Origin of the sequence: Exiguobacterium sp. s161 (assembly GCF_018619045.1) — a bacterium.
GTDB lineage: Bacteria > Bacillota > Bacilli > Exiguobacteriales > Exiguobacteriaceae > Exiguobacterium_A > Exiguobacterium_A indicum.
The window spans coordinates 1-114,969 of the sequence record NZ_JACSNH010000007.1; the positions used below are offsets into that span (position 1 = coordinate 1).

At 47.9% G+C, this 114,969-nt stretch carries 115 protein-coding genes and 2 riboswitches (1 of these 117 only partly in view); of the genes, 47 read left to right on the forward strand and 68 right to left on the reverse strand.

All coding sequences use genetic code 11. The annotated features are described in order from the left end of the window. Window positions 1-82 precede the first annotated feature (82 nt). Window positions 83-460 carry a hypothetical protein gene (locus KNQ14_RS14405; protein ID WP_214861485.1) on the forward strand — a complete coding sequence of 126 codons (378 nt, stop codon included), beginning with the start codon at window positions 83-85 and terminating at the stop codon, window positions 458-460. A 54-nt stretch (window positions 461-514) separates the two neighbouring features. On the opposite strand, the gene KNQ14_RS14410 is transcribed toward KNQ14_RS14405, so the two are convergent. Beyond that, a complete protein-coding gene (locus tag KNQ14_RS14410; protein WP_214861487.1) occupies window positions 515-1,042 on the reverse strand; it encodes an NUMOD4 domain-containing protein in 528 nt (175 codons plus the stop codon). Between the two features lie 132 nt (window positions 1,043-1,174). Here KNQ14_RS14410 and KNQ14_RS14415 point away from each other — a divergent pair, with 132 nt between their 5' ends. After that, on the forward strand, window positions 1,175-1,753 hold the full coding sequence (locus KNQ14_RS14415) for an AAA family ATPase (protein ID WP_214861489.1): 579 nt from the start codon (window positions 1,175-1,177) through the stop codon (window positions 1,751-1,753). Window positions 1,754-1,789: 36 nt separating this feature from the next. Here the strand turns inward: KNQ14_RS14415 and KNQ14_RS14420 are convergent, their stop codons facing one another. From KNQ14_RS14420 to KNQ14_RS14430, 3 genes are read right to left on the reverse strand one after another with little or no spacing between them, the layout of a single operon-like run. Next, a complete protein-coding gene (locus KNQ14_RS14420) occupies window positions 1,790-2,131 on the reverse strand; it encodes a GNAT family N-acetyltransferase (RefSeq protein ID WP_214861491.1) in 342 nt (113 codons plus the stop codon). Next, window positions 2,132-3,178 carry a DNA alkylation repair protein gene (locus KNQ14_RS14425; RefSeq protein WP_214861493.1) on the reverse strand — a complete coding sequence of 349 codons (1,047 nt, stop codon included), beginning with the start codon at window positions 3,176-3,178 and terminating at the stop codon, window positions 2,132-2,134. Beyond that, window positions 3,175-4,218, reverse strand: coding sequence for a bifunctional transcriptional activator/DNA repair enzyme AdaA (locus KNQ14_RS14430; protein WP_214858720.1), 1,044 nt, complete (start codon window positions 4,216-4,218; stop codon window positions 3,175-3,177). Before KNQ14_RS14430 ends, KNQ14_RS14425 begins: the two co-directional genes overlap by 4 nt. A 162-nt stretch (window positions 4,219-4,380) precedes the next feature. Here KNQ14_RS14430 and KNQ14_RS14435 point away from each other — a divergent pair, with 162 nt between their 5' ends. The 4 genes from KNQ14_RS14435 to KNQ14_RS14450 all read left to right on the forward strand — a co-directional run bounded on the left by KNQ14_RS14435 (window position 4,381) and on the right by KNQ14_RS14450 (window position 8,898). Next, the gene (locus KNQ14_RS14435) at window positions 4,381-4,956 is read left to right on the forward strand and encodes a class I SAM-dependent methyltransferase (RefSeq protein WP_023466855.1); all 576 of its coding nucleotides are present in this window, start codon (window positions 4,381-4,383) and stop codon (window positions 4,954-4,956) included. Continuing rightward, entirely contained in the window at window positions 4,934-5,623 is a 690-nt protein-coding gene (locus KNQ14_RS14440; RefSeq protein WP_214861495.1) for a response regulator transcription factor, read from the forward strand. The genes KNQ14_RS14435 and KNQ14_RS14440 overlap by 23 nt, the downstream gene beginning before the upstream one ends. Further along, the gene (locus KNQ14_RS14445) at window positions 5,620-6,969 is read left to right on the forward strand and encodes a sensor histidine kinase (protein ID WP_214861497.1); all 1,350 of its coding nucleotides are present in this window, start codon (window positions 5,620-5,622) and stop codon (window positions 6,967-6,969) included. The genes KNQ14_RS14440 and KNQ14_RS14445 overlap by 4 nt, the downstream gene beginning before the upstream one ends. Before the next feature lie 135 nt (window positions 6,970-7,104). After that, the gene (locus KNQ14_RS14450) at window positions 7,105-8,898 is read left to right on the forward strand and encodes an acyltransferase family protein (RefSeq protein WP_214861499.1); all 1,794 of its coding nucleotides are present in this window, start codon (window positions 7,105-7,107) and stop codon (window positions 8,896-8,898) included. Window positions 8,899-8,949: 51 nt separating this feature from the next. Here KNQ14_RS14450 and KNQ14_RS14455 read toward each other — a convergent pair whose 3' ends face one another. The 3 genes from KNQ14_RS14455 to KNQ14_RS14465 form a co-directional block, all read right to left on the reverse strand. Then, window positions 8,950-10,002 carry a copper resistance D family protein gene (locus tag KNQ14_RS14455; protein ID WP_214861500.1) on the reverse strand — a complete coding sequence of 351 codons (1,053 nt, stop codon included), beginning with the start codon at window positions 10,000-10,002 and terminating at the stop codon, window positions 8,950-8,952. Then, window positions 9,936-10,463 (reverse strand): copper resistance CopC family protein, encoded by a 528-nt coding sequence (locus KNQ14_RS14460; protein WP_214861501.1) that lies wholly within the window; start codon window positions 10,461-10,463, stop codon window positions 9,936-9,938. The genes KNQ14_RS14455 and KNQ14_RS14460 overlap by 67 nt, the downstream gene beginning before the upstream one ends. A gap of 63 nt (window positions 10,464-10,526) precedes the next feature. Then, window positions 10,527-11,894, reverse strand: a complete 1,368-nt coding sequence (locus KNQ14_RS14465; RefSeq protein ID WP_214858714.1) for a copper amine oxidase — start codon at window positions 11,892-11,894, stop codon at window positions 10,527-10,529. Window positions 11,895-12,139: 245 nt separating this feature from the next. On the opposite strand from KNQ14_RS14465, the gene KNQ14_RS14470 reads away from it, so the two are divergent. After that, entirely contained in the window at window positions 12,140-13,159 is a 1,020-nt protein-coding gene (locus KNQ14_RS14470) for an MSCRAMM family adhesin SdrC (protein WP_214861502.1), read from the forward strand. A gap of 66 nt (window positions 13,160-13,225) precedes the next feature. Here KNQ14_RS14470 and KNQ14_RS14475 read toward each other — a convergent pair whose 3' ends face one another. The 3 genes from KNQ14_RS14475 to KNQ14_RS14485 all read right to left on the reverse strand — a co-directional run bounded on the left by KNQ14_RS14475 (window position 13,226) and on the right by KNQ14_RS14485 (window position 15,929). Continuing rightward, on the reverse strand, window positions 13,226-13,711 hold the full coding sequence (locus KNQ14_RS14475; RefSeq protein ID WP_214861503.1) for a FixH family protein: 486 nt from the start codon (window positions 13,709-13,711) through the stop codon (window positions 13,226-13,228). Beyond that, the gene (locus KNQ14_RS14480) at window positions 13,704-15,071 is read right to left on the reverse strand and encodes a PepSY-associated TM helix domain-containing protein (RefSeq protein ID WP_214861504.1); all 1,368 of its coding nucleotides are present in this window, start codon (window positions 15,069-15,071) and stop codon (window positions 13,704-13,706) included. Before KNQ14_RS14480 ends, KNQ14_RS14475 begins: the two co-directional genes overlap by 8 nt. A 276-nt stretch (window positions 15,072-15,347) precedes the next feature. Beyond that, window positions 15,348-15,929, reverse strand: a complete 582-nt coding sequence (locus KNQ14_RS14485) for a DedA family protein (RefSeq protein WP_133208270.1) — start codon at window positions 15,927-15,929, stop codon at window positions 15,348-15,350. Window positions 15,930-16,201: 272 nt separating this feature from the next. On the opposite strand from KNQ14_RS14485, the gene KNQ14_RS14490 reads away from it, so the two are divergent. Then, window positions 16,202-16,987, forward strand: coding sequence for an NUDIX domain-containing protein (locus tag KNQ14_RS14490; protein ID WP_023466838.1), 786 nt, complete (start codon window positions 16,202-16,204; stop codon window positions 16,985-16,987). A gap of 48 nt (window positions 16,988-17,035) precedes the next feature. Here KNQ14_RS14490 and KNQ14_RS14495 read toward each other — a convergent pair whose 3' ends face one another. Continuing rightward, entirely contained in the window at window positions 17,036-17,884 is an 849-nt protein-coding gene (locus tag KNQ14_RS14495) for a VOC family protein (protein ID WP_035411267.1), read from the reverse strand. A gap of 121 nt (window positions 17,885-18,005) precedes the next feature. Here KNQ14_RS14495 and KNQ14_RS14500 point away from each other — a divergent pair, with 121 nt between their 5' ends. Both KNQ14_RS14500 and KNQ14_RS14505 read left to right on the forward strand, forming a co-directional pair. Then, window positions 18,006-18,356, forward strand: coding sequence for a winged helix-turn-helix transcriptional regulator (locus KNQ14_RS14500; RefSeq protein WP_214861506.1), 351 nt, complete (start codon window positions 18,006-18,008; stop codon window positions 18,354-18,356). A 103-nt stretch (window positions 18,357-18,459) separates the two neighbouring features. Continuing rightward, on the forward strand, window positions 18,460-19,242 hold the full coding sequence (locus KNQ14_RS14505) for a nucleotidyltransferase domain-containing protein (protein ID WP_214861509.1): 783 nt from the start codon (window positions 18,460-18,462) through the stop codon (window positions 19,240-19,242). Window positions 19,243-19,291: 49 nt separating this feature from the next. Here KNQ14_RS14505 and KNQ14_RS14510 read toward each other — a convergent pair whose 3' ends face one another. The 3 genes from KNQ14_RS14510 to KNQ14_RS14520 all read right to left on the reverse strand — a co-directional run bounded on the left by KNQ14_RS14510 (window position 19,292) and on the right by KNQ14_RS14520 (window position 22,561). After that, window positions 19,292-19,876, reverse strand: coding sequence for a DUF4352 domain-containing protein (locus KNQ14_RS14510; RefSeq protein ID WP_214861511.1), 585 nt, complete (start codon window positions 19,874-19,876; stop codon window positions 19,292-19,294). Between the two features lie 167 nt (window positions 19,877-20,043). Beyond that, window positions 20,044-20,979 (reverse strand): NADP-dependent oxidoreductase, encoded by a 936-nt coding sequence (locus KNQ14_RS14515; RefSeq protein WP_214861513.1) that lies wholly within the window; start codon window positions 20,977-20,979, stop codon window positions 20,044-20,046. Between the two features lie 112 nt (window positions 20,980-21,091). After that, window positions 21,092-22,561: a methyl-accepting chemotaxis protein gene (locus KNQ14_RS14520; protein WP_214861515.1), complete on the reverse strand. Its 1,470-nt coding sequence runs from the start codon at window positions 22,559-22,561 to the stop codon at window positions 21,092-21,094. Between the two features lie 154 nt (window positions 22,562-22,715). On the opposite strand from KNQ14_RS14520, the gene crcB (KNQ14_RS14525) reads away from it, so the two are divergent. Together crcB (KNQ14_RS14525) and crcB (KNQ14_RS14530) are read left to right on the forward strand one after the other, a co-directional pair. Next, the gene (gene crcB, locus KNQ14_RS14525) at window positions 22,716-23,114 is read left to right on the forward strand and encodes a fluoride efflux transporter CrcB (RefSeq protein WP_064300527.1); all 399 of its coding nucleotides are present in this window, start codon (window positions 22,716-22,718) and stop codon (window positions 23,112-23,114) included. After that, on the forward strand, window positions 23,115-23,465 hold the full coding sequence (crcB, locus tag KNQ14_RS14530; protein ID WP_214724891.1) for a fluoride efflux transporter CrcB: 351 nt from the start codon (window positions 23,115-23,117) through the stop codon (window positions 23,463-23,465). It begins immediately after the preceding gene. Between the two features lie 54 nt (window positions 23,466-23,519). On the opposite strand, the gene KNQ14_RS14535 is transcribed toward crcB (KNQ14_RS14530), so the two are convergent. The 11 genes from KNQ14_RS14535 to KNQ14_RS14585 form a co-directional block, all read right to left on the reverse strand. Next, window positions 23,520-24,374, reverse strand: a complete 855-nt coding sequence (locus tag KNQ14_RS14535) for a DegV family protein (RefSeq protein ID WP_214861517.1) — start codon at window positions 24,372-24,374, stop codon at window positions 23,520-23,522. Between the two features lie 70 nt (window positions 24,375-24,444). Further along, window positions 24,445-25,476, reverse strand: a complete 1,032-nt coding sequence (locus KNQ14_RS14540; protein ID WP_251138418.1) for an aldose epimerase family protein — start codon at window positions 25,474-25,476, stop codon at window positions 24,445-24,447. A gap of 89 nt (window positions 25,477-25,565) precedes the next feature. Then, window positions 25,566-27,242, reverse strand: a complete 1,677-nt coding sequence (locus KNQ14_RS14545; protein WP_214861519.1) for a LytS/YhcK type 5TM receptor domain-containing protein — start codon at window positions 27,240-27,242, stop codon at window positions 25,566-25,568. 179 nt (window positions 27,243-27,421) lie between these two features. Continuing rightward, window positions 27,422-28,738, reverse strand: coding sequence for a hemolysin family protein (locus KNQ14_RS14550; protein ID WP_023466825.1), 1,317 nt, complete (start codon window positions 28,736-28,738; stop codon window positions 27,422-27,424). 36 nt (window positions 28,739-28,774) lie between these two features. After that, on the reverse strand, window positions 28,775-29,143 hold the full coding sequence (locus tag KNQ14_RS16875) for a MerR family transcriptional regulator (RefSeq protein WP_035399153.1): 369 nt from the start codon (window positions 29,141-29,143) through the stop codon (window positions 28,775-28,777). A 155-nt stretch (window positions 29,144-29,298) separates the two neighbouring features. Next, complete coding sequence (locus tag KNQ14_RS14560) at window positions 29,299-31,434, reverse strand: (Fe-S)-binding protein (protein ID WP_214861521.1); 2,136 nt, start codon at window positions 31,432-31,434, stop codon at window positions 29,299-29,301. A 175-nt stretch (window positions 31,435-31,609) separates the two neighbouring features. Beyond that, window positions 31,610-32,944, reverse strand: coding sequence for an alkaline phosphatase (locus KNQ14_RS14565; protein ID WP_214861523.1), 1,335 nt, complete (start codon window positions 32,942-32,944; stop codon window positions 31,610-31,612). 104 nt (window positions 32,945-33,048) lie between these two features. Then, window positions 33,049-33,486 carry an NUDIX domain-containing protein gene (locus KNQ14_RS14570; RefSeq protein ID WP_214861525.1) on the reverse strand — a complete coding sequence of 146 codons (438 nt, stop codon included), beginning with the start codon at window positions 33,484-33,486 and terminating at the stop codon, window positions 33,049-33,051. 55 nt (window positions 33,487-33,541) lie between these two features. Then, complete coding sequence (locus KNQ14_RS14575; RefSeq protein ID WP_023466820.1) at window positions 33,542-33,961, reverse strand: hypothetical protein; 420 nt, start codon at window positions 33,959-33,961, stop codon at window positions 33,542-33,544. After that, the gene (locus KNQ14_RS14580; protein ID WP_371743359.1) at window positions 33,951-34,373 is read right to left on the reverse strand and encodes a YwiB family protein; all 423 of its coding nucleotides are present in this window, start codon (window positions 34,371-34,373) and stop codon (window positions 33,951-33,953) included. The genes KNQ14_RS14575 and KNQ14_RS14580 overlap by 11 nt, the downstream gene beginning before the upstream one ends. Window positions 34,374-34,481: 108 nt before the next feature. After that, entirely contained in the window at window positions 34,482-36,140 is a 1,659-nt protein-coding gene (locus tag KNQ14_RS14585) for a glycoside hydrolase family 13 protein (protein WP_035399261.1), read from the reverse strand. A 391-nt stretch (window positions 36,141-36,531) separates the two neighbouring features. On the opposite strand from KNQ14_RS14585, the gene KNQ14_RS14590 reads away from it, so the two are divergent. The 9 genes from KNQ14_RS14590 to KNQ14_RS14630 all read left to right on the forward strand — a co-directional run bounded on the left by KNQ14_RS14590 (window position 36,532) and on the right by KNQ14_RS14630 (window position 46,251). Continuing rightward, entirely contained in the window at window positions 36,532-37,968 is a 1,437-nt protein-coding gene (locus KNQ14_RS14590; RefSeq protein ID WP_214861527.1) for an NAD-dependent succinate-semialdehyde dehydrogenase, read from the forward strand. After that, on the forward strand, window positions 37,965-39,593 hold the full coding sequence (locus KNQ14_RS14595) for an acetolactate synthase large subunit (RefSeq protein WP_214861529.1): 1,629 nt from the start codon (window positions 37,965-37,967) through the stop codon (window positions 39,591-39,593). Before KNQ14_RS14590 ends, KNQ14_RS14595 begins: the two co-directional genes overlap by 4 nt. Window positions 39,594-39,598: 5 nt before the next feature. Further along, entirely contained in the window at window positions 39,599-39,925 is a 327-nt protein-coding gene (gene ytxJ / locus KNQ14_RS14600) for a bacillithiol system redox-active protein YtxJ (RefSeq protein WP_214729646.1), read from the forward strand. A gap of 244 nt (window positions 39,926-40,169) precedes the next feature. Then, window positions 40,170-41,705, forward strand: a complete 1,536-nt coding sequence (locus KNQ14_RS14605; RefSeq protein WP_214861531.1) for a DHA2 family efflux MFS transporter permease subunit — start codon at window positions 40,170-40,172, stop codon at window positions 41,703-41,705. A gap of 119 nt (window positions 41,706-41,824) precedes the next feature. Further along, window positions 41,825-42,121 carry a metal-sensitive transcriptional regulator gene (locus KNQ14_RS14610; RefSeq protein WP_058713463.1) on the forward strand — a complete coding sequence of 99 codons (297 nt, stop codon included), beginning with the start codon at window positions 41,825-41,827 and terminating at the stop codon, window positions 42,119-42,121. Between the two features lie 13 nt (window positions 42,122-42,134). Next, window positions 42,135-44,264: a heavy metal translocating P-type ATPase gene (locus KNQ14_RS14615; RefSeq protein ID WP_214861533.1), complete on the forward strand. Its 2,130-nt coding sequence runs from the start codon at window positions 42,135-42,137 to the stop codon at window positions 44,262-44,264. Continuing rightward, window positions 44,261-44,467, forward strand: a complete 207-nt coding sequence (locus KNQ14_RS14620) for a cation transporter (RefSeq protein ID WP_214861535.1) — start codon at window positions 44,261-44,263, stop codon at window positions 44,465-44,467. The genes KNQ14_RS14615 and KNQ14_RS14620 overlap by 4 nt, the downstream gene beginning before the upstream one ends. An 86-nt stretch (window positions 44,468-44,553) precedes the next feature. Then, window positions 44,554-44,778 carry a hypothetical protein gene (locus KNQ14_RS14625; RefSeq protein WP_023466807.1) on the forward strand — a complete coding sequence of 75 codons (225 nt, stop codon included), beginning with the start codon at window positions 44,554-44,556 and terminating at the stop codon, window positions 44,776-44,778. A 171-nt stretch (window positions 44,779-44,949) separates the two neighbouring features. Next, window positions 44,950-46,251: a protoglobin domain-containing protein gene (locus KNQ14_RS14630; protein ID WP_214861537.1), complete on the forward strand. Its 1,302-nt coding sequence runs from the start codon at window positions 44,950-44,952 to the stop codon at window positions 46,249-46,251. Window positions 46,252-46,307: 56 nt separating this feature from the next. On the opposite strand, the gene KNQ14_RS14635 is transcribed toward KNQ14_RS14630, so the two are convergent. Both KNQ14_RS14635 and KNQ14_RS14640 read right to left on the reverse strand, forming a co-directional pair. Next, window positions 46,308-46,916: a class F sortase gene (locus KNQ14_RS14635; RefSeq protein WP_214861539.1), complete on the reverse strand. Its 609-nt coding sequence runs from the start codon at window positions 46,914-46,916 to the stop codon at window positions 46,308-46,310. After that, the gene (locus tag KNQ14_RS14640; protein ID WP_023466804.1) at window positions 46,888-47,676 is read right to left on the reverse strand and encodes a DUF4397 domain-containing protein; all 789 of its coding nucleotides are present in this window, start codon (window positions 47,674-47,676) and stop codon (window positions 46,888-46,890) included. The genes KNQ14_RS14635 and KNQ14_RS14640 overlap by 29 nt, the downstream gene beginning before the upstream one ends. 220 nt (window positions 47,677-47,896) lie before the next feature. On the opposite strand from KNQ14_RS14640, the gene KNQ14_RS14645 reads away from it, so the two are divergent. After that, the gene (locus KNQ14_RS14645; protein ID WP_050677294.1) at window positions 47,897-48,355 is read left to right on the forward strand and encodes an Lrp/AsnC family transcriptional regulator; all 459 of its coding nucleotides are present in this window, start codon (window positions 47,897-47,899) and stop codon (window positions 48,353-48,355) included. Further along, window positions 48,355-48,948 (forward strand): LysE family translocator, encoded by a 594-nt coding sequence (locus tag KNQ14_RS14650; RefSeq protein WP_214861541.1) that lies wholly within the window; start codon window positions 48,355-48,357, stop codon window positions 48,946-48,948. Before KNQ14_RS14645 ends, KNQ14_RS14650 begins: the two co-directional genes overlap by 1 nt. Before the next feature lie 45 nt (window positions 48,949-48,993). Here the strand turns inward: KNQ14_RS14650 and speB are convergent, their stop codons facing one another. From speB to KNQ14_RS14665, 3 genes are all read right to left on the reverse strand, one after another. Next, complete coding sequence (gene speB, locus KNQ14_RS14655; protein ID WP_023466800.1) at window positions 48,994-49,866, reverse strand: agmatinase; 873 nt, start codon at window positions 49,864-49,866, stop codon at window positions 48,994-48,996. Between the two features lie 114 nt (window positions 49,867-49,980). Further along, entirely contained in the window at window positions 49,981-50,823 is an 843-nt protein-coding gene (speE, locus tag KNQ14_RS14660) for a polyamine aminopropyltransferase (protein WP_023466799.1), read from the reverse strand. Between the two features lie 144 nt (window positions 50,824-50,967). After that, window positions 50,968-51,639: an NAD(P)H-dependent oxidoreductase gene (locus KNQ14_RS14665; RefSeq protein ID WP_214861543.1), complete on the reverse strand. Its 672-nt coding sequence runs from the start codon at window positions 51,637-51,639 to the stop codon at window positions 50,968-50,970. A gap of 378 nt (window positions 51,640-52,017) precedes the next feature. Here KNQ14_RS14665 and KNQ14_RS14670 point away from each other — a divergent pair, with 378 nt between their 5' ends. Together KNQ14_RS14670 and KNQ14_RS14675 are read left to right on the forward strand one after the other, a co-directional pair. Beyond that, window positions 52,018-53,574 (forward strand): BCCT family transporter, encoded by a 1,557-nt coding sequence (locus tag KNQ14_RS14670; RefSeq protein WP_064300512.1) that lies wholly within the window; start codon window positions 52,018-52,020, stop codon window positions 53,572-53,574. 89 nt (window positions 53,575-53,663) lie between these two features. Continuing rightward, on the forward strand, window positions 53,664-54,509 hold the full coding sequence (locus KNQ14_RS14675) for a metallophosphoesterase (RefSeq protein WP_214861544.1): 846 nt from the start codon (window positions 53,664-53,666) through the stop codon (window positions 54,507-54,509). 36 nt (window positions 54,510-54,545) lie between these two features. On the opposite strand, the gene KNQ14_RS14680 is transcribed toward KNQ14_RS14675, so the two are convergent. Both KNQ14_RS14680 and KNQ14_RS14685 read right to left on the reverse strand, forming a co-directional pair. Next, window positions 54,546-55,040: a YwhD family protein gene (locus KNQ14_RS14680; RefSeq protein ID WP_023466794.1), complete on the reverse strand. Its 495-nt coding sequence runs from the start codon at window positions 55,038-55,040 to the stop codon at window positions 54,546-54,548. A 65-nt stretch (window positions 55,041-55,105) separates the two neighbouring features. Continuing rightward, the gene (locus KNQ14_RS14685; protein WP_064300510.1) at window positions 55,106-55,630 is read right to left on the reverse strand and encodes a hypothetical protein; all 525 of its coding nucleotides are present in this window, start codon (window positions 55,628-55,630) and stop codon (window positions 55,106-55,108) included. A 168-nt stretch (window positions 55,631-55,798) separates the two neighbouring features. Here KNQ14_RS14685 and KNQ14_RS14690 point away from each other — a divergent pair, with 168 nt between their 5' ends. After that, window positions 55,799-55,984, forward strand: a complete 186-nt coding sequence (locus KNQ14_RS14690; protein ID WP_023466792.1) for a 2-hydroxymuconate tautomerase — start codon at window positions 55,799-55,801, stop codon at window positions 55,982-55,984. Between the two features lie 72 nt (window positions 55,985-56,056). After that, window positions 56,057-56,701 carry an NAD(P)-dependent oxidoreductase gene (locus KNQ14_RS14695; RefSeq protein ID WP_214861545.1) on the forward strand — a complete coding sequence of 215 codons (645 nt, stop codon included), beginning with the start codon at window positions 56,057-56,059 and terminating at the stop codon, window positions 56,699-56,701. 55 nt (window positions 56,702-56,756) lie between these two features. On the opposite strand, the gene KNQ14_RS14700 is transcribed toward KNQ14_RS14695, so the two are convergent. The 3 genes from KNQ14_RS14700 to KNQ14_RS14710 form a co-directional block, all read right to left on the reverse strand. Then, window positions 56,757-57,935 (reverse strand): NupC/NupG family nucleoside CNT transporter, encoded by a 1,179-nt coding sequence (locus KNQ14_RS14700; protein WP_214861546.1) that lies wholly within the window; start codon window positions 57,933-57,935, stop codon window positions 56,757-56,759. Between the two features lie 122 nt (window positions 57,936-58,057). Further along, complete coding sequence (locus KNQ14_RS14705) at window positions 58,058-58,915, reverse strand: phosphotransferase family protein (protein ID WP_214861547.1); 858 nt, start codon at window positions 58,913-58,915, stop codon at window positions 58,058-58,060. Then, complete coding sequence (locus KNQ14_RS14710) at window positions 58,912-60,219, reverse strand: HD domain-containing protein (protein WP_214861548.1); 1,308 nt, start codon at window positions 60,217-60,219, stop codon at window positions 58,912-58,914. Before KNQ14_RS14710 ends, KNQ14_RS14705 begins: the two co-directional genes overlap by 4 nt. Before the next feature lie 145 nt (window positions 60,220-60,364). Between KNQ14_RS14710 and lipL the strand changes: the two genes are divergently transcribed. Next, window positions 60,365-61,186 carry an octanoyl-[GcvH]:protein N-octanoyltransferase gene (lipL, locus tag KNQ14_RS14715; protein WP_064300506.1) on the forward strand — a complete coding sequence of 274 codons (822 nt, stop codon included), beginning with the start codon at window positions 60,365-60,367 and terminating at the stop codon, window positions 61,184-61,186. Window positions 61,187-61,202: 16 nt separating this feature from the next. Continuing rightward, on the forward strand, window positions 61,203-62,051 hold the full coding sequence (locus KNQ14_RS14720; protein WP_064300505.1) for a DegV family protein: 849 nt from the start codon (window positions 61,203-61,205) through the stop codon (window positions 62,049-62,051). A 275-nt stretch (window positions 62,052-62,326) separates the two neighbouring features. Here KNQ14_RS14720 and KNQ14_RS14725 read toward each other — a convergent pair whose 3' ends face one another. The 9 genes from KNQ14_RS14725 to KNQ14_RS14765 all read right to left on the reverse strand — a co-directional run bounded on the left by KNQ14_RS14725 (window position 62,327) and on the right by KNQ14_RS14765 (window position 69,523). After that, window positions 62,327-62,542, reverse strand: coding sequence for a hypothetical protein (locus tag KNQ14_RS14725; RefSeq protein ID WP_029343203.1), 216 nt, complete (start codon window positions 62,540-62,542; stop codon window positions 62,327-62,329). Beyond that, a complete protein-coding gene (locus tag KNQ14_RS14730) occupies window positions 62,535-62,945 on the reverse strand; it encodes a hypothetical protein (RefSeq protein WP_214861550.1) in 411 nt (136 codons plus the stop codon). The genes KNQ14_RS14725 and KNQ14_RS14730 overlap by 8 nt, the downstream gene beginning before the upstream one ends. Then, a complete protein-coding gene (locus tag KNQ14_RS14735) occupies window positions 62,945-64,465 on the reverse strand; it encodes a flotillin lipid rafts scaffold protein FloT (RefSeq protein WP_023466783.1) in 1,521 nt (506 codons plus the stop codon). Before KNQ14_RS14735 ends, KNQ14_RS14730 begins: the two co-directional genes overlap by 1 nt. Continuing rightward, window positions 64,462-64,983: an NfeD family membrane protein gene (locus KNQ14_RS14740; protein WP_064300503.1), complete on the reverse strand. Its 522-nt coding sequence runs from the start codon at window positions 64,981-64,983 to the stop codon at window positions 64,462-64,464. The genes KNQ14_RS14735 and KNQ14_RS14740 overlap by 4 nt, the downstream gene beginning before the upstream one ends. Beyond that, a complete protein-coding gene (locus KNQ14_RS14745) occupies window positions 64,973-65,200 on the reverse strand; it encodes a hypothetical protein (protein WP_064300502.1) in 228 nt (75 codons plus the stop codon). Before KNQ14_RS14745 ends, KNQ14_RS14740 begins: the two co-directional genes overlap by 11 nt. Before the next feature lie 151 nt (window positions 65,201-65,351). Then, a complete protein-coding gene (locus KNQ14_RS14750) occupies window positions 65,352-66,539 on the reverse strand; it encodes a multidrug effflux MFS transporter (protein WP_251138194.1) in 1,188 nt (395 codons plus the stop codon). Window positions 66,540-66,550: 11 nt separating this feature from the next. After that, window positions 66,551-67,684, reverse strand: coding sequence for a YfbR-like 5'-deoxynucleotidase (locus tag KNQ14_RS14755; protein WP_214805889.1), 1,134 nt, complete (start codon window positions 67,682-67,684; stop codon window positions 66,551-66,553). A 51-nt stretch (window positions 67,685-67,735) separates the two neighbouring features. Then, on the reverse strand, window positions 67,736-68,500 hold the full coding sequence (locus KNQ14_RS14760; RefSeq protein ID WP_029343196.1) for a TerC family protein: 765 nt from the start codon (window positions 68,498-68,500) through the stop codon (window positions 67,736-67,738). Between the two features lie 165 nt (window positions 68,501-68,665). After that, complete coding sequence (locus KNQ14_RS14765) at window positions 68,666-69,523, reverse strand: TerC family protein (protein WP_214861633.1); 858 nt, start codon at window positions 69,521-69,523, stop codon at window positions 68,666-68,668. A 329-nt stretch (window positions 69,524-69,852) separates the two neighbouring features. Between KNQ14_RS14765 and folE2 the strand changes: the two genes are divergently transcribed. The 4 genes from folE2 (at window position 69,853) to KNQ14_RS14785 (ending at window position 75,243) form a co-directional block, all read left to right on the forward strand. Continuing rightward, window positions 69,853-70,758 carry a GTP cyclohydrolase FolE2 gene (gene folE2 / locus KNQ14_RS14770; RefSeq protein WP_023466774.1) on the forward strand — a complete coding sequence of 302 codons (906 nt, stop codon included), beginning with the start codon at window positions 69,853-69,855 and terminating at the stop codon, window positions 70,756-70,758. Window positions 70,759-70,867: 109 nt separating this feature from the next. Next, window positions 70,868-72,634, forward strand: coding sequence for a LytS/YhcK type 5TM receptor domain-containing protein (locus KNQ14_RS14775; RefSeq protein WP_214861552.1), 1,767 nt, complete (start codon window positions 70,868-70,870; stop codon window positions 72,632-72,634). Beyond that, a complete protein-coding gene (locus KNQ14_RS14780; protein ID WP_029343193.1) occupies window positions 72,615-73,310 on the forward strand; it encodes a LytR/AlgR family response regulator transcription factor in 696 nt (231 codons plus the stop codon). The genes KNQ14_RS14775 and KNQ14_RS14780 overlap by 20 nt, the downstream gene beginning before the upstream one ends. 139 nt (window positions 73,311-73,449) lie before the next feature. Next, complete coding sequence (locus tag KNQ14_RS14785; protein WP_023466771.1) at window positions 73,450-75,243, forward strand: carbon starvation CstA family protein; 1,794 nt, start codon at window positions 73,450-73,452, stop codon at window positions 75,241-75,243. A gap of 61 nt (window positions 75,244-75,304) precedes the next feature. On the opposite strand, the gene KNQ14_RS14790 is transcribed toward KNQ14_RS14785, so the two are convergent. From KNQ14_RS14790 to pta, 12 genes are all read right to left on the reverse strand, one after another. Beyond that, window positions 75,305-76,129 (reverse strand): energy-coupling factor transporter transmembrane component T family protein, encoded by an 825-nt coding sequence (locus KNQ14_RS14790; protein WP_214861555.1) that lies wholly within the window; start codon window positions 76,127-76,129, stop codon window positions 75,305-75,307. Beyond that, entirely contained in the window at window positions 76,120-77,823 is a 1,704-nt protein-coding gene (locus KNQ14_RS14795) for an energy-coupling factor transporter ATPase (protein ID WP_214861557.1), read from the reverse strand. Before KNQ14_RS14795 ends, KNQ14_RS14790 begins: the two co-directional genes overlap by 10 nt. A 70-nt stretch (window positions 77,824-77,893) precedes the next feature. Next, complete coding sequence (locus KNQ14_RS14800) at window positions 77,894-78,445, reverse strand: ECF-type riboflavin transporter substrate-binding protein (RefSeq protein ID WP_023466768.1); 552 nt, start codon at window positions 78,443-78,445, stop codon at window positions 77,894-77,896. Beyond that, entirely contained in the window at window positions 78,442-79,299 is an 858-nt protein-coding gene (locus KNQ14_RS14805; RefSeq protein WP_214861558.1) for an SAM hydrolase/SAM-dependent halogenase family protein, read from the reverse strand. Before KNQ14_RS14805 ends, KNQ14_RS14800 begins: the two co-directional genes overlap by 4 nt. 372 nt (window positions 79,300-79,671) lie before the next feature. Further along, window positions 79,672-80,115: a GDYXXLXY domain-containing protein gene (locus KNQ14_RS14810; RefSeq protein WP_214861559.1), complete on the reverse strand. Its 444-nt coding sequence runs from the start codon at window positions 80,113-80,115 to the stop codon at window positions 79,672-79,674. Beyond that, the gene (locus tag KNQ14_RS14815) at window positions 80,112-81,299 is read right to left on the reverse strand and encodes a DUF2157 domain-containing protein (RefSeq protein ID WP_214861560.1); all 1,188 of its coding nucleotides are present in this window, start codon (window positions 81,297-81,299) and stop codon (window positions 80,112-80,114) included. Before KNQ14_RS14815 ends, KNQ14_RS14810 begins: the two co-directional genes overlap by 4 nt. Before the next feature lie 169 nt (window positions 81,300-81,468). Continuing rightward, on the reverse strand, window positions 81,469-83,424 hold the full coding sequence (locus KNQ14_RS14820; protein WP_251138419.1) for a methyl-accepting chemotaxis protein: 1,956 nt from the start codon (window positions 83,422-83,424) through the stop codon (window positions 81,469-81,471). 179 nt (window positions 83,425-83,603) lie between these two features. Beyond that, window positions 83,604-83,903 (reverse strand): rhodanese-like domain-containing protein, encoded by a 300-nt coding sequence (locus KNQ14_RS14825; RefSeq protein ID WP_023466762.1) that lies wholly within the window; start codon window positions 83,901-83,903, stop codon window positions 83,604-83,606. A 120-nt stretch (window positions 83,904-84,023) separates the two neighbouring features. After that, window positions 84,024-85,400, reverse strand: coding sequence for an amino acid permease (locus KNQ14_RS14830; RefSeq protein ID WP_214861562.1), 1,377 nt, complete (start codon window positions 85,398-85,400; stop codon window positions 84,024-84,026). Window positions 85,401-85,620: 220 nt separating this feature from the next. Further along, on the reverse strand, window positions 85,621-86,922 hold the full coding sequence (locus tag KNQ14_RS14835; RefSeq protein ID WP_214861563.1) for a nucleobase:cation symporter-2 family protein: 1,302 nt from the start codon (window positions 86,920-86,922) through the stop codon (window positions 85,621-85,623). Further along, window positions 86,919-87,503: a xanthine phosphoribosyltransferase gene (locus tag KNQ14_RS14840; protein ID WP_023466757.1), complete on the reverse strand. Its 585-nt coding sequence runs from the start codon at window positions 87,501-87,503 to the stop codon at window positions 86,919-86,921. The genes KNQ14_RS14835 and KNQ14_RS14840 overlap by 4 nt, the downstream gene beginning before the upstream one ends. A 75-nt stretch (window positions 87,504-87,578) precedes the next feature. After that, a riboswitch (purine riboswitch) is annotated at window positions 87,579-87,678 on the reverse strand. 70 nt (window positions 87,679-87,748) lie between these two features. After that, a complete protein-coding gene (gene pta, locus KNQ14_RS14845; RefSeq protein WP_055969917.1) occupies window positions 87,749-88,735 on the reverse strand; it encodes a phosphate acetyltransferase in 987 nt (328 codons plus the stop codon). Window positions 88,736-89,079: 344 nt separating this feature from the next. Between pta and hemQ the strand changes: the two genes are divergently transcribed. Both hemQ and KNQ14_RS14855 read left to right on the forward strand, forming a co-directional pair. Then, entirely contained in the window at window positions 89,080-89,856 is a 777-nt protein-coding gene (gene hemQ, locus KNQ14_RS14850) for a hydrogen peroxide-dependent heme synthase (protein ID WP_214858675.1), read from the forward strand. Window positions 89,857-89,959: 103 nt separating this feature from the next. Next, entirely contained in the window at window positions 89,960-90,109 is a 150-nt protein-coding gene (locus KNQ14_RS14855) for a hypothetical protein (protein WP_023466754.1), read from the forward strand. A 97-nt stretch (window positions 90,110-90,206) separates the two neighbouring features. Here KNQ14_RS14855 and KNQ14_RS14860 read toward each other — a convergent pair whose 3' ends face one another. Both KNQ14_RS14860 and KNQ14_RS14865 read right to left on the reverse strand, forming a co-directional pair. Further along, window positions 90,207-90,575, reverse strand: coding sequence for a DUF423 domain-containing protein (locus KNQ14_RS14860; protein ID WP_023466753.1), 369 nt, complete (start codon window positions 90,573-90,575; stop codon window positions 90,207-90,209). Between the two features lie 2 nt (window positions 90,576-90,577). Next, window positions 90,578-91,183 (reverse strand): trimeric intracellular cation channel family protein, encoded by a 606-nt coding sequence (locus tag KNQ14_RS14865; protein WP_214861566.1) that lies wholly within the window; start codon window positions 91,181-91,183, stop codon window positions 90,578-90,580. 165 nt (window positions 91,184-91,348) lie between these two features. Here KNQ14_RS14865 and KNQ14_RS14870 point away from each other — a divergent pair, with 165 nt between their 5' ends. The 4 genes from KNQ14_RS14870 to KNQ14_RS14885 all read left to right on the forward strand — a co-directional run bounded on the left by KNQ14_RS14870 (window position 91,349) and on the right by KNQ14_RS14885 (window position 95,783). After that, window positions 91,349-92,977, forward strand: a complete 1,629-nt coding sequence (locus KNQ14_RS14870; protein ID WP_058265463.1) for an ABC1 kinase family protein — start codon at window positions 91,349-91,351, stop codon at window positions 92,975-92,977. Window positions 92,978-93,118: 141 nt separating this feature from the next. Then, a complete protein-coding gene (locus tag KNQ14_RS14875; protein WP_214858795.1) occupies window positions 93,119-93,970 on the forward strand; it encodes a GRP family sugar transporter in 852 nt (283 codons plus the stop codon). Between the two features lie 17 nt (window positions 93,971-93,987). Beyond that, window positions 93,988-94,773 carry a glucose 1-dehydrogenase gene (locus KNQ14_RS14880; RefSeq protein ID WP_214858674.1) on the forward strand — a complete coding sequence of 262 codons (786 nt, stop codon included), beginning with the start codon at window positions 93,988-93,990 and terminating at the stop codon, window positions 94,771-94,773. 32 nt (window positions 94,774-94,805) lie between these two features. Continuing rightward, window positions 94,806-95,783: a cation diffusion facilitator family transporter gene (locus KNQ14_RS14885; protein WP_214861568.1), complete on the forward strand. Its 978-nt coding sequence runs from the start codon at window positions 94,806-94,808 to the stop codon at window positions 95,781-95,783. Window positions 95,784-95,824: 41 nt separating this feature from the next. Here the strand turns inward: KNQ14_RS14885 and KNQ14_RS14890 are convergent, their stop codons facing one another. The 3 genes from KNQ14_RS14890 to KNQ14_RS14900 form a co-directional block, all read right to left on the reverse strand. Then, complete coding sequence (locus KNQ14_RS14890) at window positions 95,825-96,520, reverse strand: thermonuclease family protein (RefSeq protein WP_251138420.1); 696 nt, start codon at window positions 96,518-96,520, stop codon at window positions 95,825-95,827. A 90-nt stretch (window positions 96,521-96,610) separates the two neighbouring features. Next, window positions 96,611-97,261, reverse strand: coding sequence for an SDR family NAD(P)-dependent oxidoreductase (locus KNQ14_RS14895; protein WP_214858671.1), 651 nt, complete (start codon window positions 97,259-97,261; stop codon window positions 96,611-96,613). Window positions 97,262-97,321: 60 nt separating this feature from the next. Then, a complete protein-coding gene (locus KNQ14_RS14900) occupies window positions 97,322-97,588 on the reverse strand; it encodes a DUF5327 family protein (RefSeq protein ID WP_058265458.1) in 267 nt (88 codons plus the stop codon). 57 nt (window positions 97,589-97,645) lie between these two features. Between KNQ14_RS14900 and KNQ14_RS14905 the strand changes: the two genes are divergently transcribed. Both KNQ14_RS14905 and KNQ14_RS14910 read left to right on the forward strand, forming a co-directional pair. Next, the gene (locus KNQ14_RS14905; protein WP_214861572.1) at window positions 97,646-98,614 is read left to right on the forward strand and encodes a Gfo/Idh/MocA family oxidoreductase; all 969 of its coding nucleotides are present in this window, start codon (window positions 97,646-97,648) and stop codon (window positions 98,612-98,614) included. 32 nt (window positions 98,615-98,646) lie between these two features. Next, window positions 98,647-100,308: a glycerol-3-phosphate dehydrogenase/oxidase gene (locus KNQ14_RS14910; RefSeq protein WP_214861573.1), complete on the forward strand. Its 1,662-nt coding sequence runs from the start codon at window positions 98,647-98,649 to the stop codon at window positions 100,306-100,308. A 46-nt stretch (window positions 100,309-100,354) separates the two neighbouring features. Here KNQ14_RS14910 and bcaP read toward each other — a convergent pair whose 3' ends face one another. The 6 genes from bcaP to KNQ14_RS14940 form a co-directional block, all read right to left on the reverse strand. Continuing rightward, window positions 100,355-101,791, reverse strand: a complete 1,437-nt coding sequence (bcaP, locus tag KNQ14_RS14915) for a branched-chain amino acid transporter BcaP (RefSeq protein ID WP_195866209.1) — start codon at window positions 101,789-101,791, stop codon at window positions 100,355-100,357. Window positions 101,792-102,016: 225 nt separating this feature from the next. Beyond that, window positions 102,017-103,312 (reverse strand): DUF2252 domain-containing protein, encoded by a 1,296-nt coding sequence (locus tag KNQ14_RS14920; RefSeq protein ID WP_214861574.1) that lies wholly within the window; start codon window positions 103,310-103,312, stop codon window positions 102,017-102,019. 67 nt (window positions 103,313-103,379) lie between these two features. Next, entirely contained in the window at window positions 103,380-104,327 is a 948-nt protein-coding gene (gene msrA, locus KNQ14_RS14925) for a peptide-methionine (S)-S-oxide reductase MsrA (RefSeq protein ID WP_064300483.1), read from the reverse strand. 69 nt (window positions 104,328-104,396) lie between these two features. Further along, window positions 104,397-104,579 carry a hypothetical protein gene (locus tag KNQ14_RS14930; protein ID WP_035399267.1) on the reverse strand — a complete coding sequence of 61 codons (183 nt, stop codon included), beginning with the start codon at window positions 104,577-104,579 and terminating at the stop codon, window positions 104,397-104,399. Window positions 104,580-104,639: 60 nt separating this feature from the next. Continuing rightward, window positions 104,640-106,400 carry a solute:sodium symporter family transporter gene (locus KNQ14_RS14935; protein ID WP_214861575.1) on the reverse strand — a complete coding sequence of 587 codons (1,761 nt, stop codon included), beginning with the start codon at window positions 106,398-106,400 and terminating at the stop codon, window positions 104,640-104,642. Window positions 106,401-106,942: 542 nt separating this feature from the next. Further along, entirely contained in the window at window positions 106,943-108,424 is a 1,482-nt protein-coding gene (locus KNQ14_RS14940; protein ID WP_055969897.1) for an amino acid permease, read from the reverse strand. Window positions 108,425-108,555: 131 nt separating this feature from the next. Beyond that, window positions 108,556-108,744, reverse strand: a riboswitch (Lysine riboswitch). 165 nt (window positions 108,745-108,909) lie between these two features. On the opposite strand from KNQ14_RS14940, the gene KNQ14_RS14945 reads away from it, so the two are divergent. Then, window positions 108,910-109,365 (forward strand): MarR family winged helix-turn-helix transcriptional regulator, encoded by a 456-nt coding sequence (locus tag KNQ14_RS14945; RefSeq protein ID WP_050677326.1) that lies wholly within the window; start codon window positions 108,910-108,912, stop codon window positions 109,363-109,365. A 136-nt stretch (window positions 109,366-109,501) separates the two neighbouring features. Then, a complete protein-coding gene (locus tag KNQ14_RS14950; RefSeq protein WP_235515959.1) occupies window positions 109,502-110,593 on the forward strand; it encodes a diguanylate cyclase in 1,092 nt (363 codons plus the stop codon). 44 nt (window positions 110,594-110,637) lie between these two features. On the opposite strand, the gene KNQ14_RS14955 is transcribed toward KNQ14_RS14950, so the two are convergent. Beyond that, window positions 110,638-111,243: a TetR/AcrR family transcriptional regulator gene (locus KNQ14_RS14955; RefSeq protein WP_055969891.1), complete on the reverse strand. Its 606-nt coding sequence runs from the start codon at window positions 111,241-111,243 to the stop codon at window positions 110,638-110,640. Window positions 111,244-111,435: 192 nt separating this feature from the next. Here KNQ14_RS14955 and KNQ14_RS14960 point away from each other — a divergent pair, with 192 nt between their 5' ends. The 4 genes from KNQ14_RS14960 to KNQ14_RS14975 form a co-directional block, all read left to right on the forward strand. After that, window positions 111,436-112,092, forward strand: a complete 657-nt coding sequence (locus KNQ14_RS14960) for an HlyD family secretion protein (RefSeq protein ID WP_035399222.1) — start codon at window positions 111,436-111,438, stop codon at window positions 112,090-112,092. A 12-nt stretch (window positions 112,093-112,104) separates the two neighbouring features. Next, window positions 112,105-113,796: a DHA2 family efflux MFS transporter permease subunit gene (locus tag KNQ14_RS14965; protein ID WP_214748314.1), complete on the forward strand. Its 1,692-nt coding sequence runs from the start codon at window positions 112,105-112,107 to the stop codon at window positions 113,794-113,796. A gap of 345 nt (window positions 113,797-114,141) precedes the next feature. Continuing rightward, window positions 114,142-114,699, forward strand: coding sequence for a hypothetical protein (locus tag KNQ14_RS14970; RefSeq protein WP_214861576.1), 558 nt, complete (start codon window positions 114,142-114,144; stop codon window positions 114,697-114,699). Between the two features lie 125 nt (window positions 114,700-114,824). Then, window positions 114,825-114,969, forward strand: the start of a protein-coding gene (locus KNQ14_RS14975; protein ID WP_214861577.1) for a nitroreductase family protein. It continues 413 nt past the right edge of the window; only the first 145 of its 558 coding nucleotides appear in the window; its start codon is at window positions 114,825-114,827; the stop codon falls past the right edge of the window.

Sequence of the window (114,969 nt, forward strand, 5' to 3'; positions counted from 1 at the left end):
AAGCAGAAATGGATTGAGTCCGCCAAGCACTTGAGAATCCCACCCTCACCAACGGTGTGGGCTTGCGGCTTTAGCCGTGGGAGTGTCAAAAGAGGAAAGCCAGTTACTGAAGGAACAATCCGCGACGACAGAGCAGATTTTGCAACAGACCTCATATCTACAGCAACAGATGGAAACCTCGATTTCGCACATCCAGCGCGTTGCTGAAGAGACGACGATCGAGACGACACTGGGTACCGTGGAACACCAACGCCAGATCGTCGCAGATGTTCAGTCGAATATGCAAGAACATCTACAGTCGGTTCAACAGTTGATGTTGGAGCTCTCATCCTACAGCCAGGTGCTCGGGGAACAGATGCAACACCACGTCACCCAGCAGTCGGAACTGAAGACACATAGTGTGGTACTCGAGTCGCGCATCAGTTCGTTGCAACAGACCGTTCGTGCCGGCGAACAATAGTCTTAAATCAAAGGAGCGCCTACCATCTCTGGTAAACGCTCCTTTATTCTGGGCTCAGCCGATATAACGTGCTTCCTTCTTATCGATAATGTTGCGAATCCGGTTCTCCGTCACCTGATACTGCTCTGCCAATTGACGAATTGTTTTCCCTTTTTCGTACTGCACGCGAATCGTTCGAATCTGAAACGGTGATAGCGTCACATATTGATTTAACAAGAGATCAAACTCACCAAGTAGTTCGTTATACTGCTGATCGATTGAAGGCAGAATTTCTAAGTTCGACAACTGATCGTCAGCCCGTTTACCATTGCGCCGGACGAGTTGCGCTTCTGTGACGTCTGTCGCCAGAAAGGCTTTTGCGACAAGCAATCCGACTTGCATCCGCTCTCCTCGACCACTTTGATAGAGCGTGACTTTGCGGTATCCTTCCCGATTGAGCCGTGGACGGAGCAAGACACCTTTTCGGCGTTGCTGGACACCGCGACACGTCACGATCGTTCGGTCGAGCGATCTTACGCGACCTAGCGATGAGACTTCATATATACCTACATAGCCGATGACGGCTTTCCATTGTTCTTGCATGATTGTCCTCCTTCAGACAAGGACACGACGGGACTTCATACTTGAATTATATCAAATTACGAACAAACGTTCTAGTGATGTCACTCGTCGGAATGTGCTATTCTTAGCAGAAAAAGGAAATGAGGTTCGTCCATGAAATTTGTCTTGTTACTTGGTCCGCAAGCGGTCGGAAAGATGACGATCGGTCAGGAAATCGAACGGTTGACAGAGATGAAAGTCTTCCATAATCACCAGACGATCGACCTGTTATTGCCTTATTTTGATTTCTCAGAACCCGCACACCATCGCTTAAAGGATACGATCCGCCGCGAAATGTTCAAGGAAATGGCGAACAGTTCGCTTGAAGGTGTCCTGTTTACATTTCTCTGTCTATTCGGCGTCGAAGGCGGCGGTCTTGAGTTCATCGAAGAGACAGTCGAATTATTCGAACAAGCAGGTGCTGACGTCTATATCGTGGAACTGGATGCGCCGGTCGCAACACGCCTGCATCGGAACACGACGGAAAACCGATTGACGCATAAAGTAACGAAGCGCGATCTCGCTGCTTCTGAACAGGACTTACGCGAGACGGCAGACGGATATCGGACACGCTCGCTGCCAGGCGAACTACCGGACGTCAACTATGTCTTCCTTGATACGGAACAACTAAGTGCACGTGAAAGTGCTGAAGCGATTTGCGATCATTTCAACTGGTCCAAAACAACGGTCTAATCACTAAAGCCCCGTCCTGCTCAAGCAGGCGGGGCTTTAGTGATGGAGTTCGCGTGCATATCGATTCGCTTGCAACTGAAATCCGTTTCGACGCCAGACCGTCTCACTGCCTGCCTCGCCGTAGATACGCGTCAGTAATAACGTCCGCGCGAGATACGATAGAATCGATGTCAATGCTTCCCTGATGTACCCGCGCTGATCGTCCTCATCCGTCGTCGTGTAACGTAAGTTTCCGGTCGATCCATTCCATGTGAAGGTAATCGTCCCGACGATCGTTTTCTCACGTAACGCATGCAGTGTCCACTTACAACCCGATTCGTCATCCGTTGCTTCGACAAACAGTCGTGACGTCGTAAAATCCGGATGTCGTCCCTGCATTCAGCTCTCCTCCTCGACCTCAAACGTTGCTGTCGCATAAGTCTCTCCGTTAATCAAAATCATTAATGTATGTGTCCCGGGATAATGGACACGCGTCGTCATGTTCCGAAACGATTGGCGTCGTTCGACTTGTAAGACACCTTTGACTGCTCGCTCCCGCAGTTGAAACACTTTTCGACTTGTTCCGCGTTGTTTGACATAATCGATTGCATATTCAAGACGCAGACGTTGTTCAACGGAACTATGCACTTGAAACGAAAACTGTAGCTCTTGACCAATCGTCACCGGTGAGACGACTAAATCCGTCACCTCTACCTCACCTTGTGTGACGTGTCCGAACAACTGTAACACTTCTGGATTTCCGCGCTTCAGTAACGTCCGCGAAGCATGGCGTAAAATCCAGTCCGTGTTCGGATCTGTTCCTAAGTGACGTTCGATTCGCTCGATCAAGTATTCCGGATGTGTCTTTGAAATATCATTCAAATGATTGGCGACACTTTTTCGGACGTAGAGGGACGGATCCTGTAGTAAGGCGTCAAGAATCGGTAATGCCGGACGCGGATCAGCAATCAGACGCGGGATCGCTTGTCCCCATGGTAAACGCGGTCGTGTCCCTTCGGACGCTAAACGACGGACGTGTTCATCGTCTGATCTTGTCCATTGGAGTGCCTGCTCCAGATAACGTTCTTGATCAGCAAGTAGAAAACGGCGAACGGCGAACTCTGACGTCGAATGCGGCGTCAACTTGGCGAGTGTCGCTAACGCAAGCGTCCAGTCGGCGAGTGTTGCCGTCCGTTCGACATACTCTGGAAAAACAATTCCCGGTAGACCGGTAAACTGCGGTGCAAGCCGCTCTAGCTCCGGCACCGAGTCCGGAAACGGTGACAAAATCGTCTCTAGTGTCTCAGCCACACGACGGACACGTTGTTTAAACGCGAGTTCTTCCCAGTCCCCCTGTTCGACCCGTATTCGAAAATCTGGTACGTCGACCGCTGCTCCTAAACGGTCGAGCCAACTCGGTGAAAACACATCTTTAATCAAACTCATCCTTCATCCAGTCCCCTCTGTGTGCGCTCCAGTTTGAGCAATGTTTCCTTGCGTGCGAGTCCACCCGCGTATCCACCTAAATCCCCATTCGTCCGAATGACCCGATGGCACGGAATGACGATTGCCAGTTGGTTCGCTCCGTTTGCCCGTGCGACGGCACGAACAGCGGTCGGCTGACCGATCCGGATCGCCAGTTCTTGGTACGAGATCGTCTCCCCACTCGGAATCCGTTCGAGTTCTTCCCAGACGCGGCGTTGAAATGGTGTTCCGTACCGCATCAGTGGCGTCTGAAACGATACCGGCTCTCCTTTGAAGTAACGACGGAGCTCCGCTTCGATCTGTCCAAAGACCGGTGATTCCCCGGGAACGATGACAGCGCGTGCTTTTAAACGTAATTGTTCGATTTCCCGCTCCAGTCCACGTCGGTCGACGAACTCGAGCAGATGTAAGAGTTGATCGTCGGCAATCGCCAGCATCGAACCGAGTGGTGTATCAAGCCATTTCGCGCGTAAGACCTGCCCGTCAAAGCGCGATGGTGCTTGTCCGAGAATCCGTGCCGATGCCTCACGAAAACCACTACTCGATTCATAACCTCCAGCTAACTGTCCTTCGATGATCGGCTTACCGGTCCGGATCTCCTTCATCGCAAGCCCCATCCGTCGTGCCCGAGCATACGCGACGAACGTCATCCCGAAACGCTTCTTGAACTGACGGCGTGCCGTTGATTCGTCGAGACCAAGTGCTCGGAAATCGGCTTCCTTGAATCGTTTGTCTGGTTCTGCCTCGACCGCTTCGATCAAGCGTTGAATCGTACCATGATCTCCGGGATAAGCAAGCGGATGACAACGACGGCACGGTCGATAAGAGGCAAGTAATGCCTCTTGCGCCGTCTCAAAAAACTCACAGTTCTCCGCTTTCGGTTTTCGTGCCGGACACGTCGGACGGCAAAAGATGCCGGTCGTCTTGACGCCGACGAAAAACGTCCCTTCGTACGTCGCGTCCCGGCGAACGAGCGCTTCATAATACGTGTGATGTTCCATCGCCTTCCCCTCCTTTGTCCTTAGTATACCGGCTTGTCCGGTCATCATGTCGCCGAAAATCAGGCATTGATATGTTTAAGATTCACTTAAGAAACATCGTCCTGTTTTCGAAAGGGACGACGTGCATACTACATGATATACTCAACGGAAAGTAGGGTTTTCATGTTTGATTTCTTAAAAGAAGCACTTCACGCACCACTCCGTGTCGGAGCCGTCGCACCGAGCAGTCCACGCCTGGCTGAGATGATGGCACGACGCGCCGTCGCCGATCGTCCGCGTCAGATTCTTGAAGTCGGAGCAGGTGACGGGGCAATCACAAAAGCTTTACTGGCCGCTCGTTCACCGGAGACACATCTCTTGATTTGTGAACGGAGCGAAACGTTCCGCCCGGCACTCGAGCAGTTGCTGGCTCAGGAAACGAATGTCACCCTCTTCATTGGTGACGTTCAAGGATTATCCGATTCATGGAGCGGACAGATCGACGTCATCGTCAGTGGTCTCCCGTTCGCCTCGTTCCCGGCAGCGTTACGGCATGATTTATTGGCACAGTTCCAAACGTTACTACGACCAGGCGGTCACTTCATCGCCTTTCAATACACCCGGTTTCAGTTCAAGATGTTCCGGGACTATTTTCAAGAACACAGTTATTCGCACACGCTCTACAATCTGCCCCCGGCTTATGTTTTCGAGGGGGTGCAACAGGAGGAATCTACACATGCCCACGCTCTTGATCGTTGACGATGAAGCCGACATCCGTCAATTGCTTCGACTCTATTTAACCAATGAAGGGTACGAGATCATCGAAGCCGAAAATGGTGAGGAAGCGTTAGCAACTCTTGCAACGCGTCCAGTTGATGCGATGTTACTCGACGTGATGATGCCCGTTCGCAATGGCTTCTCGACCGTTCAAGCTGCGCGCGCTGCCGGTCACACGTTACCCGTCTTGATGCTGACAGCGAAACGCGAAGACATGGATAAAATTCAAGGTTTGACCTTCGGGGCGGACGATTACATCGGTAAACCGTTCAATCCGCTTGAAGTCGTCGCCCGCGTCAAGGCGCTGTTACGCCGCGTCAGTCAGTATCATGTCCCGACTACTGCTTCAGCGATTCAGGTCGGTCCGTTCACACTCAAAGAAGACGAACGCGTCATCTTTAAATACGATGTACCGCTCGCCCTGACACGCCGTGAATTTGATTGCCTGGCGCTCTTTTTGAGTCACCCCCGTCGTGTCTTCTCGGCTGACGACCTGTATGAACGGGTTTGGCAGGAGGAAGCACTCGGTTCCACATCGAACGCTGTCATGGTCCTGATCCATAAGCTCCGCGACAAAATTGAGGATGTCCCAAAAGAACCGCGCTACCTCCAGACGGTCTGGGGCGTCGGTTATAAGGTCGAGCTATGAGACGGGTCAAACTGACGATTTGGATGCTTGTCTTGTTGCTGCTTGCGGCTTTCTTGAGCACAGCGCTTGCCTGGTTATTTGCCAGTCAGTTGCCGATTGGTACAAAGACACTTCCTCGTTATTACTACACGACAGAGCAAGAAGTCGTTCAAGATGTGAAGCGTGATATCGCCCGCTATGAAAATGGACAGTCGCCCAATGGTCCTTATGAATGGGCTATCTACGATTCGGATAATCGTCGAATCGACGCTTCTGATAAGTATCCGGAAGATTTAACACCAAGTCGATTGCTCGCTGCTCAAACTCCCACCGAAAGGGATCCGTCCGACACCGGAAAGATTCGGACCCTGCATCATATCGAAGCGATTGATTTATCAGAGAACGAACCCGGGTATTTTTTAACCGTACAATCAGAAAAGCCTAAACTGAACGAATATCAGATTGGGAATTCAAGTACTTTTTTCCTCCTACAATTGACGCTGTTCATCCTCTTCTTACTACTGTTGACGCGTTGGATTGCCGGATTGTTCCGGGAACTCGAGCGACGGCTTGAGCGATTGACGGTCGAACCAGCGCCAACAGCACCGTTACCTCCAGTCAAAGGACCGAAGGAGTTCAAATTGTTCGCCCAATCAATCGAACGAATCGAACAGGAACTCCGAACGTTACGGATGCGTGATCAGGAGCGGTTCGTAGAGCAGTTACGCTTGATCACGAGTCTTTCACATGACTTACGGACACCCTTGACCTCAATCCAAGGCTTCATTCAGTGGCTGACGGAAAAACACGAGACGTTATCTGCGACAGAACGCACGGAGCTTCTAGCGATCGTCACCCGCCAGTCGGAAACGCTCGCTGCCCGGATCGATGAACTGTTCACGCTCGCTAAATTATCGAACACTGATTATCCGGTCGAACGGATCTCACTCGATCTCGTGACCTTAACAGAACAAGTGCTGGAACTGTTTCCTGGCACTTCCGCTACTGTCAATGGTCCTGAGCACGCGACTCTCTTCGCCGATCCGATGCTATTACGGCGCTTGATTGAGAATTTGATTCGCAATGCAACACTTCACGGGACGGGGGATCTTCGAATTACGATCAAAGAAGAAACAGAAGGCATCCAGCTGATCTGTTCGAATGCGATTGAGTCGACTTATACGCTAGAGGAACTAAACGAATGGCTGACACCATTCGGAACATCTGACGCATCGCGTTCTTCCGGCGGTTCCGGTATCGGTCTGTCAATCGTTCAACAAATCATGGCGCGTCATGGGGGGAGCGTCGCGTTGACTTCACAAGACAACCGCTTCATCGTGACCTGTCGTTTTCCACATGTTTCGTAAGCCTGCATCCGACGCTTTCGTCGGGTGCTTTTTTAGTCAGGTTGTTACTTCTTAGACACTTCTTTGAAATTGGAATTCGATACACTAAAGACTGTTAGAAATTAGTTGTCGTTTTAAAGGAGTTGTTCGTGTTTTATGAAATCCTCGTCTCGTTCGATTACATATATGCCAGGGCTTGATGGCTTGCGTGCCTTCGCTGTCCTATCTGTCATTATCTACCACTTATCCGTTTCATTCTTCTCTGGTGGTTTCCTCGGTGTTGATCTCTTTTTCGTCCTATCCGGTTACCTGATTACCGGTCTCTTGTTGCGCGAGTGGCAAACGAGCGGACGCCTCGACTTGAAACGGTTTTGGATTCACCGCTTCCGTCGCCTGTTCCCAGCCCTATTCGTCATGCTGTTACTCGTTCTCGGGTACGTGACCGTCTTTGAACGCGAGCTATTGCATACGGTCCGCCAAGATAGTGCCTTTGCGCTTATTTACGGGACGAACTGGTGGTATATCTTCCATGACGTCTCGTATTTCGAGTCGTTCGGTAAGCCATCACCGATTCAAAACCTTTGGTCACTTGCAATCGAAGAACAGTTCTACCTGCTATTTCCGATCTTACTTTGGTTCGGAATGAAAAATCGTCGACTGTTCCTGCAATTGATGGGCGTTGCGATCGGCGCATCCGTGCTCGCGATGGCGATTCAGTTCACACCTGGTGAAGATCCAAGTCGCGTCTACTATGGCACGGATACTCGCTTATTCGCCTTGTTGATTGGGAGTCTGCTCGCTTTTGCGTGGCAGCCGACCCGCTTTAAGCTCGATATCCCAAAACGCGGTGTCCGGTTACTAAATCAAACGGGCGCTGTCACTTTGCCACTCTTGCTTATACTAATGATCGTTACAAGTGAGTTCGGAAGTTTCTTATACCGAGGTGGCTTTTTCCTTGTCGCCATTCTTGCTGCGCTATTGATTGCTACAATTGCCCATCCGGCGTCGATTTGGAGTCGCTGGTTTGCGCATCCGGCACTCGTTGCGACCGGCAAACGATCGTACGGTTTATATCTCTGGCATTTTCCCGTCATCACGCTAATGACACCAGTCGAGCAGATTGGAACGTTCTCATTACTTCGGACCGTATTGATCGTCGTCGTGCTTGTCGCCTTAACTGAAGCATCGTATCGCTTTATCGAACGTCCGATTCGTCAGCACGGACTATCCGGTTATTTAGAACGTCTGTCGTTACATCCGCGGCAGTTACGTCAGTTTTCGACGTTGCAGTGGACGAGTGTTGCCGTGTTGACGATTCTCATCGTCAGCTTCATCGGTAACTTATCGATTCTTGCTGTCTCCGATACGCCGAAGCCAGAACCTGCCTTTCATAAGGTAGCGGCACCAAAAGAAAAACCGAAGCCGATCCTGAAACCGACGACACCAAAAGCAAAGCCCGATCAGCGAAAAATCTGTCGACCGACGCTTGCGATCGGGGACTCGGTCTTACTCGGTGTCGAAGATTATCTCGGCAGTACGCTCAAGCAATTGACGATTGATGCAAAACTCGGTCGTCAGCTGCGAGAAGCGATTCCGCTGAGTGAGCAGTATGCCGCGTATAATCGACATGGACGCCAAGTCATTCTCCACCTCGGAACGAACGGTAGCTTCCGTAAGGATCAATTGAATAGTTTGCTCGATCAATTCGCAAATGCCGATCACGTCTATCTGGTCACTGCACGCGTCCCGCGTCCGTGGGAAACAGAAGTCAATCAGATGTTACGGGAGGCATCGAAGCGGAAGCGTGTCGAACTGATCGACTGGCATGCCGTTGCCGTCAAACATCCATCTTACTTCGAAGCAGATGGTGTCCATTTGAATATCAAGGGAGCACGTGCCTATTCAAAGATTCTTGCGAAAGCGACGAATTGTGCTGTTTCAACGAAATAAGACTACGTCAAACAAGGTAGCGGAACGATCCGCCACCTTGTTTTTTTGTACTCACCCTGTCGCTAGCAGCCCAAGATAGATCAAACTGACGCTGAATAAACTCAGTAAGACACCCACTGCATGCCGACGATATCCGAGTAAAAGCAATGGTAGCGTGGCGATGCCAATCATCAAGACCCACCCGTCCCCTGCTGGACCACTGACCGGTAGTTGCCCTAGCGTCGGTTGTTCCAGACGACTGAGTGAAGCGCTCGCCATGAACAGCAATACTAAAATGATACTTTCCATCCGTAGTAGTGGACGCGGATCGTACGTTGAGTCAAAACGCAACCGACGCCGGACAAGCGTTCCATTACAGAAGGCGTAGAACAAAAGTGGTAGCAGCAGGAGGTGCTTCAGCAACAACGCTTGACCGTACGGCACACCCCAGAGATTCGGATAACGTTCAAGTGGAATCGCCAGTTGCATCAGTAACAGACCCGACAGGATGACACCCGTAAAGGCGATCCGGGCAAACGGACTGAACCAACTTAAAAAGGCAGACCAATGAGCGGTCGAGCGAGCACCGATGGCTACCCAAAACACGACACCGATCCAAGCTGTCACACATAAGAAGTGACTAAACTGAAGCGTCCACCCGAGCGCACCGTATTTGGCCGCCGCGTGACTCGTTCCTGCGATGCCAATCCATAACGGGATCGTCAAGAGTGCGAGCAGGATGGATCGTCTCTTTTGCGATGTGAATACGATCAATAGGAGTAAAGCAGAGAAGTAAACGACAAGAAACATCCGACCGATATGCAACTCCAGTAATCCTGTTCGAAGAGCCTCTGTCATCGTTTGCGTCGAAAGTAGAAAACGAACGGCACCAAAGACCGGGATGCTCGTTCCAAGAACGAGCATCCCGAGTCCCGCTACCGCCCACGACGTACCGTCCATTAATGGCGGTTTTCGTTTCGTTGGGATGAAGCATAATACCAAATAGCCCATCCAAAGCGCTCCACCCATGTAGACGAGTAGTTCTCCTAGAAACGCACTCATGTCGAACGACGACGTAACACGAGAAGGATGACGATACTGATTAACAGTCCCCCGACGATCCATGGGAGCAGTGTCGGAACGAGTCCTTTTGAAACAGGCTCTGCTTCAGGAACGACTGCTGCTTTTGTTTCCATCGGCTCAGCCTTTTCTACGGTGCTTGTTTCAGCTTTTGCCGCACCTAGTACCGTAAAACGAATCGTTCCTTTAACGGGATGACCATCATCTGAAATCGATGCCCACTTGATCGTGTATTTTCCTTCCGTTAAAGGCTCTGAGACGACAGCACTCAGTTCATTTCCGATGATGAGCGGTTTTGCGAGAGACTGTTCGACGCCATTCGCGTCTACTACACGTAAGGTGCTTGTTTTTTCAACAGCCTCACTGAACGTCAAGCGGATCCGATCGACGGGTTCAGATAATGCCGATCCCTCTGCCGGATTCGAGCTTTTTAAACTCGTATGTGCTTCGACCGATATGGGCAACAGACAAACGAGGAATAGGAGTACAAATCGGATGATGCGCATGTCGTTTACCTCCTTTCTGCTTGATGTGTAAAAGAAAACCCGCTGTTGCCAGCGGGTCGTCCTTTATTGTTGCGGGCGACGACGGAGTGCGAAGAATCCAAGGATCGATGCTGCTGCGATACCAAGCAATGACCAGACGATACCTGTCGTCGATGCTTCTTCTTGCATACCACCGAGACCTGTGTTCGGCATTCCAGGCGCACCTTTGAATTTATCTGGGAACTGATCGACGATTGCTGTCGCTGTTCCTTCCCCTACGCCGTACATATGCGCATACGCTTCGCGAATCGCTGGGTACGTTTTGTCGTAATCTTTTTCATTGTAGCTATTGAAGGCGAGTAAGAGTTGGTCAACGTGAACCTTCAATCCTTCTTCCAAATCTTTCGCTTTCAAGCGACCTTCTGTTGCGGCATCGAGGAATGCTGCTTGCTCGACACGGTACTCATCAAGTTCCTTCACGGCCATGTCGCGTGCTTGATCATCTTTCGCACCTGTTGCTTTGACATAATCAACGAAGTAGCCGATATGGCTCGACCAAATCTTTTTGAATTGTTGCGCTGCTTCACTACCATAAACAGAGCCAATCGAAGCTGTCAGGTCATCCGTATTTTGATTCAAGGCACCAGCTGCAGCGTCAAAGTCTTTTGCTCCGTCAATTCCTTTTTGCATCGCGAGCACTGCAAGCGCCGCGTGTTCAGAGAAGTTTCTGTTCAGTCCAGCCCGAAGATCAGCTGCTGGTGTATCGACTTTCGTATTTTTGAATTTATCCGGGTACTGATCGACGATCGCACCAGATAATCCTTCGCCGACCATATACATATGCTCGATTGCTTTACGTAGATTACTGTAGGCAGCATCATAATCACCAGCAACGTAGCTATCAAACGATGTTAACAGTTGCGTGATATGGACTTTTAGTCCTGCTTCGAGATCCGCTGCCTTCAGACGTCCTTCCGTTGCTTTATCGAGGAACGCAGCCTGTTCGACACGATACTCATCAAGCTCTTTCAATGCTTTTTGTTTCGCGTCTTCGTCCTTGGCACCAGTTGCTTTGACGTAATCGACGAAGTAACCGATATGGCTCGCCCAGATTTCTTTGAAGGCAGCGCCTGCTTCTTCCCCGTAGACGGAACCAACAGCTGCCGATAAATCATCCGTGTTTTGATTCAAGGCACCGGCTGCCTGCTCAAAATCTTCTTTACCATCAATTCCTTTTTGCATCGCAACGACTGCGAGATACGCGTGTTCAGATAGAATTTGATCGAGTGTCGCTCGTAAATCCGATGCTGGAGATGAGACATCGAGGGAGACTTTTCCTGAACTGTGAGACATCTTACTATGGTCTTCATGACCATGGGCACTGACACCTGCTGCTGGAATCAACAATGCGGCACTAAGCGGAACAGCGAGATACGACTTTTTCATCTTCATCTTATGAACACCCCTTTGATTTTTTGGACTTCACATAGATAACGTAAGAAGTTCACGAATGGTTTTATCTTTTTACATTTTTTATTTAAAATATTTTTTTGGTCGAAATACCTCCGTTCATTACTTTAATTATTTTTTAGTTTTTATTTACTCGTTTTACGAAACAGACGACTTATCTTCTAATTCTTTCATTAGAATCTTCTTATAACCGCATCTTTTATCTTTTATAGAACAGGAGTGGACTTATGAAACGGATCTTTATTGGCGCAGTACTGGCTTCTCTCGTCGTCTCACAAGCAGTTGGACCAGTCGAAGCAAAAAGTAAATCGAAAAAGAAACCTGTAGTGCAAGTCGATCAAGACAAAAATGGGATTCCGGACGCTTGGCAAAAACAATATCATTTGGGATATGGAAAACAAGTCGCAACAAAAGATCACGATCGCGATGGTTTGACAAATGCGCAAGAGTATCAACTTCGCCTCAACCCTACAAAATCGGATTCTGATCAGGATCGAATCAAAGATGGGCAAGAGGATGCGGATCGCGATTCACTAACAAACACGCAAGAATACAGTATACGTCTCAATCCATTGAAGAAGGATTCTGATCAAGATGGTATTTCTGATGATAAAGAAGACCAAGATCAGGATCGATTGACGACACGAGAAGAGTTCATCGTCGGTACGCAGCCACTGAAAAATGATTCAGATCGCGATGGCATCAAAGATAACGAAGAGGACCGCGATCAAGATACGCTTCTGAATGAAGACGAATTTGAACTCGGTTCTGATCCAACCAAAGCCGACAGCGATCAGGATGGAACACGAGATGATCAGGAAGATACGGATCAAGACGGCGTTCAAAATAATCAAGAACTCAAACGGATCATAATCAAAGTGACGGATACGAATAAGAAAAAATCCGAGTGGCGTTACAGCAATGAACATCAACGGAAAGAACTGCGCTTTAAAGACGAAATCGGTATTACTGATGTCGCGACGTTAAAAGACCGCCTTCTCGTCACGCCATCGATGACGGAAGAGGAATTATTAACGTTAGTTGAACAGGCACTTCAATTGCCAAACATCAAAACGTTACACGTCCAGATCAAGTTCTATAATGGACAGGAACTCGAATCAGAAGATGAGCACTCAGATGACGATGATTCTTCGGATGATTCAGAAGATGATGATCAAGATGATGATTCAGACGATCATGGAGACGATGACGGGGATGATCACGGAGATCATGGTGATGACGATTAATCGTCTATACGAAAAATGAGAGGACGGAATACGATTCCGCCCTCTCATTTTGTATTTCCTTTTTCTTCAATGATGGTGACCGCTACTTCCACCAGCTGGTTTTGCTCCACCTTGTAAAATCTTCAAATCTTCTTTCGATAACTTACCGACGATGAACTGTTGCGTTGGCATGATCATATCTCCGTTGCTGCTCGCATGTGCTTTGACATAATACAAGCCGGATTTTGGTAGCGCCTTCGCAATCGTATAGACACCTGGCTTCGTCTCCTCTGCCGGTTCCATACTATAGCGCACTGTTCCGTCCGCTTTCCAGATTTCAAAGTGGACATAATCGACTTTTTGAACCGGTTTGGCTTCACGCCAGACCGTTGCTTCAAACGTCTGCTTTTTCTTTGCGTCCGGTTGTACGTCTTTTGGGACATTCATTTTGATCGATAGCGGCTTAGCTACGGCATACTGTTCTGCCGCATCGGAATCGACCGCACAGCCGGCAAGGCTCGTCGTCGTGACGAGCAGTCCGACGAGCACGAGTGTTTGCATCGATTTACGCATTGAAGAACCTCCTTACACTCGGAATACGACGAATGACGAGGAAATCGAGTAACCAGACGACGAGCAACGAGAGTCCAACAAGTGGGAAGACGATCCCAAGTACGACGAGTACCGCAAGGAATCCTTTTAACATGAATGCTTTCGGACCTTTTGGCGCCCCCATTCCCTTACTTGGTTTCCGCTTCAGCCAGAGATAGAAACCACTGATGGCCACGAGAATGATTCCAAGACAAATCAAGAGACTGATCAATTGGTTGAACCAGCCGAATTCCGTTCCTTTGTGGAGCGTGATTCCGGTCGCAACGATTTTCCCGACGACACCATAGTTGTCATAACGGTAGTCGGCGAGCACGGCACCGGAATATTGATTGAGATGAATCGTTGCTTCATCCTGTGCTTTCGCTGGATACGCAGACAGTGTATAGACTCCACTCGGATCACTCGGGATGCTGATTTTAAAGCTTGGATCCATCCCTTGTTGTTTACCGATCGCAACGATATCATCGATCGAAGCCGGAACAGCACCTTCGACTTTTGATTGCGGCACATCAAGTGTTTCGGCAGCCCACGGGACTTCTGCGATATCCTTCGTTTGAAGTGTTGACGTCGGTGCATCGCCACCCCAGATCGACGGTGGATAGCCCAGCCCTTGGTTCGTGACGAGTGACTGGAAGTTCGCTCCCCAGAAACCAGACCACGGAAGACCGGTTAAGATGAGGAACAGCATCCCTGCTGTGATCCAGAATGCTGGAACAGCGTGGAGATCACGACGGAATAATTTCTTGCCTTGACGAAGACGCGGGAACAAGACGCCTGACAGTCCCTTTTGCTTACGCGGAAACCATAGGAACAGTCCCGTCACGATCAAGACGATTGCCCAACAGGCAACGAGTTCAACGATCCGGTCGCCGGTCGTTCCTGCCATCAGTTCTCCGTGAATCTCTTCGATTTTATTCATGATCCGGTCATCGTCTGATAACGTTCCGATGATCTTACCGGAATACGGATTGACGAAGACCGTCGCCGACATGTCTGATGATGAGACCTTCACTTCACTGGATCGATCGTCGGATTCACCCGGTCGGTACGACGTGACAAGTGCATCGGGATATTTCGCTTTGACGCGATCAATCTGTTCCGTCGCAGTGATACGATCTGCTTGTGGTGTAACTTCATAATACGATTGATACAGGACGTTTTCGATTTGTGGCTTAAAAAGATAAATGGATCCTGTCACAGCAAGCATGACTAGGAACGGCGCAAAAATAATACCAGCATAAAAGTGCCACCGCCAAATCGTCCGGTAAGCAGAAGAAGTCGGTGCTTTTTTGACCGTCTCTTCCGTCTGCATGAGATTCATATGTATCCTCCTCTGGCAATAAATATGTCCACTCTGTGAACATCTCCTAGTATAAGCGTTTACAATTCAATTTCAGCCACTTGCTTGTGACGATAAATTGCCAATATGGTGTGTAAATCACGTAGCTTTTAAGAAGTGAAAAACGTCTTTTTTTGACAATGATTTCACTTTTCTTGTAGATTACTTCTTATTTCAAAAAACTATTCTTATTCATAAAACCAAACTTCATCTAAAAAAGCGAATCCTGATCTGGATTCGCTTGCTCGTGTGATGTTTTTATATTGAAGAACTTTCCTCGACGGATTCCTTTTGACGCCGATGATGCACGATACCGATGACGGCAATCCCGATCACGATGATCATGACAGAGCCGACAATCCCTGGATTCACCTGGAGCCAGTTCCACAGTTCCGACCACGTCACGGCTTCTCCGATCCGGACGATCAAAAAAGTCCAGAGTCCTGTATACACGCCTGCTGCTAAGAATGTCATCACTAAATAACGCGGTAACGGATAACCGAGGAGTCCAGCGACATAATGAATCGGATGTCTGACGCCGGGTAAGAAGAACGATAGTCCGATCGCCCATAACCCGCGTCGTTCTATGATCGTTTCTGCTCGTTCTAAGAAACGTGACTTCATCCAGCGTTTGACGAGCGGAATCTCACGGAAGAACCGAGCAAGTAGATAAAACCACGTAAAAGCGATGAAGAAGACCGGCCATGCGGTCAACCAGATGACGACCGGGTACATCCCCTCTCGTAATCGAAGTGCTGCAAAACTCATCATCAAGACATCGTCCGACAATGGGGTGAACATGATTCCGCCAGCTAGGCGGACGAGTGCCATGATATCCATCACGTATCCCTTCTTTCTGTTTCTCTCTATATTCAGTATCCCCGATTTTTCTGAAGTTGAGCCCTATCCATTTCTTAAGTTCTTCTTTAGTTATACTTTTCCAATCAAAAGAGATCATCATCGATGATTTAAAGTCACTTAGACCGGAGGACATGTATACGCAATCGTTTAATAAAACATTCTTTTCCCACATCGATAAAAAGGGTTTCATCCGTCCGTTCGAGAAGGGGTACAACGTACATCTGAACGCTCATCTGATAGGAGGAATTTCCATGTTACATCGCCGGAAGACCTATACGATTCGTCCCGAACGCCTAGAAGAATTCACTGAGTTTTTCCATACCTATTTGTACCCGCTCCAAGTCAGCCATGGTGCCCGTCTTGTTGGTCGCTGGGTGACCGAGGCGGAAGATGAAGTCATCGCTATCTGGGAATACCGCGACCGTGAACATTACGAACAAGTCGATCGTGATGTCCGCAACAGTGCCTTACGTCGCGAAGCGATGAAGAAGCGCGCGCGCCTCGGCAAAAACCTCTATATCAAATCCTATGAAGATTTCATGACAGCGACCGGTACGTATGCTCCCCCTCGCGCGATCGTCAGCGTGACCGCGTATATCACGAACGATGCCGGTGAAGTCCTCCTCGTCCGCAACCTACACCGGGGTGATACGTATGAGATGCCGGGTGGACAAGTCGAAAATCACGAGTCGATTCTTGACGCCATCAAACGGGAAGTCAAAGAAGAAACTGGTGTTGATGTCACGATCGATGGCATCACCGGTATCTATCAAAATGTCTCAAGTCATGTCCTGTGCGTCTGCTTCCGCGGAAAAGCGGTCGGTGGTGAACTCGCGACCCAAGAAGGCGAAACAACAGATGTCGGATTCTTCCCGCTGACACGCGACTCGCTGAGTGAGTATATCAAACGGGAGCACTTCCAGTTGCGGACGCTTGATGCGATGGATCCGCACTACTTCCCGCATGCCTTGTATAAAGTCAGACCGTATGAACTGATCAGCCGGTATGACGGCAACGCAACGTCGTCTTCACGATAAAACAAAAAATCCCCTTGCAGATTTTTCTCTGCAAAGGGATTTTTTCAGTTATGTTGTCAATCGAGCAGTGATTCCAGCATCATCGGTGACATAGACAGCATCTGCTTGATCCGTAACGGTATAAGCAGAAGACTTCAACGTCTCGATTGCTGCTCGGAGCGTCGCTTGATCCGGATAACGCAGCGTCCAGTAGACAAGTCCGACCGCATCTTCCGGATTCGTCGGTGCGTCAACTCCCGACCAGACGTTCAGACCGATGTGATGATGGTAACCGCCAGCAGCGACAAACAACGCACGCATTCGCGAAGCGTCAGCCGCAACCTCAAAGCCAAGCGTATCGACATAAAATGTCCGCGCTGCTTCGAGTGTCTTGACGTGGAAATGGACATGTCCCATGACGGTCTCGGCCGGCATACCATACCAGTCTTCTTCTCCAGCTTCGACGAGCATACTTTGCCAATCGACAGGATCGGTCGTCATCTTGACATCTCCATTTGCTTCATACGTCCATGTCTCACGTGGACGATCGGCATAAATCTCGATCCCGTTCCCATCCGGATCTGATAGATAAAAGGCTTCACTGACAAGATGGTCACCTTGACCAATCTCAATCCCTTGTTCGATCAAATTGCGGATGACGAAACCGAGTTCTTTTCGGTTCGGTAGCAAAATCGCAAAATGGTATAACCCGGCAACCGAGTTCGGTGGGAAACGGCGGGCATTCGGATGAACTTCGAGCTCAACGAGTGGTGTACCTTGTGCGCCAAGAACCGTTAGCTGATCCGTTTGTGTCAGTATACGTAATCCGAGGGATGCTGTATAAAATGAAACGGAACGGTCAAGATCGGTGACGCGTAAACGAACGGGACCGAGTGTAATCTGTGGGTGAATCGACATGTTGTTTCCTCCTTCAATGAAATAGCTTGTACCTCTATTATTACGCGGAAGTGATGGAAGCGGAAGTAGGCACGAATAAGTGGTATAGTATCCTAAACGATACCATGAAGGAGGAAGACCGATGGAAGAGACACCAAGCTGTCGAGTCGAGACAGCACTCGAAATCTTGACCGGAAAATGGAAGCCGTCGATTTTACTCGTCTTGATCACACATGGAACGCTCCGCTTCAGTGAATTGAAACGCCAATTGCCGAACATTACGCAAAAAATGCTGACGGCTCAACTGCGTGAACTTGAACTGAACGATATCGTCCATCGCGAGATTTATCAGGAAGTTCCCCCCCGCGTCGAGTACTCACTGACGGACTATGGACGGACACTGATTCCTGTTCTTGACGCGATCAATGCATGGGGTGAACAACATGTCATTCATCTTGAACAGAAAGAAAAACTCGCTTCTGTTTCCCAATGAGGAATCCATTTCGATGTGATTTCTCATTTTTTATGGAATAAACTGTCTATTATCACGTATACTGACGTAATAGACTTCTGTTTTTGGAAAGGAATGAGTTCCTATGCATCAACTTCATGCGATCGAGCAACTGGTTGCTCGACTCAAACAAGATCCTGCAGTCGAAGCCATCTTCTTGAAAGGATCCTTCGGACGGGGAGAAGAAGATGTTCACTCAGACATCGATTTGTACTGTCTCGTCTCAGAAGAACGTCAAACAAAATTCTTATCACGTCGTTTGTCCCATCTTTCTGCTTATCGTTCAATCATCTGGAAAGATGAGATCGACATCATCGCCCCACAAATGATCGTCGTCTATGATGATCTCCTACATATCGATTTATTTACGGTGACGCTTGACTCACTAAACCACAAGGATCAATTGCGTGTCTTATACGATCCACAAGAACAGTTGACAGACTTTACTAATACATGTGACTTAACGCTTTCTGCTCAAGAAGCGACTGACGAAGCAATCGATGCTGTCTGGTTCTTGTTTCAATACAAAAAAGCAGCAGCTCGCGGAAATGACTTATGGGCAGTCGAGATGCTCCGTAGCGCCTTGATCAAGTTCGCAAAAGTCTTACTCCATCATCATGTTCCGGAACGAGCGCAACTCGGATTAAAGACGATTCCGACGACATTACCAGACCATCCACGCCTTGCTCTTGAAGCAATCTACGACGTCCTGACACCCGCAACGCACGCTGAAGCGGCTCAACGTTATCTAGCGTGTCTAGAGACTGAACGGAACGCGCTCGACCAGACGCTTGCCTCTCATCCGGAGACGCTCGCTTTACTCGATCGATTAACGCCTGAACTCTCGATCCAACAATCAGGACGGTAACAAGAAAGGAGTAGTGGATAATTCCGCTACTCCTTTCTATGCTCGCTCATTAACGTGTCAATTGAATCTCTTTTGATTGTCCACCTGCCCAGCCAAAGCCAGATGAGACCTCAAGCTTCGGATTTTTCACCTGTTTCGGTAATTCGAAGACGATGTTGCCGGTTTTCTCGATATTCGGGTTGATCGTTTCTAAGAAGAAGCCCGTCCCGTCTTCATTCGCATAAAGATCGAGCTCCGTATCGGCTGAGTATTCTGTATCGCCGACATTGACTTTAAACATGTTGCTGTCGACGAATCGCTCTTCCTTATCTCCGTTTAGAATCGTCAGACCGATGACTAAAAATTGTCCTGATGTTTTCTTTTCGCCGAGAACGTTCGACAACGTATCGACCATCTTGACGTCGTTGACGACGTACGTTAGTTTGCCGACCTTTACCTGATCATTCACACCGTACGTTTTCTTGACCGGCTTCGCAACTGCTTTTGCTTTCACTGGTTTTGCTTCTGATTTGACTGCTTCTTGTTCGACTTCTACTTTTTTCTCCGGTGCTGCTTGTTCTTCGTCATCTCCTAGATTTCCGAGAATAACTGCTCCGATCACGATGATTCCTGCCCACTTCAATCCTTTTTTCATGTTACTTCCTCCTTTTAATTTGGCTGACTCACGTCTGATAGCCCTAGTATAGAAAGAAGCAACCCCTTATCCTTTACACTTTTTTAACCAGGTTATTTTTTGTTTAAAGTCCGATAAAAAGATTGACAAAAATAAAAGAGAACGCTAATTTCAGCGTCCTCCTCTCCTTATTCTCCTTTGACCCGGATGACGATTTTTCCTTTTGCGTGCCCTTCTTCGCCATAATCATGTGCTTCCTTGATTTGATCCAGATCAAAAATCCGATCAACGACAGGTTGTAGCTCACCACGTTCGACGGCTTTAGCGATATGTCGCAAACGTTCACCGGTCGGTTGCATGAAGACATACGCAGATCGTGCATTATGTTGCTTCGCTTGCTCTTCATCCGGTGGTGTGGAAATCGAGACGAGCATTCCGTTCGGCTTCAGCATCTGATACAGCTCCCCTTGCTTGTCGCCACCCATCGTATCGAATACAAAATCGATATCCCGAACACGATCCGCCGGATTTTCTTGTTTGTAGTCGATGACTTCATCGGCTCCAAGCGCTTTTACCCAGTCGACGTTTTTCGTACTTGTTGACGTGATAACGTACAAACCGTTTGCTTTTGCGAGTTGAATCGCAACCGTTCCGACGCCCCCTGATCCGGCACCAATAAAGATCCGGTCACCTGGCTTCGCATCCATCACTTCGAACATGACTTGCCATGCTGTATGCGAAACGAGTGGAAGAGACGCTGCTTCAGCAAAACTAAGCGATTCTGGTTTTTTGACGACGAGGTGCGCATCGACTGCAACATACTCTGCATATGTTCCTTGACGAGCAATTTCCGGGCGACTGAAAACGGCGTCCCCGACTTGAAGATCCGAGACATTCGCTCCGACTTCCTGAATCACACCGGCAACGTCCCACCCGATGACGAGCGGCATTTCGTAGCTCAACATTTGACGCAAATATCCTTCGCGTAGTTTCCAATCGACCGGATTCACACTGGCGGCATAGACTTCGATTAAAACATCATCCGGCCCGATGACCGGCTTTTCCAGTTCCCCAACCTTAAATTGTTCCGATCCACCATACTGTTCAATGTAAGCTGCCTTCATCCGTTGACTCCTCCTTCAATATTCGTTCCCTATCTTCTTCCCCGTCCGTCCTACCGACAAACAGTCTGAAGATACACGACAGCTCCCCATCAATCGATGAGGAGCTGTTTCGTTAAGCATTCGTTTGTTGAAGGGTTGATGCTGTCTCATTCAAGGCGTGAATCGCCTGCTGCAGTTCCATGACCTGGCCAACTTGATGACGCGTCAAACCGGATAATGACTCACTTTGTGAAAGCAAGGCATTCATGAACGTGTCGAGTTGACCGGTTGCTGTCGTGATAGCAGTAAGACTACTCGTCATCGTCGCGAACTGGGTCTGCGCCGACTGGATCGAACCGACGACTTCCGTTGCATCCATCTCAATCGTCTGTAGCGCTAACTGACTCTCGGCCATTCGCTCTTCCTGCTCACGTAGTAATGTCGTACTGGCATGAATGGAGTTCCCCGTTTGCGTAACGTCCTGATCAACACGTTCGATGATCGCATTGATTTCCTTCGACGCTTCTGCCGTCTGTGCTGATAGATTACGAATTTCTTGCGCAACGACCGTAAAGCCTTTTCCGAACTCACCCGCACGAGCTGCTTCGATCGACGCGTTAAGACTAAGCAGGTTCGTTTGTGCCGCAATCGCATTAATGCTCGACGTGATGGCGACGATTTCCTGAAAACGTCCGGCGAGTTGTCCGAACGACGTGACCGACTCATCCATGCTCGTCGTCAATTGTTGTAAGGATTGTCCGGCAAGACCAATTGTCTGCCTACTCTTTTCGGCTGTCGTTCGCGAGGACGAACTTCGCTCGAGTGCGTGGTCGACAGAAACGGTCACATCCTCCATCCGATTGACTTGCTGGTCGTTCAATTGGCGAATTTCACGAATCGCTTGAACGCTTCCTGCTGCATCATGTGCCAGCTGTTGCATCGCCAGATCAACCTGACTGAAGGAATCCTTCGCCGCGTCGACCGTTTCACTCATCTCTTCCGTGAACGTCGTTACTTCCGTTGCGGTTGCTGCCGTTTGTTCGAGAGCAATTTGCGACGTTGCCGCGTAGGCTTCCGACCGTTCTTGTTCTTGGCGGACGGCTAACATGACGTTCCGTCCAAAGACAGCGACAAAAACAGCCGCTGAGAAAATCATCAAATAGATGACATAGGCGACAATCAAGTCGAATGTATTCGTAAAGACAATCGTTCCCAGCATTGTGAATACTGCCATCTCAACGAGTCCAAAGATTCCGGCGAGAATGACCAAGCGCGGAATCAAATAAACGATTGAAATCGTCAAGTAGAGATAGACGATCGTCCAAATACTCGGCGAAGGCAACGTCATCAAGACCAGAGCGAGGACGAAATACGTTAACGTCACTTGGACGTACTTCCCGCTCGGACGATGTCCAAGTAGACGGTTGCCCACAAGCAACGCGACCGTCAAGATCAAACCACCGACTAAAAACTGATAAAACACACTGATCGGGACGTAATTCATTTGCGCAAATAAGAAAATCAATGGATGCGCGATCGTAATTAACGTTGCAATCAGGCGGGACAAAATCTTTGTACTTTGTTGCTCGAGGGCAGATACCATCTTGTTCAAACTCCTTCACCTTATTAAAGTCATACAGTTGTTCATCGGCAGAAAGAATTCAATCGTTAAGTCCCTCGAGTGACTTTTTTTCTTGACGCTTTCTTGAGAGCGGGAGTACGGTTAACGTAGACTTTTTTCAGAAAAGAGGATTCATATGCTGTATGTACTCGTTGGTTTCGCGGGGGTACTGGGTGCCTCTGCGCGTTATGGGCTCGGACTGCTGATTAGTGACTTGACGACTGGTCCTTTCCCGTGGCCAACGCTTGTCATCAACTTGATCGGGAGTTTTCTTCTCGGCTATGCGACACACTTTTTATTTCGAACGAAACTCTTACATCAATATGCGATCACAGCCATCGGCACGGGTTTCATCGGCTCATTTACGACGTTTTCGACATTCAGCGTCGAGACCGTGACCTTACTCAACGAACGTCATTTAGCGGACGCGTTCCTCTATGTACTCGTCAGCCTATTCGGCGGTCTATTCCTGTCTTATGTCGGTTACGCGCTCGGAACACGACGACTGCGTCACGTGACGAAAGGACGTGAGTGAATGACGCTACTCGCTCTTGCCATCGGTGCTTTTTGTGGTGCCATCAGTCGTTTTGCCGTCAGTCAATGGATGAAGACGTTTTGGAAACGCGAATTTCCACTGGCGACGTTCCTGATTAACGTACTCGGTTCATTTTTACTTGGACTCGTCATCGGGGCGCATCTCGATACGACATGGACGTTACTCTTAGGTACCGGCTTCCTCGGATCATTTACGACATTCTCAACGTTTAAAATCGAGACATTGCAGCTATTTCAGGACGGAAATCGTAAAGTGCTCACCCTCTATCTCATCTTGAGCTACGGTTTCGGAATTCTTGCAGCTTTCCTTGGAATCACACTTACAGCTTGAACGAAACAAGAGGCGACGGAAAAATCCGTCGCCTCTTGTCGTATCCGTTTTAGTTTAATCATTCATCCAGAATAGACCAACCGTCTCTGCTCCGGCATGCGTCCCGATCGCTGGTCCGAACGTGCCTTCGAGAATCGTCAAATCCGGGAACTTCGCTGCGACTTGTTGCCGCAGTTCCGCTGCCATTTCCGGTGCCATCGTCGTCGCGACATAAATCCGGTTCTTGTAGAACGTGTGCTGACGCATCGATTCGTCGATTTGTTTGACCATCTCGATGTAAGCTTTCTTTAAAGAACGTGCTTTTTTGAATGGCACGATTTTTCCGGCTTCATCCGTCGTGATGATCGGTTTGATGCTAAGCAAGTTCGCAAGGAACAGATCTCCTGATGAGACACGTCCACCCCGGCGCATCGTCTCCATATTACCGACGATCATATAGAAATGGGTCTTTTTCGTCAACGCTTGTAAGGTTGCGACGATTTCCTCGACGGATTTCCCCTGTGCCTCGAGCTCCATCCCGTAACGAATGAATTCCTGCTGGTTCTCAAACGCCGTATGAGAATCGATGATGTGAACGGGGAAGCTGGCTGCTTCCGCTGCTGATGCTGAACTTTGGACGGTACTCGATAATCCATTCGTACAGTGCACGGCAATCGCACAGTCATAGCCTTCTTCTTTCAAGCGTTCGTATGTTCCGACGAACTCTCCAAAAATTGGTTGTGATGTTTTGGCAATCAGCTTTTTGTCCGCATCTAGGGCACGGAACAGTCGTTCGACCGTGATCGCATTCTCTTGATACGCCGTATCACCGAGTAAGATTTGAATCGGTACGACATTGACGCCGATCGCTTCTGCCTCTTCCTTCGTGAAATAGGCCATACTATCGGTCACCCATGCTATTTTAGTCATTTTCCTTAGCCTCCGTTAGATTCTTCTCGCTTTATCCTACCATATACAGAAGTGGAAATCGCAAGAAACGTCATGACATCATCTGAAAATGAAACGATGTGCGCTTATGATAGTGTTTGCCGGCATGTAAGACGACGGAAGGAAAATTCGGTTGGTTGATCGCATCCGGCAACCCTTGTGTCTCAAAACAGATGCCAAGGTATGGCGTTGCTCGTCTTCCACAAATCGTAAACTCGCCTGACAAGTGATTAGCGGTGTAAACGACAACTCCCGGTTGATCCGTCACGACGCGCAAACGTCTACCACTGATTGGTTCGTCGAGAACGATTTCCCCACCCTCTCTAAGCAAAAAGGGGTGATCGACACCACTACCTGCTTGACGCAACTCTTCGTCTGGTGCGTGTGTCACTTCATGTAGCGGACGAGCTTCCGAAAAATCAAAGACGGTGTCTGTTACCGGGAGAATGTCACCGGTCGGTACCGCATCTTTTGTCAACGGAACATAAAAAGGTGCATCCATTCGTAACAGATGCTGTTCGATCGTCGTTTTTGCTTCACCCGTCAAGTTAAAGTACGTATGATTCGTCGGACTGAATGGTGTCGAAGCTGTCGTCTCCGCTTCATAATGAATATGCAGGACGTTCTCATCCGTCCATTCGAACGTCAGCGTGAACGACAAGTGACCCGGATAGCCGTTCTCACCACTCGGACTATCTAAACGTAGAACAAGTTTGTCGTCGTTGATTTCGTGTGCGAACATCCGGTTCGCCCAATTTTCGCTTCCTCCATGGAGGTGATGCTCACCCTCATTTTGCTCAAGAACGTACGTCATCCCTTCCAACGCGAACGCGCCATTCGCAATTCTTCCGCCGACGCGTCCGATCGTGGCGCCTAAGTGATGTGGATCATCCTGATATTCTGATAGGTCGTCAAACGCGAGTACGACATTCTCGATCATTCCATGCTGATCCGGAACCCGGATGGCAAGAATTTTTGCGCCTCGGTTCAAGATATCGATACTATGCCCATGCACATTCTGTAACGTGAATCGTAACAAGGACTGATCACCTAGTTGTCCCACTTCTGTTGTCGTAATCATCATCTGCTTCCTCCTGTACGATACATTTTCCTGTTTTCGTATTTACCCTCGGAACGAGACAAAAAAACAACAATGGCAAAAGACCATTGTTGTTACAGAGACGGAAGTGGTAATCGCACTTCGATCCGAGTCCCTTGATGGATGATCGAGTGGACGTGTAATGTTGCAGTCGGACCGTATATCACGTCTAATGCGCGTCGAATCAGGAACAGGTTCGAATCCCCCGCTTCCTGTTGATCCAGTTGTTGCATCACAGCAAGCGGCATCCCCTGTCCGTTATCTGTGACTTCGATGACCCAGTCTGTCGTCGCCTTGAAGGCACGAACATCAATCCGGTGATGTCGTCCTGCCTTTACGAACGCATGACGCAGTGCATTATCGACGAGCTGCGTCACAAGGAATGGAAAGACAAAGTATTCTTCAACAGCGGTCTCGATATCAAGATCGACCGTGATATCAGCGGAGGTCAGTTGATTCGGGCGACGTCGTGTTCCTTCTAGTGATAAATAGGCCTTCAGGGTCGCCAGTTCCTCACGGAGTGGATGTTCATCATGCCGCGTCGCTGCCGTCAACAGTTGAAGTAGCGCATTCAGTTGATGTTTCACAGGAGTTCCTGGATCAGCTGTCCGCTGGACTTCTTCGATGATGCCTTTCAGATAGCTGACATGTAACATCGGTTTCATCTTTCTTCCGCTTAACCGGAGCAACTGATCTTCTCGATGCATATGCAGCTCTCGTGCTAATAAACGGACGAGTTGTTCCGTCATCCGCTCGACGGTGTCGTCAAATAAGTCTTTCGAAAAGTAACAGATGACACCTGCCTTTTGACCGTTAATGCGCATCGGATGAAAACTGAGAATTTGTCCCGTCTGCTCGTCTTCCTGTCGGACGGGTTCTTCTGCTTCGATCCATCGTTGTTCCTCACGTCTTGGTTGCTCGCCGCAGACTGCTGGTTGCTGGTCCGTCATATCGATGACGACCTCTGTCGCCCCGAGCACGACGATCCGTTGCATCTTCGTTTCCTTCAATAATGTCGCTCCGATCTGCCGCGCGACTTCCGAAGTCAATCCCTGCTTTCGTAAGGGTTGTAACGCTTGCAGTAGACGATCGGAACGCTCAGTCTGGCGGACGAAAAGATCGCCTTCGAGTCGAAGTTGTGTTCGTAAGATTATGATAAACAGTACGACCCCACACATGTTTGCGAACAGTAACGGAAAAGCAGCACGACTCATCAAACCCAGTGCTTCTGCTGTATCAGGTGCAAGTAATAATGTAATCCCACTTTCGAACAATAATGCCGTCAATACGATACCAATCGGTGGAACGAGCGCATAACCATCATGCAAACGCCAGCGTTTTCGATACCAGCCACTCGCAAGTCCAGCGAGCATTGCGATGATCCAACCGGCTTCTGCCCCTAACGAACCGAGTACGTAGCGGTGTAGACCAACCAAACATCCCGTGATGCCGCCGATCACTGGTCCCCCAATCAATCCGCTCGTCACGATGACAGCGAGTCGGGTATCGAGCAACAGGGCATCCTTCTCGACAGCTAATCCAAGTAACGGATCAATCGTCGTATCTTGCGAAAGTTCAATTCCTGCGTAGTTCATCAAAATACCGGATGACACGAATGCAAAGAGCAGTGGAAGATTCATTCCGCGGTCCATCTTGAATATGTATCGGGAAATGCGCCACTGGGACAATAAAAAGGCTAACAGTGCTAACATACCTAAACGACTCAGTAAGAATGGAATCTGCTCGAGCACGGAATACCTCCTCGTTTCATAGGACGCGATTTAACAATAAAGTCGTATTAGATTACATTCCCGCTCCTCTCTGCATTCTCCTATCATGACGGCTGAAAGTTCGCACAATCCGTCCATTCTTGATTTTTTGACTGATGCGATGAAAAAAAAGCCGGTTCCTCCATGAGGAACCGACCATTTTATGCTTCTGCTTGTTCAGCTGGATGCAACCAAATCTTGACGCGGTTGATTTGATAGTTTTCCATCTCCATCACTTCGACGGAGAAGTCTGGTGTGTCGATATGCTCACCTGGCTGAAGATCGATGTTGTGCATCTGAATCCAGCCACCGATCGTATCGACATCTTCGACATTCGTAAAGCGAATGTTGAAACGTTCTTCCAGGTCAGCGAGCAAGACTGTACCGTCGAGCAAGAACTCGTCCGATTTGACCTGTTCGATTTCCTCGACTTCATCTGCGTCGAATTCATCACGGATTTCACCGACGATTTCTTCGAGTAAGTCTTCCATCGAGACGAGGCCTGCCGTTCCACCGTATTCGTCGACGACGAGAACGAGATGGGTCCGGGTCCGTTTCATCTTGCGAAGTGTCTCTTGAAGCGACGTCACTTCCGAAACAACCGGTAAATCCTTGATATAATGCGTTACCGGATGCTCATTCCCGTTCGCATAATCCGTCAAGACTTCCTTGACGTTGACGTATCCGAGAATCCGGTCTTTATCGTTTTCTTCTGTGACCGGGTAACGCGTGTACGGATTATCCATGAAGATTTCCATCAGTTCATCTTTCGTCAAACGTTCCGAGATCGTCTCCATCCGCATCCGCGGCACCATCAAATCTTTGACGATGTGCTCATCAAACGCAAAGACGTTTTGCATGAGGGCAAGTTCCGTTTGGTTGATTTCACCACTTTGGAAACTTTGCGCCATGATGATTTTCAATTCATCTTCCGAGTGGGCTTGTTCGTGCCCTGCTGGTTTGACACCGAACAGACCGAGGAATAAGCGCGCTGAACCGTTGAGTAACCAAATGAATGGGTACATGATTTTACCGAACACATAAAGTGGACGGGCGAACAACAATGTCATGCGTTCTGCATACTGAATCGCAAGCGTCTTCGGAGCGAGTTCACCGATGACGACGTGTAAGAACGTTACGGATACGAATGCGATACCGAACGACAAGAGTGTCGAAACAGCAGCAGAGATTCCGAAGTCGTCGAAAACAGGATGCAAGATCTTTTCAACGGTTGGTTCACCAAGTGCCCCAAGACCAAGTGCCGTGACCGTGATACCAAGCTGACAGGCAGACAAGTAGTAGTCGAGATCGCCCGCGATTTTTTTCGCAAGGACGGCACTTTTGTTCCCTTCTTGAATCATTTGATCCAAACGCGACATCCGAACCTTAACGACAGCAAATTCCGATCCGACGAAAAACGCCGTCAACGCAATCAACAAGACCACTAAAAATAAATTGATGAATAATATAGTATCCAAAATCCCCTAAACAGGGGTCACCTCCATTGTTTTGTATTAAAGCTGTGCAATCAAGGAAGCAATCAATGTCAGACGCCGGGACAGTTCTAAGCGGATCGCTTGTTTTTCGACGTCCGTCGAATGTAACAAACGCTGCTCGAGTCCTTCAACCGTCGCCTGAAGTTGTTTCACTTCCTGATAAATCGTCTCCCCTGTTTTTTGTTCCCGTTCCGTAAAAGAAGCAAGAATCTCTTGCAGGGAAAGCCGTTGAGACTTCAAATATTCAATCTTTTCGATTTGATGAATGACCGATTCGTCATACAGACGGTAGCCAGACGCAGTACGCTCTGGTGTTAACAGACCGAGTGATGTGTAATAATCGATCGTTCGTTTTGATAAGCCGGTGGTCTCCGCGACCTGACCGATTCGAAGTAACGCCTTCCCAAAAGATTCTCACCTCCTTTCTATAGCTAGTTCTTTTATCTTATCATGTCAAAACCATACAGTAAAACGTCGCGCTTTTTCAGAGAAAAAAACGACTACTCCCGTTCGCACGAGAATAATCGTTTCATCTCACTTTTTCATACGGTTGCGACAGGTTCTTCGACTGGTACACCGACGATCGACCGTTCCAGTAATTCAACGACATCGTACGTAGCAACCGCCTCGTCGACTTCCTTCGCCTTCGTGCCGTCACTGAGCATCGTCAGACAGTACGGACATGCTGACCCAATGACAGACGGTTGGACCGTCAACAATTGTTCCGTCCGTGCGACGTTGACGCGTGCGCCGACTTTTTCTTCTTGCCACATCATGCCGCCACCAGCACCGCAACACATCCCTTTTTCCCGGTTGCGTTCCGTCTCGACGAGCGTGATGCCTGGAATCTTCTCGAGAATATAACGTGGTGCGTCGTAAATATCATTGTAACGACCAAGATAACACGAATCGTGATAGACGACACGCTCCTTGACTTCATGGAGCGGTGTGATCCGTTTTTCGTCAATCAGTCGTGCGAGCAATTCCGTATGGTGATAGACTTCAACGTCCGGACTCAGTCCGAAGTCTGGATACTCGTTTTTAAATGTATTGTAGGCATGCGGATCAATCGTGACGATCTTTTTGACACCATATTTCTCAAATGATTTGATGTTGGCTTCTGCGAGTTCCTGGAACAAGACTTCGTTCCCGATCCGGCGCGGTGTATCCCCTGAGTTTTTCTCATCGTTTCCGAGAATCGCAAACGAGATGTCTGCCTCATTTAGAATACGTGCAAACGCCATCGCGATTTTTTGACTTCGGTTATCGTACGATCCCATCGCACCAACCCAGAACAGGTACTCGAAGTCTTCGCCCGCTTTTTTCTTCTCCTTTGCTGTCGGAACGACGAGTTCATCCCGGTTTTTCCGCCAGTTTTCGCGTTCTTTCCGGTTCATCCCCCATGGATTACCTTGACGTTCGATGTTTGCCATCGTCCGTTGCATCTCCGGATCCATCTTGCCTTCCATCATGACGAGATGACGACGGAGGTCGATGATCTTATCGACATGTTCGTTCATGACCGGACACTGATCTTCACAGTTCCGACACGTCGTACACGCCCAGATCTCTTCTTCCGTAATGACGTTCCCAATCAATGAATCCGGAACGATATCCATCTGTCCGGCTGCTGCCAGTGAAGCGATTTGGTTTCCTTGCGATCCTTCGAACGCAAAGGCAGGTGCCCATGGCGAGCGCTGTGTGATGGCTGCCGTTTTCATGTTGAGATGGTCCCGTAATTTAACGATCAAATCCATCGGCGACAACATCTTCCCCGTTCCACTCGCCGGACACATATTCGTACAGCGTCCACACTCGACGCAGGCATATAGATCAACGAGCTGTTTCTGATTGAAATCTTCGATTCGGTTGACCCCGAAGCTAAATTCCGCTTCGTCGTCTTCTGCCTCTTCCATGACCGATAGATCGATCGGTGCCAAACGCCCGACTTTCGACGTTCGACCGAGCCAGACGTTTGCTGTACCGGCAATCAAGTGTGCATGTTTACCTTGCGGGATGTAAACCATGAAGCTAAGTAAGAACAGTAAGTGCACCCACCAGAAGAAAACGAATAATCCAAACGCAACCGATTCCGGTACCCAACTGAATAAGAACGCGATGCTTGAAGCAACCGGTTCACCGAGCGTCGAATGATTCTCATAGACAAGGAAGAATCCGTTTCCGAACAGGACGGCGACCATCAAACCACCGATGAAGATCAACGCAAGACCTGCCATGAAGTTTCGTTTCAAACGAACGAGTTTTTCGACGTACCGGCGATAAAATCCCCAAACGACGGCAATCAAGATGACGAGCATGACGATTTCTTGGAAGAATGTAAAAATCGGATAAAGCGGACCGAGTGGGACGTGCGGGAAACGCTGACCGACGGCGAGTCCTTTCCAGATAAAATCGATCGCTCCGAATTGAACGAGTAAGAAGCCATAGAACATCATGACGTGGATAGCGCCACTTTTCTTATCCTTTAATAATTTCTTTTGACCGAAGACGTTGACTAAGACTGCGTCCAATCGTTCTTTGTTCGTCAGTGTCCATTCCGCCTTTTTCCCCCGTTTAATGGCGGCATAACGACTTTTGATGAGTGACGTGAACAGATAGCCCGCATAGCCGATAACGAGTAGGAAGGCAATCCAGTTAATGAGTAAAAACGTATTCATGTTCGAACAAACCCCTTTCCCCCTAAAGCAGTTGTGTTGAAATGAGTATAGCATATAATGAATGGCTATTCATTCATTTTTTTCATTTAGTTTTTACTGCGTCACACAAGCAGATAAGTACTCAAAAAAATCAAGCGGTGGATGTCCACCGCTTGATTTAATCACGTCCAATACGTCATTTTTTTAATTTCATTGCATTGGCCATCAGACCAGGGATATCCGTATTTTCATGCAACCCACTGAACTGTTCGCTTTGTGGACCGTACGCGTAGAGCGGAACGTCTACACCTGTATGCACAGCAGTCGTCCAGCCGACATACGCTCGTTTACTGATCATCTCATTCAATGTCATAACGCGTTTCTTCGCATCCACTTTTTGCAACTTCTGAATTTCTTCAGCCGTCAAATCAAACGTCGTTTCTCGTTTGACGACAGAGGCGATGTTCGATAAGTCGTCATTGAACTGACGAACCATCTCATCCCCCGTCGCCTTGACGTTTTTCAAGACTTCCGGTTTCGCTACGTACTCATCGTATCCACCGACTGACATACCACCTGTATCATGGTCACCGGCAACGACGACTAAAGTATGTTTATCTTTTGCAGCAAAACGAAGCACTTTTTCGACAGCCTGGTGGAACGCTTCTGCATCCTTCATCGCCCAAGCAGCATCATGCGCGTGACCCGCCCAGTCGATCTGACTTCCTTCTACCATCAAGAAGAAGCCATCGCGATCTTTCTTCAATGTTTGCAGGGCTTTCGACGTCATCGTCGCAAGACTCGGTTGATTCGTATTTTCCCGGTCCAGTTCTGGTGCCATTCCTTCTTCTGCAAACAATCCAAGAACTTTACGACCGTCCGTCTCATTCAGACTTTCGAGTGAATCCGCATACTGGTATCCTGCTCGTTCTGCTTTCTTCACTAGATTACCAGCCTCTTGAACGCCACCATTCTTTTGATCAAAAAAGAACTTCTGACCGCCACCCAGTAAGACGTCGACTTTCATTTCATCCATGTATTGTTTCGCGATGTCCGCTTCATTCGCACGCGTTGCGACGTGCGATGCAAAAACAGCTGGTGTCGCATGGGTGATGGCTGATGTCGAGACAAGTCCTGTTGCTTTGCCTGCTTGATCCGCCCGATCAAGAATAGACGCTACTTCTTTTCCACTTGGATCCATACCGATTGTTCCGTTGTTTGTTTTTGTTCCTGTTGCCATCGCCGTTCCGGCAGCTGCTGAATCGGTCACTTTCGTGTTTGCCGAATACGTCCGCATCATTCCTTTTAAGTGATCGTCGAGTTCCGTCTCCTCGCCTCCTTGATACCAGCGATAATTCGTTGCATAGGCAGCCGAATAACCGTCCGGGATCATGAAGATGACATTTTTAACCTTCGCTTGTTTCGTGTTTTGTTTTGCCTCGACTGGCTGAGCCGATTCATATGTATAGCCCGCAACTCCCGTCATAAGCACTGTACCGAGAATACCTGTCGCCATCCATTTCTTGTTCATTTGTGTTTCCTCCCTGTTCCCGATGATGGTTTCATCATACCGAGCGAATGTAAATGAACGATGGAGACCGCTTTAAGGAATGTAAAGAAACGATGACAGCCGAGTTACCACTTCATCTCTTCAAACATGTAATAGCCTTTGTGCTGTTCTTCTAAATATGTCGATAACGGAAGACGGACGTCTTCACTCGTGATGTACTCCGCTAACTCCGTTTGATCGATCCACTTCGTCTCAATGATTTCTTCATCGGCATCATTTGGATCAAGTACACCACTCACTTCGCAATCAAAATAAGTCACGAGGCTGTGCGCTCGATAGGTCGGCATGAAGTTCTCCGTTAAGAACGCAAACGACGACGATGTGACCGTCAAGCCGGTTTCTTCTTCCACCTCGCGACGCAGTGCTTGCTCGAGTGTCTCTCCAGACTCAATCTGTCCACCGGGTAAGCTCCAGCGATTCTCCTGACCTGATTGATTATAGACGACGAGCAGTTGATCGCCCTTGCGGATGATCGCGACAATGATTCGATAGAGTGGATACATGGCGCTTCCTCCTAAAAAGACCACCTTGTCTAAAACAAGATGGTCCACTGATTGTTTATTCTAAACCGAGCGACTGTGGCAAACGGACTGCACGTGCGAAGGCATTTTTATAGTCCTTTTTCGCGACTAACTTTTCGACTTCACGGATTGCTGGATGCTGTTCGTCCGCGAACGCACCAAGAATCGTCAAGTAACGCTCGTATACTTGATCGTCTTCCTGACGTGCTTTCAAGAGTGCTGTATACAGCATGACGGTATCTTCACCGTATAAGACAGGTAGTTCTTCGTTAATTAAAAGCAGTGTATCAATCGCTTCTGGATCGACCTTCGGATTGTATTCCGTGATGACCTGCTCTGCGAGTCCTTCGAGTTGATCGCGCCATTCGTTGTAACGCGGCTCATCGTTCTCGAGCCACTCAAACCATTCCTCTTCCAACATCTGCTCCATTTGACGTACTGTTTGTTCAAATGCCATTCGTCTCACTCCGTTCCCAAGTTAAATCAATCGTATACGTACCGACTGCTTGTCCATTCATCTTTAATGTATAGCGAAACTGCATCTGCTGCCGTTTCATCTCAATCGTCTTCGTGTCCGTTTCCATCAACATCTGACCGAATTGACTGCCATATTGGCTTTTGGTCGTCTCTCCTAAAATGAAGACGTGATGCATCGCAACAGGACCTTTGCGATTCAAAGCGATCTGGTCTTTTGACCATTTGATCGTCGTATCGATCGGTTGTTCATCCGGCTGAACGAACTTCACGGCAAAACCGTCTTTTGTTTCGAACAACGTGCCGTCCGCCTCAAGTTCGACCGATTCACACATCGGACCATCTTCGATCGTCGTCACTTGTCGTAATGACACCGGGTACTTTACTGGTTTCACTTCTATCACCTCATCGTTTAGCGTACACGATTTTTTCGTCTGATGCACCTTCTGCTTACATGCAAGAAAAAAACGGATTCGATGTACTTCGAATCCGTTCAAAACATATTAGCGCACACGGTACAGACGAGCTTCGAATGGACGAAGTTCCAGTTCTGTTCCTTCATGGTGCATCGTCGGATAGTTGCCAAGCAACATATTGTCCGAGTGCAAGATGATGTCCGTATCGATTTCTGCTGTTTCGCCTTTTAAGTTTGTAACGATCAAGAATTGTTCGTCACCAAACGTCCGTGTATACGCGTAGACTTTCGTGTCTTCCGGTAAGATGAGATCGTAAGCGCCGTAAATCAACGTCTCTTCCATCTTACGGATTTGGATCATTCGTTTGTAGAAGTTCAAGATCGAATCTTCATCCTGTTCTTGCGACGCGACGTTGATGTCCGCGTAGTTCGGGTTGACACCGAACCATGGAGATTGATTTGAGAAGCCACCGTTTTGCTCATTTGTCCATTGCATTGGTGTGCGCGAGTTATCACGAGACGAGTTCCAGATGACTTCCATGATTTCCTCATGTGTCTTCCCGGAAGCGAGTTGCATCTCGTACATGTTTTTTGTCGCAACATCATCATAATCCGAGATGTCCGGGAATTGAACGTTCGTCATCCCGATCTCTTGTCCTTGATAGATGAACGGTGTGCCTTGCATGAAGAAATACATCATCGCAAGCGACTTCGCGCTCTCTTTCCAGTACTGTTCCTCGTCACCCCAAAGGGAGACCGAACGAACCTTATCGTGGTTTTCGAGGTATAACGCATTCCAACCTGTTGCTTCAAGTCCTTTTTGCCATTTCGTCAGCACTTGTTTCAGTTTGACGACGTCGACGCCTTTTTCTGCATCTGCACGCCAGAGATCCATGTGCTCGAACTGGAAGACCATGTTCATCTTACCGTTCTCTTCTCCGACCCAGAGATCCGCTTCTTCCGGTGTGACGCCGTTTGCTTCTCCGACTGTCATGATATCGTATTTCGAGAACGTCTCATCCTTCAACTCTTCGAGATACGCATGGATGCCTTCGACGTTCATATGCATATCGAATGAAGGGACATACGGCATACCGAGCGGATTCGGGAGATCAGCGAATGATTGATCCTTGTTGATGTGACTGATCGCATCGATTCGGAAACCGTCGATACCTTTATCGAGCCACCAGTTGATCATCGTATAGACCGCTTGACGCATGTCGCGGTTTTGCCAGTTCAAGTCTGGTTGACGACGAGAGAAGACGTGCAGGAAGTACTGCTCTGTCTTTTCATCATATTCCCATGCTGATCCACCGAAAATACTTTCCCAGTTGTTCGGTTCTCCACCATTGACCGCATCTTTCCAGATGTACCAATCGCGTTTCTCATTGTCTTTCGACGAACGTGATTCAAGGAACCACGGGTGTTCATCCGATGTGTGGTTAACGACGAGATCAAGCAAGACCTTGATGTCGCGCTTATGCGCTTCTTCCATCAAGAGATCGAAGTCCGTCATCGTACCGAACTCATCCATGATGTCTTCATAATCACTAATGTCATATCCGTTATCGTCGTTCGGTGACTTGAACATCGGGCAAATCCAAAGAACGTCGACGCCAAGATCCTTCAAATAATCCAATTTTGCGATGATACCCGGAATATCGCCGATTCCATCGTTGTTTGCATCGTAAAAGCTGCGTGGATAGATTTGGTAAGCAACTGCTTCTTTCCACCAAGCTCGTGTAATTGTTTGTTGGGCCGTTTCAGGGCGCGGTATCATTTGTGTCATGTGTCGTGAATCCTCTCGTAGGTCAGTCTTTGGGATGTTGTTTTCATCAGTCATTGAACTTCTATACACATAGCGCAACCGATTGCGCAATTCCTCTACCTTCATCTTATCAAATCCACTTTTAAAGTCAATGTTTCAGGGGTGATTCCACCATTTCACATCAACGGTTGTCACTCTTCGTTCACACTGAATATTTCAGATCGTTTTACATTACATTTACTGAATTATCCTACACTGTTTATCGGTCGATTTCTACCCTTTTGCATAACCTTTCCTTCCGAAAGTGAATCTTTTTTTCTTCGTTCGGGTATACCCTTACCAATGCATGTAAAAAAGGGGGATTTTCAGGATGAAGGGACAATTCTTTATTGGTGGACAATGGCTAGATCACGGACGAGAACGGACGGATGTTACGAATCCAGCAACTGGAGAAGTCGTCGGTAGTGTACCAAACGGAACAAAATCAGACGTCAACGATGCAGTAGAAGCAGCACGGAAGGCATTTCCTGACTGGTCGAAGCGGACAGTCTACGAACGTGCCGAACTTCTCGAGAAGTTATATGCGAAGATGATTGAGAAAAAAGATGAACTGGCTCGCCTGATGACGCTTGAAATGGGGAAACCGCTCGCTGAGTCAGAAGGTGAAGTGCAGTATGCCGCAAACTTCGTCAAATGGTTTGCAGAGGAAGGAAAACGCGCTTATGGACGTGTCATTCCAACACATGATGCTTCTAAACGACTTCAAGTCATCAAACAGCCGGTCGGTGTCGTTGCTGCGATCACACCATGGAACTTCCCGGCGGCCATGATTACCCGAAAGCTTGCTCCGGCACTCGTCGCCGGATGTACGTTCGTCATCAAACCACCAACAGCGACTCCGCTTACCGCGCTTCGTCTTCTTGAACTCTGTCAGGAAGTCGGGATTCCAGAAGGCGTCGTCAATGCCGTTACAGGTAGCGGGAAAGCACTCGGTGAATCACTCGCGACACATCCACATGTCGATAAGATCACCTTCACTGGTTCAACTGAAGTCGGACGGACGCTGATGGCTCAGGGAGCAGAGACGATCAAAGCGATGTCGCTTGAACTCGGCGGACATGCACCGATTCTCGTCTTTGATGACTGTGATCTTGATTTAGCTGTCGCTGAGACGATTAAGTCGAAATTCCGTAATGGCGGTCAAACGTGTGTCTGTGGAAACCGGATTTACGTATCCGACTCGATCTATGACGCGTTCGTTGAAAAACTCGGGCAAGAGACAGCGAAGCTGAAAACCGGAAATGGTCTTGATGCCGAGACGAAGATTGGACCGATGATCAATAAAGCGGGTTACGATAAAGTCAAAAAACATGTTGATGATGCGACATCTGCTGGTGCGCGAGTCGTCACGGGCGGAACAGGAACGACGGATGAGGAGAATGATATCTATTATTATGAAGCAACCGTTCTCGCGGACGTAAAACCCGGCATGCTGATCATGAACGAGGAGACGTTCGGACCTGTTGCTCCCGTCCAGCGTGTCAGTTCTGATGAGGAAGCGGTTCGTTACGCCAACCAGACACCATTCGGTCTCGCTTCGTATGTCTTTACTAAGGATTACGCGCGTGCGATTCGTGCGATCGAAGGGCTTGATTATGGAATCGTCGGCTGGAATGATGGTGTTCCTTCTGCTGCGCAAGCACCATTTGGTGGAATGAAACAATCCGGTCTTGGGCGCGAAGGTGGCAGTGAAGGACTCGAAGCGTATCTCGAGACGAAGTACATTTCCATCGGTGGACTAGCGTGAACGCCGCGGATTGGTTCGTCCAATGTTTAGAGGCAGAGGGCGTCACGCATATCTTCGGTGTTCCCGGTGAGGAAAATATCACATTGCTCGAATCACTCAGTCGTTCGTCAATCACCTTCATCACGACACGTCACGAAACGAACGCTGCGTTCATGGCAGCGATGTTCGGTCGCCTGAGTGGGCGACCGGGTGTCTGCCTATCGACGCTTGGTCCCGGTGCGACCAACATGATGACCGGTATTGCAAGTGCAACGATGGATCACTCCCCTGTCGTTGCGATCACAGGTCAAGGCGCGACAGCACGGCAACATAAAGCATCGCATCAAATGTTTAATCTCGTAGACCTCTATCGTCCGGTCACGAAGTCTAGTACGTCCGTTCTGTCGGCGGAGGTCATTCCGGAAATTGTTCGACGTGCCTTTGCGACGGCACAAAGCGAAAAACCAGGGGCGACCCATATCTCTTTTCCAGAAGACATTGCAAAACAAGAACGTGATCAAGCAGCGACACCCTTACAGCAGGACAGTACACCAACGCATCTTCATTCCTTGACGATTGATGATCCCGATGCCTTACGTCTGATTGAGCGCGCAAAACGTCCAGTCATCATTGCTGGATTTGGCATTCATCGGCAACAAGCACTCGATGCGTTTCGAGCATTCGTCGAAAAGCTCCAAGCTCCCGTCGTCGAGACGATGATGGGAAAAGGAGCGATTTCTTCGCACCATCCGCTTGCTGCACACACGATCGGTTTACCAGACGTCGATTACAACCAGCGGATTCTCGATGCGAGTGACCTCATCATCACGGTCGGCTACGATATTACGGAGTTACCTCCGCAAAAATGGAATCCGAAAAAGACACCAATCGTCCATTTGGATACGAATCCTCACGAAATCGATGCCTATTATCCGGTCGTCGCGAACCTAGTCGGACCACTCGTCGATATGCTGACTGTATTGACTCCTTTACTGCCCGAGCGTGCGTGGAACGACTGGCAACAAGATCGCGATAAATTACGCGACGAGATTCAAGAAACGTACTCGCTTGCCTTGCCTTTACATCCTCAAAGTATCGTCCGTGAACTCGAACGAACCGTCGGGGAGGATGGCATGGTCTTCTCGGACGTCGGTGCACACAAAGTCTGGCTCGCACGCCATTATCAAACGACACGTCCGGATCAGTTGTTCATTTCCAACGGATTTGCTTCGATGGGCTATGGTTTATCGAGTGCGCTCGCAGCCAAGCTGTTATATCCGGACCGGCGAATCGTCTGTGCCGCTGGAGATGGTGCCTTTTTGATGAATGGACAAGATCTTGAAACCGCCGTTCGTCTGAAGCTTCCACTTGTCGTGTTGATTTGGCGTGACGGAACCTATGGCCTGATTGAATGGAAACAACAACAAGCGTATGGGCGGTCGTCCTACATCACGTTTGACAATCCAGACCTCGTTCAACTGGCTCATGCTTTCGGCGCACTCGGTCTCCGTGTCGGTGAACATGGCTCCCTCGCACATTGTCTTGACCAAGCATTTGCGAGTGATGGACCCGTTTTAATTGACTGTCCGGTCGATTATCGGGAAAATCTAAAGTTAAGTGAACGTCTCCGGACGTATGGAGGGTGATATACATGACACAACCACGTAAACTGCAATCTATTTCTGATTTTGATCAATTTGCGTCCGAACATACCGCGTTCGTGATTTGCAAACACAGCACGACATGCCCGATCAGTGCCGCAGGATTCTCGGAGTATACGAAGTTCGCGGATGAAACGTCTGTTCCAACGGCGTATCTTTTCGTCCAAGAAGCTCGGACCTTATCGAATCACATCGCTGAACACTATAATGTCCGACATGAGTCGCCACAAGTTCTTTTCATTCAGGACGGCAAATCTGTCTGGACAGCATCTCACTACGACATTACAAAGGATGCACTCGAAACGAACGTTCAGTAATGCTAGCTATGAAACAAGCCTCCGGCAGTTTCAAACTGAAGACGAAGCGCAATTTTTCTTTCACGAGAAGGATTGCGCTTTTTTGTTTACTTCACTAGAAAAACGCTTTCAATCTTACATAAAAAATAAAATTATCTTTCTTAGCTATTATTATTTGTAATTCGAACTAAATCGGATTAAGATAAACTACAGATAGAACGACCGTATATAAATCTGTACCGTTAGTTTAGTTAGGAGGATATTCATGCAACAAAGTGCAACTCACACAGCTCGAGCTCCTTACGGCATCCTCGCCGTTTTGATGATCGGGGCATTCATCGCTTTCTTAAATAATACCTTGCTCAACATCGCCCTTCCTTCGATCATGAAGGATCTAACGATCGAACCATCGACTGCTCAATGGCTGTCGACTGGTTTCATGCTCGTCAATGGTGTCTTGATTCCGACATCTGCTTTCTTGATTCAAAAGTATTCGGTTCGTCGCTTGTTCTTACTTGCGATGACCCTCTTCTCGACCGGAACGATTCTTGCCGGATTCGCAGATGTCTTCCCTGTGTTGCTCGCAGGACGAATGATTCAAGCATCTGGTTCTGCAATCATGATGCCGTTACTGATGAACGTCATGCTCGTCAGTTTCCCGATTGAAAAACGTGGGACTGCGATGGGCTTCTTCGGATTGATCATGATGGGGGCTCCAGCGATCGGACCGACGTTGTCTGGTTGGATCATCGAGCACTATGATTGGCGGATGTTGTTCCACTTCATCACACCAATCGCCTTGATCGTTCTCGTTGCTGGTTTCTTCTTACTTCGTGACGTCAAGGAACGGTCTGCCACTCGGATCGATCTCGCTTCCGTGGCACTTTCGTCACTTGGTTTCGGTGGCTTACTGTATGGATTCAGCTCAGCTGGCTCTAAAGGTTGGGACAGCTTCCACGTCTACGGTGCGCTGATCGTCGGAGTCATCGCACTCGTGACATTCATTTACCGTCAGCTCCATATGGAACGTCCGATGCTCAACTTCAAGATTTATCGTTACCCGATGTTCGCCTTGTCTTCTGCCATCTCGATGGTCGTCACGATGGCGATGTTCTCGGGCATGTTATTGCTTCCGATCTATGTCCAGACGATTCGCGGTATCTCACCACTTGATGCGGGTCTCATGCTATTACCAGGGGCGATCTTGATGGCCGTCATGTCACCAATCAACGGGAAACTGTTTGATAAGATCGGTGGACGTCCTCTTGCGTTGACTGGTTTGTTCATCACAGTCGTTACCAGTTACTACTTCAGTCAGCTTGAGATGGATACGACGTATACACATCTGATCGTCCTGTATTCGTTACGGATGTTCGGGATGTCAATGGTCATGATGCCAGTCTCGACGAATGGTTTGAACCAGTTACCAACGCGCTACTATCCACACGGAACAGCGATGAACAATACGTTGCAACAAGTATCCGGTGCGATCGGAACCGCCTTGCTCGTAACGATCATGTCGACGCATGCCAAGACGCGTGGGACAGAACTCGCGGCTGAAGCGGCGAAGAACATGACGAGTCAACCGACAGCTGAAGCGGCTGCTGCTCTGAAACAGCAAATTACGATGCAAGCAACGCTCGACGGAATCAACTATGCGTTCTTCATCTCGACGTTCATCGCTGGTCTAGCATTCGTCCTTGCCTTCTTCATTAAACGGGCGACACAAGCCGAAGATATCATCAGCGATCAACGCTCATTGAACGAAACGATCGTCAAACCGCAAGTTTCCAATCAATAAATGTAAAAGCAGTCGCCTCTCGCGACTGCTTTTTTTATTTCTTAAGCTATATACTGGTACCCCCCACACCTATATGTTAGAGTAAAGATAACAACAAAATCACCAAAGGAGGCACGACTATGACACACGATCACCCCGTCGTTCCACGAACGAATGAAGAACAAGATGCGTTGATGAAGCGATTGAAGCGCATCGAAGGACAAGTCCGCGGGATTGCTAATATGGTCACTGAAGATCGGTATTGTATCGACATTTTGACGCAAACGGCATCAATCCAAGCAGCACTAAGACAAGTCGAACTACAAATCATCGAACGCCACGTTAAGATGTGCATGCATGAAGTCGCCACCCGTCAAGATAGTACGGACGCTTACGTCGATGAATTGATGTCGGTCATCGCTCGATTGAAAAAGTAAGGAGGGTTTTCTGATGTCAAAAACGATTGAGTTTGATATTGAAGGCATGACGTGTGCCGCCTGCTCCGCCCGGATTGAAAAAGTCCTCAACAGGATGGACGGGGTTGAAGCAACGGTCAACTTGCCGCTTGAAACCGCTCGTGTCTCGATTTCTGATGCCTATGACGATCAAGCGATCATCGAAAAAATCCGAAAAATCGGCTACGGGGCAACGGTCAAACAAGCACCACACGCAACAAAATCGAATCGCCGGATGCTGTATCGCTTTATAATCGCGGCCATTCTATCGTTACCGTTGCTCGCGAGCATGCTGACGCATATTCCAAACAGTCCGTTCCACCTTCCATTCTTGATGAATCCGTGGCTACAGTTTGCTTTAGCGACACCGGTTCAATTCATCATCGGAGCGCCCTTCTATAGTGGGGCCTATAAAAGTTTACGGAGCGGTAGCGCCAACATGGACGTTCTCGTTGCACTCGGAACATCGGCAGCTTACTTTTATTCCGTTGCTGAAATGCTACTCGTCTCTGATATGCCGCATCTCTACTTTGAGACGAGTGCGATTCTGATTACACTCGTCTTGCTCGGCAAGGTCCTTGAAGACCGTGCGAAACAACAGACGACGGGAGCAATTAAAAGTCTGCTCTCCCTACAAGCAAAGGAAGCCGTCATCTTAGAGGACGGACAGGAACGAACTGTCTCCATCGATGCGATTCAAACCGGGATGATCTTACTCGTAAAACCTGGGAACAAAATTCCGACAGATGGTGTCATTCGTGCAGGCGACGCGTATCTCGATGAATCGATGTTAACCGGTGAATCTGCGCCTGTTCATAAAACGGTTGGGGCATCCGTCATTGGTGGTACGCTGAATACGAACGGATCTTTACAAGTCGAAGCGACAAAGATCGGACAAGCGACGGTTCTTTCACAAATCATTCGTGTCGTCGAACAAGCGCAGACTGAAAAAGCACCGATTCAACGACAAGCCGATCGGATTTCTGGTGTGTTCGTGCCGATTGTCGTCGCCATCGCGCTTCTGACATTAGCCGCTTGGTGGATGATCAGTGGATCCTTTGCGGAAGCGATTCGTCCTGCCATCGCGGTGCTCGTCATCGCTTGTCCATGTGCACTCGGACTTGCGACACCGACTTCGATCATGGTCGGAACCGGAAAAGGGGCAGAACGAGGGATTCTCTTTAAAGGAGGCGCTCAACTCGAAAATCTCCAACATGTCGATGCTGTCGTCTTTGATAAGACCGGAACACTGACAGTCGGTCGCCCTGTCGTCGTCGAAACGTTCGGTACGGAGACAGCGCTCGATTTCGCTGCTGCGCTTGAACGGCAATCGGAACACCCTCTTGCTCGCGCCATCACAGCAGAACGGGATGTCGTCTTTGATATCGAACGGTTCCACGTCGAATCAGGACGTGGGATCACGGGACAAATCATGGGACATGATCTCATCGTCGGATCGGCGCGAATGATGCAGGAACGAAACATCGTTCTTCCTGATTGGACATCACCTGGAGCGACTCTCGTATACGTCGCTATCGATGGAGAAGTCGCGGCCGGATACGCCATCCGTGACGCGCTAAAAGATTCAGCGAAAGAAACGATCCAGCGTTTGCGCCAGACAAAAGAAGTATATCTCTTGACCGGTGACCGTCGGGAAGTCGCCGATCATTTAGCAACAGAACTGGGACTGGATCCAGCGTTCGTCTTTGCTGACGTTTTGCCGATTGAAAAGGCAGATGTCATTCAGTCACTTCAACAAACGAAACGTGTCGCGATGGTCGGAGACGGTATCAATGATGCCCCTGCTCTCGTAACAGCGGATGTCGGCATCGCTCTCGGTAGCGGAACGGACGTTGCCCTTGAAGCAGCCGACGTGACGCTACTTGGACACGACTTAAAACAAGTCTTACTTGCGATCGAGCTGAGTGAGCAGACGATGAAAAACATTCGTCAAAATCTCGTCTTCGCACTTGGTTATAACACGATTGGCATTCCGGTCGCCTTTCTCGGTCTACTTGCCCCATGGCTTGCGGGTGCCGCCATGGCATTCAGTTCTGTCTCTGTCGTGACGAATGCGTTACGATTAAAACGTACCCCACTATCTGAAGGAGGAACATCATCATGAAAGAAACAACATTATCTGTCATCGGTATGACATGCAATCACTGTAAAGCGAGTGTCGAATCCGCTCTATCTGAAGTCGAAGGTGTACAACAGGCAACTGTCTCACTCGAACAAAACCAGGTTATAGTCCAGCACGAGGATGTACCTCGTGAACGTCTCGTCGATGCGATTGAAGAGATCGGCTATGATGTACCGACTGCTTAAATTTTCATGCCAAACTGCTTCTAACACGCAGTTTGGCTTTTTTATTTTTTGAAAAGCGGGAATGTACGGAGTAAGGAGGGGTTCGTATGGTACCGAAAATCGAATTCGTAGAACACTTCGACGACAACAAAGGAAAACGATTTAAAATCGAACTTTGGAATCTCGGAACCTTCACATTCAGTGCCGAGTCAGCTCGTGGACCTGTCACCCGTTTCACCTCCATTGACATTCAATTCGTTCAAGCTTGCGTTCAACGAATGCGCTCGATCGTGGACGCTAAAAAAGCATTTCAGGAAGATCAACCGGTCTAATCCTGTTCTTTTTCTATTCTCCTCATGGCACTTGCCATGAGTTTTTTTGTTTCCGGTCAATGTTTTTCAATATTCTCGTCTTTTTTTCGAAAATCAGTATCGCTTCGTCAAGATGAACCGATAAGAAACAGACATCATTTTATTCACATCTTGAGTATTGGAGGCAACTACGTGCGTAACCCTTTTAAAAGTAAGACTACTTCGGCTTATCAAGCTACCATCGGCTTTCCTGATTCCCGTCTCATCACAAAGACGGCAGATCCTGATCTCACATCCCGTCTCGTATACATGGGATATACAGAAGAACAGCTACAGACACTCAAATCGATGGCACCTGTCGTTCAAGGCATCTTAGATGAAGTCCTCGAGCAAGTGCTTGACCATCTATTATTGAATCCAGAGATGGCAACGATCGCGAAACAATCATCGACACGCGAACGACTGAAGAAAGTTTTCGCCGACTATTTCACGAGTCTACTGACAGGAAACATGGACGAGTCGTTCCTCGCGATGCGGACACGGATGGGACAGACGCATAAACATAACTTCGTTCCCGTCACTTGGTTCATCGCTTCGTATGCTGCGTTTCAGACGTTGTTGATTCCAAAAATCGTTGAACATTATCAGCATGACCCAGCGCAACTGACGACAGCAGTACTCGCCTTGACACATGCGATGAACTTAGATGCTCAAATCGTGACGAGCCAGTATGTCGATTCTCGTCTTCATGAAGTGACAGCAGCGAACGAGTCGCGTCGTCAACTTTTGACAGACGTCGTTCGTGTCAGTCAAGAAGTTGCAAGTTCCGTCGAGCACACGGATCATGCCATCATTGAGACCAGCCGTCGTGCCTCACAAGTATTAGCAGAAACAGCTCAGACAGAGCAGACGAGTCAGCAACTCGTCCAAATGACGATTGCCAACGAACGACAGATGCAACAGATGGAGCAACAATTCGCTCAATCGACACAACAAGTCGGTACTTCGCTTGAAAGCATCCATGAATTGAAGACGACGTCGGATGACATCGTCCAGATGACGCAAAGCATCGAAGCAATCGCCAATCAGACGAACTTACTCGCGTTGAATGCTTCGATTGAAGCAGCACGTGCCGGTGAACACGGTAAAGGATTTGCTGTCGTCGCGACCGAAGTTCGAAACCTTGCCGAGAATGCGAAATCGTTGAGTAGCAGTATCAACGGTCTGATTCAAAAGAACAATGGTAATATCACACAACTCGTTTCTCAGATGGAAGACATCACACGTGCCAACACCGCATCTCAGCAAAAATTGCAACAAGTGAAACAAGGAATTCAAACCGTTAAGAGTGAAATGGAGAATTCCCTCACCTTGTTTGGACGCAACAAAGAAAACCTCGGACAAATCGTCGAGACAATCCAAGGTCTCAGTAAGACGACGCAAGGCTTGACGACATTGACGACGGATCTTGTCGCTGCTTCCGAAACACATTAAAAAATAGGCAATTCTTATTCTCGGTTTTAACCGAAATAAGAATTGCCTATTTTACTTTACTCGTCTTGTTCTGCTGTGACGACAAGACGCTGATCGTATCCTTTTGATTCTGAAAACGTACCTATACATGAAATGAGCGTCAGTTTATTCATGACGGTCGCACCGAAGATTGATCCGACAGGTGCTTCATCGACAGGATAGGACATGACGTTCGTCACCACGTACGATACCTGTTGTCCTGCTTTTCCCGTCACTTCAATCCGTTGCCCTTTTTTCATCTTGGCTAAATCATAAAAAACAGCGGGACCTTCTTGATCATCCAAATGTCCGGCTAGCACGACATTCCCGGTTTGTCCGGCTTTTGCTCCGTACTTGTACCAAGCGACCTGATCGGTCTGTTTCGGAACATCCATCCGTCCTTGTTTATCCTTCCCGACGACTTCGATGTTCGCTTTCACATCGAGCGTCGGAATTGTAATACGCGTTGGTATGAACGCCTCTTCGTCCACCTCTTCGGATGGAGTGGACGAAGAAGACGTCGTTGTTTCGGTTTGTTTTGGTTTTTCTGGCTTTGTAGCATCTGGAGGTGATCCCGATTGACATCCGGCTAATACGAGTAAGAGAAGAAGACTACTCTTAAGCGTTTTGTTTACGACGGACGACATACGCTGTTCCTACTAACAAGGCAGCTGCTGCTGCGACTGCCCATGGTGTAGCAGAAGCCGTATCAGATGAACCACCAAGTCCTGTTTCTGGCATTGATGCCATTTCACCACCGTCTGGGATCAAGAGGACTTCAAATGCTGGTTCGCCTTCAAGTAAGCCGATTGCGAGTGCTGTATAGTTTTTGCCACTGTCGAGTTTGACGCCATCCAGTGCTTTGACGACATCCGTTGCGCCTGCAGGACGGACTTCAAGGTCATACGTACCTGCATCGAGTGTACCGTAGTCAGAGACTTTCGAGAATTCAAGGTTACTGAAGAGTGGGTCTCCACCTTTTGGTGCGACATCAACAGCTGGCGCATCTGGTGCAAAGTGTGCGACACGAACCATTGATTTTCCATCTTCGCCTTTACCGTTGTCTTCCATGACCGCGAGTTTGATATCAGCTAGTTTGCCGATTGCTGCGACCGAATAGAATTTACCAGCTTCTACGTTGAGTGTTTGAGAGAGCACAGGATCTTTCGTAGTTCCTGCAGCGAATACTTCTACTTTATGTTCGCCAGCTGGTAGTGTGAGGTAATCTGTGACATCTTTGAATTTTGCTCCTGATACCGCTTTTTTGCCATCGACCGCGATATCGACTGCCGGAGCATCTGGTGAAGCATGAATGACACGAACCATTGCGTCATCTGCTGCGCCTACTGGTAGCACGAATAGTGCAAACAGTAACGTAGCGGTCACAAACGATAAGAGTTTCTTCATCTTTTTTCCACCTTTCTGATTGTCAAATGTACATCGCTCTCAAACCAATGTTCTTACACTTCAGAACATTTCCTTCGTGGTGACATCTTAAACTTAAGACACTGCCGTAAATGTGTAAAGATTTCAGTGTGCTATGAACTTGTTTTGAAAACACATTGACTTTTTCTTTCTTTTCGAAATAAAATATTTTAAATAACAATAGAAAAGAAGGTTAAAGCCTATGGATTCCTACGATTTAAAAATTATTAATTTTTTGAAAAGGGATGCCCGGATGAAATGGTCAACACTTGCACAACACATCGGCTTATCGGCACCGGCTGTAGCAGAACGCGTTGCACGCTTACAAGAGCAAGGTATCATCCGTCAGTTGACGACGGTGCTAGATCCCACCTCCTTTGACTATCGCCTTGCTGCGTTCGTCGCTGTTTCACTCGAGCGACCGGAACATCGGGCACCGTTTCTAAAACGAGTTCAAGAACTTGAGTATGTACTAGAATGCCATCACGTCGCGGGGGACGATGATTACCTACTTAAAATCCGCTGTCGGGATACAGAACAACTTGATGAAATCATCACTTACCACATCAAAGAATTAGCAGGTATCCTACGGACGAAAACGACAATCATCATGCGGACGGAAAAGGAATCGCTCCATTTTCCGTTACCTGAGGTCGACTGATGTTTACGACTGGTTTTGGAATCGGATTTGCCTTAGCCGCCCCCGTCGGTCCGATCGGCCTCTTATGCATGCAACGAACTCTTCGACATGGAAGAGTTTCTGGCATCGTTTCCGGACTCGGAGCCGCTACGGCAGACTTCACTTACGGGATACTCGCGTTATCTGTTTTTTCACTCGTGCAATCTTTACTCACCCAAGCATCTTGGATGCAATTGATTGGCAGTCTATTTTTGTGTTACATCGGCTGGTCGATGTTTCAAGCTTCTTCGAACGCCTCGATTTCTGATACGGCCACGTCACGGTTAAGTGCCTATCTTTCCGTCTTACTCCTGACGTTTTTAAATCCGATGACGATCACACTGTTCCTGGCGTTGTTTGCACGCTTTGAGTTAACGATGAAGAACGGACAGGATGCGTTTTTGTTTCTAATCGGTATTTTTCTCGGTTCTGCCGCCTGGTGGGTCATTCTAGCGAACATCACGCACCTGCTCAAGCACCAGCTTGCGACACCTACTTTACGTATCATTCAGTGGACGTCTGCCAGTCTAATCATCGGATTCGGTGCGTTCGGGGTCATTCAGTTCTTCTTCTGAGCAAAACAAAAGAGACCGACATCACGTCCGGTCTCTTTTGTTTTTTCATTTAATGAATCCAATCATCATTTCGCGTAATACTTTCGCTGCCGCGATCGCTGTCATGTCGGATTGATCGTACGCTGGGCATACTTCTACCAGATCCGCGCCGATGACATCGACGTCTGCTCGTGCGATCATGTGAACGACTTCAAGTAATTCCTTCGTTGTCACTCCACCGATTTCTTGTGTCCCTGTCCCTGGTGCTGCTGACGGATCAAGAACATCGATGTCGATCGTAACGTAGACCTTTTTACCGGCAAGTGTCGGAAGGACTTGACGAAGCGGCTCGACGATCTCGTATTTGAAGAGGTTGTAGCCTGACGTCTTCGCCCATTCGAACTCTTCTTTCATACCTGAACGAATTCCGAATGAATAGCAGTTCTCTGGTCCGATCAAGTTCGCGATCTTCTTGAGTGGCGTCGAGTGCGACAATGGCTCTCCTTCATATTCGTCTCGTAAGTCCGTATGCGCATCAAAGTGAAGTACGACGAAATCATCATAGTGTTTATCGAACGCTTTGACGACGGGCCATGTGACTAAATGTTCGCCACCCATACCGAGCGGGAACTTGCCTGCTGTCAGTAACGAATCGACGTATTCTTCAATCATATCAAGTGATTTTTGAGCATTCCCGAATGGTAACGGGATATCTCCCGCGTCAAACAATTTTGCGTCAGCGATGTCACCATCTAAGTACGGGCTATATTCTTCTAAACCAAGTGAGACTTCACGGATACGTGCCGGACCGAATCGTGAACCCGGACGGAAACTGACCGTCCAGTCCATCGGCATGCCGTACAAAATTCCTTTTGCATCTTCGTGAGTCGGTTGACTCGCGATAAAGACTTTTCCTGAATATGCTTCATCAAAACGCATGATTCATTCCTCCTGTTCATTTGCCGTTTGCTGATACAAACGTCTGTTTACCTGACAACAGAGCGATTTCGAAGATCGAAACCGCTCTGTTCATGTGTGCTATAGTGACTGAGCTCAGCCGTTCGTCAAATCTTTAACGAATTTCGGAAGTGCGAAAGCTGCCGTGTGAAGCTCAGGCGTGTAATACTTCGTGTCGATCTCGTGGAAACGCTCTGGTGCAACTGCAAGCGGATCGTGTTTCTTTGATCCGATCGTGAACGTCCAAAGACCACTTGGATACGTCGGAACGTTTGCGATGTAGAGCTTCGTGATCGGGAAGATTTCTTTGACGTCGCGTTGAACATCACGGATCAAGTCTGGTGTGAACCATGGGTTATCCGATTGTGCGACGAAAATGCCGTCTTCTTTTAATGCTTTTGAAATACCAGAGTAGAAGCCTTTCGTGAACAAGTTGACCGCTGGACCAACTGGTTCTGTCGAGTCGACCATGATGACATCATACTCGTTTTCTGCTTCTGCGATATGCATGAATCCATCCCCAACGATGACTTCGACGCGTGCATCGTCCAATCCACCTGCAATGTTCGGGAGGTATTTTTTCGAATACTCGATGACTTTTCCGTCGATTTCAACCAAAACAGCTTTTTCGACGGACGGGTGTTTCAAGACTTCACGGATGACTCCGCCATCTCCTCCACCAACGACCAGAACCGATTTTGGATTCGGGTGTGTGAACAATGGGACGTGCGCGACCATCTCGTGGTAAACGAACTCGTCCTTATCTGTCGTCATGACCATTCCGTCAAGTAACAACATCGTACCGAACTCGTCCGTTTCAACCATCTCTAGGCGTTGAAACTCCGTTTGTTCGCTCTCATAAACGTGGTTGACACGGAATGTGATACCGTAATCTTCCGTTTGGTGTTCCGTGAACCATAACTTTAATTTTTGTTCCATTTGCGATAGAACCCCTTTCTTTCATCAAGACAAAAGTTGTTCGTATGCGAGTGGCGTTTACGGCGCTTCTTAATCATACAAATGCGAGTATACCGAATTTCGAAAGAAACTTCTATATAATTCGAAAATTTTTGTCTTCCGTCTTTACTCGATGAACGTCACGATTTCATCAAGCGGACGACGTTGCTTCTCACGTTTTGGTTCGTCTGCCCGGTAACCGAATGCGACCATGACCGGCACCGTGAAAACAGAGCGATCGAGCAGTCCACGATCGACGAGTAATTGCTCGACGGCTTGCTGGTCGAATCCTTCGATTGGGCATGAATCGATTCCGATTTGTGCTGCCGTCGACATCATGTTTCCGAGTGCGATATAGGCTTGTTTTGCTGCCCAGTCTTCCATCGCTTTCGGGTTATCACCAATCGCGAAATCCTCCTCTAAAAACAGACCGTAACGCTTCGTCCGTCCGGCTTTCGCTTCTTCGGATAGACCAAGGAAATCCATCATCTGCGTGACATGCGGACCATCTGCCTGCATTTGTTCTCCGGTACGGGCAAGAAACAAGATGAAGTGACTCGCTGTCGGTAATTGTCCTTGTGCGCCCCAAGAAATTTCTTTTAAGGCTTCTCGGATTTCTGGATTTTGAATGACGAGCATGTTCCATGGCTCATATCCGAACGAGCTCGGTGACAGACGCGCCGTTTCTAAAATGAACCGGAAATCGTCTTCTGGGATCATTTGACCATTAAATGCTTTTGTCGCATGACGAGATTGAAATGCTTCAAGAATCGCTTGTTTTTGTTTTTGTTTTTCCATGGGAAATGCCTCCTTCAAAATGATGACTGCTCTTGTTATATCAAATCTGATTTCAGACCGCCTCTGATTTGCTCATATCAGTCATTACGTTAGTTTTTAAGTAAAACGGGAAATAAGAATATTAACGTCTTTCTTTTCATTATTTAAAAATTATTTTAAACATTTGATGATCCGCTATTTTACACCTTTCCTTTCTGGTAATCCCCTAGTTTCTATGGTTTCATTTCCCAAACAGTTTGCTTTTTCGCACAAATGTTTGTTACGGTAGTCACCTGCGTGATTAGGTTTTGTTATCGGACAAACGGGGAATCATTATTGTCGTTGTTATCATTCGATTCAAAACAACCATGTAAAATTCGAAAGAAGGTGTGGAACACGATGGAAAATAATCGAAAAAGTAAGATCACAAAAGTCTTTATGGTATCTGTCATTTTCTGTGTGCTCTTTACCATATGGGGAATCTTACCGGAATCCCTAATCGGTGCAGCTAGTCTTGGAAATGTCACATCAATAGCACAATCGTTTGTCTCCAACCGTTTGGGTTGGCTTTATCTCCTCGGAATGAGCGCATTTCTCTTAATTGCCATCTTCCTTATTTTTTCCCGCTTCGGTTCAATCCGACTCGGTAAGGATTCAGACCGTCCTGAATACAGTTTGCTTTCCTGGTTCGCCATGCTCTTTAGTGCTGGTATGGGAATCGGTCTTGTTTTCTGGGGTGTCTCAGAACCACTGACACACTTCCATACGCCACCAATCGCAACAAGTGACCCGACAGAAGCCGGTCCTCTTGCGATGCGTTATTCATTCTTCCACTGGGGCTTGCACCCTTGGGCACTATACGCAGTTGTCGCGCTTGCGATTGCTTACTCGACATTCCGTAAAGGGCGTCCCGCTACTATCGGGGATACCGTCGCTTCCCTAATGAAGCCGCGCTATGAAGCAGCTGGTAAAGGAACAGTTGAAGTACTCGCAATCGTTGCAACAGCATTTGGTGTCGCAACATCGCTTGGTCTTGGTGCGCAGCAAATCTCAGGTGGACTCAACTTCCTGACGAGCAGTGTCCCGAACACATTTACGACACAAATCATCATCATCGCTGTCGTTTCGGTACTGTATATGATGAGTGCTGCATCTGGTCTTGACAAAGGGATCGTCCGCCTCAGTAATGCCAATATCGTCTTAGCGACTTTATTGATGATTGGTGTCATGTTCCTCGGACCATTCAGCTTCATCATGGACCTCTTCGTGCAAACGACGGGTGCTTATCTGCAAAACTTACCGGTCATGAGTTTCCGTGCATCTGCCTTCAACCCAGATGAACGCGAGTGGATCAACGGTTGGACGATCTTCTACTGGGCATGGTGGATTTCATGGTCACCATTCGTCGGAACATTCATCGCTCGTGTCTCGAAAGGACGGACGATTCGTGAGTTCGTCATCGGCATCATGCTCGTTCCAACGATTTTTGGTCTCCTTTGGTTCTCAGTCTTCGGTGGTTCAGCGATTTGGAACGAACTGTTCCAAAACGTCGACCTAATCTCGACTGTCAACGATAAAGGGGTTGAAACTGGAATGTTTGCATTGTTCGAGACATTCGGTGGCTTAGGAACGTTCCTCAGTATCGTTGCCGTCTTCTTGATCACGACGTTCTTCATCACTTCAGCTGACTCCGCGACATATGTTCTCGGTATGCTATCGTCTGGTGGTAGTCTGATGCCAAGCTTACGCATTAAGCTCGCTTGGGGTGTCGTCCAGTCATCGATTGCCGCTGTACTCTTATATGCTGGTGGATTAGGTGCGTTACAGGCTGCTGCCATATTAGCCGCTTTCCCATTCATCTTCGTCGTCGGGATGATGGTCGTCGCCCTATTCAAAGATTTGTCGGATGAACCCGACGCACAAAAAGAAACAACTGAATTAAAACAAGACGCTTAAATCGAATTGATTTCCTCCTTCCGTCGCATACGGAAGGAGGTCTTTTTTGTTATCCTGAATTATGATTAGTGGAAGAAATGAGGTGGCTTATGCGTAAACGTACACGCTGGCTGTTATCCCTTGGCGTCCTCGCCTTAGGAAGCTGGTTTTTATATCGTGAAAACAACATCATCGATGTCTCACAGGTGACGGTGGCGTCCAGCCGTTTACCGGAAGCGTTTAACGGATATCGTGTCGTGCAGGTCGCAGATTTACATGGCAAGGCGTTCGGGAATGAACAACAACGATTACTGAAAAAAATCAATCAGGCAGAACCAGACCTCATTGTCATGACTGGTGATTTGATTGACTCGAGACGAAACGGTGAAGAAGCTGCCCTTACACTCATGAAAGCACTCGTCGATCGATACCCGGTCTACTTCGTCACCGGGAATCATGAGGTTCGACTCAATCTAACGATTTTGCCAAAGCTTGAACAACTAGGTGTCACCGTTCTCCGGAATGAATCGCGCGTCATCGAATACCAAGGTCAATCGTTTTCGTTACTCGGTATCGATGACCCGACGACGACACGATGGCGCGAAGGACTGTCGGAACCGGATGGGATTCGTCAAAGTCTCGATCAAGCACTGCAAGACGTGTCACCTGATGCGTTTCAGCTCTTGCTTGCGCATCGTCCGGAATATAAATCCTTGTATGCCGAGCGTTCCGTTGATCTCGTCTTATCCGGTCACGCCCACGGCGGACAGATCCGCCTGCCGTTTACGGAAGGTCTGTATGCCCCTGGTCAAGGATTCTTTCCAGCGGTGACGGCAGGTCGCTATCAGGAACAGCAGACGGAACTGATCGTCAGTCGTGGTCTCGGGAACAGCCTGTTTCCGTTTCGTCTGTTCAATCATCCAGAACTCGTCGTCTTGACGCTGAAACGACCATGAAAAAAGAACGTGTGCCGCGGCACACGTTCTTTTTGTTTAGACTAACGCTTCATGTAAAGCAGCGTCAGCATTTTCCCACATCTCCGGTTTATGTGTCTGCAAGAAATCACGTAACAATTCCTTTGAACGCTCATCCATATGATCGACGACGATCCGTCCTTTAAGGGATTTATCCATCTTATTGACGTGATCAGCGAGAATCTTAAATCCGCGACGTGCTTCCGCATCGACTAACAGATCGCAGGCAGCGACACCACCATAATAGAATCCTTCTGGCTTACGACCGACCGTCACCCAAACGATCCAGTATAATTTACCGTTTGGCGTATCGGCTTTATCCGTCGTGAATTTGACGCGTTTCTCGATGGCTGCTTTCGCGTGCATCGCGCCCATATCGATGTAAGCTTCACCGTCTTCCGGAGAAATGATGACTGGTGACATACTATTTAAACTGAGTGTTCCGACACCAAATCCTCCGTGACCGTCTGTAGAGTTATCTGAAATGATATTGAAGTTAATCTTTTTTTCCATCGTGTTTTGTCCCCTTTTAATCCTGTTGCTTCTATCATACCGTATTCCGAGGTGTCTGCAACCCGTCACTCGTAACGGAGAAGCTGTAATTGTTCCTCTGTCGCTCGGCGAATCGTTGGGAGACGATAACACGTCATGGACGCAATTTCCTCATGTGCCGGGGGATTGACCTCTTCAAGATGAAGCAAAGCGCGGTCAAACAGGGTTTGCGCCGCACGACCGAACAAGAAGAGACGTTCCAGCGAGGAACACCGCGACCGAATCGCACGTAACTGATGCGCGAGTTCTCGTACCTTCGCCTCGACCTCTTCTTCCATGTCAGCTGTCGGTTTTCGATTTTGAAACAACGGTTTGAAACGTACATCGTCTTCAAGCAACGTCAACATCCCGTATCGCTTTGCTTCTTTTTGATTCAGCAGTTGAGCGAGTTCTTTATCCGTTACGAGTCGTCCGAATGGAATGTTCTGTTCAAAAACGATATCTGCGACTTCGAGTCCTTTTGCACCAGACAACGGATAATTCGTATCTTCCGGTAACGCCCGATCAAAAATCAGTAACGTATGAATCTTCTTCCGTATGATTGCGTCCATATGTCTCTCCTTTTCTGCCGTATGTGTATGACTACCTTCGCTTCCGACAAGAATAGCTCCTACCTTATACCCTTCTTTTTCGAAAACGATGTTCGAATTGACGAATCCCCTATCGAATGCGCTATACTGATGGCGTATCGTCATCATGTTAGAGGGGGAAATGAAGTCATGCCATATGTTACGGTTAAAATGTTATCGGGTCGTACAGTCGAACAAAAACGCGCTTTGATTGAAAAAGTCACGGAAGCGGTGTCGGAAACGACGAATGCTCCTAAAGAAAACATCACGGTCTTCATCGAAGAGATGGAAAAAACAGATTACGGTCAAGCTGGCGTCATGTTCGCGGATAAATAAACAACAAGAGACGTCCGGTCGTTACCGTACGTCTCTTTTTCCCATCTACTTGATCTCTAAGGAGGAAAACTTATGACTACTGTTACTGTACTTGGTGCGACCGGTCGAACGGGTCGACCTTTGATTGATCGGTTATTAGAAGACGGCTATGATGTCCAAGCACTCGTGCGTTCCACGTCACCGGACTTACCCGTCCATGACCGACTCCACGTCCTGACAGGAGATGCGACAAACCCGGACAATCTCGAAGAAGTACTCGCAGGAAGCACCGCTGTCTTCAGTTGTCTCGGTACCGATCAACAGCAGGTCCTCTCGACAGCGATTCCGCATCTTGTCACGAAGATGAAGGAAGCAGGCATCGAACGGATCGTCTTCATCGGTACAGCAGGCATTCTCGATGCATCAGAAGAACCTGGGAAGTATCGTTTCCAATCGAGTGAGTCCCGTCGACGCTCGACGATTGCAGCCGAGGATCACTTAAAAGCTTATCTGACCCTAAAGGATGCAGACGTCGACTTCACCGTCATCTGTCCAACACAACTGACCGAAGACAACGCACTTGCTGCTGACGACCTGTTAATCGAGACGACACGTTTCACTGCACCGACAGGTCCGATTCCCCGGGAAAACGTCGCCCAGTTCGCCTTTGAAGTTTATCGTGACGGAACCCATCATCGCGTCCGTGTCGGGATTGCTTCGCATCGATCAACTGAATGAAAAACAAAAAGAGCAACGGATCTGCTGATCCATTGCTCTTTCATATGTGTAACGATTACAGCAAGACGCTGACGACGATTGCCGTCAAGACACTGACGAGTGTTGCGCCGTAGAGTAACTTCAGACCGAAACTAGCTGCAACGCTTCCTTGGCGATCGTTCAATCCTTTAACCGCACCAGCGATGATTCCGATCGACGAGAAGTTCGCAAACGAGATCAAGAAGACCGACACGATTCCAAGTGTGCGTTCCGAGAATTCTTTTGAGTATTCTGGAAGGCTCAACATCGCAACGAATTCGTTCGTAATCAATTTCGTTGCCATGACACTACCGGCACTGACAGCTTCCGCCCATGGAATACCCATGATGAAAGCGAACGGCGCAAAGATGTATCCGAGGATTTCTTGGAACGAGATGTTTAGAACCATCAAGAAGATATCGTTGACCATTCCGATCAAGGCATTGTAACCGATCAACATCGCACCAACGATGATTGCAACTTTGAATCCATCCATGATGTATTCGCCGAGCATTTCGAAGAACGTTTGTTTTTCTTCGACGATTTCAAGAATATCTTCTTCCGGGTCAACCGTGTATGGATTGATGATCGAGACGATCATGAAACCACCGAACAAGTTCAAGACGATTGCTGTAACGACATATTTCGGTTCGACCATCGTCATATATGCACCGACGATTGACATCGAAACCGTCGACATCGCTGACGCACACAATGTGTAGAGACGATTTGCTGGTAATTGACCGATTTGTTTTTTGACTGTGATGAATACTTCTGATTGTCCGATCGCAGCTGAAGCAACCGCGTTGTAAGACTCAAGACGTCCCATACCGTTGATTTTTGATAGGACGAAACCGATACCGCGCATTAAGATTGGTAAAATCTTCGTGAATTGTAGAATCCCGATCAAAGCAGAGATGAAGACGATCGGTAACAAGACATTAATGAAGAATGGTTGTGCGCCTTCGTTCGCTAAACCACCGAAGACGAAATCAATTCCGATTGCCGCATAACTAAGCAGTTTTTCAAAGACTTTCGCGACGCCACGAATGACGATATATCCGAACGATGTATTGAGTAAAATGAACCCAAGTACGAGCTGAAGAACTAGCATGACCGCAAGCGGTTTCAATTTGATGCCTTTACGGTTACTGCTGACAAGGAGTGCCAAGCCGAAAACGATAGCCAGTCCGAGTAGTGCGATAAGATATTTCATGAAGTACCCCTCTATCTATTAGTTGTTTATCAGTTGTACATTCGTACGATGTCTGACGTTTAATCTCTTTCCAAGTAATAGAATAATCAATATTTCGAAGAACTACAAGAGGAAAAGTTCATTTAGTAACCGCTTTCGTTATTTTCATAGACTTTCAAGACAAACTTTTCCAAGCGTTCCCGAACATTGTCCTGACTAAGGTTTTGCCTTCCATATGCTTTCCACCCCGGATAGACGTCAATCGTTTCAGGTTCAAAATCAAAAACAGCCCGAATATCCCACGCGTGATCGTAAGAACGGTTCGTCTGTTTGAGGTAACTTTTTAAAAAATGATCCGCTATCTCAACAGATTCGAGCAAGGCAAGATTCAAACGACAATGCGCAAGGTCGACTTCAATAGGCCCTACACACGCATTAATCCAATCAATCGTATGGCACGTTTCATTCATTTCGTATAACACATTGACCGGATGAAAATCCCGATGAATGAACCGGATCGTTTGACTTTCGTCCGGTTCGACCGCCAGTAGCTGACCCCATCTCTCCGGATGCTGCGTCCACGTCGGAACGTGACGCTCCGTCGCATACGGCTGATAGACATAACGAGATTCTGGTACCGGTAGCGCATGGATTGCAGCAAGCATTTGTGCCAGTCGATTGACATATCGCTCATCCACCTGATCAAGCCGGATCTCTCCCGGTGAACGCGTCATATATAACCACGGCGGGACTTCGTCTCTAACATCGGTTTGATAGTCCAACACATCTGGTGCTAAGTCACCTGCTACTTGTAACGCAAACACTTCATGCAAGACAAGATCCGGCTCCTCATGTAGCCAGTCTTGATTCGTATGGACGCGAAGAATTCCCTCACCGACTCGAAAAACAAGGGAGGATGTCGCGCCTTTTAAGACTTCGACCTCTCCTCCCTCCTGTCCAAGCTGTTGCAAGATTTTCGTAAGGACAGCGGACGATATCATGGTGTCACGCTGCCAATCAATAACTGGTCGATCTGCATCTTCTCATTCGCATGTTCGCGCAAGTCATGCAAAATTTCTTGCGGGAAGAACAGCTTCTCATCCGTCTGGCGTGACGTCGCAATGGCTTGAACGAGTGGTGAGACTTGCGAAATCTCTTTCATCTGCCCATCCTTCATCTGCAACATGATCGGTTGTTTGCTGATTTCCCCGTTGTCTCCATATAAATCGTAAGGAAGACGACTGAGTTTATCTTCAAGCAGGTAATACGTCGGATTCAAGCCGATTGCTTCGAACAACTCACACAACTTATCGTGGACGAGTTCACGTTTTTCAGCCGGATAATCGACATACTTGAACAACTTTCGGTCAACGAATCGCCTCGAGAGATCCGCAAGGATCGAATCCTGCTCGTTCGCCCACTGCTGAAAATAGAAGTAGACGATCGTCTCATCCAGCCCAAGGAAATCACGCAACTCCATCTTCTGATCAAATAGCGGCATCAAATGGATCGGTGCGATGGCAAACGGATATGCGGACAGGTACAACTCCTGCGCCCGCTCGAGGATAGCTTTTAATAGGTAATCACTCGAACGTGTCACCGGATGTAGGTAGACTTGCCAATACATCTGATACCGCCGCATGATGTAGTCTTCGATCGAATGCATTCCGGACTGTTTGACGACCATCTGATTATGGGCTGGACGCAATACCCGAAGCATCCGCTCGAGATCGAATTTTCCGTAGCTGACACCGGCAAAGTGCGCATCGCGCAATAAATAATCCATCCGGTCAACGTCGAGTTGTGAGCTGATCATCGTAACGAGCAGTTGATTCGGGTGCGTCTTGTTGATGATCGATGCCACTTCTTCCGCAAATCCGTCGCCGGCTTGGTCGAGGACTTTCTTGATTTCCGTATCCCCGAGAATGATCCGCTCTGTCCACGTCTCGTGATTAACACCAAAGACGTTCTCGAATGCGTGCGAAAACGGACCGTGTCCGACATCGTGTAAGAGTGCCGCAGCCAGCGTCAACTCCCGGTACTGATCGTCCCAATCGGCGCGACCGTTGAAGACATCGATCAGTTGACGCGTGATTTCATAGACACCGAGCGAATGATGGAACCGTGTGTGCTCTGCTCCATGAAACGTCAAAAAGGATGTTCCGAGTTGTTTGATTCGGCGTAGTCGCTGAAATTCACGTGTACCGATCAGTTGCCAAATCAACTGATCACTGACATAGATATAGCGATGAACCGGATCCTTGAAGACCTTCGTTTCCTTTAATTGTCCTAATGATTGATACATATGTTTCTCTCCTTTAAATCGTGTCTATGTCGTTGTTGTTCGGTTTTGTTTCCAAGGATTCCTGTCTCCCGCGGCGCTTCGCACAGAAACTTTACACACCCTGTGCTATAATGATGTCGCAAATCTACAATAAAGGAACGAGCCTATGGGAATCGAACTCTTAAAACAAGAACATTATCGTATTTTTGATCAAACGTCACTCGGAACTGCTTTCCATGCGACACAATCGTTTGCGATGGACGACACATTATGTGCTTCCGTTGCAACAGAAGGAGCCGCACTCCGCTCTTGGATTCACCACGAAACCGTCGTCCTCGGCATTCAGGATGCCCGACTTCCTTATCTTGCTGACGGTGTAGCCGTCCTGCATGAACATGGTTTCTCGCCCGTCGTCCGTAACTCAGGTGGTCTTGCCGTCGTCCTCGACGCCGGTGTCTTGAATATTTCACTCGTCCTACCGGAACGCGGTGGCATCGATATCGACAGTGGTTACGAAGCGATGCTTGCGCTCGTCCGCCGCATGTTCGCACAAGAAACGGACGCGATCGTCGCTGGTGAAGTCGTCGGATCGTATTGTCCCGGTTCTTATGACTTATCGATTGCGGGTAAAAAATTCGCTGGTATCTCCCAGCGTCGTGTCCGTGGCGGAGTTGCCGTTCAAATCTATCTTTGTGTCAACGGAAGTGGAAGTCAACGCGCCGCTTTAGTCCGTGACTTTTACGAGGCAGCGCTTCAAGGTGAAACGACGAAATTCGTTTATCCGACCGTCGTGCCCGAAACGATGGCGTCACTCGAGGAACTGCTTGGTACTCCATTGACAGTCGAGGAGTGCTTACGTCGTGCATATGAAGCGTTACTTGCGCTCGGCGCTGATTTGACGCCCGCAACTTTGACGGAACTCGAGAACGAGCGTTTCGGCGTCAACTTGAGTCGGATGCTTGATCGAAACGAAAAAGCCCTAGGTTAAGAAAGGAGAGAACGTGATGATCCGATTGATCACAGACAGTGGTGCTGATGCACCAAAAGACATGTTAGATGCTTATGATTTTACGGTCATGCCATTCGGCGTATTGATTGACGAAGACACGTTCTTCGACGGAGAATCGATATCTCCAAAACAACTGTATGATAAGATGCGTGACGGTGCAGCACCGAAGACATTCCAGGTCGAAGTCAGCCGGATGGTCGAGGTGTTCACGCGTCACTTCGAACAAGGGGATCCCTTCCTCTACCTCGCCTTCTCGAGCGAATTATCGGGAACATATCAAACCGCGAAGATGCTCGCGGAAGAACTCGCCGAAAAATATCCGAACGTTCCTTACTTGGTACTCGATACGAAAACCGCTTCGACAGGACAAGGACTATTCGTTCTCGACGTCGCAGAATACGCACAAACGCATTCGTTTGAAGAAACAGTGGCTTATGCTGAAGCCAAGGTGAATACGATTCGTCATCTGTTTACAGTCGAATCACTCGAATATTTGATGCGCGGTGGACGCGTTTCGCGAGCTAGCGCCTTCATTGGTGGTCTTCTATCAATCTTGCCACTGTTGACAGTCGAAGACGGGAAGTTGATTCCAAAAGAAAAAATTCGCGGACAGAAAAAAGTCATGAACCGGATCGTCGAGTGGATGGAAGAAGCACGTCCAGCGATTGACGGACACCGGATCATCATTGGTCACGGGGATTCGATTGAACGGGCAGAACAATTAAAACAATTGATTGAAGCACAGTTTTCACCAAGCGAAGTCATATTGACGATCGCCGGCGCAGCCATCGGTTCACATACCGGACCTGGACTTGTCGTCATTGGGTATGACCTTCCACGTTAAAGGCATTTATTCTTACTTCATTAAACGAGGCTGACTCAAAAAAAGAATGACTCGTCTGTTCACGCCCTTTCCTCAGGCGAGACACAAGCCAGTTTTCCTGCTTCATTCAAGCAGGAAAGCGGGTCTTGTTTGTCTCTGACAGCGCATAAATGCGCTTTTTTCCTGTAGGAGTTGCGTGTGACGCGTCATTCTTTTTATTACGAGATAGGGGTGGCAGATCATCATTCTGCCACCCCTATCTTTGTAGAGACTGACTTTTGAGTCAGCTCCGTTTTTTATGAATTGTATCCGAAGAACAGCAGTGCCATGCTTAATCCAAGCGAGGAGACGATGAACACGATCGCCATCCCACCCATTCCGAAGACTAACAGTTTCGGTAAATCACGTCGCTTCTTAAGAAGGGCAGTCAATAACCCGACGTTGATCAAGAAGACGACGAGGAACGGAAGCAACAGCATCCAACGCTCTTGCAGTAGAAATAAACTATCCATTTCTTTGCTCCCTTCTTTCAGACCCCAAGAATGGTCGGAATAGATTCAGACATAAGAAACGGAATAAGACATAAGCGAACAGAAGTGTCGATACTACTTCGAAACCAACATATCCGACATCACGCCACGTGATTCCTGTCGTCACCCCAGCGAACCAGTACGGGAAGTCGACCGTCAGCAAACTGCACATCAAAGCGAGGACGGCTTCCTGACGTGTTTGTCGATCGTAAAGTGAGTAAGATACCTTCTTCATGTTAAATATATTCGCGATTCCGTCATCCGATGTGTACCCTTTGATGATTCCAATGACGCTACCTAGTACCGCCAGTGCATACCATGGAAGCGGCCAAGCGACATGAAAAAGCAGGAGTGCGAACACAATCAATAAGACGCGGATTGCCATCAGTCTTCTGTTTTCGACGCTGCCACCGCATCATGGGAATTCAAGTTGACCGTCAACGGTTTTGCTGTTCCTTTACCGGAGAAGTTCTCAATCAACTCTTTGACATCTAATCCTGACGACGCCTTCAATGTCTCTTGCAGTGATGCCATCAAATCCGTTGCGTAACCGGTGACACGGTTCGCACCGCCCCCTTCACCACTACCTGTATCAACGACTGTGATTTTATCGATATTGCCGAGTGGTGCCGCAATCTCTTTCGCGTACTCTGGCATCATCCGAATGACCATGTCGAGAATCGCTGCTTGTCCGAATTGCTCGAACGCTTGCGCGATTTTTTCTTTCGCTTCTGCTTCCGCAAGACCCTTCAGACGAATGATCTCTGCTTCTGTTTCCCCTTGTGCCCGCTCCGCATCCGCTTTCGCAAGACCATCTAGACGAATTCGTTCTGCATCCGCTTTTGCCGATGCCTCGATCCGGTATTTCGTTGCATCTGCTTCCGCATATTGCTTCGCACGGTCCGCTTGGGCAGCTTGCTCAATCGAGTAACGATCAGCATCAGCGCGTTTTTTGACTTCCGCGTCGTATTGTTTCTCACGACGGAGGATTTCGCGTTCTTCGAGCTCGATTTGTTTTTGACGCTCGATGATTTTGATTTGCATCTGTTGCTCCGTGACTTCTTGTTGTGCGCGTGCATTCTCAAGATCATACGCTTGGTCGGCTTTCGCCTTCGCGATATCTTGTTCGCGGCGGTAGTCTGCCATCTTCAACTGATTTTCTTTTTCCGCTTCAGCGATTTCAGTTGCACGTTCGAGTTCTGCTTTTTTCGCATCTTTTGAAGCTTCCGCCCGTTTGATGCGTGTCTCTTTTTCCGCGTCTGCCGTTGCGATATCCGCATCCCGGCGAACCTGTGCAATCCGCGGTTTCCCGAGTGATTCTAAGTATCCGTTCTTGTCACGGACGTCTTTGATCGTAAACGAAACGATGACGAGTCCCATCTTCGCCAGGTCTTGAGACGCGACCCGCTGGACTTCTTGTGAGAACTTATCACGGTTCTTATAAATTTCTTCGACGGTCATCGAACCGAGAATCGAACGCAAGTGTCCTTCAAGAACTTCACGCGCTTCGCCTTCTCGCTCCTCCTTTGATTTTCCGAGGAACTGCTCCGCTGCCGTCGCAATCTCAGAAATCGAGCTACCAATCTTGATGATCGCTGTACCGTCAGCCATGACCGGTACACCTTGCTCCGTATAGACTTCAGGTGTCGTGACTTCGAGTTTACTCGACAACAAACTTAGTGGTGTCGCCTGTTGGAAGACAGGTAACACGAATGTTCCGCCACCTCGAATAATTTTTACTCGGTTGCCGGACTCATCGGTATTGACGTTGCGTCCTCCGAGATAACTACCGGATACGATCAACGCTTCTTCTGGACCGACCGTTCGGTACTTCGTAATGAATAAGACGATCAATGCAACGATCAACGCGACCGCGACGATCGATACGATTAATACTGGATTCATAAAAACATCTCCTTTTTCCATTGATGGGGATACGTCACGACAGACGCGACGCCTTGTTTGATCTCGATGACGAGCACCTTCGTGCCTTGTGGTAAAGCAGGTCCTTCAAACAGGACGGCTGACTTCGATACGCGTCCTGAGACGTCATCGAGTAAGATTTCACCATATCCTTCAGTCGGAATCGGCACGATGACGGTTGCACTGCGTCCTTCTAGCATCTGTTCCGAAAATCCAAGCGACTGTTCGGCTTGTGCCATCGGAACGAATAAAAAGATATGCATCAGCGTCGTCACTAATAACGCAATCACACTACTGATGATTAAAATCAATATCGAACGAAGCGGACTGAGCTGTTCGAGTCCGAATCCGATCGCTGACGTGATGATGACAAAAGATAAGATCAACGTGGGATGAAAGATTTGATCGACGCCTGGAATGACGTCTGAGAATAGGATGGACACAAACACACCACAAGCAGCGGCCGCTAACGCATATAAATAAAGTGTACTAACGTCCATCTTCGTTCACCTCGATGTAAGGATGTGAGCCATACAGTTCGTGGTAAGCCCTTAGATAAGCAGTCCGGTTTTCCTCAAACAATAAACGAGCCAATTCTTTGTCTCGTTGATCGATTGCCTCTTCTTGACGGCGTAAGTATTTTTTCTGTGCGGCAAAATGACGTGCTAATCTTGCCTCAATCGACGGTTCTCGTTCACGCTGCAACTCCTGCTTCATCGCTCCACTCCTTTCTGAAGTACTGGCTTTCTTTCTCTTCTACGCTTATTTTTTAGAAAATGTTTCAAAATGAATTCCATTTCTTTTCCTTTCATTAAAAGAAAAAACGCTCGTCCCATACAGAGGACAAACGTTTTTGAATAATTAGCGTTTATGAACGATTTGGTCGACGAACAATCAGACCGTAATAGAGGATGAGCGCCAGGCAATCTAAGGTCATGATGATCAACCCCATCGGAACAGCCGATTGCTCTCCCATGATCCCGACGAGTGGTGACACGAGCGAACCGACGAGCATTGGCAAGAGCCCTAGAAGAGCCGAGGCACTGCCTGCCGTTGCTCCGTAATTTTGCATCGCTAAGGTAAAACCGAGCGTCGAGATCAAACCGACGCTTGAAACGACGAAAAACAGTGGAATCATGACGAAGATCAGCTGATTCGTTAACGTCAAGGCGAGGAACAATAAGATGCTCGCACTCGCAACGATCGTCAAACTGATTCGCATCAGCCGCTCTGAATCGACACGACCCGCAAGGCGACCAGCAATCTGTGCTGCTAAGATGATTCCGATTCCGTTTAAACCGAACAAAAAACTGAACTGTTGCGGCGAAGCGCCATAAATATTTTGTAAGACGAACGGTGAACCGGAGATGTAGGCGAACATCGCGCCCATGACGAATGCTTGCGCGAACGCATAGCCAATGAAGACGCGATCCGTCAACAAACGTCCGAACGTCTTCAACGTCGTCGTCAGGTTTCCTTCAACACGTCTATCAAGCGGAAGTGTTTCCGGTAAACGGAGTGCGACAGCAAGTAACATCATCGTGCTTAAAATCGCAAGCAAGTAGAAGACGAAATGCCAGTCACCGAACCGAAGAATTTGTCCACCGATGACGGGTGCGAGAATTGGTGCTGTTCCGTTGACGAGTGACAAGGCAGCAAAAAACCGCGTCAATTCAGGTCCGTCAAACAAGTCACGAACGATTGCCCGGGAAATGACGATTCCTGACGCTCCAGCTGCCCCTTGGATGAATCGAAGCGCGATCAACACTTCGATCGTCGGTGCCATCGCACAGGCGAGAGAAGCGAGCAGATATGCGAGCAGAGCAACCATCAGCGGTCGTTTACGTCCGCGAACGTCACTCAGCGGACCCACAATCAATTGTCCGAGCGCCATTCCGAGCATACAAGCCGTCAAACTCAATTGAATCAGTGATGCACTCGCATCAAACGAGCGTGACATATCTGGAAAAGCAGGTAGATACATGTCGATCGAGAGCGGTCCGAGCGCAGCAAGCGAACCGAGGATCAAGATCAACGTTAAGCGGCGTGGGGTCATGGTTTCTTTCGTCATGACGTCACGTAATCCAAATCATGCAAGACATAAGCGAGGAAAAAGACGACCGATGGATTTTCATATGTCATCTGAACCTTTTTAAGTTGTGCGCGGTAACCGGTCTCATACTCGACCCCGTTCAACTTCCGTTCCATGTTCATTTTAATCAATGCGTCGAGTTTATCGATCACATCGACCATCTGTCCTTCGTATGTCTCGTCTTTTGCTTCAACGACGAACCGACGGAACGGTGCTCGGATTTCTTTCGGTAGATTATTGATCAACGTCTCTCCTTCTGCCCGTTCGTAAGCTTCGAAGGCTGCTGCTGTGACCGGTGTCGCATGTTTGACAGGTCCAAGAACATCTCCTGTCGTTCCTTCAACAAGATCATGACACAAGAGACGCGAGACGACTTCTTCGATGTCGATCGTGACGCCGTACTTCTCTGATTCAATCAGACCATTGAAGATACCAAGCGAGGCTGCTCGAAACGCATGTGTCGCGTCGTTATCATCAATCGTGTTGAAACGTCCTTTCCAGCGCCGAATCGTATCCATCATCAAGACGTTTTCAATGAAATGAGACATCTCGTCCTCTTCCATGACCGACTGTGTCAAGCGACGGATCGAAACGAGTGGATGTCGTTCCAGAACAGCCTGTAATTCCGCTGCCTTTTGTTCGAAAAAGACGGACTCTGTCATCCGTGCTTCCCTTCGTGCGTACAACATCGCATCGAACGTATCGATGGCTTCGACGATCCGTCCTTCCGGTGATTCATCTTCTGCATGTACGAGGTATGTCGTGAACGCTGGTTGAAGCGACTTTGAGAGTAAGGCAACGAGCTGTTCACTTGCTTGTTGTTCCATTGCCTGAATGTGTGCATGTAACGTTGGTTCTTTTTTTGTCCGGTGTTTAATGGGTCCAGTGATGACTTCATTCATATCATGGAATAGAGCTTTTCCGAGCAATGTCTGGCGGTCGACTGGTGTTTGCCCGTCTGCTTCTTCTAAATAGCTTGCCATCAAACTGAATAAGGCAACACGAAAGCTGTGACTGGCTGCGTTATCCGGAAAACGTGGTGCATATTCATCCCACCGTGGAACGTTTTGCATCCGCGTCAGCATTCGAATGAAATTACCGTTTTGCATGAAATCTCTCCTAACGAAAGACGGACAGAGAGTACCCTGCCCGCCATTGTATTATTTTGCTGATTTGGTTGAACTGCTTCCGCTACGGAACCAACCAATGATTAAAATCAGAGCAAGTACGACCCAGAAGATCGTTTGCCATAGTGTACTCTCTGGAAACTCATGCGGCAAGACGTCGATTGACGGATGCGCGAGTGTCATGACGACCAGTTTTACACCAACCCATGCAACAAGCCAAAAGGCAGCTTCTTCGATGCCTGGTCGCTTTTGGAGCAAGACGACGAACCAGCTCGCGAAGTAACGCATGATGACAAGACCGATGATCCCACTGAAAAAGACGACCCAGAATTGTCCTGTGTTCAGACCACCGATCGTTCCACCAATCATCGGTAGTGTCGTCGCCATCGCGACAGCGGCAAGTGTCGAGTCGACAGCGAACGCTAAGTCAGAGAACTCGACTTTAACGACCGTCCACCAAAAGTTCGGTGAGGCTTTTTGTGAGGCAATCGTGTCCGGTACTTGGTGTTTATTCGATCGTGCCTCGACGATTCCTTTAAACGCGACGTAGAAAAGGTAAATCGCTCCGAGTGCTTGAAGTTCCCAAATCGTCGCTAAATACGAAGCAAAGAAGATTGCCACGAAACGTAAAACGAGTGCTCCGACGAGGCCATAGAAAAGCGCCTTTTTACGTTGGTCGTCTGGTAACGGTCGGACGAGGACCGCCATGACCATCGCATTGTCGGCGGATAGTAATCCTTGCAAAATGATCAGTACGAGCCCGACGGTCGCATACTGTGTAATTAATCCAATATCCATACTAACGAATCCCCTTTATTGTTCAGTCTATTTATTATATGCCGGTCGTCCGGAAAGAAAAAGATACAAGCTCGACTCAAGTACTTAACCTTGTGTTTTATTCCCATTGTTTAAGAAAACCTAACACAAAAAAACGACCCGTCATCGACGGATCGTTTCCATTTCTTATAAGTTTTGATCAACTTTCTTTTCAGCATCTGGATTTGGTTTCGTTTTTGGTGAAGAGAACCAACCCCAAAGAGCAAGACCGACCATGACTGTCCAGAAGAATGCCTGCCACGGTGTACTGTGGGCGAATCCTTCCGGAAGCTTCAAGGATTCAAAGATCGTTCCTTCGATTGATGCGTGGTATTTCGGGTGTTCAAGCGCCAGAACGGCTAGCTTCACACCGACCCAGGCGACGATTGCAAAGGCTGCTGTCTCAAGACCTGGGCGATCTGCGAGTAATTTAACAAAGACACGTGCTGCGAACCGCATCAAGACGACACCCATCAAACCACCTGTTAAGATGACGATGAAGTGACCTGTGTTCAAACCACCGATTTCACCTGATCCCCAGTTTGGAAGGGCAACGGCAAGTGCTACTGCTGCAAGAATCGAATCGACAGCAAACGCTAAGTCTGCGAATTCGATTTTCGCGACTGTCCGCCAGAATTCACCTTTTGAAACTGGCTCCTCCGACTTCGGTTCTTCATCTAGCTCATTTTCAGCCCCATGGTTCTCACCGAGCTTCCTTGCTTTAACGGTCTTATAAATATGCCGTAGTCCCATGATGAGCAAGTACGCCGCTCCAAGTGCTTGGATTTGCCAAATGTCGACGAGGAACGAAATCGCGAACAATGCCGCGAATCGTAAGACGAACGCTCCAGCTAGTCCATAAAAAAGTGCTTTCTTTTGTTGTTCTCCTGGTAAGTGCTTGACCATGACCGCGAGTACGAGTGCATTATCCGCTGAAAGTAATCCTTCAAGCGCGATCAAGACGAGTACGACCCAGGCATACTGTAATAGTAACTGCCAATCCATCTCTGTCATCCCTTTCTTTAATTACCTGTAAAATAAAAAAACTTCAATTATTGACCATGACGAAAAAACAATGATTACACGTTCACCTGAACATATAGTATAGGATAGTATACCCGATTGCAAGTAAGTTATTCCTGTAGCTATAGAATGTGTTGATTTTAAGTCGTGCGAGTTTCGTTTATCGAACGTTCGTGATAAAATTCAAGACAATACTTCTAGCGATGAAAAGATGAAACACATTTGCGGAATCATCAGACTTGCTCGTCTCTAGCATTCCTGTCATGTTATTACTATTGAAACACTACAAAAGGACAAAGGGGCCAATGAATATGTCTACCTACCCGATTACGTTACCAACAAAAGAAGAGCGCCATAAGCTGTTCGGTTCGGTACCACCAATCAAAGGAACAAAACCGACTGAAAAAGATAAGATGGTCGACTTGCAAAATACACCGAAGAACTTCCTGTTTGCACTAGATGCTGTCGGAATCTCAAACGTCAAACATCCTGTCGTCATCCAAGACGGAGACAAAACACAAGCGACAGTCGCGACGTTTGAACTGTCGACATCACTCGTACAAGACCGTAAAGGGATCAACATGAGCCGTTTAACGGAGCAACTTGATCAATACCATAACGAAGGTTGGACGGTCACGAACGAGTCACTCATTCAATTCGCGCGTGATTTAGCAGACCGCATGGAACAAACGGAAGGTCAATTGACGATCCGTTATCCATGGTTCTTCACACGTAAAGCACCTGCAACAGGTCTTAGCGGCTTGATGAATGCCGAAGTGTGGCAAACGGTCAGCGTCAACACGGAAACAGACGAAGCGACATTGTCTGTCGGCTTGACGATCAACGTCACGACACTTTGCCCATGTTCAAAAGAAATTAGCGAATACAGTGCTCACAACCAACGTGGTTACGTCACGATGGAAGCATCGTTACGTGATGAAGCAGAAGACTTTGACTGGAAACAATCATTGCTTGATGCTGCAGAATCCAATGCCTCAGCGCCACTTCACCCAGTACTCAAACGTCCGGATGAAAAGCGTGTGACAGAGATGGCATACGAAAACCCACGTTTCGTAGAAGATATGGTTCGCTTGATTGCTGCTGACTTGTACGAAATGGACCCAATTGCTTCGTTCTACGTCGAATGCCGTAACGAAGAAACGATTCACCAACATGACGCGATCGCACGGATCACGTTCGATAAAGACGCACAATAAGTAAGTCTGCCGTACTCCCTCTTAAACCGAGCGAGTACGGCTTTTTTGTGTGCCGGCATTGCTCTCCCTTTTGCGAGCGTTTACACTTAACTCGAATGGAGGAATGCACATGTTGGAACTGATTCCTTTTTTACTCGAACGACTCGGTATCATGATCATCTTAGCGTTCATCCTCGCCCAGTGGGGACCGACACGACGGCTGCTGCGTCAACCGGAAGCAGGTTGGCAATTTCGTGTCCTCGTCCTGTTTTTTGCAACGTACGGTATTTTAAGTAACTATACAGGGGTCAAAGTCGACTTAGCTGAATTCTTACCTCATGCTTGGCTCGAAGAAGTCGACGGGACATCAGCGATTGCAAACACACGAACGATGATCGTCGTCATCAGCGGATTGCTCGCTGGTCCGCTCGGTGGATTGATGACCGGATTGATTGTCGGGGTTCACCGGTATTCCCTCGGCGGATTCACAGCGTTCGCTTGCGCGCTTTCCACCGTCATCGCCGGTGGTGTCAGCGGTCTCTTACGATCCTATTGGCGCGACCGCCTCAGTAGCCAAGCGTTATTGCCCGTGTGTCTGACTGCTTTTTTAATGCTGTTTGAAATGTCATTAATTTTACTATTCGCCCGCCCCTTTGATGCGGCAGTCGAACTCGTCCTGTTCATCTTCGTACCGATGACACTGATCAACGTCCTCGGTGTCTGGTTGTTCTTATCGATCATCCGTCTTGCTGCACGAGAAGAGGAAACGGTTCGGGCACGAGAAGCAGAACGGTCGTTGCATATCGCCGATTTGACGCTTCCGTATCTGACGCGTGGTCTACATATCCATACGGCAGAAGCTGTCGCGGAAATTCTGTTGCAGCAAACGCGAGCCGAAGCCGTCTCACTGACGGATCGTTCCGTCATCCTGGCCCATATCGGTATCGGGAGCGACCACCATCAAGCTGGCAGTCACTGGACGACGAAACCGACCGAGCATGTCTTGCAGGACGGACAAGTTCGTCTTGTGACGGAACGACTCGATATCGGCTGTCCCGTAACGGATTGTCCGCTTCAAGCCGGCATCATCGCTCCGCTCATCGTCGGGGAAACGACGATCGGGACGTTGAAAGTCTATTATCCTCATGCCGAATTGCTCGACGCCGTCGAAGTCGAACTCATTGAAGGGTTAGCGAAATTGTTCTCGACACAACTAGCACTCGGGAATGCCCAGCGGCAAGCTGGTTTACTGAAAGATGCCGAGATCCGGGCACTCGAAGCACAAATTCACCCCCACTTCCTGTTTAATGCGATCAATACGATTTATGCACTGTGCCGGACGGATGTCGAACAAGCACGCACGTTGTTGCTCGAATTGTCGACGTTCTTCCGCAGTAACCTCCAAGGCGCACGATCGACGAAAATTCCGCTCCAAAAGGAACTCGAGCACATCGAAGCATACACATCTCTTGAAGCCGCTCGTTTTCCGAATCGTCCGTTTCTCGACATTGATTTAGCAGACGAGACGACGTCTTTACTCGTTCCACCGTTCATCTTACAACCGTTGATCGAAAATGCGTTCCTTCATGCGTTTTCTTCTGAACAGACAGGATATGTCGGGGTGACGGCATGGTGTGAGGCAGACCAGCTGTGTCTCGAAGTCGTCGACAACGGACGCGGCATTGACGCTTCGCGCCTTGCTCGTCTCGGTCGAGAAGTCGTTCCGTCCTCGGGCACCGGTACCGCATTATTCAATACGGCAGAACGGATTCGAAGTTTATATGGTGAAAAGGGACAGTTTACGATCACGAGTGACGGTCAAAACGGCACGACGATCGCGATTCGTCTCCCGATTGAACTCAGAAAGGAGATCCAGCATGCGCACCTTGTTGATTGAAGATGAACCGCTCGCACGCGACGAGCTCCGTTATCACGTGACCGCAGCCGGTCTTGAAGTCGTCGGGGAAACCGGCAGTGTCGAGGAAGCCGAACGACTCGTTCGCTCCCTTCAACCCGACTTAGTCTTTCTCGATATCGAGCTAACGGACGGAAGTGGTCTTGAAGTCGCCAAACGCTTGAAATCGATGCCACGTCCACCAGCTTTGCTGTTTGTGACGGCATATGATGCTCATGCGCTTGAAGCGTTTGAGCTCAATGCCTATGATTACATCTTGAAACCGTATGATCCGGCACGGATTGTCCGTGCGATTGAAAAAGTTGCGCGACCGCTTCCGAAAAAAGCACCTCGACTTGAACGTTTAGCCGTTGAGACGGGCGAACAACTGAAATTATTGTCTCCTCAAGATATCGATTACATCGTCGCTGAGAACGGGAAGACGAAGATCGTCACGGAACATGAGGCGTATCCATCGAACGAGACCTTACTCGAACTCGAACGAAAGCTTCAAGATCATCGCTTTTTACGGGTTCACCGCTCGTACCTCGTCAACTTATCAGCAATCGATGCAATCGAACCTTGGTTCAACGGAGCCTATAATTTAAAAATTCATCAGATTGATGTGCCAGTCAGTCGGACGTATGTCAAACTACTGAAAGAAGCGCTCGGTATTTGAGCGCTTCTTTTTTGTGATTCAAGGTCCATTTTCAACCTTTCATCGAACGAAACCGACAACTCATCTAAAAATCAAAGAAAACGCTTCCATAACTTGTATACTAAATCCATCATAGTTCATTCAAGAGGAGGAATTTTAGATGAGCGCTACTCCAATCGTTATTGCTGTCATCTGTATCTTATTAATCGCGTATCGTCTCTACGGCACGTTCATGGCTGCGAAAGTCTTAAAAATCAAAGATGATCGCGAAACGCCCGCTCATAAATTAGCGGATGGAAAAGATTACGTCCCAACGAACAAATGGGTCTCGTTCGGACACCATTTTGCGGCAATCGCTGCTGCCGGTCCACTCGTCGGACCTGTCCTTGCTGCTCAGTTCGGATATCTCCCCGGCTTACTGTGGCTCTTAATCGGTGCCGTCATCGGTGGAGCGGTCCATGATATGGTTGTTCTTTTTGCCTCGATGCGCCAAGACGGTCAGTCGCTGTCTGAAGTCGCTAAAAAAGAGCTGGGACCAGTCGCTGGTTTTTGTGCCGGTCTGGCGATGCTCTTCATCATCACGATCACGATGGCCGGTCTATCGATGGTCGTCTTGCACGCACTTGAACATAACCCATGGGGTACATTCGCTGTCTTCTCGACGATTCCGATCGCGATGTTCGTTGGGATTTACTTACGTAAAGGTGGCAACTTAGCACTTGCTTCAACGGTTGGTTTTTTACTTATTCTAGCTGCGATTGGTTTTGGTCCTCAGTTAACGGAAACATTCATCGGTGACTGGTTCGACCTTTCATCCCGTCAACTCGCGATTGCTTTACCGATTTATGCGTTCTTTGCTGCTGCACTGCCAGTTTGGCTCTTACTCGCACCTCGCGACTATTTATCGAGTTTTATGAAAATCGGTGTCTTCCTTGCTTTGATCGTTGGTGTCTTCATCATCAACCCGGACATTCGATTCCCAGCATTCACGAAGTTCGTTGATGGTGGTGGTCCAATCATCGCTGGTCCAGTCTGGCCATTCATCTCGATCACGATTGCCTGTGGTGCGATATCTGGTTTCCACGCCTTCGTTGGTTCTGGTACGACACCGAAGATGATCAATCGATGGAGCGACATCAAACCCGTTGCCTTCGGTGCTATGCTTGTCGAATGTCTTGTTGCCGTCATGGCATTGATCGCTGCGACATCGCTTGAAGTCGGTGATTACTTCGCCATCAACTCAACACCAGAAGTATTCGCGACGCTTGGTATGAGCACGGTCTATCTTGATGATTTATCCCGTGAAATCGGTCTCGATCTGGCAGGTCGAACAGGTGGTGCCGTCTCACTCGCCGTCGGTATGACATTCATCTTCCGCGCCATCCCGTGGTTCAAAGAGATTGCCGGATTCTTCTTCCAATTCGTCATTCTATTCGAAGCGGTCTTCATCTTAACCGCAATCGATGCAGGAACACGCGTCGCCCGTTACTTGATTCAAGATTTCTTCGGGGAGTTCTACAAACCACTCAAACGTGTCGACTGGATTCCAGGTGCGATCTTCGCTTCGGCACTCGGGACGTTCTTCTGGGGCTATCTCCTGTTTTCGGGTGACATCGGTTCGATTTGGGCATTATTCGGGGTATCGAATCAGCTGATGGCGTCAATCGGCTTGATCATCGGAACGACGATCATCTTGAAAATCGCCGATAAAAAAGTCTATGCGCTGACGACGTTCATCCCGCTCGTCTATCTTCTGATCACAGTAACGTTCGCGGATATCTGGATGGTCGCAAACGTCTATGCGAATCCCGATTCTCCAGGTTTCAGCATCTTGAATACGGTCTTGTCCGTAACGATGGGACTGCTCGCGATCGTCATCACGATCTCAGCCGTCAAGAAATGGATTGAACTGTTGAATTCACCTCGTTGGGAAAATCAAAAACGATCTGCGTAAGCGGATTGGTCATATGACAAAAGGCAGTGGACGCATCCACTGCCTTTTTCGTATCTCATTTTTAAAACGGATTATAAAAGCGATTACCATCATAGAAAGTGACGACGAATGACAAAACCGTCAAAAGTAGCACACAGCCGATCGCGACATAATCGATTCGTGTCATCGTCTGTTGGTTGTACCACGTCCGCTTTCGTCCGGCACCGAATCCACGGAGATCCATCGCATTGCTGACGGACTCAATCCGCTCGAGACTCGTAAATAGCAACGGAAGTAAAATCTGAATGCTATTACGTGCCCGTTGCCAAAGGGAACCGTGTGAGACGGCAATCCCCCGTGCTTCCTGAGCATTCGCGATTGTCCGGAAATCCGCTTGAACGTCCGGAATATAACGGAGCGCTAAGGAGACCGCAAATGCGATCTTATACGGAACACCAATCCGATTCAAAGAAGAAGCGAACTCCGTCGGATGGGTCGTGACGAGAAACAACACAGCAATCGGAACGATCACACTGTATTTTAAGATTAAATTGAACAGATAAAATAATTGTTCTGCGGTCATCGTAAATCGTCCGATTCCTTCAAGTAAGACGTGACGCGATCCGTAGATTGCCACGCCCTGCTCTGGTTCGAACAGATAAACAGCGAGCGCATTAATCAGGACGAAAATCGCTGTAAAGATCAAGACGAAGCGGACTTCCCGAAACTGGATACGCGACAATCGGAATAACACGATACTGACTAACCCCATTACAAGTAAGACACGTGTATCATAGGTGAACATCGTTGCTGTCGTAAATAATAAGAATCCGATCAGTTTCGTCGTTCCCGTCAATCGATGAATCGGTGACGTTTTTTCAATATAGCCAAGCATTTCTACAGCCATTGTTCCCGCTCCTTTCGCTCCGCCGTAATCACGGACTCGACGAATCGTTCCGGATCGACTTCGAGGTGTTGCGCTAGCGTAAAGAGCGATGTTTGTTTTAAATGGGCATGATGCAGCAATTGTTCTTGATTCAGTAGTCCAAATGATGTTCCAGCATAACGGATACGCCCAGCTTGCACGAGGCAGACTTGATCGCTGTATTCTAAGACGAGATGCATGTCGTGCGTGATGATGAGTAACGTCATTCCGTCCTGCTTCAATCCTTCTAAAAAGTCCATCATATCCGAATAATGCCGATAATCTTGACCGGCTGTTGGTTCATCGAGAATCAAGATATCCGGTCGTCGAACGAGAATCGAAGCAATCGTCACTCGTTTCTTCTGACCAAAACTCAGTGCTTGGATCGGCCAATTACGAAACGGATATAATCCGCAACGACGTAATGTCTGCTCGAGACGCTCGTTTTCTTCCGCCTCACTCAGTCCGAGCGCCTGCATCCCGTAGCGGATTTCCTCCTGCACGAGGTGTTTTGAAATCATATGATTCGGATTTTGCAGAACGAATCCGATCGTTCCTGCTCGCTCTGCGATCGATTGGTTCGTGATGTCGATTCCGTCAAGCAGGATCCGACCAGCTGTCGTCCGTTGGTAACCACTCAACACTTTCGCAAGCGTGGATTTTCCGGCACCATTCTGACCAACGATCGTCGTCAGTGTTCCTTTTTGAAAAGTCGCCGTCACATTCTCAAGCACCGGCGTTCCTTGACGATAATGAAACGCCAACTGATTGAGTTCAAGCAATGAAGTAGAGGTTGCAACCTCTTTTTGGGGTGCTTTCTCTAAACGCTCTAACACGTTCGTCTGGTTGAATCGCTTTAAAAAGGGATCGATGCGGCTAGGCTGATCTGAAGGTTGAACGGCAAGCCCAGCCCAGCGTGCGGCACTGACATAGAGAGGTTCACGCAAGATCGCTTCTTGCAGTTTTCCGTTACTTAAGATGACATCCGGATGATCATCAGCGATGATTTCGCCGTCGACCATGACGATGATGCGGTCAAACGGAATGACGAGTACATCCTCGATTCGATGTTCGACGACGATCAATGTGCGATTCGTATCACGTTGCAGTCGATCCATAAGCGCCATCGCCTCTTGTCCCGCTACCGGATCGAGATTCGCGAGCGGCTCATCAAACAGTAAGATGTCCGCATCTTCGACGAGGACTCCGGCTAATGCCGCCCGTTGTCGTTGTCCTCCTGATAGATCATTCAATCGTGCTTGCAAGAGCATCTCGACATCCGTCATCCGTGCAACGCGTTCGACGATCTCCTGCATTTCCGGTCGCCCAGTCTGTTTATTTTCGAGCGCAAAGGCGATGTCTTCGCCAACCGATAAACCAACGAACTGCGCATCTGGATCCTGTAACACCGTTCCAATATGCAGCGAACGATCAAATAACGATAACTCCCGGGCATCCTGCCCTTTGATCAGGACCTGTCCTTCCCACGTTCCAGGGTACGAGAACGGAATCAACCCATTGATGCACTGGGCGAGCGTACTTTTTCCTGAACCCGACGGTCCAACGATTAAGATGCGTTCGCCTGCTTGAATCGTTAATTGAATATGCCGGAGTGTCGGTTCCGACTGACTCCGATATGTAAATGAAAAATCCTGAAATTCGATTACGTTTGTCATATCCTTCTCCCCCCAAGCTAAATGAGCTATGATCCTGCCGTCTCTTCGCACAGGATCATAGCTCATTCGGTCAAGCTTCGCGTTTCAAGCTGCCTGCTTTACTTCTTGTTTTCGCATAGGTGACGAGCAACAACGTTCCAATGACACCGACTGTCAAGATGTTCGATGTCGCAGCGACAGCCCCTTGGACGAAGACTTTGTTCGCTGGCTCCGTGTAAATTAAGATATCGAGTACCGGTGCAATGATGATCCAACCGATCGCTTGCACGATGGCTTGTGTGACATTGAATAAGACGATTTTACGTGTCGTCAATCCGCCTTCTTCTAGACGAATCCGGTTAGCGATCAATCCGATGCCAAAACCGACGAACCCGGATACGATGACCCAGCTCCACCACGGGGACCCATATAAAATCGCATCTTTTAATCCATGACCGATCAGACCGATCAAACCGGCTGTGACTGGTCCGAACAAAACTGCCATGAATGCGAGAAATGCATAGGATGTCTCAATTGACGTGTTCGGTACGCCTGTCGGAATCACAGCGAATCGACTTAAAATGATGAATACAGCTGCTCCGATCCCGGTTGCGACGATCTGTTTTGTCGTAAATCCTTTCATGTTCGATCTCCTCCTTTGATTTGTTGTACGTTAACACTCCAATCATTTCCGATCCCAACCTCAAATGCATGCGCAAACGAACTTTGATTCAAGGCAAGAGCAATCTGATCCAGCGAGTTGATGTAGACGACGCCTGAACCAACCGGCACATCGGCGAACGAATGACCAAAGAGCAGTGTTTGTTCGTAAACAATCCGTTCTCGGTACGAAATCGTTACCTTGACGTGGCTACCGATGTCGAGACCCGCCTGACGGACGAGAGCGACCGGAATATTCGTCCAGACATTTCCGAAGCGAACATCGAGAATCTCGACGATACCGGTAACACCGGTATCCGACGACGAGGCAAGTGTCCGGTCGAGCAAGACGATGTCCGAAGCAGGTAAAACGGGTCCTACTTCCTCGAAGGTGATGACATGGCTCGATAACCGAGCACCCGTGAAGGCAAAGATATCTCGTCCGTGAAACGTATACGATTCACCCATTCGAGGTAAGCGATGCCGTCGATCATCGAGTTGCCTCACTTCAGCAATGTATCCGGCTTGCCAAAGATGCGTCAACGTTCCGTTATCTGGTGTGATGATGTATTGATTCGCATGCGTCCGCGCGACGACACTCTTTCGACTCGATCCGACACCTGGATCAACGACAGAAACGAACACCGTTTGCTCCGTCCAGTACGGTACCGTCTGCAGTAACCGATAGGACGCTTCCCAAATGTGGAAGGGCGGAATGTCGTGCGTCAAATCAAAAATCCGAATCTCTGGATTGATGCTATGCGCAACCCCATACATCGCACTCACTGCCCCGTCACTCACGCCAAAGTCTGATTGCAATACCAATGCTTCTGCCATCTCGTCATCCTCCTCCTGCGCGGACGTCCCCACAAAAAAGACACCACGCCCTTATCTCTCAGGACGTGATGTCTGTTCACGTGGTACCACCTTCGTTCATAGCTCAACTCACGTTCAGCCACCTCTAGGAGTACGAGACTCCCTGGAATGCTAACGGTATCCGTCCTACCGGTCGGTTCTACTAATGAACACGGTTCACGTTCTTCCGACTGCTCCGGGACCATCTTCAAATGACGAAATCGTCTCATTTCCAGCAACAGAGACTCTCTATCGATTTCTGATCACTTTACTCTTCCCGTCTACGCATGCAGATTTAGTTGTCTGAAAATTTAAATTAATAGTACAACCGTTTCATTCCTGACGCAAGGTTTTTTACTCAGAAATTTTTAAATTCGTCGTCCGGATCGTTCCCCATGGTGACACATCCGCACGGACTTCCAGTGCTTTTGCTTTTTCATATTGTTTTCCGCTTCCCTGTTCGACATAATACTGCGTCAATTGTGGAATCGACACGTACTGGTCATAATAGTCGCCGGCGACACTTCCAAAGAATCGTTCATTCGAAATCCGGTCGATTTGAGCATAACCAAAAGCATCTGTCTTGAAGCTGACATAAACACGCCCATTTTGAATCGTCGGACCTGGTTTTAAATCCGGATACTGAAGCATCACATATTCACCGTAAACGGGATCAAACGGATCAAACGGTTCTGCCCGAAAACGGTACGATGTTCCGAACCAGGAGGTTGCAAAAAAGCTGACAATCAACAGACCGACGACGCACGTCTGCAATACGGGCATGAGATAGCGTTTCATGACGCCACACCTCCTCTACGGCGTAACCACCATAAGATACCGGATAATAGGAAGATGAGTAGCGCACCGATGAGGAAAAATAAGGACATGTTCAACCGATCCCACGCATAGATGACGTATATCGCGATTTGAACGAGAATGAAATAGAGAAAGGCTGGCCAGACGATTGCATGACGGCGTTCTTGATACAACAAATAGACTAGCGCCGATATTTCAAAAAGGATGGCGAGTAGAATTGCCTGTTCATCGAGCCACAGGACTCCGACGAATCCAAGCGGAACGATAAACAATAAGGAGCGACGTTTTTGATAGAGGAAAATTCCTAATCCGATGGATACGATAGCTAGCAGAATCGCTTCTGTCATAGATGGTAATGCGGCATTTGATTCCGCACGTACAGACAGATAGACGATCGAACTGATGGCAGCAACGACCAGATAGACCATTTCGACGATCCGACGATTGGACTTCTCACGAACAAGCCAGAGAACGGGAACGAGTAAAAATAGCGTCCAGACCGGCCACAGGAATCCGTCATATGATACAAGGAGAAACAAGGAGAGACCACTGAAGAAGAGAAACAGCCAGCTAAACAAAAGCGATGGCAGACGTTGGCTGAAGTAAAACCAACTGAACGACAGCACGACCATCAGACCGAACGATATCCAGTCGAGATAACTCGCCTGTTCTTGACCAAAACCACCGAGACTCGTGAAGATCGTCCATCCGGAAAGGAAGGCTACGACACCGTATGCTTCATGACGCCAAAGCATATAATGCACTAATGCGGCGACAAACATACACCAACTGAGCAGTGATCCTTCCATCGGTAAGTGAAAACTTTGAACAACTACGACAATCGAGGTGCCAAACGCTAGGATTCCACCGATTCGAAAGACGACCGGATGAAGAATACGACGACGTTCCGAAAGATCCGCCATGATGTAACAAATCCACATGAGTGCTACGACAAGTCCAATTTTCCAGCCGATCGGCATCGCTTGCCAGTTGGCAGCTAAAAAGCTGAATACAGCCAAGACGACGAAGGTCCCTCCAACAATCAACAAGAGCGGGAGGCGTTGTTTCGTTGAATGTTGCTTTTCGTAGGTCATGATTCGTTCGACGGTTGATTCATCCAACAGACCCGCATCCTGCCACTCACGTATCTTGCGTAACTGCTTCACCGTACCCACCTCCTTCGAAGTGTTAGATACCTATTATTTTCCCGTTTTAACCCCGTCTCAAGCTCGGATTCACAAGGATTATAAGCTATTTGTTCCGTTTGTCATCGAATGTTGACAGACAAAAAAAGCAAGGAAGACGGGCTTCCTTGCCTTTTTTTGATTTGATCATTTAAACACGGAAACGGGCAACGAGTACCTGTAGTTCTTCCGCCATATCGGATAATACTTTGGCGGATTGCGAAATCTCTTCCATCGCACTCAACTGTTCTTCGGTCGTCGCTGCGACTTGTTTCGAAGCGGACGAATTCTCTTGCGCGATATGTGCGATTTCCGTCGCTGACGCAGATACTTCTTGGACGTTCGCTGCAATTTCTTCGACCGTCGCCGTCACGTCTTCGATCCGTGGTGTCATCTCTTGTGTCCGTTCGAGAATCTTCTGGAATCGTTCTGCTGATGCTTCTGTCGTCGATAAACCGGCTTTTGTCTGTCCCGATACTTCTTTCATCATCGTGACTGACTGATCCGTCTCCTGCTTGATGTTTTGAATCAGTTGCGCAATCTGCTTCGTTGAATTCTGTGACTGCTCTGCTAGTTTACGCACTTCACTTGCGACGACGGCGAACCCTTTTCCGTTTTCGCCTGCCCGTGCTGCTTCAATCGCCGCGTTCAGTGCCAATAAATTCGTTTGTTCGGCAATGCCGTTGATGACATCGACGATTTTCCCGATTTCATTCGAACGATGTGCGAGTGAGCTGATGACACCACCAAAGTTTTGAACGGAGGCATCGATTTCTTTCATCTGCTGGACGTTCTGCAGGACAGCAACTGTTCCGTTCTCAGCTTCTGTTGCCGTTGAACGTGATAGTTCCGACACATCGGTCGAACTCTCAGCAATTCGCATGATGCCCGCTGTAATCGACTGGAGCGAAACGGCATTCGCATCGAGTTGACGTTTCGATTGATCCGCCCCTGCTGCGACCTGTTGAATCGATCCCGCGATCTGTTCCGATGCGGACGTCGTCTGGGCAGAATTCGCCATTAATTCCTGCGACGAGCCGGCCACTTGTGTGATTGACTGGTCGAGATTGATGATGATCGAGCGGAGTGAATCGACCATGACGTTAAAGCTTTGCGCAACTTGCCCGACCTCATCGTTTGATTCAACGATGACGGGTTCCGTCAAATCACCAGATTGAATCCGTTCTGCCCCACGTGTCAAATGACCGAGTGGGCGTAAGATCGAGCGAAGGATGAAGTAAATGAAGACGGCTGCGACGAGTAACATTCCGCCGATGACAGCAAGCGTTGTCCACAGAATACTCGACGTCGCATCGGTGATTTCATGATCGTACAGGGTTCCGGCAACCTTCCACTTCGTTAAATCGTTCGTCATGAAGTCCATCTGTTTACCTTCATTTTCGAATTCATACGAAAATTGTCCGGCTGGGTCATCGTAGAGTGGCGCAACCCAGTTCCCTGTTGCCTTTTCACCTGGTTTTAGCGTCGGGTGCGTAACGAACTTCTTATTCGAATCGAGAATCGTCACATAACCCTCTTTACCAATTTTAATCTTTTTCGCGATTTCCGCGATGCGGTCGACATCGACATCAATCGCCACGACACCTCTTCCGTTTCCGGTCGTTTGTGACAATGTCACCATCATCTTGTTCGAGGCAGCATCGACGTATGGATCCGTGATGACGACTTTTCCACCGGCTGCTTCAGCCGATTGGTACCACGAGCGCTCACGTGGGTCATAATCCTCGGGCATGACTTGTTCCGGGAAAATATTCATATCCCCGTCCGTAGTCGCGAAATAGATGTTCGCCGCCTGCGGATGCATATCGAGATATTCAGTCATTTTTTCCTTTAACGCAGCATTTTGTTTTCCTTTTTGATAGAGCGTTCCGTCAATTCGGTCCGCAAAAAAGGCGACATCGCGCCGCATTGGATCAATGATGTTTTGAATCTCATCATTCATCCGGTCGACTCCACTATGAGCAGATTGAAGAATCTGTTCCGTCATCTTTTGTTTCGCGAGGTCATATGCGACAAAGCCGATTACTAATGCAGGAATCATCAAAAGTAGAATCGATGTCAGAATTAATTTTTGTTTGATACTCATCGTTCGCTTCATCTTTTGTTCCATGTGTCACTCCATTCTCGAGTGCAAGGACTCGCTATTCTACCTTCTTTATCGGAAGAACAGCGAGGAATATTCATAGTAAAAATAATAATCGTTCATTGATTCACATGAAAAAAAGACGACCCGTATGGAGTCGTCTTCCTTGGTAACGCTTCCTCTTATGCTTCTTGATCGCCCTTCCAGTTCATCATGCCGCCTTCGACGTTGACGATGTCGTATCCATATTGCTCGAGGAAACGACCGACGTTTTCGCTTCGCGCGCCCGCTTTACAGATTAAGTAGTAGGTTTCACCTTCTTGCAGCTCCGTATAGCGTTCACCGATTTCAGACATCGGAAGGAAGCGGACGTTCGGAATATGTCCTGCATCGTATTCATCCTGCTCCCGGACGTCAACGACGTGTAACGCCTCGCCTGCCTCTAATCGTTCTTGTAACTCGTCTACATGAATCGTTTTCATTTTGTATGACCTCCTGTATGGTTCTGCCGTAAGTGTAGCAAATTCATCATCAAAACAAAACGAAACCGTTTGATACGAAGTGATGAAAAAGCGGACCCGTTTGCGGATCCGCCCATCTCATTATTCTCCTGATGCTCGACGCGTCGATTGACGTGTCTCCTTATGCATTCCCCGTGCATAATAGACGGCAATCAAAATCGCGTACCACAGTGGTCCAACGACCAGAGCGATCCGTGTACTTGCGTCAAATGCCATCAAGACGATGACACCAGCAAGTGCCGCAAGGGCGATATAGTTCGCAATCGGGAAGAACGGGACAGCAAATTCTGCTGAACCATGTACCTTCCGTGCCCGCATCTGAGCGATCAGAATCATTGCCCACGTCCAAACAGCTCCGAACGTCGCGATACTCGTAACGATCGCAAAAACATCTTCCGGTAAGAAGTAGTTCAAAGCGACACCGACGAGCAACGCGACACCTGAAAGAATCGTCGCTAGAGCCGGTACACCGTTTTTCGAGATTTTCGAGAAACGACGTGGTGCTTCACTGTTCTCGGATAAGTTCATCATCATCCGGGCTGTTGAGAAGATACCGGAGTTACATGACGAGAGTGCTGCCGTTAAGACAACGAAGTTGATGATGCCGGCTGCTGCCGGAATACCAAGTGAATCAAATAATAATACGAACGGACTACTATTGTTCGCACCAACTTGATTCCACGGATAAATCGATAAAATGACGAAGAGTGCCCCGATATAGAATACTAAAATTCGAAGGAAAACGTTATTGACGGCCTTTCGAATCGTTTTCTTCGGGTTCTTCGCTTCCCCTGCTGTGACCCCAATCACTTCAATTCCTAAGAACGCAAACATGACCATCTGCATGGCAAGAAGTACTCCACCGAATCCGTTCGGTAAGAATCCACCATGTGACCACAGGTTCGAAATCCCAACCGGTGTGCCGCCGTTTCCAAGACCAATGACAATCGTCAAGGTCCCTAAGATGATCATGGCGACGATCGCGACGATTTTAATCAACGCAAACCAAAATTCGAATTCACCATAAAATTTAACAGCAATGAAGTTGATGCTCGTCATCAAGACAAGTGCTGCTAGTGCCCATACCCACCCCTGAGAATCCGGGAACCATACTTTCATGTAAATACCGACTGCTGTGATTTCCGCCATACACGTAAAAATCCAGAGTAACCAATAATTCCAACCTGTTAAAAAGCCAGCTAATGGACTGACATACTTCCGGGCATACTCCGCAAAACTACCAGCCACCGGCTCCCGCACTGCAAGCTCCCCAAGTGCTCGCATGATAATGAAAATGATGACACCACCAATCAGATAACCAAGTAAGATCCCTGGTCCTGCTAATTGGATCGCTTTTGCTGACCCTAGGAAGAGTCCGACACCGATTGCCGCCCCCAGCGACATCAGTGTAATATGACGTTCTTCCAGTCCCCGATTCAACTCTGTCTGTTGTTTCATTTTTACGACGTCCTTCCCGTCTCTGTTTGTTTCTTAGCAGTTCCCCGTACCGCTACGTTGTCAGTATAAAGAAGATGTGTCGATTTTGTAAACGTTTTCAATGTATATTTCTTACTAAATCCACATACTCGGAATATTCTGATTACGTTAGCAGTATAAAAAAGGAACCACCTGCTACTATGTAGTATACAGGATGGCTCCTTTCGGAAAGTTACAATTGTTATTCAACTTTAGCAAGTGGTACATCCGGTGACTCCGACTTACTCGTCAATCGGAAGATTCCATTTAGCAATAATGCCGTTAGTGACCCTGCGACGATCGGGCTATCCGTCAAGACACGGATTTGTGACGGGAGATCGGCTACGATCTCAGGATTCATACTGATTCCTAGACCAATTCCGAGGGCAAGTGCCACCGTGATGACGTGTTCATTCTTCGAGAAATCCACCCGCGACAGAATACGAATCCCGCTCGCTGCGACCGTTCCGAACATGATCAACATCGCCCCACCTAGGACAGGTTTTGGAATCAACGTCGTGAACGTCGCCACTTTTGGTAAGAAGCCGAGCAAGATTAAAAATCCGCCCGCAAATAAAATGACTTTACGTGTCTTCACGCCAGTCAACTGAACTAGACCGACGTTTTGGCTATAGGTCGTATACGGGAAACTATTAAAGATACCGCCAACGATCGTCGCGACACCCTCTGCCCGGTAGCCACGTGCTAGGTCTTTATCCGTCAAACGGCGATCCGTGATCTCACCAAGTGTCAAGAACACACCTGTCGATTCAACCATCGAGACGAGACCAACGAGCGTCATCGTCAAGATCGCCGTCGCATTGAATGTCGGAACACCGAAGTAGAATGGCGTCACCATTTGGAACCATGACGCTTCCGCCACCGGACTGAAGTCGATCATCCCCATGCCAAACGCAACGAGTGTACTGATCATCACAGCAATCAAGACGGCTGCTGCTTTTGAGAAGACCGTTCCGTAACGATTCAAGATTAAAATCAAGACGATCGTCAGTCCAGCGAGTCCGAGATAACGTGCGTCACCAAAGTCCTTTACGCCCTGTCCGCCTCCGATGTCATTGATTGCAGCCGGAATCAAGGAAATCCCAATGATCGTCACGACAGAACCGAGGACGACTGGCGGGAACAGGACGGCAATCTTACTAAACCAGCCTGAGATGACGAGAATGATCAACCCACTCGCAATCAACGCACCATAAATCGCCGTGATCCCTTGAAGACTACCGATCGCGATCATCGGACCGACTGCGGTGAAGGTACAACCGAGGACGACCGGAAGACCGACGCCTGTATATTTCGTGACGAGCACTTGTAGTAAGGTCGCTACGCCACACATGAAGAGATCAATCGCAACTAAATAAGCAAGTTCTTCTCCCGACAATCCGATCGCACTACCAACGATCAGCGGAACGACAGCTGCTCCTGTGTACATCGCAAGCACATGCTGAAGTCCGAGACTAGCGGCTTTGAAGTTCGATAGTCTCATACGGTCACCGAGTCAACGAACGTCGCTTTTCCGTCCTTCAACGACTCCACACGAGCGAGTGACTCGACGCGGAACCCGGCTTCGATTAACTTTTGACGTCCCGGTTGGAACGACTTTTCAATGACGATTCCAAAACCGGCAACTTCCGCACCTGCCTGCTCAACAAGACGAGCAAGACCAAATGCCGCTTCCCCGTTCGCGAGGAAATCGTCGATGATCAAGACACGTTCACCCGGTTGTAGGTATTTTTCTGCAACCGTAATCGTACTCGTCTGTTGTTTCGTAAACGAGAAGACTTCAGCTGAAATCGTTCCTTCATTCAAGGTGACGGATTTCGTCTTACGAGCATAGACCATTGGTACCCCTAAACGGAGCGCCGTCATCATTGCCGGGGCAATACCACCCGCTTCGATCGTCAAAATCCGCGTGATACCGGCATCTTGGAAGCGATCCATGAACTCATAGGCGATTTCCCACATCAAGGTCGGGTCGACCTGGTGATTTAAAAAGGCATCCACTTTCAATACTTGATCCGATAAGACGATTCCCTCTTGATTAATCATGTCGTGTAGACGTTTCATACATGCATTCTCCTCTTTAAAAACGAAAAAACGTACAGCCGCTACCCGGGGGCAGCCACTGTACGCCAAAAAAGAGAGCAGTAACTCACCACCCGTAGTCGGACCGTTACGGCGATCCGGTAGAGACTCGTGGGCCAATTCCCACTATTATACGAGCGTTGCTATACGTTTACGTTTCGTGATTTTCGTGATGTTTACCATTGTACGGGGTTTAGCGAAAAAGTAAAGACTTTTTCACACCGTGCTTAGGCTTGGCGTTCTTCGACTGCTTGCGCTGCCGTGATGATCGCAAGTTTGTAGACATCTTCTTCGTTACAACCGCGTGAAAGATCGTTGACCGGTTTGTTCAAACCTTGAAGGATCGGACCGATTGCTTCGAATCCACCAAGACGTTGTGCGATTTTGTAGCCAATGTTTCCAGCTTCAAGACTTGGGAAGATGAAGACGTTCGCTTGACCTGCGACATCTGATTCTGGTGCTTTTGATTTCGCGACGCTTGGAACGAATGCTGCATCGAATTGGAGTTCGCCATCGATTGCAAGCTCTGGTGCACGTTCTTTAGCAATGCGAGTTGCTTCAACGACGCGCTCTGTCTCTGGTGATTTTGCTGAACCTTTTGTCGAGAAGCTGAGCAATGCTACTTTAGGGTCGATCCCGAATGTTTTTGCTGTTTTCGCAGATGCGATCGCATTCTCTGCTAGATCGTTCGCATCTGGTGCGATGTTGATTGCGCAGTCCGCGAAGACGTATTGCTCATCGTCACGTACCATAATGAAGACGCCTGATGTTTTTTTATAGCCTTCTTGCATTTTGATGATTTGAAGTGCTGGACGAACTGTATCGCCTGTTGCGTGCATCGCACCCGATACAAGACCTTCTGCTTGTCCTGTGTGAACGAGCATCGTACCGAACGTGTTCACGTCTTTTAAGATGACAGCACGTGCTTGCTCTTCTGTTGCTTTCCCTTTACGACGCTCAACGAACGATGCGACGAGCTCATCAATTCCAGCGTAAGAAGCAGGATCGATCGTATCGAGTCCCGTGACATCGATTCCGTTCGCTGCTGCTGTTTCTTCGATTTGTACACGTGGTCCGATGACGATCGGTGTGACGAGACCGTCTTTCTTCAAACGGACAGCTGCGCCAAGAACACGCGCGTCAATTCCTTCTGGGAAGACGATTTTCGGTTGGTGCGCTTTAATCTTTTGTTCTAACATATCGAATAATTGCATGAGTTTCTCTCCTTTTAGGTAAACACGACGTCGTCGATTTGATCGATTTTCTTTTCCATCGTTTATTATACACAGTTCTCAATCGTTGTTAAAACAATTTGCAAAAAAGTTATCTAACAAAAGCACTGAAGCCATATTCACCGACTATTACAGTCATTTTCAAGAATGGTACAGAGACTATTTCCAAGCAACGTAATCTCCACTTCCCCTTTTACCCACTCTCTGCTTTTTTCATGTGTTACGATCTCATGGACAAAGACCTTTTCGGGCGAAGCGTTTCAATAGAATGTGATAAGATAGGATATGGAAAAAGACAACTTATTTCAGACTCAGGAGGTCATCCCATGCAACATCAAACATCTGAACCGACTGCTACGCAACAAGCCGCTGAAACACTCGACGGCTGGTATACATTACATGATTTCCGCCGGATCGATTGGTCACGCTTAAAACAAGTCGACGCAACAGACCGCGCGCGCATGATTGAAGAGTTCCAAGCCTTCCTCTCAGAGCTTTCTGGTGTCGAAGCGACAAAAGACGGAAGCCACGCACTTTACACGATCATCGGTCAAAAAGCCGATCTCGTCTTGATGGTTCTTCGTCCAACGATGGAACAAATCCAAGACGTCGAAGTCAAAATGCAAAAACTCGATCTCTATGATTACTTGATCCCGACGTATTCTTACGTTTCTGTCGTCGAACTCGGTACGTACCGTGGTTCAGGCGAAGGAAACCCATACGAGAACCCTTACGTGCGTGATCGTCTCTATCCAATCTTGCCGCAAGCGAAGCACATCTGCTTCTACCCGATGAGCAAGTCGCGTCGCGATGGCGACAACTGGTACACGCTCTCAATGGAGAAACGTAAAGAGCTCATGTATCGTCATGGTATGATTGGTCGGAGTTATGCTGGGAAAATTCAGCAAATCATCGGTGGATCAACTGGATTTGACGATTGGGAATGGGGCGTCACGCTCTTCTCAGACGACATTCTCCAGTTCAAGAAAATCGTCTATGAAATGCGTTTTGACGAAGTCAGCGCGAAGTACGGTGAGTTTGGTGAGTTCTTCATCGGGAACCGTCTCGAAAGTGAACAATTAAGTACTCATTTTGCACTTTAATGTGTTGAATGACGTTTGATTGAAATATCTCATGGGAATATACTCCTTGCGGCTACAAAACAGGCTATAAAATAGTAGGTTGATTACGTAAGGAGGAATTACCATGGGGAATGCTATGAACCGATCGACACGATCGCGTGAATTGCAATTCGCTGTGCTTTCAAAAGAGCTGAAACCGGTTGCAGATCGTGTACTGGATCGCTATGAGCAAGCATTATCGAAGCTAAACAAAACACAAACGACAAAACGATGAACTCGTTTTGATACTTACGCCTACTCCATCGCGAGTAGGCGTTTTTCATACAAAAAAAGACCGTTCTTCTCCATGACGGAAGAAAAACGGTCAATCATCATAGTCCTTTGTAGGCACCAATTGCGACAAAGATCCATGCTGCGATGAACAAGACGCCACCAATCGGTGTGATGGCACCCAGTTTTGTTACATTCGTCAATGCCATGACGTACAGACTACCGGAGAAGAAGACGATTCCGGCAAGCATCAGCCATGCAGCCAACGACCATTGCGGGATCGATGCTTTTAATAAGAGTCCCCCGAGTGCTAGAATACCGAGCGAGTGTACCATCTGGTAAAGTACGCCTGTCTGCCAGTTCGCGAGCATCCGTTCCGTCAACATATCTTTTAAGGCGTGTGCACCGAATGCACCTAGTGCGACCGATAACATCATCGAGATCGCGCCAATCATAATGAAAACTTTCATGCTTATTCTCCCCCTAACCGTCGTGCTGGTAAATTCCATTCATAATAATACGATAGCATACGTAAAACGGTGATGAGTCCGAGCAATGTGAACAAATGTAGAGGATTCGTCAATTGGAAACGATCAATCACGAGTGCTGCCATGACGGCCCACATCGCATAGATCTCTTTATGCAAGACGAGTGGTTTCCGACCAGCGAGTAAATCGCGAATCACTCCACCACCAACACCAGTCAGCACAGCAGCTGAAATCGTTGCTGACAATGGCAGTCCTTTTGCTGTCGCCATCAAAGCACCTTGAATCGCAAACGCAGACAATCCGAGCGCATCCGCGAGGACGCCCCAACGTGTCCAGTGCGGCAAGAACAACTGGGGTAACACGAAGATCAACAACGCAACGAGAATCGCGACTAAAAAGAGACCACCTTGCGACCAGAGAGCCGATACCGGTACACCAATCAGTAAATTACGAATAGCACCACCGCCGAATGCTGTGATCAAAGCAAGTAACCAGACACCGAATAAATCATATTTTTCTTCCATCGCAACAATCGCACCACTCATCGCAAAAGCGACCGTGCCGATGATATTCAATAAGTCCCAGGACATGCGCACATTTCACCTTTCTACAAAGAAATTCCAATACTTACTATACTCTCTTTTTAGTTTCCGTAAAGCATTAATTTTCTGTCACCGTTTCGACCGTTTGCGAGTGACGTTTTTAGGTAAAGTAACCTATACTGAAACAAACTGTACAGGAAGCTAGGTGACCGTATGAAACGTTGGGCGCTTTATCGCATCGTCGTCATCGTGACGATGTTCGCACGTTACATCTTTACGATCTATCGATTCACCCGGAAAAACCGGCCAGGTACGAACAACGAAGAGTTTGAGCGCATCATGATCCGGATTGCGCGTGACTATAAGAAAAAAGCATTACGGTTAGAAGGGTTACTGATCAAGCTCGGTCAGTTCTTGTCGATTCGAGCCGATCTATTTCCTCCATCCGTCTTGATGGAACTGACCGAACTCGTCGATAAAGTTCCTTCAAGTAAACTTGGAGAGTCACGTAAGATCATCGAAGAGGATTGGGGTATGCCGATCGAAGAGATCATCTCGGATATCAGTTCCCGTCCTGTCGCTTCTGCCTCGATTGGTGAGGTGTACAGCGGAACCTTAAAATCAAATGGTAAAAAAGTTGCGATCAAAGTTCAGCGACCGAACATCGAACAAATCATCAAAACCGATTTTCGTGCCATGCGTATCGTCATTGCCATGTTGCGCCGAACGTCATTAAACAAATCGACTGATTTGCAAAGCTTATATCGCCAAATGGTCTTTGTCATCGGTGATGAATTGAATTATCGAACTGAATTAAAAAACGGTCTCTACTTTAAAAAGATGTATGAGACGAATCCTGTCATCTATATCCCGAGTTATTATGAAGAACATTGTACGAATCGGGTGCTCGTCATGGAATGGATTGACGGGACACGTATCACCGATCTTGATTATTTAGCGGAACATCAGATTGATCGTGACGAACTAGCGCGTAATCTCTTCTTGAACGCTGGGGAGCAATTACTGTTCGGCGGGAAATTTCACGCCGACCCACACCCGGGCAACGTCCTCGTCCAGTCTGACGGCAAAATCGTCTTGCTTGATTTTGGGATGATTGGAGCGACGACGCCTGATGACATGCGAGCGATTCAGCGAATTCTTCAGTCCTTCGTCACCTTGGATTACGATGCGATCGTTGATGGTCTCGAGGATTTACGGTTCTTATTACCGAATGCAAATAAGCAAAACATTCGACAAGCGATTGAAAAAGCGGTCACATTCTATCTCGAGAGTGATATGGAAAACGTCGATACGAAACTGATTGAGAAGGTCTTATCCGATATCGAATTGCTCGTCCGAAACGAACCGATTCAGCTCCCTGCAGAGTTTGCGTTCTTTGGTCGTGCTGCCTCGACGATTCTTGGAATCCTCCAGATTCTTTCACCACAAATCAATCTGCTGGAACTAGCCAAACCAATGGTTCGACGTTGGCTCGACGACGAAGGGAAAAACCAAAACCGTTACCTCCAGATTGCCGGCTCTTACGGTGCGCGATTGCTCGCCTTCCCGCGCCTTGTCAATGATGCACTCAGCGAACCGACACGTTGGCGGATCATGGAACAACAAAAGTTTTCTCGCGTCGCGAATATCGAGTCACTCAAAATTCGCCAGTGGACGAGTTCACTCGTCGGAATCATCAGCCTTCCCTTTAGCTATCTCGGTTATTATTTTACGCAGTATGACGTCATGGGGATTTCTTTGACGATCGCCGTCATCGCTTTATGGAATGGTCGACGGATCGGACGACAAATTGTCCGGATTGCTGACGAACCGTTCCGATAAACGAAATATCAGTAAACGTCCATTTCGATGGGCGTTTTTTATTTCAGAATAATTTTTCTTCGCGCTTCGAGGTTTTTCCTCGCGTCTCGCGGGGTACAGCTTCAAGTAGAGAGATAATAGTAAGGAGAGGTGAAACACTTGATTGATATTTTAATTGCCATCGTTCCTGCATTAATGTGGGGATCGTTGCCGCTCGTCGTCTCAAAAATCGGAGGCTCAACGGCGCAACAAATTATCGGTACGACTCTGGGTGCGTTGCTTTTCGCGATCGTTACCTTCTTTTTTGTCAGCCCAGAGATGTCGACGACTGCTTGGGTCGCTGGGTTCTTTTCTGGTGCCTTCTGGGCGCTCGGTCAAAAAAATCAATTTGCCGCATTCCGGCAAATGGGTGTCTCAAAGACGATGCCCATCTCAACAGGGATGCAACTCGTCGGAACATCGTTGTTTGGTGTTCTTGCTTTTGGAGAATGGTCAACGACAACTGCGTTGATTCTCGGAATCAGTGCCCTTGTATTGATCATTGCCGGAGCAGCTTTCACGTCTTACAAGGAAGATAAGAGCAAAGAAGATGAGAATATCGGAAAAGGACTGACGCTCCTCCTCATCTCGACTGTCGGGTATGTCGGCTACGTCGTCATTGCCCGTTGGTTCGATATCAATGGATGGGAAGCAGTCCTACCACAAGCGATTGGGATGGTCGTGAGTGCGATTCTTCTTTCTTTACGAGAAGGAGATCTCTTCACGAAGAAAACAGCTGGCAATACTATCGGTGGACTCATGTGGGCTGTCGGGAACGTCGCTTTATTATTTGCGACGGCAAAAGTCGGTGTCGCAACGAGTTTCTCCTTATCTCAAACAGGAGTCGTCATCTCAACGATTGGCGGTGTCCTCTTACTGAAAGAATCAAAAACGAAGAAAGAGATGACGTTCGTCATCATCGGTTGTATTTTAGTTGTTGCTGGCGGAATCATGATTGGATTTACGAAACAATAATGAAGGAGTGAAGCATCATGTATGAGAGTTTAAAAGGAAAAGTAGCCATCGTAACAGGTGGGTCAATGGGAATCGGTGAGGCTATCGTTCGTCGTTATGCAGAAGAAGGTATGCGTGTCGTCATCAACTATCGCAGTCATCCGGAAGAAGCAAAAAAAATCGCAGAATCGATTCAAGAACAGGGCGGCGAAGCCATTACGATTCAAGGGGATGTCTCAAAAGAAGACGATATGATCAACCTCGTTAAAGAGACTGTTGATCATTTTGGTAAATTGGACGTTTTCGTTAACAATGCTGGAGTAGAAATGCCATCTCCTTCACACGAGATGTCGCTTGAAGATTGGCAAAAAGTCATCGACGTCAACTTAACAGGTGCATTCCTCGGTGCGCGTGAAGCACTGAAATATTTCGTCGAACACGATGTCAAAGGTAGTATCATCAATCTATCAAGTGTTCATGAAATCATCCCATGGCCGACGTTCGTTCACTACGCTGCAAGTAAAGGTGGCGTCAAATTGATGACACAAACCCTGGCGATGGAATATGCACCAAAAGGCATCCGGGTCAATGCGATTGGACCTGGTGCGATTAATACACCGATCAACGCTGAAAAATTCGAAGATCCGGAACAACGAAAAGAAGTCGAGAGCATGATTCCAATGGGCAATATCGGAAAACCTGAGGAAATTTCAGCCGTTGCCGCATGGCTTGCGTCGGACGAAGCAAGTTATGTCACAGGTATCACACTCTTTGCGGACGGCGGGATGACACTTTATCCGTCGTTCCAGGCAGGACGCGGTTAACCTATTTTGAATAGACAAGGAGAGAACCGCTCATGACCACTTTTTTCTCATTGATCCGTCGCGGCAATAAGTCAGCACTTGCTGCTGCAATCGTCAACACAATCATTGCTATCATCAAGTTCGTCGCTTATATCTTGACTGGGAACGTTGCAATGTTTGCTGAAATGATGCATACGATCGGTGACGCGGCGAATCAGTTTTTCGTCTATATCGGTTCTGCTCTAAGTAAAAAAGCACCAACGAAACGATTCCCGAACGGATTCGGTCGCCTTGTTAACCTCGTGTTACTTGCTGCAATCATCGTCGTTGCGTTGCTTGCGTATGAGACGATTCGGGAAGGCATCTTGCATATCGCACACGGTCCTGGCGAAGAGACGACTGGGCTTTGGATCATTTTGACAGCACTTGGAATTGGTGTCGTCCTCGAAGTCGGTGTCTTTTATAAAGCAATGATCGAGATTGCTCATGAAACCGGACTCAAATCCCGAGGATTGACGCTTGTCGGACAAAGCTTCACCCATCTTGCGCAAGCAAAACCAGCGACACGGCTTGTCTTCATGGAAGACCTTGTTGCGACTCTTGGTGGTATCATCGCAATCATCGCCGTTCTGATTTCGCATTATACATCGTTTTATCAAGCAGAGGGCATTGCATCGATTTTAATTGGTCTGATGATGTTCTACGTCGTTTATAATGTTTTTATTCAAAATGCTGCCGGTGCACTCGGTGAGATTGATGAAGTATTGACTGCTAAAATCGGTGAAATCCTATTACGTGATGAAGCGGTTCGTGATATTGAAAAGCTTGAAGTCATCAAGGAAGGGGATCACTTCCATGTCGAGACAGAGATTGAAGTGGATCCTAACTTAACGATTGCCCAAGCGGACGACATCAAGGACCGGCTTGAACTTCAAATCCGAATTCTTAAAGGGATCACCGATGTCACGATTTCCTTTGATGAAGATGATAAAGTACAGCAGTATCAATCCCCCTCACCACCTGTAGAGTAAACAAAAAGCCATCGATTCCGATGGCTTTTTGTGTGCATTCATTAGCGTGCAGCGCGGACGAATCCGGCTTCTTCTGCTTCTTTTTCCGTACAGAACCGTTGCTCTGGCTTCACTTCATCGTAGGACTGACCTCCCGGTACATGGTAGATTTTTTTACCCGACCGATTGACGTTGCCTTTGATGTCGCAGGATTTCGTTTCTGTAATCGCTTGAGCGTCGAAGCCACGATTCGTAACGTAGCCATCGTGCTCCCAAATCTTTTTCTTCGCCTGCTTGGCTTCCTGTTCAATCTGTTCGAACATATCGACATAACGTGTGTCCGGCTCATAGACGAACGCTACACGTGCGAGTCCTTTTCGAAGTAACTCCTGATTCAACATCTTATCGCCGTACCAGACGTATGCGAGTAATCTTCCATATCGATCAGTCCGGGAATGATCACGCTCCAACCGAATAGCCGTCCCGCTCGGTAAGGTCTCTTTCGTAAATGCTGAAGCTTCCGTTCCATACGGTTGAACCGGTGTATCCGGTTTGACGGTTTCTGGTGTATCGACAAGGAGTAGACGAACGTCCTCCGTTTTCCCATCCTCCAACTTCACTTTTAACGTATCCCCATCGATGACGCGTTCAACCGTCGCCTTCGTGATTTTTTCGTCATCGGGTTGCTTGATGCCAAGCAAGTCAGTTTCTTCTGGTGCACAACCGATGAGAACGAATAGAAAAAGTAGACTTATCATGGTGTATCGTCTCACTTCTGTTTCGCTCCTTTCCATGAAAATACGGATTCGGTCAAAGTCCGAACCCGCATACGCTATCTTGTTTATTCGTTAGTCTGCTGAAAGAACCGTTTCGACTTCATTTCGGTTCGTATACAGTTGATAGAACGCTTCCGCTACATTTTTCGGATCAAGTGCCGTTCCACGCTTCACTTCCCCGGCAATCGTGACGGTTCCGACGTAGACACCGTCTTCCTTCAACGTATCGTGTAACATATGCGTCACTTGGCGAACGCCTGCCTTCCCGATTGAAAGTCCTGGTAGCGATTTGATCGCTTGCATCGCAGCGCCGCCTCCAGTAATCAGGATAGCGCCGTCTTTCCGTTTTTGCATCGACGGAGCAACGAGTTGTGCGGCATGCAGTGCACCGAGCACGTCGATTTCGAACTCTTTCGTAATCTGTTCTGCCGAGACTTCAAGGACAGACGCTTGATGTAAAATCGAAGCATTGTAGACTAAGACATCAACTTGTCCGTATTGCTCCTCTGTCCATTCGATGAGGGATGCGATATCAGCTTTTCGTGAAGCATCACATTCCACTCCGACCGCTTCCACGCCCGCTTCTTTTAGTTCCGTGATGACGGCTGCGAGTGTTTCTTGCGTCCGCGCCGCACAAACGACTTGAAAGCCTTCTTGTCCGAATCGTTTACTGATTTCATATCCGTTTCCTGGTCCTGCTCCGATGACGATTACTGTTTTCATGACGTATCTCCCCTTCTCGTTTCAACTGTGATGGTTATTCCCTGAATCGCGTCATTTCATTCAAAAATCGAGCAATGAAGTGCCTTTTTCTTCTTTCTCCTGCGAAACACCCATGAAACGCGCTAACATCGGATCGACTGTTGGTGTTGCCTGAGGTGTTGACGTAGGTAGCGATATCGTTGAACTTGATGTCGCCTCAGATTCAAGTAATAGTTCACAGTACGCCTTCATTGCTGCAATCTGCTCTTTCTGCGCGGCTCCTGTCGTTTGCTCAATGCGTTGCATCGCTTGACGCATCTTTTCGATGATGTGTTGTTCCGTAATCATCTTGTATTCCTCCTTATGGTAGATTGAGGGTATGAACTTGAAAAGGATGTGTTTTCCATGATTCGTACCGCTTTAGTTGGTTTTGGTATTGCCGGTGAACATTTACATGCTCCTTATTTACACGCACCTGATTATCAGTTAGTCGCTGTTCAGTCGAGTCGTCCGGAAGCAGTCGCTGCTTATGACGCGACGCTACCTGTTTATTCGACACTTGAAGCCCTGCTCGCTAAAGAACAGATCGATTTAGTCGTCATCGCGACAGCAAATGAGCTACATTATCCACTTGCGCGCCTCGCTTTGCTATCGGGCTGTGATGTACTCGTCGAGAAACCGTTCACTGTCACGCTCGAAGAAGCCGAAACGTTGACAGAACTAGCACGTGTACACGATCGGTTACTGACAGTTTATCATAATCGTCGGTATACGAAGGACTTTCGAACGCTGATGACCTTACTCGAATCCGGACGTCTCGGCACCCTCCAAACGTTTGAAGCGCATTATGATCGCTATCGCCCAGACGTTGAGGATCGTTGGCGCGAACAGGACGTACCCGGTGCTGGTCTCTTGTACGATCTTGGATCACACTTGATCGATCAAGCACTCGTCGCCTTCGATGAAATTCCGGATCGCGTCTTTTGTGACCAAACGATTCAACGGCAAGGTGGGATCGTTGATGACTATACACATCTGATTTTAGCATTCGGTACACGACGCGCTATTTTACACATCGGTTCCATCGTTCCGGCTGTTGGTCCTTCGCTAATGGTACATGGGACAAAGGCTAGCTATTTCGTCGATGAAGTCGATACGAAACGCGCGACGTATCAATTGGCTGAAGCAAACGGTCCCCTTGAAGACTTTTCTTTTGTCTCCGGGCAATTTGGGGATTATTATACAGACCTCGCCCCAGCCATTCGACAGCGAACAACCCCACCTGTCTCTCCGAAACAGGCTGAACTCGTCATGAAAATCATTGATCGTGCTCAAAAAAGTGCAAAATCGGGTACATGGATAGAAGTAGACTAACTATCCATTCAGACGAACAGGGGGAAGACAAGATGTTTTCAAGTACGGAACGGACAGCTTGGTTAGAAGAAATGGGACAAGAACTTTTAGACGTGCTCGTCATCGGGGGCGGTATCACGGGAGCCGGTATTTTGCTTGACGCACAAAGTCGAGGCATGCGGACAGGATTGATTGAGATGCAGGACTTCGCCGAAGGGACATCGAGCCGATCGACGAAACTCGTCCATGGTGGATTGCGTTATCTGAAGCAGTTCGAAATCAAACTGGTTGCCGAAGTCGGAAAAGAACGTGCCATCGTGTATGAGAACGCCCCACACGTGACGACGCCGGAGTGGATGATGCTTCCACTCGTCGAAGGCGGAACGTTCGGCAGCTTCTCGACATCCATCGGCCTACGCGTCTATGACCAGCTCGCAGGCGTCAAACGCAATGAACGCCGGACGATGCTCAGTAAAGAAGAAACATTACGTTACGAGCCATTATTACGTTCGGAACACTTAGTCGGTGGTGGTCGTTATGTCGAATATAAAACGGATGATGCCCGATTGACAGTCGAAGTCTTAAAGGCAGCTGTTGGTTACGGTGGACGTGCCGTCAACTATACGAAGGCTGAATCGCTCGTCTACCACAATGGAAAAGTTGTCGGTGTCGAAGTCCGTGACGTCTTAAGTGACAAAACGTATACGATTCGGGCGAAGAAAATCATCAATGCAACCGGTCCGTGGGTCGACGAACTACGTGAAAAAGATGGTTCGAAAGCTGGGAAATCGCTCCACCTGACGAAAGGGATTCATCTCGTCATCGATCAAGCGCATTTCCCACTCCAACAGGCTGTTTATTTCGACGTTCCAGATGGTCGGATGATCTTTGCGATTCCACGCGAAGGGAAAACCTATGTCGGAACGACTGACACGAACTATAAAGGAGATATTCTTGAACCGGGTGTCACCGTTGAGGATCAGGACTATATCCTAGAGGCGACAAATCAAATGTTCAACGTCGAGTTACGACCTGAACACGTCGAATCGACATGGTCTGGACTACGCCCACTCATTCATGAAGATGGAAAGGACCCGAGTGAACTGTCTCGAAAAGATGAAATCTTCGTCTCGAAATCCGGGCTGATGTCAATCGCTGGTGGGAAGTTGACCGGGTACCGGAAGATGGCAGAACGAATTATCGATATGGTCGCAGACCAATTCAAGACAGAAGAAAATCGGATTTACCTCGCTTCCCGTACGCACGATATCTTGCTTGGTGGTGGTCATCCACAAGGAAGTAAAGGATTTGCCCGCTACTTGAAGGAACAACAACCAAAAGGAGAAGCACTCGGATTGTCACCGAATGAGGCGACATGGCTCATCCAACGTTACGGTACGAATGTCGAACGTGTCTTTGAATTGATTCGGACACGTGGTGACGAGGCGGCTCGTTATCAATTACCGTTACACTGGTTCGGCGCCCTTCTATATGGATTAGAAGCTGAGCTCGTCATGCAACCCGGTGACTTCTTGAACCGTCGTGCTTCAGCCGTCTTCTTTGATTTCCCTCACGCTGAACAGTACGCAGATGGTGTTCTCGCCTTGATGCGTAGCGAACTCGGCTGGTCGGCAGAAGATGAAGCGAGAGCCAATGAAAGTATTCGTCGTGAATTTGATGCGGTCCGCGTCAAAGGACCTGTTCCACTTTCCTAACATCAAAAGACCCGATCGCCTTCAGGCGACCGGGTCTTCTTGTGTGTTACTGTTCTTCTTTCGAAGCAGCGAGTTCCGCTGCTGGCATGTTGCCGGGGTGTAAATTCGAACTCTTGCGTGCAAACGTAAAGTAAAGAACTAAACCGATAGCAAGCCAGATTCCAAAAGCAATCCATGTCTCGAGTTTCAAGTTGAACATCAAGAAGAGACATGCAGCGATTGCTGCGATTGGCACATATGGCATACCCGGACATTTGAATGCACGTGGGAGATCCGGCTGTGTCTTACGAAGAATCAAGACAGCGACAGAGATCAAGACGAATGCTGCGAGTGTACCCATGTTGACGAGGTTCGCGATGACATCGAGTGGAACGAATCCAGCGACGAGTGAACTACCAAGTCCGATCATCCAAGTCGCCTTGAATGGTGTTTGGTATTTCGGATGCACTTCGGAGAATACTTTAGGGAACATCCCGTCACGCGAGATCGCAAACGCGAGACGCACCATTCCGTATGTCATGACGAGAATGACTGTTGTGATTCCGAGAATTGCACCAAGATCGATGAATCCAGCAACCCAGTTTTGACCTGCCATTTGAATCGCAAGTGAGACTGGGTGATCGATTCCTTCGAACTGTTGATACGGTACGATTCCTGTCATGATAGCTGCAACGATGACGTAAAGGACTGTACAAACAGCAAGTGAACCGATGATACCGCGCGGCAAGTTCTTTTGCGGATCGCGGACTTCTTCAGCTGCTGATGTGACGGCATCAAAGCCGATGTACGCGAAGAAGACGATCGCGGCACCCGAGAAGACGCCTCCCCAACCAAATGGTGTGAACGGTGCCCAGTTCGTTGGTTCGACATAACCGACACCGACGACGATGAACAATACGACGACCGCTAGTTTAATGACGACCATGATGTTGTTGACACGTTTCGTTTCCTTGATTCCCATCGACAACAATGCCGTAATGGCAAAGAGGATTAAGAACGCTGGAAGGTTGAAGTATGTCTTGGCTCCTTCGACTGCTCCAGGAGCTGCTGATAAGGCTGTTGGCACATGGATGTTGAATCCTGCGAGTAAGGACTGAAAGTACCCAGACCAACCGGCTGCAACGGCACTGGAGGCGAGTCCATATTCGAGGATCAAGTTCCAACCGATGATCCAAGCGAAGATCTCTCCCATCGTTGCGTACGTGTACGTATAGACGGATCCACTGACCGGAATCGTTGATGCGAATTCAGCGTAAGCAAGAGCAGCTAGACCACAGGCGATGGCAGATAGAATGAATGATACGATAAGTCCTGGTCCTGCAGTCAATGCTCCTGTTCCTGTCAAAACGAAGATTCCGGTTCCAATGATGGCGCCAATTCCTAAAAACGTTAAATCCATCGCGCCAAGATTTCGAGCAAGTCCACTGTTTCGTTTACTTGCAGCAATCATAGCGGAAACATCTTTTTTCCGCGTCAAACTCATGATGTATTTCCCCCTGTACCTGGTATGATTCGTCCTACGGAGCGAGTCGTCCGTAAGAACTTAATCAAAAATTTACGAAGTTTTCTGATAAATTGATATAGGTCATTATACCTATTTCTATTTTGTTGAACGCTTTCATTTGTTAAACAAAAAAATTCGTACAAAAAAGATGGATGTGTAACACATGTTACACATCCATCTGACAAGCTTCAGTTTGTTAGGTTTTTAATTTGTTTTTCGGGTCTTCACCCACTCCAAAAACACTTGGTAATCCAGCTTTGTTCGTGTCACGTAGGCTTCTGACCAACGCTCGATTTGCTCTAAAAAAGCAGTGTCCGAAACACCAATGGCTTGGATGATTTCAACATCCGCATGATGTGTCAAAATTTTTTCTTTAATCCCGGCGTCCTGATCCGCCCGCGCATGGATTTTCGCGGTAATTTGACCTTGAATACACAACACGTTCTCAAGGTCTTCCTGACTTTTGATATGCTTTGCTTTTAGTTTTTTCTTATATGGCGAGCGCTCACGTACATAATATTCCTTTTTCCCAATCGTCAGGTAGCCAAGATATGGATCCTCATGTGCCTGCATCGCTTTTTGGGACGTGATGATCCGGCGTCCTTGATGAACTGTTTCTGCTTCTGGACGATAGACGGGAAGGAACAACGAAGGGACAGAAGTCTGAGCTTGTTTCATCTCTAGAATCAAATCTTCTTCCCCTCCCTCCCCCTCAATCAAGATGTAATAGCGTTCAAGACCAATCGATGCCGTTCCACTGTCTAGTTTTCGGACGATATCCTTGATTGTATAGAACGCTTCGTCACGACGATCCTCTGCGTCAATCGTCTCGATATAGGAGGACCAGGCAGACTCAATCGCTATTCGCGTCGTATCATCTATCGCTTGCATATCCGGTAATGTACAAAAACGTCTCACGCCATCCACCAGTTTCGTCCGCTCTCCCATTAATTCCTCACGTTTCTTTTCTGCTTTTTTGATCAACTTCTTGATTGGTCCTTTCGTATTATCCCGCGTAAAACAGACATCACTCGGATCTTTTCCGAGAGCGTACTTTTTTAAATCGTGTAAGTATTCCAGGACATAATTTCGAATCGCAGGAGCCGGATCGTATCCTGCCTCTTCAGCGAACAACCGGACGGAGATCGCCATGCGAATCAAATCGTATAGATAAGATCCTAAGTACCCTTCATCAAAGTCATTGACGTCGTAGATGATCTCTCCCTTCGCATTGCCATGGACACCGAAATTCTCAAAATGAAGATCTCCCTGAATCCACGTCGGTTTATCACGAGGCGTATCAAAACCAAGGGGGATTCGCGTCACGTCATAATAAAACAGATGCGAACTCCCACGGAAAAAGCGAAACGGACTCAAGCTCATCTTGTCGTACTTTTCCTGACGTGCTTGCTCATCGAGCTGACGGATTTCGTGATCGTAGAAATCAAGCACCTTCGCAATCGTCATTTGTCGAATCTCTTCATATACGGGTCGAAACATTCGATTCTCTCCCTTCCATTTGAAAAAAGAGCAGTCAAAACGAAATCGTTTGACTGCTCTTTACGTGTTACTCGAAATGTTTTTTATATTCCCCATATCCTGCCGAATCAAGCTCTTCAAGCGGAATAAATCGTAATGCTGCTGAGTTGATACAATAGCGAAGACCACCAAGTTCTGTCGGACCATCATCGAAGATATGACCGAGGTGACTATCCGCATTCGCAGAACGCACTTCCGTCCGCGTCATCCCGTGACTCGTATCGAGTTCGACTTCCATCTTGTCTTCTGAGATCGGTTTAGCGAAACTCGGCCAACCACAGTTCGACTGGAACTTATCTTTCGATGTGAAGAGTGGTGTACCATCGACGATATCGACGTACAGTCCTGGACGTTCTTCATCCCAGTATTCGTTACGGAAAGCGGGTTCTGTCCCGTTCTCTTGTGTGACTTTATACTGAATTGGCGTCAGACGCTCTTTCAGTTCTTTTTCCTTACCTTGGTCCTTCCACGCTTCCTTGATGAATTTCGCGCGACCTGAGCCGACACTATACATCTGATAACGGAACGGATTCTTTTTATAATAATCTTGGTGATATTCTTCGGCTGGCCAAAACGGCTTTTCTGGACGAATCTCTACCGCGACCGGACGCGAGAAGCGTCCTGATGCGTCAAGCGCTGCTTTCGAACGTTCAGCTGCTTCACGCTGTGCTTCATCGACATAAAAGATGGCCGGTTGGTACGATTCACCACGGTCATTGAATTGACCTCCACCATCTGTCGGGTCAATTTGACGCCAGAAGATCTCGAGTAATTCTTCGTACGTAATGACGGACGGATCGTACGTGACTTCAACCGCCTCCAAGTGACCTGTCGTTTCCGAACAGACCTCTTTATAAGTCGGGTTCTCTGTATGACCACCGGTATATCCTGAAATGACCTGCTCTACCCCATCATATTTATGGAATGGCTTGACCATGCACCAGAAACAACCACCTGCAAATATTGCTTTTGCCATCTATCTTCCCCTCCTCTGTATGTGTCTATTTTACCGCGTTCAGAGAATGGACTCGACTTTCCTGCTCATTCAATCCTCTGGGTTCGCTTTTAGACGACGCATGACGAAGTAAATCGCCGCAAAGACAAGAAGAAGTCCTCCGAGCGAATACCAGATGTTATTCAAACGATAAATCATTTGGTACAAGGCAAGCGTCACAAGCAATAATGCGATCGGTAAGAAGGCACGCTTGAAGTGGTACCAGTAATTCACGAAGATCGCCTCCTGTTTTTCTTTCATCTTACCCGATATGTCATGTCTTCTGCGAGAGGATTATTCTGCTTGACGGTACTCTTCTTCGAGATAGGTCCGGTACTTCGCTTCCCAAGCGTTTAGCGACACACGCCATAATACGATCGTTGCAATGACAAGTCCTAACGTAACCGGCCAGAACCAAATCGATACGATGCCTGCTGTCGAAGCCAGTCCGATTTTTGAAAACAGAACGTACGTCCAAATGATGGATGTGCATAATAAGATCGAAACCGGAATCGCGAATTTCCATGGAGTGAGCTCGACAGACTGTCGTCGATTGACCTTTCTTGACTGGACGACCGGGTAACGATATCCCATGAATACCATGAACAGCACTTCAATCACGAGTAGAATACCGTACCCATGAATATAGCTAATGCCATGATCCCAGCCGAACAGTTGTTTGAAACCGAAGACGAATAAGTAATACGCGAACACGTGAAAGACGATGACGATTTTCGCTGCAATCGCCGGAATTCGTTTCATGAAAATCCCCATTAATACGATGACGAGAATCGGAATGTTGAAAAAACCTGTGAATTGCCGGATCAAACTCCATAAGCCGTCCGGCGCGTACATCAAGAATGGTGCGATGACGAAAGAGATTAAAGCAACGATCGTTCCGAACCATTTACTGACACGAATCAAATGTTCATCACTCGCCTCTTTCGCAAACACCGGCTGATAGATATCGAGGACGAAAAGTGTTGCAATACTGTTTAGCAACGAGTTAAACGAACTGAAGACGGCTCCGAGTAAGACAGCCAAGAAAAATCCCATCAGCGAGACCGGCAGTAACTCCGTAATGAGTCGAGGATATGATAAATCACCGCTTGTTAGTGTGTTCCCATACAAGTGATAGGCAATGATCCCAGGAATCAGCATGAAGATTGGAACTAATAACTTTAAGAATCCTGTCATGAGGACGCCCTTCTGTCCTTCCTTCAAATCTTTTGCCCCGAGCACACGTTGAATGACATATTGATTGAGTGACCAATAAAATAAGTTCGCAAATAGGATACCCGTGAAAATCGAGAAGAACGGAACGGCATCGGTTGAGCTTCCGATTGCGTTCAGCTTCTCCGGTTGCACAGTCGCAATCGTCTTCATCCCTTGAAGTAAATTCCCGTCACCCAGTGCAATAAAGCCAAGCACCGGAACTAGGAATCCAACGAAGACGAGCCCGATCCCGTTCAAGGTATCCGAGACAGCCACCGCACGTAGTCCTCCAAAAATCGCATAAATTGCTCCGATGATCCCGACGACCCAGACGACTAACCAAAGGGATTGCGTATAACTAAGACCAAATAGTTCCGGAACATCGAATAGCTGCAAGACAGCAATCCCACCCGAATAAAGCATCGAAGGAATCGTGACGCACATATATCCGAGTAAAAAGAGTAAGACTGTCATCCGGCGAACCGTCTCATCATACCGGTGACTTAAGTATTCCGGTAACGTCGAGATACCAAGCCCGAGAAACTTCGGGAGTAGATAAATCGCCATGATGATGGCAGCAAATCCCGCCGTGACTTCCCACGCCATACTCGACATGTTTCCCATGAAGGATTGTCCATTTAGTCCAATCAACTGTTCTGCCGACAAATTCGTCAGCAGTAGCGATCCGGCAATGAAAACGCCACTTAGCCCTCGTCCCGCTAAGAAGTATTCATCGACGCCTTGTGTTTTCCCACGCGTCAATCGGTAGGATATGTAAGCAACGAGCAACATGAAAAACGCTGCAGAACCTAATGTGAAAAATAATTCAGATGTAGTCATGCGTCTCCCCCCTATTCTTTATTCATATTTCTATTTTTGAATACTTATTCATTGATTCCTTTTTTATACTTTTTCAAAACTATATTTTAGAGAACGTTTTCATTTAAGGGAATAAAAAACCACCTTCAATAGAAGGTGGTTCCGATTGCAGAAAATGGACTGACTCAAAAAAAGAATGACACGTCTTTTCACGCCCTTTCCTCATACGAGACACAAGCCAGTTTTCCCGCTCCAGTCGAGCAGGAAAACGGGTCTTGTTTGTCTCTGAAAGCGCAAAATTGCGCTTTTTCCTGTAGGAGTGGCGTGTAACGTGTCATTCTTTTTTATACCGTCAGGAGAATCAGAGAAGCGTTTTGTTCACTCGACATCGCTTCCTAGGGAATAACAAGCAAGAGCGACCCTGCAGCGAAGCGATGCTTGTCCCTGGAAAAACGATTCGAAACGAACAAAAAAGCGCAATCTTTCTCATCAGACTCATCAGAGAAAAATTGCACTTTGTCTTCAATCTCAATCACCTTCATTTATAGAAGGTGGTTCACACATTATGATTGACGTGGATGTTCCGGGAAGTCCATCTCGTCATAACGAACGATCGACGTTCGATTTTTGAATTTATGTCCTAACCAGAAGGCAAGGAATAATGGAATACCAACATACGTTGCGGCAATTCCGACCCAATCGATTTGATCCGCAAGGAATGCGGCATAGTTTTGACCGACGATGACGAGGAAACAAAGACCGAATGCGAACAGCGGACCGAATGGGAACGCTGGTGCCACATATGGTAAGTCTTTCAACGAGTGACCTTGTGCAAGGAATCCTTTACGGAAACGATAGTGACTGATTGCAATCCCGAGCCATGCGATGAATCCTGTCATACCGGAAGCATTGAGTAACCACAAGTAGACTTGTCCACCAAACATTGACGTCAAGAAACAGAGTGCACCGATTGCTCCTGTTGCGAGCAAAGCGTTACGCGGTACACCGTTTTTCGATACTTTCGCGAACAACTTCGGTGCATCTCCTTGGCGAGCAAGCGTATAAAGCATCCGAGTCGAAGCATACATACCTGAGTTTCCGGCAGATAGAACAGACGTCAAGATGACGGCGTTCATGAGTGCTGCTGAGAACGCAAGACCTGCTTTTTCAAAGACGAGCGTAAACGGACTAACCGCTACGTCCGTAATGTCATTCGAAACCAAGTTCGGACTCGTATACGGAATGAGCATTCCGATGACGAAAATCGCGAAGACGTAGAAAAGTAAGATACGCCAGAAAACTTGTTTGACTGCTTTAGGAACGTTCTTTTTCGGGTCTTCCGACTCACCCGCGGCAATCCCGACGAGCTCCGTTCCTTGGAAACTGAATCCAGCAACAAGAATGATTCCGATGACGGCAGGAATCCCACCGACGAACGGTGCATCGCCAAGAGCAAAGTTTTTAAAGCCAACCGGTGGCTCCGATGTAAAGACACCGAAAATCATCGCAACACCGACGACTAAGAAGACGATGACGGTAACGACTTTAATCATCGCAAACCAATACTCCGCTTCCCCGAATCCTTTAACGGAGAAGTAGTTCAAGCCGATCATGAGTAAGAGGAATAAGGCACTGAAATAAAATCCAGGAACATCCGGGAACCAGTACGTCATGACGATTTGTGCTGCGACGAGTTCAACTGCGATCGTGACTGCCCAGTTGTACCAGTAGTTCCAGCCGAGTGCAAAGCCGAATGATGGATCGACGAATTTTGTTCCATATGTCGAGAAGGATCCAGCGACCGGCATGTACGCTGCCATTTCACCAAGACTTGTCATTAGGAAGTAAACCATCAGACCAACGATTGCATACGATAGGAGCGCACCACCTGGTCCTGCTGCTGCGACGGAAGCACCGGACGCAATGAAGAGTCCTGTTCCGATCGCTCCACCGATGGCGATCATTGACATATGACGGGCTTGTAATCCACGTTTTAATCCTTCTGCTGTCGAATCTGTTGTTTGTTTCACATCTAGATTGTTCATTTCGTTCGCTTCTCTCTTTAATAAATTTTTGAGAGGACACTTTTTGAATGAAAAAACAAAAAGCGCCCTCATCTTCCAGATGGAAGATGAGAACGCAACATAATAAAATGGATGCGCCTCATTCTACCGTCGTGAAAGATAGCTCTCCACAAGTAGGTGATACCAGACTTGTGACAGTATTAGACCTATTTGATCTAATCCCAATCGATCATCTTCAAAGCGATGATTGATTTCGGCAATTCTTCCTTTCAGGTCACCTCATCTGTCGCTTGACGACATCCGTAACCGTACTCTTAAGAACTGCAACCTCCATCCCACTGGTTGAGTGAGAACTGAATTAAGTTAGTTATTACTACGCCATATTACACAAAACGCCACGAAATTGTCAATTGCCTTTTTCGAATCTGGGGTAGTCGATGGTAAAAATCCGATATGTTTAGTACACTAAATGGTAGAAGTCCACTGAGAGAAAGGATGCTGCTTGCATGCCACAGGAACGTGATTTGCTAACTTATCGACTCGAGGAACAAATGCGTGTCATTCTTCGTACCCTGCGACGTGAACTTAACCGGCTATTTGAAGGAACGGCGACCCGGAGTGAATTTTTCATCTTACGAAGCCTTTCAGAAAATGGTCCTCAGCGCCCGACGCTTCTTGCGGAACAATTTGAGCTCGCGACGAGTCAAGTCACTGCTTTGACGGATAAGCTGTATAAACAAGGATATGTCACACGGACACGCTCGACGGAAGATCGTCGTTCAATCGTCCTCGCTTTGACGGATGACGGAGAACGTGCATTTCGGGATCTCGAAATCGTCCGGAAAAACTATTTACAAGATCGCTTCGGTACATTGACGGAAGAAGAGCTGGAAACGATGATTCGTGTCTTTGATAAAATTTTACTGACGATGGATGAGGATTCTCTTACTTCATCTTCTTAAAAACGGTAGATTTTCTACCGTTTTTTATTTTTCATCTAAACATTTATGCCTGTCTAACCGTTATCTAGTTGAGTATACTGGAAGTATATATATGGAAATCTGTTAGTTGGGGAGCTGGGAGGATTTGTTGTCCATCATGAATCAATTCATCATTAACTTTTGTCTACTGTTTACAACGATTACTCTCTTGTTCTTACCGTTTCGGAATCAACCGCGTATTTCATTGAACTCCAAATGGAGCATTCGACTTATACTCGGAGCAGTCTCTGGTTTGATTGCGGTCTTATTGATGTTCAATGGGATTCAAATCGATGTCGCCCGTGTTGATTTACGTATCGTTCCCGTCGCGATTGCCATGCTGTTCGGTGGTTTCCCAAGCGCCATCGTTGCTGGTGCAATGATCATCGGGACACGTTACTTTTTAACACCAGTTGATCAAATGGAAGGATTTTATTTATCGACGTTGATCATCGTCTTGTTCATCACGACGATCGGGATCATTCGTCGATTCGTCCATGTCTCGATGCGTCATTTTCAGCTTATGGTGTTGGTCGGTATTCTCTATTCGTTACCCGCCATCTACGTCCTGACGCACAGCTGGTCGACATTCTTTAAAATCTCGATTGCGTACGTCTTCTTTAATTTATTAGCTGGCTTTGTCGCTTTTCGATTGCTGACGGAATTACGCCGTCACTTCGAAAACATCCAGTATCAGCAGAAACTCGCCATGACGGATGCTTTGACAGGGCTCGCCAATCGTCGTCGCCTGGATGACTCGCTTTCGCTTGTCGGCTCGACCGACCAAGGCTATTCGCTTGTACTCATCGATATCGATTTCTTCAAGCATGTCAATGATACATATGGTCATGATGCGGGCGATGATGTGTTACGCCAACTCGGCATGACTCTCGCTTCCTTGACCCGTCCAGACGACCTCGTCGGACGGTACGGTGGTGAAGAATTTTTAATCATCTTACCAAGTACTTCGGCGAAAGAAGCGCAAAAAATAGCAGAACTAGCTCGGTTGACGGTCGCACGTAACCTGTTCCCAACAGCAGATGTACCTGATCTGCAAATTACGATCTCACTTGGGATTTCACATTCCAGTGGTTCGCATACGTCACTTGAAGCATTACAACAGGCAGATAAAGCGTTGTATTATTCAAAAGAAAGCGGACGGAACCGGAGTACGATCTATACGAAAGAACTTGCATTCCGACAAGCTTAAACTGATTGGACACTTCCGCAGGGAAGTGTCTTTTTTTTACGTCTTCATTCCGTCTCTTTAGGAAAACCGATACTCTCAACCGTTCCAAAGACGATCATCCGACTTAATTGTTCTGCCATGTATTCTGATGAATACGGTCGACCGTTTCGTAACCAAGAAATCAACAATCCTAACTGTCCACCAATGACATAGTTCAATAATAAGTCTCGATCGACGAACGTAGCTTCTTCTGTGATTTGCGGTCGAAACACAATTCGATAATTCTCTTTCAATGTATCGAGAAAACGAGAGATGAACGTTTTGATCGGTCCTTGAACGAGCATCGTCTGATAGAATAGTTCATTTTCTTCGATATGAATGAACAAACGAGCAAAATAGCGACTCACCTGCTCGACTGTCGGAAAGACAGTTCCTGTACCCGTGATCCGAATCGCTTGTTCAAGTGCTTTCATTTGCTCCTCAACGACTTGATCGAGCAAATCATACTTATCCGTATAGTGTGCGTAGAAGGTCGAACGATTCACACCTGCTCCATCCGTCAACATTTTGACAGTAATGCTCGAGAAGCTGTGCGTCTTCAGTAAACGAAATAATTCCATCGTAATACGGTCACGTGACCGTTTTGGTCGGGGATCACGGCTCTCATTCATCCATATTTCACTCCTTTTTCATCCTCTTTTCATTAATGAATCCGTTATCATCTATTTTTCCAACATTTTGTCGGAAATTGTCGGTTGTTTGTTAGCTAACGTTCCATATAATTAACTATATTAATTACTCCTCCCCCCAGAGGAGTACTTTTTTTGAATCGATTGTACACAAGAAAGGATGCTAACACACCCATGAGTATGAAAAAATTATTGATCATCAATATCGTGACACTCATCGTTTTAATCGGTGGTGGTGTTGTCGGATACTACTATTACGATCAAGCAACGAGCTATGTCAAAACAGACAATGCGAAAATCGACGGTAAGATGATAACGGTTGCGAGCCCAAGCGCTGGTAAATTAACAGACTGGTCTGCGAAAACAGGCGAATCACTTGCCAGTGGCGCAACAGTCGGACACGTCATGACGGCACAAGCTGGACAAAAACCGACGGATCTCTCGGTTTCAATGCCCTCAAAAGCAACGATCGTTCAGTCGATGGCGACAAAGAACGGCTTCGTCGCAGCAGGTACACCTCTCGCCTATGGTTTTGACTTAAACGACCTTTGGGTCACAGCGAACATCGAAGAAACAGAAATCGATGAAATCAAAGTCGGACAAACAGTGGATGTTTACGTCGACAGCTACCCGGACACGACACTTTCTGGTGAAGTCGAGCAAATCGGTATGACGACGGCTTCCACGTTCTCAATGATGCCTTCTTCAAACGGAAATGCGAACTACACGAAAGTCGCACAAGTCATTCCTGTTAAAGTCTCACTCTCGCAAGAAAAATCACTCGACATTCGACCTGGTATGAATGTGACCGTCCGCATTCATAAGGATTAAGGAGGGACGTTCATGTCTACTACCTTCTTGTTCGGATACAGTGCGTTCACGATTCTGATCATCATCGGCGTCAACTGGATTGCCCGTCGAAGTCGCCCATCCGACATGGCACTGGCGACTGACGGACCGACTCTTGAGGAATCCCTCGAGGCGGAACCGACGATGACCGTGACACCACCAGTCGCAGCACCTTCTAAACAGGTATCGACTGAAAACGTCAGTATTCCGAAAGTACTGACGGTCTTACTCATCGGTATGTTCATTGCTATTTTGAACCAAACGTTGATCAATGTCGCGTTACCGGTTCTGATCAATGACTTTAACGTGTCGACATCCACTGCCCAATGGTTGACGACGGGCTTCATGCTCGTCAACGGGATTTTGATTCCGATCAGTGCCTTTTTGATGCGAAGCTACACGTTCCGTCAATTGTTCCTCGCTTCGATGACACTGTTTTTCTTCGGATCGGTCATCTGTTCGATGGCAATGAACTTCCCGGTCATGATGATCGGTCGTGTCGTTCAGGCTGCGGGTGCTGGTATCTTGATGCCACTCGGATCAAACGTCTTCATGACATTGTTCCCACCGCATAAGCGCGGTGCTGCCATGGGAATGCTCGGAATCGCGATGATTCTGGCTCCAGCTGTCGGACCTACGATCACGGGATATGTCATCCAAAACTATGACTGGCACGTCATGTTTTATGCGATGTCGTTCTTTGGATTAGTGACGTTGTTACTCGGTACAGCCTGGTTCCGCCTGACGCAGCCACTCTCGAAACCTTCTTTCGACGCACTGGGCGTCTTATTTAGTACGATCGGATTCGGGAGTCTCCTTTACGGATTCAGTGAAGCCGGGAATGACGGCTGGGATAGCCCAATCGTCATCAGCACGATCGTCATCGGCTTAATTGGAATTGCTGCTTTTGCAATGCGTGAGCTGTCGATGGAAGATCCGATGTTGAATATTCGTGTGTTAAAGGTTCCGGAATTTTCGTTCACCCTCTTCATCAATGTCATCGTCACGATGGCCTTGTTCGGCGGGATGTTGCTTTTACCGATTTACCTTCAAAGCATTCGCGGTTTTTCACCGGTCGATTCAGGTCTTCTCCTTTTGCCCGGATCACTAATCATGGGAATCACCGGACCGATTGCCGGTCGTTTATTTGACCGCTTCGGTATTCGACCGCTCGCTATCTTCGGTTTGACGTTGATGACGTACGGGACATGGGAATTGACGCAATTAAACATGGATACGTCGTATTATTCCATCATGGGCATCTACATGCTTCGGTCATTCGGTATGGCATTCATCATGATGCCGATCATGACTGCCGGTATGAACGCTTTACCGATGAAGATGATCCCACACGGAAACGCGACCCAAAACACACTTCGTCAAGTCGCCGGCTCCATCGGAACGGCAATTCTCGTCACCGTCATGACCCGTCAAACGACGGCTCACTTGGCAGACGATGCGAATCAGTTCACGACGCTCGACCCGACGCTTTCGCAACATTTAAACGATCTTGGTCAACAGCTGGGTAGCTCCCAAGCCGCTTCAACGAGTTGGTTTACGATGCTGACGAAACAAGCGACGATCCAAGGGATCACCGATGCGTTCTGGATTGCGACCGTCTTATCTGCGCTTGCACTGATTCTGTCCTTCTTCTTGCACGGAAAAAAAGAACCGAATCTAGATTGATTGACGAAAGGGGCTGACTCAAAAGTCAGTTTCCACAAAGATAAGGGTGACAGAATGATGATCTGCCGCCCTTATCTCGTAACAAAAAGAATGACGCGTCACACGCCACTCCTACAGGAGAGAGCGCATTTATGCGCTGTCAGAGACGAACAAGACCCGCTTTCCTGCTTCAACGAAGCAGGAAAACTGGCTTGTGTCTCGCCTGAGGAAAGGGCGTGAAAAGACGCGTCATTCTTTTTTGAGTCAGCCTCTTTTCTTATACTTTACGAAAAGTTCTTCTTTGCACTTCAGCCTTAAAATCGATACACTAGGGACAATGAGTTTCATATCTAAAGGAGATGCTTTATGGTTGCCTTTCTGCAATTTTATGCGTTCATCTTTGCTTGTTGTTTTGCTTGGCAAGTTGGTCGACCATCCCCTTGGTCACAAAAGATCGTTCGTGCCTTTTTAACAAGTGTCAACGGGCTCTTCGTATTCGCACGTGCCTCGATTTCAATCTTTTTATTAGTTGGACCACTATTACTCGTCTCCTATCTTGTCTTCCCACGGTTAATCGCTTTTGAAAATGGTTTAGCAATGGTGATCAGCGTGCTCGTCATCGGACTGGTTGATCGTCTCGTCAGTCTCGTCGTCCTGCCACTCATGCGTTCCTTTTTCTTAAAACGTCAACGCGTCATGCCACAATCGGTGGAAATGGTGCTTTATACGATGGCAATGGCTGTCTTGCTCTTCATTCAGCTTCATGCTGTTCCTGGCGTTCAAATTCATGTAGCATTAACGATTTTCCTTGGTTTTACGATTTATTTCGCCCATTATCTATTTGCCCTATACCGGATTCGTCTTATGAAAAAGAAGCTAACGACTGTTGCTCAAGATCAAGACGAGGAACGAAAAGCCTCTTAATCCGAATGCAACGAAAGATGATTTCCTCACGGGAATCGTCTTTTTTTGTTTTCTGACAAATAACGTTGACAATGATAATCGTTATCATTTATAGTGAAAAAGTACTCAGTGAGGAGATGAAACGGATGCATGCCCAACAAGTGATTGAAACACGCCGGTCGATCCGGTCTTATACGGAACAACCCGTTCCGATCGAATTGGTAGAAGCATTACTCGACACGGCGATTTATGCCCCGAATCATAAATTACGAGAGCCTTGGCGCTTTGTTC

What these genes read in the sequence shown, in the direction of transcription:
- KNQ14_RS14410 (WP_214861487.1), bottom strand. Translation starts at nt 1,042, where the DNA reads ATGCAAGAACAATGGAAAGCCGTCATCGGCTATGTAGGTATATATGAA.
- KNQ14_RS14415 (WP_214861489.1), top strand. Translation starts at nt 1,175, where the DNA reads ATGAAATTTGTCTTGTTACTTGGTCCGCAAGCGGTCGGAAAGATGACG.
- KNQ14_RS14420 (WP_214861491.1), bottom strand. Translation starts at nt 2,131, where the DNA reads ATGCAGGGACGACATCCGGATTTTACGACGTCACGACTGTTTGTCGAA.
- KNQ14_RS14425 (WP_214861493.1), bottom strand. Translation starts at nt 3,178, where the DNA reads ATGAGTTTGATTAAAGATGTGTTTTCACCGAGTTGGCTCGACCGTTTA.
- KNQ14_RS14430 (WP_214858720.1), bottom strand. Translation starts at nt 4,218, where the DNA reads ATGGAACATCACACGTATTATGAAGCGCTCGTTCGCCGGGACGCGACG.
- KNQ14_RS14435 (WP_023466855.1), top strand. Translation starts at nt 4,381, where the DNA reads ATGTTTGATTTCTTAAAAGAAGCACTTCACGCACCACTCCGTGTCGGA.
- KNQ14_RS14440 (WP_214861495.1), top strand. Translation starts at nt 4,934, where the DNA reads ATGCCCACGCTCTTGATCGTTGACGATGAAGCCGACATCCGTCAATTG.
- KNQ14_RS14445 (WP_214861497.1), top strand. Translation starts at nt 5,620, where the DNA reads ATGAGACGGGTCAAACTGACGATTTGGATGCTTGTCTTGTTGCTGCTT.
- KNQ14_RS14450 (WP_214861499.1), top strand. Translation starts at nt 7,105, where the DNA reads ATGAAATCCTCGTCTCGTTCGATTACATATATGCCAGGGCTTGATGGC.
- KNQ14_RS14455 (WP_214861500.1), bottom strand. Translation starts at nt 10,002, where the DNA reads ATGGATCGTCGGGGGACTGTTAATCAGTATCGTCATCCTTCTCGTGTT.
- KNQ14_RS14460 (WP_214861501.1), bottom strand. Translation starts at nt 10,463, where the DNA reads ATGCGCATCATCCGATTTGTACTCCTATTCCTCGTTTGTCTGTTGCCC.
- KNQ14_RS14465 (WP_214858714.1), bottom strand. Translation starts at nt 11,894, where the DNA reads ATGAAGATGAAAAAGTCGTATCTCGCTGTTCCGCTTAGTGCCGCATTG.
- KNQ14_RS14470 (WP_214861502.1), top strand. Translation starts at nt 12,140, where the DNA reads ATGAAACGGATCTTTATTGGCGCAGTACTGGCTTCTCTCGTCGTCTCA.
- KNQ14_RS14475 (WP_214861503.1), bottom strand. Translation starts at nt 13,711, where the DNA reads ATGCGTAAATCGATGCAAACACTCGTGCTCGTCGGACTGCTCGTCACG.
- KNQ14_RS14480 (WP_214861504.1), bottom strand. Translation starts at nt 15,071, where the DNA reads ATGAATCTCATGCAGACGGAAGAGACGGTCAAAAAAGCACCGACTTCT.
- KNQ14_RS14485 (WP_133208270.1), bottom strand. Translation starts at nt 15,929, where the DNA reads ATGGATATCATGGCACTCGTCCGCCTAGCTGGCGGAATCATGTTCACC.
- KNQ14_RS14490 (WP_023466838.1), top strand. Translation starts at nt 16,202, where the DNA reads ATGTTACATCGCCGGAAGACCTATACGATTCGTCCCGAACGCCTAGAA.
- KNQ14_RS14495 (WP_035411267.1), bottom strand. Translation starts at nt 17,884, where the DNA reads ATGTCGATTCACCCACAGATTACACTCGGTCCCGTTCGTTTACGCGTC.
- KNQ14_RS14500 (WP_214861506.1), top strand. Translation starts at nt 18,006, where the DNA reads ATGGAAGAGACACCAAGCTGTCGAGTCGAGACAGCACTCGAAATCTTG.
- KNQ14_RS14505 (WP_214861509.1), top strand. Translation starts at nt 18,460, where the DNA reads ATGCATCAACTTCATGCGATCGAGCAACTGGTTGCTCGACTCAAACAA.
- KNQ14_RS14510 (WP_214861511.1), bottom strand. Translation starts at nt 19,876, where the DNA reads ATGAAAAAAGGATTGAAGTGGGCAGGAATCATCGTGATCGGAGCAGTT.
- KNQ14_RS14515 (WP_214861513.1), bottom strand. Translation starts at nt 20,979, where the DNA reads ATGAAGGCAGCTTACATTGAACAGTATGGTGGATCGGAACAATTTAAG.
- KNQ14_RS14520 (WP_214861515.1), bottom strand. Translation starts at nt 22,561, where the DNA reads ATGGTATCTGCCCTCGAGCAACAAAGTACAAAGATTTTGTCCCGCCTG.
- crcB (WP_064300527.1), top strand. Translation starts at nt 22,716, where the DNA reads ATGCTGTATGTACTCGTTGGTTTCGCGGGGGTACTGGGTGCCTCTGCG.
- crcB (WP_214724891.1), top strand. Translation starts at nt 23,115, where the DNA reads ATGACGCTACTCGCTCTTGCCATCGGTGCTTTTTGTGGTGCCATCAGT.
- KNQ14_RS14535 (WP_214861517.1), bottom strand. Translation starts at nt 24,374, where the DNA reads ATGACTAAAATAGCATGGGTGACCGATAGTATGGCCTATTTCACGAAG.
- KNQ14_RS14540 (WP_251138418.1), bottom strand. Translation starts at nt 25,476, where the DNA reads ATGATGATTACGACAACAGAAGTGGGACAACTAGGTGATCAGTCCTTG.
- KNQ14_RS14560 (WP_214861521.1), bottom strand. Translation starts at nt 31,434, where the DNA reads ATGAATACGTTTTTACTCATTAACTGGATTGCCTTCCTACTCGTTATC.
- KNQ14_RS14565 (WP_214861523.1), bottom strand. Translation starts at nt 32,944, where the DNA reads ATGAACAAGAAATGGATGGCGACAGGTATTCTCGGTACAGTGCTTATG.
- KNQ14_RS14570 (WP_214861525.1), bottom strand. Translation starts at nt 33,486, where the DNA reads ATGTATCCACTCTATCGAATCATTGTCGCGATCATCCGCAAGGGCGAT.
- KNQ14_RS14575 (WP_023466820.1), bottom strand. Translation starts at nt 33,961, where the DNA reads ATGGCATTTGAACAAACAGTACGTCAAATGGAGCAGATGTTGGAAGAG.
- KNQ14_RS14590 (WP_214861527.1), top strand. Translation starts at nt 36,532, where the DNA reads ATGAAGGGACAATTCTTTATTGGTGGACAATGGCTAGATCACGGACGA.
- ytxJ (WP_214729646.1), top strand. Translation starts at nt 39,599, where the DNA reads ATGACACAACCACGTAAACTGCAATCTATTTCTGATTTTGATCAATTT.
- KNQ14_RS14605 (WP_214861531.1), top strand. Translation starts at nt 40,170, where the DNA reads ATGCAACAAAGTGCAACTCACACAGCTCGAGCTCCTTACGGCATCCTC.
- KNQ14_RS14610 (WP_058713463.1), top strand. Translation starts at nt 41,825, where the DNA reads ATGACACACGATCACCCCGTCGTTCCACGAACGAATGAAGAACAAGAT.
- KNQ14_RS14615 (WP_214861533.1), top strand. Translation starts at nt 42,135, where the DNA reads ATGTCAAAAACGATTGAGTTTGATATTGAAGGCATGACGTGTGCCGCC.
- KNQ14_RS14620 (WP_214861535.1), top strand. Translation starts at nt 44,261, where the DNA reads ATGAAAGAAACAACATTATCTGTCATCGGTATGACATGCAATCACTGT.
- KNQ14_RS14625 (WP_023466807.1), top strand. Translation starts at nt 44,554, where the DNA reads ATGGTACCGAAAATCGAATTCGTAGAACACTTCGACGACAACAAAGGA.
- KNQ14_RS14635 (WP_214861539.1), bottom strand. Translation starts at nt 46,916, where the DNA reads ATGTCGTCCGTCGTAAACAAAACGCTTAAGAGTAGTCTTCTTCTCTTA.
- KNQ14_RS14640 (WP_023466804.1), bottom strand. Translation starts at nt 47,676, where the DNA reads ATGAAGAAACTCTTATCGTTTGTGACCGCTACGTTACTGTTTGCACTA.
- KNQ14_RS14645 (WP_050677294.1), top strand. Translation starts at nt 47,897, where the DNA reads ATGGATTCCTACGATTTAAAAATTATTAATTTTTTGAAAAGGGATGCC.
- KNQ14_RS14650 (WP_214861541.1), top strand. Translation starts at nt 48,355, where the DNA reads ATGTTTACGACTGGTTTTGGAATCGGATTTGCCTTAGCCGCCCCCGTC.
- speB (WP_023466800.1), bottom strand. Translation starts at nt 49,866, where the DNA reads ATGCGTTTTGATGAAGCATATTCAGGAAAAGTCTTTATCGCGAGTCAA.
- speE (WP_023466799.1), bottom strand. Translation starts at nt 50,823, where the DNA reads ATGGAACAAAAATTAAAGTTATGGTTCACGGAACACCAAACGGAAGAT.
- KNQ14_RS14665 (WP_214861543.1), bottom strand. Translation starts at nt 51,639, where the DNA reads ATGGAAAAACAAAAACAAAAACAAGCGATTCTTGAAGCATTTCAATCT.
- KNQ14_RS14670 (WP_064300512.1), top strand. Translation starts at nt 52,018, where the DNA reads ATGGAAAATAATCGAAAAAGTAAGATCACAAAAGTCTTTATGGTATCT.
- KNQ14_RS14675 (WP_214861544.1), top strand. Translation starts at nt 53,664, where the DNA reads ATGCGTAAACGTACACGCTGGCTGTTATCCCTTGGCGTCCTCGCCTTA.
- KNQ14_RS14680 (WP_023466794.1), bottom strand. Translation starts at nt 55,040, where the DNA reads ATGGAAAAAAAGATTAACTTCAATATCATTTCAGATAACTCTACAGAC.
- KNQ14_RS14685 (WP_064300510.1), bottom strand. Translation starts at nt 55,630, where the DNA reads ATGGACGCAATCATACGGAAGAAGATTCATACGTTACTGATTTTTGAT.
- KNQ14_RS14690 (WP_023466792.1), top strand. Translation starts at nt 55,799, where the DNA reads ATGCCATATGTTACGGTTAAAATGTTATCGGGTCGTACAGTCGAACAA.
- KNQ14_RS14695 (WP_214861545.1), top strand. Translation starts at nt 56,057, where the DNA reads ATGACTACTGTTACTGTACTTGGTGCGACCGGTCGAACGGGTCGACCT.
- KNQ14_RS14700 (WP_214861546.1), bottom strand. Translation starts at nt 57,935, where the DNA reads ATGAAATATCTTATCGCACTACTCGGACTGGCTATCGTTTTCGGCTTG.
- KNQ14_RS14705 (WP_214861547.1), bottom strand. Translation starts at nt 58,915, where the DNA reads ATGATATCGTCCGCTGTCCTTACGAAAATCTTGCAACAGCTTGGACAG.
- KNQ14_RS14710 (WP_214861548.1), bottom strand. Translation starts at nt 60,219, where the DNA reads ATGTATCAATCATTAGGACAATTAAAGGAAACGAAGGTCTTCAAGGAT.
- lipL (WP_064300506.1), top strand. Translation starts at nt 60,365, where the DNA reads ATGGGAATCGAACTCTTAAAACAAGAACATTATCGTATTTTTGATCAA.
- KNQ14_RS14720 (WP_064300505.1), top strand. Translation starts at nt 61,203, where the DNA reads ATGATCCGATTGATCACAGACAGTGGTGCTGATGCACCAAAAGACATG.
- KNQ14_RS14725 (WP_029343203.1), bottom strand. Translation starts at nt 62,542, where the DNA reads ATGGATAGTTTATTTCTACTGCAAGAGCGTTGGATGCTGTTGCTTCCG.
- KNQ14_RS14730 (WP_214861550.1), bottom strand. Translation starts at nt 62,945, where the DNA reads ATGGCAATCCGCGTCTTATTGATTGTGTTCGCACTCCTGCTTTTTCAT.
- KNQ14_RS14735 (WP_023466783.1), bottom strand. Translation starts at nt 64,465, where the DNA reads ATGAATCCAGTATTAATCGTATCGATCGTCGCGGTCGCGTTGATCGTT.
- KNQ14_RS14740 (WP_064300503.1), bottom strand. Translation starts at nt 64,983, where the DNA reads ATGGACGTTAGTACACTTTATTTATATGCGTTAGCGGCCGCTGCTTGT.
- KNQ14_RS14745 (WP_064300502.1), bottom strand. Translation starts at nt 65,200, where the DNA reads ATGAAGCAGGAGTTGCAGCGTGAACGAGAACCGTCGATTGAGGCAAGA.
- KNQ14_RS14750 (WP_251138194.1), bottom strand. Translation starts at nt 66,539, where the DNA reads ATGACCCCACGCCGCTTAACGTTGATCTTGATCCTCGGTTCGCTTGCT.
- KNQ14_RS14755 (WP_214805889.1), bottom strand. Translation starts at nt 67,684, where the DNA reads ATGCAAAACGGTAATTTCATTCGAATGCTGACGCGGATGCAAAACGTT.
- KNQ14_RS14760 (WP_029343196.1), bottom strand. Translation starts at nt 68,500, where the DNA reads ATGGATATTGGATTAATTACACAGTATGCGACCGTCGGGCTCGTACTG.
- KNQ14_RS14765 (WP_214861633.1), bottom strand. Translation starts at nt 69,523, where the DNA reads ATGGATTGGCAGTTACTATTACAGTATGCCTGGGTCGTACTCGTCTTG.
- folE2 (WP_023466774.1), top strand. Translation starts at nt 69,853, where the DNA reads ATGTCTACCTACCCGATTACGTTACCAACAAAAGAAGAGCGCCATAAG.
- KNQ14_RS14775 (WP_214861552.1), top strand. Translation starts at nt 70,868, where the DNA reads ATGTTGGAACTGATTCCTTTTTTACTCGAACGACTCGGTATCATGATC.
- KNQ14_RS14780 (WP_029343193.1), top strand. Translation starts at nt 72,615, where the DNA reads ATGCGCACCTTGTTGATTGAAGATGAACCGCTCGCACGCGACGAGCTC.
- KNQ14_RS14785 (WP_023466771.1), top strand. Translation starts at nt 73,450, where the DNA reads ATGAGCGCTACTCCAATCGTTATTGCTGTCATCTGTATCTTATTAATC.
- KNQ14_RS14790 (WP_214861555.1), bottom strand. Translation starts at nt 76,129, where the DNA reads ATGGCTGTAGAAATGCTTGGCTATATTGAAAAAACGTCACCGATTCAT.
- KNQ14_RS14795 (WP_214861557.1), bottom strand. Translation starts at nt 77,823, where the DNA reads ATGACAAACGTAATCGAATTTCAGGATTTTTCATTTACATATCGGAGT.
- KNQ14_RS14800 (WP_023466768.1), bottom strand. Translation starts at nt 78,445, where the DNA reads ATGAAAGGATTTACGACAAAACAGATCGTCGCAACCGGGATCGGAGCA.
- KNQ14_RS14805 (WP_214861558.1), bottom strand. Translation starts at nt 79,299, where the DNA reads ATGGCAGAAGCATTGGTATTGCAATCAGACTTTGGCGTGAGTGACGGG.
- KNQ14_RS14810 (WP_214861559.1), bottom strand. Translation starts at nt 80,115, where the DNA reads ATGAAACGCTATCTCATGCCCGTATTGCAGACGTGCGTCGTCGGTCTG.
- KNQ14_RS14820 (WP_251138419.1), bottom strand. Translation starts at nt 83,424, where the DNA reads ATGAGTATCAAACAAAAATTAATTCTGACATCGATTCTACTTTTGATG.
- KNQ14_RS14825 (WP_023466762.1), bottom strand. Translation starts at nt 83,903, where the DNA reads ATGAAAACGATTCATGTAGACGAGTTACAAGAACGATTAGAGGCAGGC.
- KNQ14_RS14830 (WP_214861562.1), bottom strand. Translation starts at nt 85,400, where the DNA reads ATGAAACAACAGACAGAGTTGAATCGGGGACTGGAAGAACGTCATATT.
- KNQ14_RS14835 (WP_214861563.1), bottom strand. Translation starts at nt 86,922, where the DNA reads ATGAGACTATCGAACTTCAAAGCCGCTAGTCTCGGACTTCAGCATGTG.
- KNQ14_RS14840 (WP_023466757.1), bottom strand. Translation starts at nt 87,503, where the DNA reads ATGAAACGTCTACACGACATGATTAATCAAGAGGGAATCGTCTTATCG.
- pta (WP_055969917.1), bottom strand. Translation starts at nt 88,735, where the DNA reads ATGCAATTATTCGATATGTTAGAACAAAAGATTAAAGCGCACCAACCG.
- hemQ (WP_214858675.1), top strand. Translation starts at nt 89,080, where the DNA reads ATGCAACATCAAACATCTGAACCGACTGCTACGCAACAAGCCGCTGAA.
- KNQ14_RS14855 (WP_023466754.1), top strand. Translation starts at nt 89,960, where the DNA reads ATGGGGAATGCTATGAACCGATCGACACGATCGCGTGAATTGCAATTC.
- KNQ14_RS14860 (WP_023466753.1), bottom strand. Translation starts at nt 90,575, where the DNA reads ATGAAAGTTTTCATTATGATTGGCGCGATCTCGATGATGTTATCGGTC.
- KNQ14_RS14865 (WP_214861566.1), bottom strand. Translation starts at nt 91,183, where the DNA reads ATGTCCTGGGACTTATTGAATATCATCGGCACGGTCGCTTTTGCGATG.
- KNQ14_RS14870 (WP_058265463.1), top strand. Translation starts at nt 91,349, where the DNA reads ATGAAACGTTGGGCGCTTTATCGCATCGTCGTCATCGTGACGATGTTC.
- KNQ14_RS14880 (WP_214858674.1), top strand. Translation starts at nt 93,988, where the DNA reads ATGTATGAGAGTTTAAAAGGAAAAGTAGCCATCGTAACAGGTGGGTCA.
- KNQ14_RS14885 (WP_214861568.1), top strand. Translation starts at nt 94,806, where the DNA reads ATGACCACTTTTTTCTCATTGATCCGTCGCGGCAATAAGTCAGCACTT.
- KNQ14_RS14890 (WP_251138420.1), bottom strand. Translation starts at nt 96,520, where the DNA reads ATGATAAGTCTACTTTTTCTATTCGTTCTCATCGGTTGTGCACCAGAA.
- KNQ14_RS14895 (WP_214858671.1), bottom strand. Translation starts at nt 97,261, where the DNA reads ATGAAAACAGTAATCGTCATCGGAGCAGGACCAGGAAACGGATATGAA.
- KNQ14_RS14900 (WP_058265458.1), bottom strand. Translation starts at nt 97,588, where the DNA reads ATGATTACGGAACAACACATCATCGAAAAGATGCGTCAAGCGATGCAA.
- KNQ14_RS14905 (WP_214861572.1), top strand. Translation starts at nt 97,646, where the DNA reads ATGATTCGTACCGCTTTAGTTGGTTTTGGTATTGCCGGTGAACATTTA.
- KNQ14_RS14910 (WP_214861573.1), top strand. Translation starts at nt 98,647, where the DNA reads ATGTTTTCAAGTACGGAACGGACAGCTTGGTTAGAAGAAATGGGACAA.
- bcaP (WP_195866209.1), bottom strand. Translation starts at nt 101,791, where the DNA reads ATGAGTTTGACGCGGAAAAAAGATGTTTCCGCTATGATTGCTGCAAGT.
- KNQ14_RS14920 (WP_214861574.1), bottom strand. Translation starts at nt 103,312, where the DNA reads ATGTTTCGACCCGTATATGAAGAGATTCGACAAATGACGATTGCGAAG.
- msrA (WP_064300483.1), bottom strand. Translation starts at nt 104,327, where the DNA reads ATGGCAAAAGCAATATTTGCAGGTGGTTGTTTCTGGTGCATGGTCAAG.
- KNQ14_RS14935 (WP_214861575.1), bottom strand. Translation starts at nt 106,400, where the DNA reads ATGACTACATCTGAATTATTTTTCACATTAGGTTCTGCAGCGTTTTTC.
- KNQ14_RS14940 (WP_055969897.1), bottom strand. Translation starts at nt 108,424, where the DNA reads ATGAACAATCTAGATGTGAAACAAACAACAGATTCGACAGCAGAAGGA.
- KNQ14_RS14945 (WP_050677326.1), top strand. Translation starts at nt 108,910, where the DNA reads ATGCCACAGGAACGTGATTTGCTAACTTATCGACTCGAGGAACAAATG.
- KNQ14_RS14950 (WP_235515959.1), top strand. Translation starts at nt 109,502, where the DNA reads ATGAATCAATTCATCATTAACTTTTGTCTACTGTTTACAACGATTACT.
- KNQ14_RS14955 (WP_055969891.1), bottom strand. Translation starts at nt 111,243, where the DNA reads ATGAATGAGAGCCGTGATCCCCGACCAAAACGGTCACGTGACCGTATT.
- KNQ14_RS14960 (WP_035399222.1), top strand. Translation starts at nt 111,436, where the DNA reads ATGAGTATGAAAAAATTATTGATCATCAATATCGTGACACTCATCGTT.
- KNQ14_RS14965 (WP_214748314.1), top strand. Translation starts at nt 112,105, where the DNA reads ATGTCTACTACCTTCTTGTTCGGATACAGTGCGTTCACGATTCTGATC.
- KNQ14_RS14970 (WP_214861576.1), top strand. Translation starts at nt 114,142, where the DNA reads ATGGTTGCCTTTCTGCAATTTTATGCGTTCATCTTTGCTTGTTGTTTT.